This is a genomic window from Tenacibaculum profundicola (assembly GCF_057220795.1).
This window is the reverse complement of sequence record NZ_CM170137.1, coordinates 4,221,002-4,336,344: the sequence shown is the minus strand read 5'-3', so window position 1 is coordinate 4,336,344 and position 115,343 is coordinate 4,221,002. Positions and strand designations below refer to the sequence as shown.

Genomic DNA, 115,343 nt, shown 5'->3' with positions numbered 1-115,343 from the left:
TCCCTATTACTTACGACGACCCTAAAGCATTTGATCATTCTGAATTAGAAGAACAAAAGTATTTAGAACGTAGTACTGAAATTGCTACTGAATTATATTACGTATTAACCACCTTAAAAGAGACATTATGAAACTATCAGAAATAAAAAACTACCTAAAAAACCTCAAAACCATTGCCTTTGAACTCCCAGATGGCAGCTTAGTACCTTCTCATTTCCATGTAACGGAAGTTGGAAAAGTAAGTAAACATTTTATTGACTGCGGCGGCACTGTAAGGCAAGAAGAGGTTATTAATTTTCAACTTTGGAACAAAGATGATTACGACCATCGTTTGCATCCTGAAAAATTAGTTCATATTATAGAATTATCCGAAAAAACACTAAACTTAGAAGATTTGGAGATAGAAGTGGAATATCAAGGCAATACCATAGGAAAATATGGATTGGATTTTAATGGAAAAAATTTCCTGCTAGTGAACAAAGCTACTGCTTGTTTAGCAGAAGACCAATGTGGCATTGTGCCTCAGGAAAAACCTCGTATTCGTTTGTCTGATTTGAATGCCCAAAAAGCGTACAGTTGTGATCCGAATTCAGGATGCTGTTAATCAATAAAAGCTGGATTATTCTTAATTCAGCTTTTATTCTATATGTAATAAACCTATACTACAGGCACATAAAAATCAACTATACACATCTTTTCAGGATGCTTGCTAAAGTCATTATGATAAATTTCAAAAGGGTTGGCATTCCTGACTTGATATCCTTTTTCTGAAAGCCAAACAAAAATAGCTTCCCAGGATTTCTCGAACTCATGTATTTGAATTTCATATCGGGCAATAGCATATTTACCACATGGGATAGACCGCAATCCTATCTCTCCAATCACCTTAATTTCTTCCTTTAAAATAATACAAGCGCTGGTTCGTAACTTATCAGATTCTGTTATTTTTGGACTATCGTGATACATAGTCAACATCTTCACCTCTTCATTCATTAATCCCCTAGGGTTAGCCCATTTCACCAGCCTATCATATACCTTGTTAATTTTTTCAAAAGGACCTATATGACTTATATATGCCACGTTAATTTCAGCTACGTGTCTAACTTCTATTTGCGTATTCATTTCAATAAAATTTAAATAGTTTTCTACGTTTCGAATGTACGGTTGTAGGTCTATTTTAATCTTACCATTCTTGCTTTCTGTTATACATATCTTGCTGAATTTACTTTTCGACTCTTCTTTAAAAGTAGATGGAGATATACCATAGAATTGCTTGAAGCTTCTAGAGAATGTGGAAATATTCGTATACCCGAGTTTATCTGCAATTTCAGACACGGGTACTTCATCGTCCCGCAGTAAATAACGTGCAGCTTTTTCAATACGCTTTCTTTGAATATACTTGTTACATGTTTCCCCTATGACAGCTGAAAATAATCGATGAAAATGGTATGGAGAATAATAGGCTACTTTCGCAATCTCTTCCAGTGGTAATTTCTTCTCGATATTCTCATCTATAAAAACTAATACCCTATCAATTCTACCTATTATATCGTTTGTCGTTTTCATCATAAAAATCTGGTATTCATCTTTCCAATTACTTTTCAAAAATACACTTTATAGATAACGTATATCTCCATCAAAAACTTTCATTTATTAGTTTATACCAGTGATTGTTTGAATTTACTGTAAAATAAAATGGTAAATGGTATTGCCTCTCCATACTGCACCTTCTCATAAAACAATAGAAATCAACCAAATGGCACGAAATCAAAAGTTATACCGATTCTTAACTTAAGTTACACAGCCGTTTCATTGCAGTCATACTTGTGCTTTATACCGATGGTTATTTGAAATAGAAAACATAATAACATCAATTTATTTCATGAAAAAATTAATTAAAAATCAACCTATGTAATGCTACTAGATTGAAATTTATATAACTTCTCATATAGTAAATCCTATAAATAGGAGCTAAAAGTAACTTTTTAAAATTCCCTAAATCTTATTTATCTTACCGAACAAAGCTTCTATCTTTTTTTCAATTAAGACGTCATCTCCCTTATAGAAGAAAATAGCTTTTCTTCTTTTTATGATAACTTTATACGTATAATTATCACCTTTCTCTGCCCAAAAAATTTTGCTTTTACTTACACTACTTCCGTTACCTAAGTCTTTCTTTATGGTAGCGATTATTAATTCTTTAGCTTCTTTATCAATAGAAAAACTATACTTTAATTGTGTTTGTGAAAAAACAATGCTTGTTGTAAATAATAAAATGAAAATTATTTTTTTTCTTGCATCCATAGTTTATTTTTTTTGCAATATACTAAAAATAAAGGGCTAACATTAATTTTTTAAAAAAATGCATCAAAATAGCAATACCACTGCTGTTTAAAAATTATCATCAAGTATGATGCCCAACTTACTACTGTACCCAAGCATTCTTGTTTTATATACGAAATTGAGACAGTAATCATTACATCGTTTTAATAAAAATATTACGTATGTCACATCCAGTACATTGCTTACTAAAATGTAGCAAAACAGCATTACAAAGCTTTGGTCTGTTATTAGGTTGGATACCTACATTTTAGAGCTCACACTTTCAATAATAATTATAGTCTTTAAATTTTAATTTTATACCACAACTTTTCATTTAAACCGTGTATTTCTGAAGTTTATGAAATATGCCCCCACTTATACAATACAAAAGTCCATCAATGATATCGGCAGTATATCGTTCGTGAAATTTTGGTAAGTAAAACTCAAAGATAAACGCATACATACAACTTATATAAAACACATAAAAAACAGGTATGGTGAAGTTTTCCTCATTTTTTAGTTTTCTTAATACATATAAACAAAGCGTAAGTACGATAGGAACAATTAAAAAGTCATTTACATAAAACCTCACATAGCTAGGTAAGCGAAGATTCAATCGAGACGCTATATAAATACCTAAACCCAGAAAGCACGAAACTCCAAAATAATAATGCAATCCTTTTTTCATTCTTCTACCATTACTATTTGTCTATTCTTAGATCAAGTTAAAGTCATACATATACCATTTTCTATCCTGCCGCCACCATTGCAATAAACCAAGCTAAAAAGGCACCTATCACACTCACAATAAAAAAAACTGAATACAAGATCAAACCTACCATTTTGTAAGGATAAAAAGGATGTTGCATTAATCTCTTAGCCAAATTGGTTTTTTCCAATTCCTTTACTACTTCTTCAATTTCTTCCTGTTTAACGGCTGCTTTTTTTAGTTCTAGCTGTTTTGTATACGAAATAAGCCTTCCACAGTTCTTACAAAAATCAGAGTTCTCCGTAAAAATCCCACATTCTTTGCATTTTATGTTTGAATTTGTTTTAGACATGCTCGCTTTTAAAAGAATATTTGTTTTTCTTCTTAAAAGGCCTGATAATTAATCGTGTTTCTCTATCAAAACGTATATAATTATAGACCCAATTCATAAAAACTATCACTTTATTCCTAAACCCTATCAATGAGAAAAGATGTACAAACATCCATACAAACCACGCAAATACACCTTGAAATTTCCATTTTGGAAGATCAACTACCGCTTTATTTCGTCCTACAGTGGCCATAGAACCTTTATTATTATAAACGAAAGGTTTTAGCTTTTTCCCTTTCAATTCAGCTAGGATATTCTTTGCTAACAACTTCCCTTGCTGTATAGCCGGTTGCGCCATCATTGGGTGACCTTTTTTAAACTTCGCTGTTTCCATATGAGCAACATCTCCTATCGCATAAATATTAGAATACCCAATTACTTTATTATACACATCTACCTTTACCCTGCATGCTCTTTCAACAATACATTGTGTTTCTAATCCATCAATCATCTCACCTTTTACGCCAGCCGCCCAAATAACCGTTTGTGCCTGAAAGTGATCTTCACCATTCGTCGTAACCGTTTCCCCATCATAATCCAACACCAACAGATCCTTCCAAATATCAACGCCCAGACCTCTCAGAAAATCCTCCGCTCTTTTCGAAGCCTTATCACTCATTCCGCTTAATAATTCGCTAGAACTTTGAATCAAATTAATTTTCATTTGGCGGATATCTAGATCCGGGTAATCCTTAGGTAAAATACCCTTTTTCATTTCTGCCAACGCTCCTGCCAACTCAACTCCGGTGGGGCCTCCCCCTACAATTACAAAGTTCATAAGAGCAAGCCGTTTTTCTAAATCGGTTTGCAACAGCGCTTCTTCAAAGTTTTCCAAGACTAAACTGCGAATGTTTAAGGCCTGCGGAACAGATTTCATTTCCATCGAATATTTTTCAATATTGGTGTTACCAAAAAAATTAGTTGTAGAACCTGTAGCTATAATTAATCTGTCGTATTCTAAATTTCCAATGGACGTTTCTAACTCGTTGTTTTCAGCATTTATTTTAATTACCTCCGCCAATCTAAAATAAAAATTTTCAACATCATTAAATCGCTTCCTTAATGGGAAAGCTATACTGTCAGGTTCTAATCCCCCCGTAGCAACTTGATATAATAATGGCTGAAATGTATGGTAATTATGTTTATCTAATAATACAACTTGTAGTTCTTGATTTTCTAGTCCCCTAGCAACAGCTAATCCTGCAAATCCTCCACCCACAATGACCACACGTGGGAAACTGGTTTGAGGTATATTCATTTTGTTATTGATTTTAGATGATAAATTTACGAAAAAGAAAAAAAAATCAATAATTTTCTTTTCTTTTTATAATTAGTATTCTAGCGCTATCATCTATATATTTTTTAGCTATTAATTAAAACTTCTACAAACACTATATTTTCTAATTCTACACCATACAATGGCTCATCAAAATTAATACACTTTAGCTTTTATAACAAAAAGTACAGGTACATCCTCAACTTAGTATTCGAATCAAAAACCAACAAATTTATACTAAATAAACAGGCGCTTTTTACTGTAGTCTTTACAATGAAAAACACTTAAGAGTTCCCTAATACCGATTGAGTACGTAAACTCCATAATTAAGGATAATTAAAAATAAAAGGAGGAACTTTTAAGGGGTTTACTCATTACGTTTAATCCTTTGAAGCTCTCTTTCCAAAACCAACAATTTATCTTCCATAGAATTACCAAACTCAGGTAAACGTCTGATGAACGAGTAGCGTATGCGCCAAACCTCTTTTACACTCCCTAGTTTATATTGTTTATCATCTATGTTTTTATGCTGTGCTCTGAGCACGATATTGTCATCGGAGACATATAGACGTCTCAACACTAATTCATCAGCTACCAACACCAAAGTTAACTCTCCTTGATGCACATTACGTATAGATGTTAAAGAAACAAACTCGCCTACAACAATATCATTAGGATACAACCCCTTATCATACGAGCTCATTTCTAAATTATGAACTGTATAGGCCCTGAATTTTTTATCCGTACTGATAGGCAACTGAATAAAAGGTAAATCGTTGATAAAATTCACCTTATTGTAGTGCTTTATATAATTCACACTGTTTTTAATGGTGATAAGTGGTATTTGGGGTAAATGTTCTTTTTCTGGTATTTCTGCCCGTAATGCTAAATCACCTTTAAACTTCAGCAATGCATTTACCGTAAGTTCAGAAGTTAGTAAATCATCAATAGAAGTGCTAAAATAATTAGCAATTTTAATCAGCGTTTCTATTTTGGGCTCACTTCTTCCTTCTTCATAAGCACCTAAAGTTGCCCTCTTAAGGTCAAATATTTCAGCAAATGATTGTTGACTCAAACCTTTGACTCCTCTAATTTTTTTTATATTTTTTCCAAAAAAAGACATTTTGCTAATTTTATTTGCATTTATTAAAATATTTCGTATCTTTACACTAACAATATTAGCTAATATATGTGAATTTTGCTATTATTTTTAGATAAAATTCAAATAAACTAAAAAACAATTTAAAAAAAACGATATGGTATTAATAACAATTTACATTACAAATCTAGTTCTCGTAACTTTTTTGTAATATTACGATCTGAAAAGGAAACACTAATAATCAAAATAATTGCTAATGAAAACCCACTTCTTAAAAACAAAGAATTTTTTACAGCATCTTAATTTCAACATTTTAAAGGAAAACGAACCCGATGGTATTTTTGTCGTTGAAAAAGAAAGTTTTGGTTTAAAAAACTTAATTATTGGCGTAGCTTCCCCTATAATTATTATTGAACAATTTATTTTTAAAGTAAATCGACCTAACGAAGAACTATTTAAAAGTCTTCTAAAAAAAAACAGGGACATTATTCATGGCGCTTTTGTTTTAGATGAAAGTGGCGAGTGTGTTATTTTCAGAGATACTTTACAATTGGAAAATCTAGATATTAACGAACTAGAGGCTAGTTTAAACTCATTGAGTTTATTACTTAGTGAGTATTCAGAACAAATTATTACATTTTCAACATATTAAAGAATTATATCATGAATATATTCAAAAGATTATTTAAAATCGGACAGTCCGAAGCAAATTCGGCGATCGATAAAATGGAAGATCCTATAAAAATGACAGAGCAAGGTATCAGAGATTTACGCTTAGACCTAGAAAAAAGCTTAGAATCTCTCGCTCAAATAAAAGCCTTAGCCATAAGAGCTAAAAATGATATTGAGGAGCTCACCTCTAAGGCAGAAGATTATCAACAAAAAGCAATGCTTATATTGAAAAAAGCACAAAAAGATGAGATTGATATTAACGACGCAGATAGGTTAGCCAAAGAGGCCTTACTAAAGAAAGAAGAAACATTACAGGAAATCTCTAAAACTAAAATTGAATCCGAAAAATTCAATACTTCTGTCTCGCAATTAGAAAGTAACGTACAAGAAATAAAACAAAATATTCACAACTGGGAAAGCGAGTTAAAAACTCTAACAGCTCGTGTTAAAGTTTCTAAAGCTACGAAAAATTTGAGCAAACAAATGGCGGAGTTAGATAGTAGTGGTACCGTTTCAATGTTAAAGAGAATGAAAGACAAGGTTCATCAGGAAGAAGCTTTAGCAGAGGCCTATGGAGACTTGGCCAACTCTTCAAAATCAATAGACGATGAATTGGATAATGTTATCAACGAAAAGGAAAACACTGCCGATGAAAATTTAGCTAAACTTAAAGAGCAACTAGGTTTGAATAAATAAATTTAAAATACTCTCAAAAATGACGTTAACAGATTTAGTTTTTTCAACCATCAATACTCCTTTAACCATACTCCTTATACTGTTAGCTACCTATAGGTTTTTAACCTTGCTTTTAGGATTAGATCTAGACTTTGATATGGATATGGATATGGATATGGATATGGATTCTGATATAGATTTTGATTCATCTATTGATACCGACGATGTGTTAAACATTGAATTAAAACAAGAAACAGTTGTTGGTGAAAGAAGGAAAAAATTAAAATGGTGGCAAGTCGTTCTTATATATTTCAATTTTGTAGAACTCCCTTTTTTCTTTACACTAACCTCTTGGATTTTCTTTTGGTGGGCTATTACCGTTATATCAACCTACCTCACCGATAGTTACAATCATTTGTTTGGTTTAGTATTCTTTTTTGCTGCGATAATTCCCTCTTTAATCTTAAACAAACTATTTACAACACCTTTTAAAAATTTCTTTAAAAAATTAGAAAAAAAAGGCGTAGAAAAATTAGATCTAATAGGCAGAAGAGGAACTTTAATAGCCAATATTTCAGATGATAAATTTGGAAGTGTTAAACTATATGTTGGTTATGACCCTATCAATATAAGCGTTAAATCTTTGAACGGAGAAAAAATTGAATCCGGAAAAGAAATTTTAGTGATCAAAGAATCTTCTGACAAAAAATACTATTACATTCAATCATATAATTAAAAATTAAACTATGAACTCAATTCTATTTATTTTTGCCGCAACTGACTTAATTTCAAGCATTGTTACTTTGGTTGTCGGTGGACTAGCTTCTCTGATATTACTATTTGTAATTATCATCGGACTCTTTTATAAAAAAATTCCTCAAGGCCAAGCTCTAATAAAAACAGGTTTTGGAGGTACCGCTGTTGCTTTCGATAAGGGAATGTATGTAATTCCTGTATTACATAAACTAGAAATTATGGATATTTCTGTAAAGAAGATTGAAATCGATCGCTTAGGAACAGATGGGTTAATTTGTAAAGACAACATGAGAGCGGATATTAAAGTGGCTTTCTTTGTAAGAGTTAATAAATCTAAAGAAGCTATTATTGAAGTAGCTCAAACCATTGGTTGTGAAAGAGCCTCACATATTGAAACTTTAAACGAATTATTTGAAGCAAAGTTTTCTGAAGCCTTAAAAACCGTGGGGAAAAAATTCAATTTTGTTCAACTCTATGAGTCAAGAAGTGAATTCAGAGAAGAAATTAAAACGGAGATCGGGCGAGATCTTAACGGATATACTTTAGAAGACTGCGCTATTGATTATTTGGAACAAACTCCTATTAGCTATTTAAAAGCAGATAATATTCTAGATGCTGAGGGTATTAAAAAAATAACAGAATTAACCGCTGCACAAAATATCAAATCAAATTTAATTAAGCGTGATGAAGAAAAAACAATTCGTAAACAAGATGTTGAAGCTCGTGAAGCGATCTTAGAATTAGATAAACAATTAGCCGAAAAAGAAGAACAACAAAAACGTGAAATTGCTAATATCAAAGCACGCGAAGAAGCTGAAACTTTAAAAGTTGCTGAAGAGGAGCGTTTAAAATCAGAATCAGCACGCATTGTAACAGAAGAAAAAGTACAAGTGGCCGAAGAAAATATGCAACGACAAATTATTGTTGCTGCTAAAAACAAACAACGAACGGAAGTTGTTGAAACGGAACGTGTAGAAAAAGACAGGATGCTAGAAGCCACAGAAAGAGAACGTATTGTCACTCTCGCACAAATAGAGAAAGAAAAAGTAGTAGAGGTAGAAAAGAAAAACATTCAAGATGTCATTCGCGACCGTGTAACTTTAGAAAAAGGCGTAGTTGAAGAACAAGAAAACATGAAAGATATCGAAGCTTTTAAAACAGCTGATCGTGAAAAACAAGTTAAAATTACTATTGCCGAAGCTAACGCAGAAGAGGCTTTAATTAAAACTACAAAAGCCGCTGAAGCTCAAAAAGAAGCTGCTAAACAAAAAGCAGAAGAAATAAACATCGAAGCAAATGCTCAAAAAGAAGCAAGTGAAAAAGAAGCAGAAGCCAGGAAAACATTAGCAGAAGCAAAAGCAAAAGAAGAAGCTACCATTGGTATGTCTGAAGCACAAGTAATGCATGCGAAAGCAGACGCTCATGAACGTCAAGGACTAGTTCAAGCCATAATTATTGAGAAAAAAGCAAAAGCAGAAGCAGCTGGAACCCTAGCTAAAGCTGACGCCTTAAAAGAAGAAGGAATTGCCGAAGCGGTAGTTATTAAAGAAAAAGCCCTAGCTGAAGCACTAGGTAATAAAGAAATTGCATTAGCCGAAGCCGCAGGAATTGAAGAGAAAGCAGAAGCTATGAAGAAACTAGATGGCGTTGGTAAAGACCACGAAGAATTCAAGCTTCGTTTGGATAAAGAATTAAAAGTTGACTTAGCAAATATTGGTATCCAAAAAGATATTGCCGATGCACAAGCACAAGTGATTGGCGATGCTCTAAAAGCAGCTAATATTGATATTGTCGGTGGTGAAACGATGTTCTTTGATCAGATTATAGGTCAAATAACCAAGGCGAAAGGTGTTGATAGGTTAGTACAACACAGCACAAACATTCAAGATGTAAAAGATGCCATTTTAGGTAGTGACGATGTTAAAGGAAACTTACTTGAGAAAGTAAAAGAGTTTGCCAATCAATACGGTATTTCTTCAGAAGACATTAAAAATTTGAGTATTGCTAATATTTTACTTAATTTAAAGGCTAAAGCTAGCAATTCTGATGAAGAAAACTTGTTCAGCAATCTTTCTAATCTTGCTAATGGACTAAACTTATCTGATAAAAAATTATCTTAAAAACTATAAACAAAGGGCCGGTTAAAAGTAAATCAGCCCTTTGTTGCTATTCAGTATAAAGAAATTTAATTACAAGAAGTGATACGAAACAACAATTACCTTTTAATATCTTGTTTCTATTTTCTAATTCTTCACTTATAAAAGCATATGGAAAACCAAACGACAATACAACAACTAGATGGCGGAACCTATGAAATCATTCAAAACAGGCTACAAAAACAAAAGCTCGATTTATTAGAACGATTACATAAATTAAATGACGACAGAAAACATGTTTTTGGTACCGTAGAAACCAAACTCATTGCGAATGATAGAATAAACACTGAAAATAACTGTATAGCTAAAGATATTGTGTCTTTAAGCAATACCTCTATATTTGGGTACAATGTACATTTCGGCTTACGAACAAATATTAAATTATCTGATGTATTTAGTATTTACAAATTTAAAGATAATCGCTTCCAAATTCAGTCTTTAGAATTATTAAACAATCCAACTTTTATAGACGATTTCACCAACCTGTACAAATATTATAGAAATACCATCTTTTCTAAGTTTGCTATCATAGATAATTATTTGTACATGATTTTCCAGCTTAGTGAAAACAAAAGCGATATTAAAGCTTTTAAATGGTTAATTAATGAAAATACTCTTCAATACATAGATAACCGAAGTGAACACGAATATAAATTCCCTAAACAACATGAGTTTGAGTGGCAAGAGGTTAATCGAGATATGCATCGTTACGGTATTCACCCTCATATTTCAATACTCGATAAGGTTTTTGTTGAAACTATTGGTGGTGATTTAACCATTAAAATTGAAGATAATACCGATGATGGAAAAGGCATATTAGCCGAGCCAGTTAAACATATTGATCAGACCTTAGACGACGGTCAAATTCGATTTGGAGATTTAGGTAACCTGATTACGCTAGAAATTAAACCTTTTCAAGAAGAAGCTAGATATTTTGTTTACAACCATAAATTGCAAGAGGTTCAAAAAATAGATAGCATCAAGGATACCGCTGTTCAGCTACCGGATGATCAGGGAATTATTTTTCCAAATGGGTATTACTTACAAACTGGAGCGTATAAACTATTCGAGAACGACACGAAAGAAGTTCGATTTCAAGAAAAAATTGTTTCCCCAAATGGGGAGGATTTTCTATATGTATTCTATGCAACCATTCGTGGACTATACATATTGATGTCGTATAACATTATAGAACAAGAAGTAAAAACGCCAATTATTTGTAATGGCTTTACGGTCTTAGAAAATGGAGAGCTTTGCTACTTCCGCAACGAAAATGAACAAACTAAACACCATGTAGTTCAAATATGGCAAACTCCTTATTTAAAAAGGAATTTTATGCCTTCTAAACATGAAGATAATTTGTTGTATAAAATAGGGAACAAAGATATTGTTCGCGCCATGGCTGAATGTCATGAATTAATAACACTATTAACCAAAGAAGACAACTACACCGGTTTATACAATGACGTTGTCAAGGTATCTAAAGATATCAATGATATTTATTATTGGTTACCCGAAAAAGAAGCACACGAGTTAAACATACCTATTGGTGAAATAAACAACGCTGCCAACGCTGCCATAGATGAATTTGAAAAAGTAGTAGTTCTTAAAAAACAAGCAACTGAGGAAACCAAGGCGATTAACACTAAATCAGAGGCCTTATTTAGTAAAATAAAAAGCACCTCTTTTAAGTCTATTGATGACTTTGTGCTTCTGTTAAGTCAACTTCGATCATTAAGAGGGGAAGTTATTAGCCTACAAGATATTCGATATATAAATTCAGCACACTTAACCGCTTTAGAAGAACAATTTGTTGAACAAAACAGTTTAATATCCAAGAGGTGTGTTCAGTTTTTATTAAACGACAAAGCCTTAGCTCCGTATCATTTACGTGTTAGTGAGAAGCAACATAAGCTTTCTACTATCAAAAAAGTAATTGAGGCGAAAGCTTTAGAAAAAGAAGTTAATCAAATTACTACTGATTTAGAAATGTTAATCGATATTGTATCTAACTTAGAAATTGAAGACACTTCTCAATCTACCAAAATCATCAACAATATTTCTTTGATTTTTGCCAATATAAATCAGGTAAAATCAGGTATACAAAACACCATAAAAAAACTTGGAAGCACCGAAGCAAAAGCGGATTTCACAGCACAACTGAAGTTAATTGATCAAAGTATCATTAACTATTTAGATATCGCAAATACTCCAGAAAAATGTGATGAGTTTCTTACTAAAACCGTTATTCAATTAGAAGAATTAGAAGGGAAATTCGCCAATTTTGAAGAGTTCATTACTCAAATCATTGAAAAACGTGAAGAAATCCACAATGCCTTTGATAGTAGAAAAAACAGTTTACTAGAAAAGCGTAATAAAAAAACTATCGCACTAAAAACAGCTTCTGAACGTATCCTTAAAGGGGTAACTAAAAAGGTTTTATCATTCAATACCATAGAAGACATCAATGGGTATTTTTCAACTGACTTGTTGATTAATAAAGTGCAAAATATCATCAAACAATTAAAAGACTTAGATGATATTGGTAAAGCTGAATCTATTGAAACCCAACTAAAGGTAGCAAAAGAAGATGCCCTTCGTAAATTAAAAGACAAACAAGAATTATATGAAGACGGTGAAAATGTTATTAATTTAGGGAACCATAAATTTGGTGTTAATAAACAAGTATTAGATTTATCAATTGTTTTAAAAAAAGACCAGCTCTATTACCACTTAACAAGTACTGATTTTTATGAAGAAATCACTGACAAAACACTTTTATCTTCAAAAAAATATTGGAATCAGGAGTTGGTATCAGAAAATGACAAAGTATATAGATCATCATATCTAGCGTATCAATTATTTAAAAAATTCCCTGAAGAAAAATTGCTTAACCTTTCTGAAACAGCACTTTTAAACTTGGTGCAAAAAGAGAGCGCTAACTTATATTCTGAAGGCTATTTAAAAGGTGTTCACGACATAGATACCTCTCAGATTTTACATACTTTAGTTCATAAACACCATGAACTAGGTCTTCTTACCTACTCTCCAGAAACAAGAGCATTTGCTCAATATTTTTGGAATTATTTAGACGAAAAACAGCAAGATAGCTTCAACACCACCATGAAGGCCTCAGGTGAAGTTTTGCGTATTTTTCCAAAAAGTACAGCGTATGATTTCATTATTGATGACCTCAGTAAATCCTTAGAAAATTTCTCTGAAGAAACTGAGCTATTTGATGTTTATCAAATACCATTAATCGCAGCATACTTATTTAAAGAGTTACAAAACAACAATACTTTTCAAATTAGTAGTGATGCTGTTAGTTTAAAAGATGCATTTGTTAAAACTCTCAAACAACAAGATGCTCTTCATAAATTTCGATCTGGCATACAGAAACAAGAAAAATATATAGATAAAATACAATTAGCCATACAATGGGTTACTTCTTTTATTTTAGAAAAAGCGCCTCAACTACAAAGCTACATTCATGAAGTAGTTGTTATTTTACTATTTGAAAACCGCTCCAATCAGAATACTGTTAGTGTGCACCCTCAATTAAAATTAACTGGTTTAAAAGGAAGTCATCCTACTATTATTGAAGGGATTTTGGAATTTAAATATCACGAGTTTATTGAAGAGTTAAGCTATTTTTCTGATGTTGAAGTATCCAATTTTACTCAATATAGAAAAGCAAAGCATCAAGTTACAGAAACATTAAAAAGAGAACTCAAACTTGAAGAATTCAAACCAAAAGTACTTTCTTCTTTTGTACGCAATAAATTAATTGACGACGTATATTTCCCCATTGTAGGTGATAATCTAGCTAAACAACTTGGGACTATCGGCAATAATAAGCGAACTGATAGAATGGGAATGTTACTACTCATATCGCCACCTGGGTATGGTAAAACAACTTTAATGGAGTATATCTCTAATCGTTTGGGACTTGTGTTTATGAAAATAAATGGTCCCGCTATTGGTCATGACGTTAACTCTGTAGACCCCATGACGGCAAATAATTCGGCGTCGAGAGAAGAACTTAAAAAATTAAATTTAGCATTTGAAATGGGCGATAATGTAATGTTATACCTCGATGATATTCAACATTGCAATCCTGAATTTTTACAAAAGTTTATTTCATTGTCAGACGGAACCCGAAAAATTGAAGGAGTCTATAAAGGAAAATCAAAAACTTATGACTTACGGGGTAAAAAGTTTTGTGTAATTATGGCCGGAAACCCTTATACAGAAAGTGGGGATAAATTTCAAATTCCAGATATGTTAGCCAATAGAGCAGATATTTATAATTTAGGTGACATTATAGGAGATACTGAGCATTTGTTCAAGCTAAGTTTAATTGAAAACTCACTTACTTCAAATCCTGTATTACATCAATTAAGTAGTAAATATTTTGAAGATGTTTACACCTTAGTTGATAAGGTTGAAAACAATACCCATGAAATTAATTTAAAAGGGAACCACACAAAACAGGAAATTCAGGACTACATCGCTGTTTTACAAAAAGTAATTATAATTAGAGACACTATTTTAAAAGTCAATCAAACCTATATTCAATCGGCTGCCATGGAAGATGCCTACAGAACTGAACCTCCGTTTAAACTGCAAGGTTCGTATCGTGATATGAATAAATTAGTTGCAAAAGTTGTACCTATTATGAACATGAAGGAACTGGATAGTTTATTGCTGTCTCATTACGAAAGTGAGTCGCAAACGTTAACCTCCTCTGCCGAAGCCAATATTTTAAAATATAAAGAACTCATTACTAATTTATCTAAAGAAGATCAAATTCGTTGGAGAGAAATCAAGCAAATTTTTGTAAAAAACAATAAGTTAAACGGTTTAGGTACTAAAAATGAAATGGCTCAAATTTTAAATCAGATGATGGCTTTCTCCGATAATTTAGAAGGCATTAAGGCTGTCTTAAAAAATGGACTAGGGAAATAACACCGATTCTGAGGTAAAATTAGATAAACATTTCCTTGCAGTCATGGTTATCTTCTATACCTGTGGTTATTTGAAATTACCTCTTAATTTCAGCTCACTCATTAAAAGGTTCCAAATAACCATAGGTATTACACCATTAATAGTAATAGAGAAAATTTAGTATTAAAATAATACGATTTACAGATAAATATTTCATACGAAGGTATTAAATTAGTTTAAGGTATAAAACTTTAGCATAGCCAAGCTATGGTTAAGTTTTATAACGGAAAAATAGCTACAAAAGAAATAATAGATATGCGAAATATTTATTTGCAAATCGTATAACAACAACTATAGCTTGGTATTTACCTTAAATAGTTACGATCGATAAATTAATATTAGAAATGGTCTAATACCTCTAAAAAATTACCCTAATAAAAAACCTTTTTTCTTCGTTACTTTACTAATAGAAAAACCTTAAGTTAATATATGATTGTTTTTTCTAATCATTACAAAGAAAATATCTTCATTTTCTTTTACGTCAATTTCAACTTAGAAACAGGATTACACTCCCATTATGGTAATAACAATTTTTCTTTTACCTCCGTTATTTCGGTGCTCACCCAAATAAATACCTTGCCAAACACCTAGGTTTAGTTTACCATTGGTAATGGGTATTAACACTTGACACCCCAACATAGAACTTTTTAAATGTGCTGGCATATCGTCTGCTCCTTCATAATCATGTTTGAAGTAAGACATGTTTTCAGGGATCATCTCGTTGATATGAGATTCAAAATCCATTCGAACTGTAGGATCCGCATTTTCGTTAATTGTTAAACTTGCTGAAGTATGTTTTATAAATGCTTGAAATTGTCCTATGCCAATATTTTTAAGCTCTGGAATACTCTCAACTAAAATATCCGTTATTAGATGGTACCCTCTTTCATAAGAAGGTAAATCAATCTCTTTTTGATAACATCTCATTTGTAATAATTTAAAAATGTTGTGTTGATACAATTCAAATATTCAATCAGTATTCTAAAAACCTCTACGTCGAAACAGCTGCGATCATAAACCACAAATTAACATGAGAAATTGCATGACTGCATTACACCAACTTTTCTTGCGTTCTTAAATATATTTCTAAAAGTTCTTTTGTTGATCCATCGTGATTGTTATCAATTTCTTGATCATATATTTCACTTAACAATGAAGACGATAATTGCTTTCCTAATTCAACCCCCATTTGATCATAACTAAATATATTCCAGATCACTCCTTGTACAAATAATTTATGTTCATATAGAGCGATTAATTTTCCTAAAACGTTTGGCGTTAGTTTAGAAAACAGCAACGTATTGGTTGGTCTATTCCCTTCAAATATTTTGTAAGATGACACCCGTTCTATTTCTTTCTCTGATAAATTTTGGTTTTCTAAGCCTTCTCTAACCTGATCTTTAGTTTTACCCACTAGAAGAGCTTCTGTTTGCGCGAAAAAATTAGCCATTAATTTATAGTCATGATTTTTATCTTCATATAAAGATTTTCTAAAGCCAATAAAATCAGCAGGAATAAATTTTGTTCCTTGATGTAATAATTGAAAAAAAGCATGCTGAGCATTTGTTCCAGTCGATCCCCAAACAATAGTACCTGTTTGATATGGAATTGGGTTTCCTGATCTATCAATATGCTTTCCATTACTTTCCATTATCGCTTGTTGTAAATAAGGCACTAACTCCTTTAAATACTGACTGTAAGGGATAATCGCTTCTGTTTCACTTTCAAAAAAATTGTTATACCAAACACTTAACAAAGCAAGTATTACAGGTATATTATTTTCAAACTCAGTATTTCTGAAATGTGTATCCATTTCATTTGCTCCCTCTAAAAGTTTACTGAAATTTTCATACCCTAATGCACATGCAATACAAAGCCCTACACTACTCCAAAGCGAAAAACGTCCTCCGACCCAATCCCATAAAGGAAATGTATTTTCTTCCTTTATTCCAAAGGTTTTAATTGCATTCATATTGGTTGATACAGCAACAAAGTGTTTTGCTATATCCTCTTCACTTGCATATTTCAAAAACCATGCTCTCGCAGTTTGTGCATTGGTTAATGTTTCTTGAGTAGTAAATGACTTTGAAACTATAATAAATAAGGTAGTTTCTGGGTTTAGCTGTCGAAGTATATCATGTACATGATCTCCATCAACATTGGACATAAAATGAGAATTCACCTTTTCTTTGTAATACGATAACGCCTCAACTACCATCTTAGGCCCAAGGTCGGATCCTCCAATACCAATATTAACAACAGTATCTATTTTCTTACCGGAATAACCTCTCCAATCACCCGAATGCAATTTATCAGTAAAATTTTTTATTTTAAGCAGGCTATTGCTAACATCTCTATGAATGGATTCTCCTTTTACACTCACATTCTCTTTTCCTCTTAATGCTGTATGTAATACTGCTCTTTGTTCAGTTTCATTAATTAATTCTCCACTAAACTGAGCTTCAATTGCTTCCTTAAGTTTTATTTCATCAGCTAATTTGAACAATAAGTTCATCGTTTGTGCTGTTACTCTATTTTTTGAATAATCTAAATATACATCCTCTATTTCAACAGAAAATTGTTTTGCTCTATTGGTGTTTTCTATAAACCATTGTTTCATTTGTTGATCTTTGATCAGTTGAAAATGGTTTCCTAGCTCTTTCCAAGCTTCTGTAGAAACTGGATTTATTTTAAATAAGCCCATAAAATTTGGTTTGGTTTTAAGTTAGTATACTAATTTAACGTATCTGTATAAGGCTCTAAATTACGACTCTCTGCGAATTTATCTATAAAGAAAATGTATTTATTCTAACCTGTGTTTTGATAATCCTAAAAAGTATTATCATTCTTCTTTTCGTTTTGCGAGTTCTGCTGTAATTTCTCTCGCCTTTTCTTCAGTAATTTCATAATCTTTCATTACCCATATGGCTATTAAGGTACCTACAACTGGTAAAATAAATAGAACATCCTAAGTCCTAAAATTGCATCTTCAGGCCGCATTTCAGCATTCGGTGTAACATCTACCAACGACATAATTAAACCACTGGACAAACCGGCAAAAGCCAAACTAAACTTCACCATCCACCAATAAATGGTACCAAAAGTGCCTTCTTTACGTGGGTTTTCATTTGTTAATTCATCTAAATCACAAACATCCTCTGTCATGCTCATCATAAGTGTGGAGAGCCCGCCTATACCAAATGTGAAAAATGGCACTGTAAACAAAAACAGGAATGGTTTTCCGGGGATAAACAAAAACCAAAACAATACATACCCTATAATTGAAATACCTTGAAACCATAAAAATGCTCTTTTCTATCCTGTCTTCTCGGAAATTTTGGTATTCACAGTAATTTCAAATCATACATGAGATACACAGTGAAAACTCTTTTTTTAATCACTATTTCTTCTAAAAGCACACATGAGGATATCAAAAAAATGACATCCTCATGTGGTGTGAAAAATAAATTTAGTATTCTTATGTTATTGTTTTAGTTAAATAAATTTTTAATTTGACCTAAACCCTCTTCATCTAATTTCGCTTTATTCATCATTCTCATAATTTCGGTCGGATTCATATTATCGCCTAAAATACGTGCAACCCCAACTCCAAACTCCTTACCATATCCTAACATTACAATTTCATCAATTGCATCAGATTCTCCTAAATAAAACATAGTTACCTGTATATCATCTTTTTTAAATTTCATTAATTTAACATATGATGATTTACTAAGTATTTCACTTAAGGTAGCTTTCTCTACTTCATAAGTGGCTTGATCAGCATTTTTGTAAGGCAATCCGGTAATGTTAATTTTACGGATACTTTCATAAGCCATTTTATCTTCTTTACTTATGCCATCAGCACTTAACTTTAAAACATCTATAGGTATATCAACAAATAGAAATCCTTTTTTATTCTGACTATCGACTAAATAGGTTTGTAACGATTCTTTTTTACAGGATAACATTAATAGTGCTACTAGTATTATTGAATATATATGTAATTTTTTCATGTAAATAATTTTTAATTAATAGAATGAGAGCTGAAATAAAACACAGCTCCCAATTCGTTGGTTTGACAATATTTATTGTTAGTTCTTATCTGAATACTTACTGGCTATATTCGATAATTTATTCACATCTATTTCTCCTGTTAATGAAATAATTATTGATTCAGAGCTACCGTCCTTTTCTATATTTTTTACAAACATTAACACTTCACTTACAAGATCTTTATTTCTAGTGGTTTTCACGTAAATTCTTACACGAGAATCTTTATCTTTTACTCTCATTAATTGAGTTAAATTAGCATTTTTAATTGCTTTACTCACCATGCTTTCCATTTTAGAAGCGATACTCGCATTCTCTGTCGAGAAAACTTTTAGCTCATTGATGCCTTTTGCTGTATTAAAAATTTCCATATCATCTGATTTAGCATCTGGAAATTTCCTGAGTATTTCAAAAGCATCTTTTGTAATTATCACCGATGACACATCATCTAAATCCTCTAATTTATCAAATATTGATTGTCCAAATGTTATACTCGATGTTAGCATAAATGCTATTATATATATTATTTTTTTCATGATCTTATAATTTTATTCTTCTTGGTTTTATTTTATTATGATTAATAATTTACGGTATTAATTACCTTATTTACAGTGGTTTCATACGTGTTCAAATGACCGATAGCATCTTTCCCTTTGTTTATGTTGTTTGAAACAGCATACAATGCTTCGTTTCCTTTGTTTAAGTTTGCTGAAACCATTTGCAACACTTCTTTTACTTGTGCAAATTGTTTCTCTCTTTGACGCTTTTCATACTCTTGAACACCTATATAGGTACTGAATAACAAGGCTACTGACGCTGCTACTGATAACCATTTCCAGTTCTTTATTCTATTTCTCTCAGGTTTTAACTGAATGGTTTTAGTAAACGTTTCTTCTTTACCTTTTTTAAAATAACTAAACATCATACTATACTCTTGCAAATGTGGCGCTACCTTATCGGAACAAAAATAATCTTGTAACAATTGCTCCTCTTGTAATGTTGTTTCTGCGTTTAGGTATTTTTCTAATAACCTCTCTATGTTAGCTAACTCCATAGTTCTGTTGTTTTATTAGTTCTAATCTTATTGTTTTTCTCGCTCTAGAAAGCGCTACTCTCACAGCAGTCGGTTTCATATCAACCATTTTACAGATTTCATCAAACTCGTATTGTTCAATATCTCTTAACTGAATAATTAACCTTTGCTGCTCTGGTAATCTCTCAATGAGACGATGTACTTGGTTTACTGTATCGTTATTTTCTACCCTTTTTTCTAAAGGCGTATCTTTTTCCTTATAATTACTATGTACTAAAGTTAAGTTACCTGCTTGCTTTGATTTCAATCGATCAAAACAATAATTCTTTGTCATGGTCATGGCAAAAGCTTCAACATTTTTATAATTGCCTAACTTTTCTTTATTCTTCCATAACTTAAAAAACAACTCTTGTGTAGCATCTTCCGCCTCCTCTGTAGAAACTAAAAGTCTTTTTGCTAAACGAAAAACCTTGTCTTTAAATGGTAAAACAACTTTTAAAAAATCTGATTGGTTCATTAATTCGTTAATTTGTTATGTAAACAATAAAATGTAATTTTTATATCAGGTTTACATCATTACGACGACACATAACTATCTTTGTTACATCCATGCTAAAAAAAATAATATTATTTGCTAAATTGCGTTTTAATAATTAGCTAAAAGTCCAAAAATGAAATTTTTAAAAATATCGTTCTTACTTATTGTATCAATTTTTGTAACTACTTCTTGCAGTAAAAAAGAAGGCGTTCCTGAAAATATTCAAATTCAAGATTTTATTTGGAAAGGATTAAACGCTTATTATTTATGGCAGGGAGATATTTCAGATTTGTCTGATAGGCGTTTTTCTTCTGATCAACAATTGTATAATTACTTATCTGGTTTTGATGATCCAAATAGTTTATTTGAAAGCTTACTTTATCAAAGAGGTACTGTTGACAAATGGTCATGGATTGTAGAAGATTATGTAGCTCTAGAACAAGCTTTTCAGGGAACGACACAAACAACGGGAATGGAATTTAGTTTAAAAAGGTACAGAAGTCAGGCTGACAAAATTTTTGGGGCTGTTCGTTATGTGGTTCCTGGCACAGATGCTGCAAATAAAGGAGTCACTAGAGGAATGATTTTTTCTGAGGTAAATGGCATTCAACTAACCGAAGAAAATTATAGAGACCTCCTATTTACGGATGCTACTTCTTATACAATTCACCTAGCAGATTATAATACTGGTAACCCATTAGCAAATGGTAATACCATCTCACTAGATAAAAATAGTTACACAGAAAACCCTGTGCACGTAGCTACGACTATTGATGAAGGTGGTAAAAAAATAGGATATTTGATGTATAATGGATTTACTTCTAATTTTGATTCTCAATTAAATCAGGTTTTCGCTCAATTTAAAGCTGATAATATTACTGATTTAATTATCGATTTACGTTATAATGGCGGTGGATCTGTACAAACAGCAACCTACCTAGGTAGTATGATTACAGGTCAGTTTACTGATGACGTTTTCGCAAAACAACGATGGAATGATAAGTACATGAGCGCGGCAAACCCGGAGTACCTTATCGATAGATTTACAGACACTTTAGAAAACACTGAAGCCATTAATAGTGTGCATTTAACAAATGTCTATTTTATTACAACAGGAAGTTCTGCCTCTGCTTCTGAATTAATTATTAACAGTTTAACCCCTTATATTGATGTTAAAACTGTTGGTACTAAAACGCATGGAAAATATGTAGGTTCAATTACCCTTTACGATTCCCCTAACTTTTACTCTAAAGATGGAATTAACCCAAATCACAACTGGGCCATGCAACCTATTGTATTAGAAATTGTAAACAAAGATGACGTCAATGATAAAGATGGGATCGAACCTACTGTAGAGCTCGATGAAGATTATGGAAATTTAGGTGTTTTAGGAGACAAAAATGAACCCTTGTTAGCAAGAACAATTCAGCTTATAACAACAGGAAATAGAACAAGTAATATAATGAATACTCCTTTTAAATTAAAAACTATAAGTAGTTCTAAATCTCATAACCCGACCTATAACAATATGTATGTTGATTTAAAAAGGTAACACTACAGGTGATATCGTGCAGTACCAAAAATAGGTAGCGTACTTCGCTACCTTGAATCTATAACAACCTTATTTGATGATCGTTACTCTCATTAGGTATTTTTAAATTAACTTGTAGCTCTTTGTTTAGCTTTTTAATAAAATAGGAAGCTAATAAAGGTGATTCTATTTCTAAATTTTGATGAATAAAAAAATGAATTTTACGCAGTCCAAGTGTATACCATTCTTTTAATTGAACTATCCAAGCATCTAAACGTTCATAATCAGAACTATGGTTTGCTCCAACATATCGAATAAATGCTTCATTGTTTGTCAAACACATATGCACCATATCTCTCCGACCCGCTGTATCGACGATAATATTAGTTACGTTGTTTTCGTCTAGTACTTTTGTGTATTTTTCAAATGTATCGTCAATAAACCAATCTGGATGGCGTACTTCAATTGCCAAAGGAATCCCTTTAGGCCAACTGCTCACGAAATGTTTTACCCTATCAAAATTCTTTGGTCCAAAATTAGAATGTAACTGTAAAAAAATAGTCCCTAATTTTTCTTCTAAATGACATACATTATCTAAATAATAATTCACCTGATCTTGAACACCTTCCAATCGTTTCCAATGACTAATTTCCTGAGTTATTTTAGGAAAAAACTTAAAAGTATCGGGTGTTTTATTTTTCCATTTCGCAAATTGGTCAGCAGGAAATAACCGGTAAAAGGTTGCATTCATTTCAATTGAATTAAATTGCGTAGAATAATATTCCAGTTCATCTTTTGTTCCTTTAGGATAAAATCCTTTTAAGTCGGTTTTATTCCATTTAGCACATCCAACAAAAACAGTAAGAGGATCGCTTTTCTTACTTACCTTTAATACATCTACGGTTCTCTGATGTGTTTCTGGTAAGGTAAAATCAACTAATTCTGGCTGTTCAACTTTTCCGAATTTCATCTATTTATCAACTAATTCGGTTCTATAATCATTCATAAATGAGTCATCTTTAAACTTCGCATGTTCATACCCATACTTCCACCATTTCGTCATTAATTTTTTATCAAAAACCAACGAATTGGTTGTTAAAACAGTGGGAGTATAATAAAGGTTTAATTTTACATCATTGTGTTTTGCAGATAATTTTCCGATGGTCACATTGTGTTTTTCAACATGCTCTAACATAAAATCAAACACATCTAACATTAATGAAAAGGGGTTTTTTGCCGGAATTCTATTTATCTGAGTAATCTCAGTTTCCAATATAATGGCATCTATTTCCTTTGCCCCTCTTAAAATTGCCTCTCTAATTGGCACTAGACAGCCAAAACCTCCATCTGCATATTGACAGTGATTTTTTTCAAGTAAACTCATAAAAGGCACATAATTACATGAACCCCAAATCCAATCGCAAAAATCTTCATATTCACATTCTAAAATAGACTTGTATTCAATTCTATTAGCGGTAAGATTCGAGAGTGCAACCACCACTTCTTTATTTTGCTCTCTTATTTCAGTATACATTTCTCGTGTAATGTTTTTCTTAATAAGACGACGCAAGTTTTTACTTTCACCAAAAGTTTTTCTGCCATTAAAAAAATTCCACAACGTATTTAAATGTCGTATCGAAATTACTTTTTCACCATGAACAGTTCTGATTCTAAAAGGATTATTACTAAAAATGGAGTGTTGATTAACGTTGGTATATATATTTTTCAGTACTTGAACTTGACGTAACGCTAGATGAGATACCATTAAACTGCCCGTAGATGCTCCCAAAAACATATCGTAATCTTTATGTTTTTCATTCATCAAATATTCGGCCACACCTCCTGCGAATGCTCCTTTGCTTCCTCCTCCTGAAATAACCAATGCTTTTTTCATTGAATTTATTTATTTTAGTTGTGTAAAAATATCAAAAAATGAAACGTTTCCTCCTATTTTTTATAGTCATAATTTTAATATTTTCTTGTCAAAAGAAATACCAACCAAGAAATCTTACAAACGTAGAGATCTCTACTTACAAAATGAATGGTTCAAGCATTAGGGCTATAGAGGCTGTTAGCGAAAATACCTTAATTTTTGCAGACTCGAAAGGATCTATTGGTAAAACAGTTAACAGCGGAAAAACTTGGAATTTAACAAAAATAACCTACAACGATTCCATTATTCCCCACTTTAGAAGCATTGCTGTACATAAAGATACCGTATTTGCATTATCTATTGGTAACCCTGCTTTGTTGTATAAAGTTTATGACAATCATAATCAACTTGTTTATAAAGAAGAGCATTCCAAAGTATTCTATGACGCGCTTCAGTTTTTCCCAGACAAAAAACATGGAATTGCAGTTGGTGATCCTACTGGGGAATGCCCTTCTATTATTATCACCTCAGATGGCGGGAATTCTTGGCAGAAAATTCCTTGTTCGGAACTCCCACTATTTGAAGACGGCGAAGCTTTTTTTGCCGCTAGTAATACGAATATAAAAATTATTAATAACCATATATGGATTGTCTCAGGTGGTAAAAAAGCCCGTGTTTTGAAATCTATTGACAAAGGGAAGTCTTGGAAAGTATACGATACTCCCATTGTTCAAGGAAATGGTCCACAAGGAATTTACTCAGTCGATTTTTACGATGAATTACATGGTATTATAATTGGGGGTGATTATTCTCATCCTGATAATAATTTTGCTAATAAGGCGATTACAATCGATGGAGGCGAAACATGGAAATTAGTATCTAGCAACCGTGAACCTAGCTACAAAAGTTGTATTCAATATGTACCTAATACTTCTGGTAAAGAAATTATTGCCGTAGGCAAAACAGGGGTTTCATTTTCAAATGATGGAGGGCTAAATTGGAAAAAAGTAAGTAGCGACTCTTTTTATGCTATTCAATTCATCGATAATAAATCTGCTTGGCTATCCGGAGACGAAAAACTAGGAAAGATACTCTTAAAATAATCTTAATATTTTGTTAAACAAATCTCTAAACTTTAAGAATTCAATACTTTTAAGAACTAAATCAACTTCAACATAATGAAAAAAACGTTTATAATACTACTCTCCTTGTACATTTCCCATATCACTGCACAAGAGTATTTCCCTACAAATACTGGAGTAAAAACTACTAAAAGCAGCATCATTGCATTCAAGGATGCTACTATTTACATTACTCCTCAAAAGCAGATAAAAAAGGGAACATTACTCATAAAAGATGGTAAGATCCTTAAGGTTGGTAAGTCTATTGACATTCCAAAAGAAGCAGAAATTATTGAGGCAAAAGGAAAAACTATTTACCCTTCGTTTATTGATACCTATTCGAGTTTTGGTGTTGAAAAACCTAAAAGAAACTCTAATTTTAACAGAACCCCTCAATATGATGCGAGCAGAAAAGGTTATTATTGGAATGATCATATTCGTCCTGATATTGATGCTTTCGATGAATTTAAATATGACGATAAAAAAGCTAAAGAATATATAAACGTCGGATTTGGTGTGCTAAACACACACGTAGATGATGGTATCATGCAAGGAAACGGGGTGCTAGTGGCCTTGAATTCAAACAATTCAGATGCTTATAGAATACTTGATAAAAGATCTGCTAATTACCTATCATTTTCTAAAAGTAATAAATCACAGCAATCCTACCCAACCTCACGAATGGGGGCAATGGCTTTGCTAAGACAAACATATTTGGACGCCAGTTGGTATGCTAGCGAAAACGCTAAAAATACCGATGCAGCTCTAGAAGCTTTAAATGATAAAAAGAATTTACCCCAAATTTTCAGAGCAGGTGATTATCTAAATGACATCCGAGCTGATAAGATTGGAGATGAATTTGGTATTCAATATACCATAGTAGGGGGTGGTAACGAATACGAACGAATTCAAGATATAAAAAACACCAAGGCTACTTTTATTATTCCCATTAATTTTAGAAAAGCCTACGATGTTAGTAATATAGATTTGGCTAACAAAATAGCATTGAGTGATATGCGCAGATGGAATCAAGAGCCTTCTAATCCAGGTATCCTAGCAAACAATAATGTACCGTTTGCATTGACAACGTATAAACTAAAATCTACCAAAGACTTTCTTACTAATTTAAAAAAGGCTATTTCATACGGGTTAGATAAAACAATTGCCTTAGAAGCCTTAACAACTATTCCTTCTTTAATATTACGAAACACTAAAATCGGTAACTTAAAAACAGGTAGCTACGCGAACTTCTTAATTACATCTGGTGATATTTTTGATAGTAAAACTACATTATATGAAAATTGGGTTCAAGGAAACAAAAATGTTATTAACCCTATGGATATAAAAAACCTTTCAGGTGAGTACCTGTTGAATGTTAATGGGAATAACTACTCAATGACCATTAGTGGTAAAGGGACCAAACAAGATGCCTCGATAAAAAAAGGTGACTTAAAAATAAGCAGCAAGTTTTCTTATAACAATGATTGGATTCAAATTACATTGAATGATGAAAACAAATTTACGAGACTTTCAGGTAAAGTTGTTAATGCATCTAATGTAATGCAGGGTACAGGGATGGATAATAATGGAAATGATATCACATGGTCTGCTTCTCAAAAAGTAAAAAAAGAGAAGGAAGAAAAAAAGAAGAAAGAGAAAAGTGAAAAGAAAACTCATGATGTTGTTGCTGTTAGTTTTCCTAATATTGGATATGGGTACCATACGCTACCTCAACCAGAAACTATTTTAATTAAAAATGCGACTGTTTGGACATCCGAAAACCAAGAGGTATTAAACAATACCGATGTATTAATATCTAATGGAAAAATCACCAAAATAGGCAAGAACATCAATGCCAAAGCTACAAGACAAATTGACGGATCTGGAAAGTATTTAACTGCGGGAATTATTGATGAACATTCTCATATTGCCGCCTCAGCTATTAATGAGGCAGGCCATAACTCATCTGCCGAAGTTACTATCGAAGATGTTATTGACCCAAGTGACATCAATATCTATAGAAATATCGCTGGAGGTGTTACCAGTATTCAAATACTTCATGGCTCTGCAAACCCAATTGGAGGTCGCTCAGCCATACTAAAATTAAAATGGGGTGAAAACGCAGAGGGTCTTCTTTACAAAAACTCTCCAAAATTCATCAAATTTGCCCTCGGTGAAAATGTAAAGCAATCGAATTGGGGTGATTTTAACACCATTCGATTTCCACAAACCAGAATGGGTGTAGAACAAGTATATATTGACTATTTTCAAAGAGCCAAAGAATATGATGCCAAAAAGAAAAGTGGCCAACAATACCGCAAAGATATTGAACTAGAAACCCTAGCGGAAATACTGAATAAAGAACGTTTTATTTCTTGTCATTCTTATGTGCAATCTGAAATTAATATGCTAATGAAAGTTGCAGAAAAATTCAATTTTAACATAAACACCTTTACACACATTTTAGAAGGTTATAAAGTTGCCGATAAAATGAAAAAACACGGTGTTGGAGGTTCAACATTCTCAGATTGGTGGGCGTATAAATATGAAGTTAATGATGCCATACCATACAACGCTGCCATTATGCACCAACAAGGAATTACCGTTGCCATTAACTCTGACGATGCAGAAATGTCAAGAAGATTAAATCAAGAAGCTGCTAAAACGATGAAATACGGAGGTTTAAGCGAACAGGAAGCTTGGAGCATGATAACTATTAACCCTGCAAAATTACTTCATTTAGATGATCGAACAGGAAGTATTAAAATTGGGAAAGATGCAGACCTTGTTTTATGGAGTGATAACCCCTTATCTATTTATGCTAAGGCTGAAAAAACAATTATTGATGGAGCTATTTATTTTGATATTGAAAAAGATTTGGCTAAACGAGAAGGTATTAAATCAGAGCGCTCGAAATTAATCAATATGATGTTAAAAGAAAAAATCAAAGGAGCTAAAACACAAAGTCCTACAAAAAAGTCTAAAAAATTATTTCATTGTGATACAGAATAGGAATTTTAAAATACAACGAATGCAAAAAAACATAGTATATAGTTTATTATATTTCTTATTCCTGGGGAATATAATAGCTCAACAAACGCCAGCTCCAAAACAAACAACGGCTTTTTCAATTGAAGGAGCTACGGCCCATTTAGGAAATGGAAAAATTATAGAAAATTCTTTAATTATGTTTTCTGACGGGAAAATATCATTTGTGGGCAGTGCTCGTATGAGAATTGCAAGACAAGGAACGGTAATAAATGCCAAAGGTAAACATATTTACCCTGGATTTATTGCTGCCGATACGTCACTTGGTTTGGCTGAAATTGATGCGGTACGTGCTACGAGAGATGTTGATGAAACGGGTAGTATGCTACCTCATATAAGAAGTATTATAGCCTACAATGCAGAAAGTAAAGTTATTGAAACCGTAAGACCTAATGGAGTTCTTCTCGGACAGATTACTCCAAGAGGGGGCGTTATTTCAGGAACTTCTTCCATTGTTCAGTTTGATGCCTGGAACTGGGAAGATGCTACCGTAAAAACAGATGATGCCATTCATATAAATTGGCCAAATAACTTTAGTAGAGGTCGTTGGTGGAGAGGTGAAGATCCTGCGTTAAAACCTAATAAAAACTACATCAAAAATGTCACTAAAATTATTGCTTTTTTTAAAGATGCTAAACGATATTTACAAAGTAACAGAACCTCAAAAAACCTCCCTTATGAAGCTGTAAATAATGTTTTTTATGGGACTCAAAAAGTTTTTATCCACGTTAATGGGGAAAAACGAATGTCTGACGCCATTAATGCATTTAAAAAACTAGGCATAAACAACTTAGTCATTGTCGGTGGTTTTGAAGCCGAAAAAATAGCAGATTTATTAAAAATCAATAACATTCCTGTCATTCTTAAAAGAGCACATCGTTTGCCTTCAAGCGAAGACGAAGATTACGACCTTCCATTTAGATCAGCAAAAACACTTAGTGATGCCGGAATATTAATAGGCTTAGGTATGGATGGAGAAATGGAGCGAATGAGTACAAGAAACCTTCCTTTCTACGCTGGCACCTATGCGGCCTATGGATTGTCGAAAGAACAAGCCTTACAACTAATAACTCAAAACAATGCTAAAATCTTAGGAATCGATAAATTTACAGGCACATTAGAAGTTGGTAAAGATGCCACGTTATTTATATCTACAGGAGATGCTTTAGATATGAGAGGTAATATTCTTTCTGAAGCATTTATTCAAGGACGAAAATTAAGTCTAGAAACGCATCAAACAGGATTATGGAAGCGTTATTCAAATAAATATAAAAACTAATAGGTTCTAAGGCCTTTGTAATGGTTCTAAAAATTGTCGCAAAGAGTACTAAAACATAAAGGTAGCAATTTACAATTGCTACCTTTATTTTATGGGGTTTTCTCTTGTAATTTCTTTTATATCGGTATTTATCATAAGCAATTCTAGTCGTTAAATTAACATCAAAATTGTATTACTTTTCATGCGCAACCTTAAAAAAACTGTACGAGAAAAATTAATCCCTCATACAGTTTAAACAAACACTAATTTTTAACGAACTTTTTTATTTCTATAAATCCTCTATCTTTAATAAGAATATCCAGACTTCAAAAAGTAGTGTACTATTAATTACACTTTTTAATATAAAAATTACCTTACCCTTGAAACAAATAACACCAAAAACTTTATAAATCCTCCATTTTTATTTCCGTATGGCATGTTTTTATTTCCGAATAGCAACCATTATTATACTATTTGGTCTTTGAAATTAGGGGGTACGAAATTGATATGTGTTATACAAAAAAGTATCTCCTTAGGTTAGGGCATGGTTTTTTTCTCACAAAGTATTGAGAAATAAAGGTCATTTTATCAGGGTAAGTTAAAACTGAAATCATGGTGTAAAAAAAAACTGTATGAGAACTAACCCATACAGTTTAAAAGCAATTCTGTCAATTTTATTTCCAACTCCTATTTTATCATTTGAGAACAAATTACTAAAATAGATTTTAGAAAAATTAAACAAACAATAGATTCTTCTTCTTTTATGATTTCATTGCTTTCTTTCCCCTAGGGCAAATAAAATTAAAGATCACAAGAATTCGTACTAATTCTTTCCGAAAGGCATGTTTTTTCTTCCAAAAGGCACTTTTTAAGCATAAAATAGATACAACTACTAATAAAAACCTTATTAATATGCAGCTTATAATTCCCGTTGATCATCAGATTTAACCCAACAATATCTATTTATATATTGTTCTCGTCTCTTTTAAAAAAGAATAATTAAAAGTCATTAATGTTGATTCTTCGATTATTTTTTCACTAAAAATGAGCTGTCATAATACGATATATCTTTCTATTTCAACTTATTTTAACTGACAAAATCCGAACAGTATGAGTACCGTTCGGATAAGTTTATTTACTCATTAAACACTTTACTCGTCTAAATAATCCTCTAAAACGGTTATCCATCCTTTTACTGGATCGAATAACATTTTTTCCGTATTATCAGTATACTCTAACTGAATTGTTCCAGTAGATACTGGATCTAAATTTTGTCCATCTTTATAAGCCCATACCGTCACTTTTAAATCATACACTTTCCCTTCTTCTAAATCGTCTTGAGTTAATCTTAATAATTCTAAAAAGGCATAGTCAGAAATATTATTAGAGCGGTTTACAGTTACTTTAGGGTAGAAGAAATAGAAATCGTTCACATAATCATCTAATTGAGGTATATTTTTCGAAAATTTAGCACTTGATTTTCTCAATGCCTCTCTATCTGTCTTTTGCCCACCCATTTCATAGGTTATGTTAAACCATGCTCCTGGATGAGAAACTGACAAGGGTTGATCAAAATAAGGCTTAAACGCAACTGTTTCTCCTAACGCTCTCTTTGTAATAAAATTTGCAGGTTTTTCTAAAGGTTGATTTGCTTTTGAACTTTTTAAGTAATGTGTTGCTTTTGCAAAAGCTATTTTGCCATGATAATTTTTATACGCATCAAAACGCATTAATTTCTTTTTCGTTTTCGCAATTTTAGCAGTATTTAAACTACTTATCATCATATCTACTTTGGCCTGAGCTGTTTCAATATCCCAAGTTTCTAGATCAGCTTTGTTTTTTGCCATCACCTCAATTACAGTTCTTTTTGTATCTAACGGAACCGACTCGTCATATTTATTAATACTTCTACTTGTTTGCTGTGTTTGTGCCAAAACACCCGGTGCAACTTCAAAAACTTCAATGTATGATTTTGCATAAGAAGACATCCACACAAAAAACATTTTTACTTGCTTTTTTCTGTAATAGCTTTCTTTAAAATTCATTTTCAACTGAGGGTTCTCCTGCTTTTTCTCCCAGTAATGTAATTCATTAACTACTTTCCCTTCATCTTCTTTTACAAATTTAAAACCAAATGCTTTTTTATCTTTTAAACCATGATATTCTCCACTTAACCCTAACTCATCATTTTCATTATTAAGATATGAGAATGTACCTCCAGAAGCTCCACTAGATTTACCTCTTTTAGATGCACTCTTTTTTGAAGTTACTTTTTTTATTAGTTTTTTAAACTGAGCGTTTGAATCGCTACTTGTTCCTAGTAGCATCGCTAAACTAATCGCGCATGTTAATAATACTTGTTTTCTCATTTTTTTGAATTTTAATTTATACTTAAAAACTTAATTTTACTACTTTGGTTTGTTTGACAATTCTTCCTTTATCTCCCCTTACTCCATTTCTCCCTCTACTCGCGTATGAATATTTTGGGGCGCCTCCTTTTCCTCCTTCTCCACCTGCATTGATTAATTGAATCGATAATTTTGATACAGATGGATCTTTAATTAGCAAAATATTCCCACCTGCTCCACCATTTCCGCCATTTCCACCATTTGGAGATCCTTTACTCCCCTCAAAACCATTCATTCCTTGTCCTCCTTTATTGTTTACAATTAATTCAGTATTAAGTGCTAATTTGTACCTCCCAACTAATTTATCTTTAGAGGTATTGAATATTTCAATTTTATTTAACTTAACACCTGTCTGCTTATGTGATACGGTTTTAACTTTAATGGTTAAATTATCACCTCTTCCAGCATGTTGCCCATTTTGACCTTGAACAACAGCCATATATTTGCGTCGTTCATGACCCCAGAAACCTGTTTGACTTACTCGAATAGAAACATCATTAGTAGTATTCAAATGCTTTATTGCTGATAATCCTTTATGATATTTTGACGTAGCATACAACGTAACTCTATCTTCTCTTAATGATTTAGCATCTTCGTCAACTCGAACTTCTTCAATAGTATTGCTACAACCTTTATGTTGCAATTTGAAATCACTCCAAGGAATTTCACCTCCTAAGTTCTCTGTTTTTAACATTGTACCATCCTCGAGAATAGCTACTATTCCATACTTAATTACCTCAGAAAAATGGGCTATATTTTTCGGAGAATTCATTAATTGAAGTTCAATTTTCGATACTTTTCTTGTTTCTAATGAGTTTTTCTTTCGTTCTGTTTCTGCTGCAATAGCTTTGTGTTCTTTCACATCTGCTCTTGCTGCTGTCTGATTTTTAAATACTTTTTTAGTATACTGCTCAACTAATTGATTTAATTCTTTATAGTTTTTTTTCAAACCTTTACCTGTTCCAACAAAAACATACTTGGTTGTTGCTTGTTCTTTCCCATTCCAACTATAATAAACCCCTATTCCATCTAAGAACGTTAGGCGGTAGGTAGAAAATGAAAAATATGCTGGATATCCTGGTACATCAGGTTTAAAATTTTCATCTAAAATTCCTGCCCGTTTAACAAGTATATTGGACACTAAATTCTCAGCTTTTGAAAACTCCAATGGCCATTGCTTTTTTACTTTTACCATTTTATATTTTCCGTAAGAAATTTTCTGTACTTTGTACACCGTAAATTTCCCTGATTGATAGTTTGTTAAAATTTCATTTTGATTTTTTTGGGCAGAAATGATTAACGTAAAAAGTATTGTTATTATTGATATAATGCTCTTCATGTTTACTCCTTATTAATTATTTTTTTATTCTCCGTTGGTCATTTACAAATAACGCTCGGTATTATATAAAAAGCTCCCAATTACTTCCGAAGCACCTAAATTTACTTCCAAAGAACAACACACAAAGCCTTAAAAGACAATATTTTAAACAAACCCAATACTAAGAAAACATTATAAATTATCATTATTTCTGATATTGATCCTATTAACACCTTGCTTTACTTACTTGATAATCTCTTATTTTCTTCCTATACCTAAATAAAAAGATCTCAAAACATGCTGTTTTGAGATCTTTTATAAAAAATGGTTTATCCTTCTTATTTTTTAATAAATCGCTTTACTCCTATTTTCCCGTTTTCAGTATATATTTTAAGTAAATAAATCCCTGTTTTCAAATCCGAAACATTAATCTCTGATTTTTTAGAAGCTATTATTTTTCTTCCTTGTATCGTATAAACCTCTATTTCTTTTATCTCTTCGTTCAATCTTATATTTAAAATACTCTCTGTTGGATTTGGATAGATAGACAAATCTTTTAATACTTTTTCATCCTCAATACCGGCTGTTGTATCAAATTCAGCTGTTACGGTTTTATCGCCATCCATAGTGATCGTTAAATTTGTAGAGGTACTTGTTTGAGTATTACTAGAACCTGTTATTCCGAACACCCACTTTACAAAACTATAACCTTGATCTGGCGTTGCTGTCAATTCAACTACCGTTCCATCATCATAGGTTCCATTCGTTGGGTTTAGATTCGTTGCTACGGTTCCATTGGTGGCAGTAATCGTTAGTGTACGTTGAATTTTACTAAACATAGCCGTAACTGTTTTATCACTATCCATCGTAATGCTCAATGGATTTGTTGTTCCCGAAGCATCTCCGCTCCAGCCATCAAACTGATATCCTGCATCTGGCGTCGCTGTCAATTCCACTACCGTTCCATCATCATAAGTTCCATTCGTTGGGTTTGGATTTGTTGCTACGGTTCCGTTAGTGGCAGTAATGGTTAACGTATGTTGAATTGCACTAAACATAGCTGTAACCGTTTTATCGCCATCCATCGTAATATTCAATGGATTTGTTGTTCCCGAAGCATCTCCACTCCAGCCATCAAACTGATATCCTGCATCTGGTGTCGCTGTCAACTCCACTACCGTTCCATCATCATAAGTTCCATTCGTTGCGTTTGGATTTGTTGCTACGGTTCCGTTAGTGGCAGTAATGGTTAACGTATGTTGAATTGTACTAAACATAGCTGTAACCGTTTTATCGCCATCCATCGTAATATTCAATGGATTTGTTGTTCCCGAAGCATCACCACTCCAGCCATCAAACTGATATCCTGCATCTGGTGTCGCTGTCAACTCCACTACCGTTCCATCATCATAAGTTCCATTCGTTGCGTTTGGATTTGTTGCTACGGTTCCGTTAGTAGCAGTAATGGTTAGTGTACGTTGAATTTTACTAAACATAGCTGTAACCGTTTTATCGCCATCCATCGTAATATTCAATGGATTTGTTGTTCCCGAAGCATCACCACTCCAGCCATCAAATTGATATCCTGCATCTGGCGTTGCTGTCAATTCCACTGCCGTTCCATCGTCATAGGTTCCATTTGTTGAATTTGGATTCGTTGCAACGGTTCCGTTCGTTGCAGTAATGGTTAACATACGTTGAATTTTACTAAACATAGCCGTTACCGTTTTATCGCTATCCATCGTAATGTTCAATGGATTCGTTGTTCCCGAAGCATCTCCACTCCAGCCATCAAACTGATATCCTGCATCTGGTGTTACTGTCAACTCCACTACCGTTCCATCATCATAGCTTCCATTCGTTGGATTTGGATTCGTTGCAACGGTTCCGTTCGTTGCAGTAATGGTTAGCATACGTTGAATTTTACTAAACATAGCCGTTACCGTTTTATCGCTATCCATCGTAATGTTCAATGGGTTCGTTGTTCCCGAAGCATCGCCACTCCAGCCATCAAACTGATATCCTGCATCTGGTGTTGCTGTCAATTCCACTGCCGTTCCATCGTCATAGGTTCCATTTGTTGGATTTGGGTTCGTTGCAACGGTTCCGTTCGTTGCAGTAATGGTTAGCATACGTTGAATTTTACTAAACATAGCCGTTACCGTTTTATCGCCATCCATCGTAATGTTCAATGGATTTGTTGTTCCCGAAGCATCGCCACTCCAGCCATCAAACTGATATCCTGCATCTGGTGTTGCTGTTAATTCCACTGCCGTACCATCATCATAGGTTCCATTCGTTGGGTTTGGATTTGTTGCTACGGTTCCGTTCGTGGCAGTAATGGTTAGCGTACGTTGAATTTCACTAAACATAGCTATAACCGTTTTATCGTCATCCATCGTAATGTTCAATGGATTCATTGTTCCCGAAGCATCGCCACTCCAGCCATCAAACTGATATCCTGCATCTGGTATTGCTGTCAATTCCACTACCGTACCATCATCATAGGTTCCATTCGTTGGGTTTGGATTCGTTACTACGGTTCCGTTAGTGGCAGTAAGTGTTAAACTACGTTGAATTTTACTAAACATAGCTGTAACCGTTTTATCGCCATTCATCGTAATGTTCAATGGATTCGTTGTTCCCGAAGCATCTCCACTCCAGCCATCAAACTGATATCCTGCATCCGGTGTCGCCGTCAGTTCCACTACCGTACCATCATCATAGGTTCCATTCGTTGGGTTTGGATTCGTTACTACGGTTCCATTAGTGGCAGTAATGGTTAGCGTACGTTGAATTTCACTAAACATAGCTGTAACCGTTTTATCGCTATCCATCGTAATGTTCAATGGGTTCGTTGTTCCCGAAGCATCTCCACTCCAGCCATCAAACTGATATCCTGCATCCGGTGTCGCCGTCAGTTCCACTACCGTACCATCATCATAGGTTCCATTCGTTGGGTTTGGATTCGTTACTACGGTTCCATTAGTGGCAGTAATGGTTAGCGTACGTTGAATTTCACTAAACATAGCTGTAACCGTTTTATCGCTATCCATCGTAATGTTCAATGGGTTCGTTGTTCCCGAAGCATCGCCACTCCAGCCATCAAATTGATATCCTGCATCTGGTGTTGCTGTTAATACAACACTTGTTCCATCATTATAGGTTCCATTCGTTGGATTTGGGTTCGTTACTACTGTTCCGTTCGTTGCATTAAGCGTTAAAGTTCGTTGGATTTTACTAAATATTGCTGTAACAGTTTTATCACTATTCATTACAATAATCGCAGTTGCATTTGTTCCAGTTGCATCTCCACTCCATCCATCGAATTGGTATCCTGCGTTTGGAGTTGCTACTAATGTTACTGAAGTATTATTTTGATATGAATTATTTGCTGCATTTGGATTGTTAGTGACTGTACCTCCTGTGGCATTAACGATTAATTTTCTAGGAGAATACGTTGCTGCTCCATATTCATAGGCCCCCATATCAACAATTGAATTATGAATTCTAATCTTACCTAAAATATCTGTTGACATTCCTGATATTAGTTTTGAATTGTCTCCTGTGTCTTTCGCTGATGAACCTGATTGCAAACTAAAGTCATTATTAATAGCATCTACAAATAAAGGATCAGAGCTACTGATATTTGTTAAATTGCCTGTTGCTATATTCGAAAAACTGTTTTCTCCTATAGAATTACTAATTAATACTTGGTTTGGGAAACCAGTATGTCCTATATTAACATCTAATGTTGTTATTCCTCCTGCTCCAGTATTACCATATACAATACTGTTTGATATATTTACATTATGAGTACTTGCTCCATCTGTTCTTCTACTTAATGCTATAGTACCTCTTTCTGAACCTGTTTGTGTACCTATATCAGTATTATTAGCAAATGTACAGTTAATAATATTTGAGGTTACATTTGCTCCGGTAGCGATAGACCTTAACCATAAAGAACTTCCTGTATGTCCTTTTTGATGATGTACGTTTGTCGTACTATTTTTATAAAACGATGTGTTTATTACATTAAAAGTGGCTGTTTTATTCGCTCCGTTTTCATATAAATAAAGAGTTCCATACCCACTTACATTATTATAAAAAACACAATTTTCTATAGTTACAGAAGTATCTACTGAAAAAACACCCGTTACAGGACCTGATTTATCACTAAGATTATTTGTTATTGTTGAGTTTCTTAATATAAAATCATTAACATTTGAAGTTATCAAAATCCCTGGAGATCCATTTCCTCCATTCAAATTTAACGCTGTCGCATTCCCGTCTTTAATTGTTAAACCATCTATAACAACATTATTCTCTGATACTCTCATAACAGTACGATTGTTATCGTACATAGTACTATTATTAATTACCAAACTTCCACTATCATTTCCTTGAACATCTCCACTTAATATGGTTACATTATTAAAAACGTCTCTTTGTTCTAAGGCAGTTTCAGTACCATTAAACCCTCCGTATATTTCAATATTTTCTTTATCTACATCAAAAAACATATTGATACTACCTCCTCTTCTATAAATACCATCCGCAATCCAAATTATATTAGATTGTGCTGTTGCATTTGCTAATGCTGTTACTAAACTTGTATACGCATTTGCCCATGATGTTCCATTATTTGCGCCAGATGCATTAACATCTACATAAATAGGTGTAATTGATTCTTTAAAAGTTACCGTTAATGTTTTATCGGTATCCATTAAAATAGATAACGGATTTGAATTTCCAACAGCATCACCGTCCCATTTTTCAAATACAAATCCTGAACTAGCCTCAGGTATTAATGACAATATTTCAGTTTCGCTAAAGGTATCACCAGAATTCACAATAGATCCATTATATTTTACCGATCCATTCCCTACTATATTTAATGTTAACACATTACAAAAACCAACAGTTGTTTGTTCGTAAGCACCTACATCAACAGTTGTATCGAAAACACGTTGATTCCCTAACAAATCTTTTACTACACTTGTTGGTAGTTTCGAGTTATCTCCCGCGTTTACCGCGTTTGAGCAACCTTGAAGTGTAAAATCATTATTTAATGGATCTTTAAATCTAGGATCGCCACTGTTACTATTTATGACATCACTAGATGAAATATTAGAAAACCCTTCTTCTCCTATCGAATTGTTAACTACTACCTGGTTTGGTAAACTAACATGTCCTTTATTAATATCTAAAGTCGTTACACCTCCTGTTCTAGTATTACCAAAAACAATAGAGTTAGAAATTGTAGCGTTATGAGTACTACTACCATCGGTTCTTCTACTTAATGCTATAGTACCTCTCTCAGAACCAGCTTGTGTTCCTAGATCCGAATTATTTGCAAAAGTACTATTAACAATAGTACTTGTTACATTAGAACCTGTTGCTGATGCTCTAAACCATATTGAACTTCCTGTGTATGCTTTTAAACTAGCAGTTTCATCTTGAGTTTTATTATTTATAAATAATGAATTATATACATTAAAATTAGCGGTAGTTCCATTACCATTTGCTAACAAATATAACCCTGTACCCCAAGCGCTCAAATTATTATCAAATACACAATTTTCGATAGTTACTGAAGAATTTACTGTAAAATAGGCTGATACTACTCCTGCTCTTCTACTAACATTATTTTTTATTGTTGAATTTTTTATTGAAAGGTTGGTTACCGTCGGATTTACAAAGATTGCACTTCCTCTTTCATCGTCACTTGTTCCACTGGCATTACCATTTTGTATAGTTACCCCATCTATTACCACATCGTTACTGGTAACCTTTAGTACATGCAAACTATTATCAGACTTAGTACTATTATTATATGTTACATTTGTATCATCATTACCTTGTAAATCTCCACTTAAGATTGTAAGGTTGTTGTTAACATCTCTTTGAGAAATATTAGTTTCTGTTCCATTAAAACCTCCGTATATTTTTACTCCAAACGGGGTTTGAAAAGATATTGATGTATCAGATGCATGTGGAGTATACGTTCCATTAGCAATCCATATTTCTTTACCTGTTGCATCAATAGCTGCTATAGCGTCTTGAACACTGGTATATGCATTTGCCCAAGAGGTTCCTAATTGGTTTCCTGTTGCATTTACATTCACATAGTAAGGCACATTAGGTCTTGCGGTACTGAACTTCTTTTCATCCGACCAATTCTGACATGTTTGGTTGGCTTTTATATAAACTGAATACTCCGATAAAGAATCAAGGTTTGTTAAGTTAACCACATTATTAGTTCCCGAAGAATTATCTATAGCCGTTACAATGGTTGCATTACTAAATGGCTCTGAAGTTTTATGATAAGCGATATCAAAAACTCCCGTTTTATTAATCTGAATATCTGCGTTACTAGTACCTACATTAGCAAAACCAATTGTACTAGTAGGCAAGACAAAACAGTTGCTATTGTAACTAGCGATATTTTGAATTTCAGATGCAGATAATTCTCGGTTATACAACAACAAATCATCAAATGAATCTGTATATTTATTATTTGCAGGCAAATTATTACTTCTATTACTTGCTATGGCAATATTTCCAGCTGTATGCCAGTTTCCATTGGATATATAACCATATTCACTTCCTCTACTATCTGAAGAAGAGGTAGATAAAACGCCATCTATATAAAGTTTAGCGTAGGTTTGATATACTTTTACTTCCCTTCCACCTATATATTGCCCTGTTCCGGTAATAGTTTGACGAAAACTAAGAGCTACATGATGCCAATCATCATCGGCTATAAACGCTGTTGATACTTTTTTGATTCCAACTCTACCTCCATTTCCTACGTTAGTAGCTTGATAAAGCTGTTGTACTACATATCCTATTTTACCTCCTTGAAGTAAAATATAATGTCCTGACCAATTGTGACTATCGACAACTGAATTTCTAGCATTAGCTTCATCATAAATTGTTTTTACATCAGCACTATTTGTGGCTGTTTTAATCCAAAAGCTAATCGTTGCTTGATTAGAACTATAACTTATATCTGATCTAACCAAACGATCTCCATTTAAACGTATCGAATTTAAGGGATTTCCCAAACGATCATTTACTTTTGTAACATAAGTATCATATTGAATAAAATTTGCATTACCAATTCCATCGACCATACTACCATTAGTAAACTCGTATTGAGCACTTAAATCGGTCGTTGGAATTTGCGCATTAACAACTGAAGTTATTAACAGGCACATCAAGAGTAGTTTTTTTAACATTTCGTTTTCTTTTTTATTAAATTTAATTTTTCCCAGGTCAAAGGAAAACGAACCATATTAGAAGAGCTTCAATTTGTTTCCGAATGAGACTTATTATTTTCCGAATGAAATCCTAATCATACAAACCTATATATCAGCGCATTTCTCAAATAAAAAAGCCTAAGCTTTCAATAGCTTAGGCCTTAATTTTTCTTATTTCACTATCTTGTATTCTTTGAAATCCCCCTTTCTTAAAGCTTTCTCTTCCGATATTTCAGAATTAGCTTTGATTGGGAGCTAAACTAATTACGTGTAAAAAAGTTTCTCAAAATTTTCTTTATAACTTTTACTTACGGATACTTTAAATTCAGAGGTTAAGGTTACTTCCTTTTCTTTTTTAGAGTATATCTCTATCTTATTAAAGTTTACTATCCACGATCTATGAAGTCTTATAAAATCTTTATCATTGCACAATAATTTTTCATAATAGCTCAATTTCTTAGCTACCATATATTTCTTATCGTTTTTTGCATAAACAATTGAATACATCCTATCTGCCTCTATACATAATACATCATCAATATCTAGTATTACATAATCTGTTTTATACGGAATTGCTATTTTTTGCAGCTTCTTTTTATTTTTCTTTAAAACCTCTAAGTTGTCCGAGTTGTTTTCAGAGTTTTTAATGGCTTTTTCTGCCTTGCTTACAGCTTCTTTCAACCTTTCAATATCTACTGGTTTTAGTAAGTAATCAAGAGCAGCTACCTCAAAAGCCTTTATGGCATACATATCGTAAGCGGTAATAAAAATAACCTGAAAATTAATTTCTAAGAACTCATCTAACAATTGAAATCCATTTTTTCTAGGCATTTCTATGTCTAAGAATACTAATTGAGGATTGTGCTTTCTTATTTCTTGGGCAGCATCATCTACATTTGATGCCTCAGAAACTACCACTACTTCTTTACAAAATGCACTCAGTAAATATTTTAAATTTTCTCTAGCATTTAATTCATCATCTACTATTATTACTTCTATTTTATTCATTTAAGTTAGTATAGGGGGTTAACAACTACTTTTGAATCAATATGTACCGTTACTTTACTAAAACCAATATCAGTATTATAATACTCTTTTAATAAATTAATTCGATCTTCCATCGATCTTGTAGAAAACGACATTTGCTTATTATTGAAAACATTCACTACTGTTTTTCTTGCTTTATCACCTGACTGCAAGTAGTTTTACATTTTTATATTCCTCTTTCGTGGAACAGCATACTCTTATGTCTAATATATGAATAGGTATTTCACCTAGTCTTAGCATCATTTTACTTTTTATACGGTATTTTTATAATGACTTTTGTTCCTTCTATAGCTTCTTGATATTTAATATCAATATTCGTTTGATAATAATTTTTCAAGATATGCAATCTATTCTTAATTGTTTTAATAGATGTATCCTTTCCTTTTTCTTCTATTAAATTGGTTGCTTTTACTTTTTTTGAAGCTTCTATACCTATTCCATTATCTGTAATTATACACATCAGTACTTCTTCCTGATAGAACTCAATTGCTACCATTTTCTTCCCTTTTGTTTTATGAAGCAATCCATAATGAATTGCACTCTCAATAAATGGCTGAATTATAGCCGATGGTATTCTAATTTCTCCCACCTCTTTTTCTCCATTTATTTTATAGATAAAATCGTTTCCAAAGCGTAATTTTTCAAGTTCCAAATATTTTTTCAACATTGATAGCTCTTCCTTGAAATCAATAAAACTTTTTTCACTTGTTTTTAAGCTTTCTCTCATCAATAGAGAGAATTTAGTTAAGTATTTATAAGCCCCTTCCTTATCATTGGTAAGGATTAAACTTTGAATAGAGTTTATGGTATTAAATAAAAAATGTGGATTCATTTGCGCCTTTAGCGTCTTTAATTGCAAGTTTGCTAATTCACTTTTCTTTCGTTCTTCTAATTCTGAATAGGCCTGTTCTAACTTTTGTTTACTTAACATCAATTCATTTTCATGTTTTCTATTCAAATTATCTGAATAATTTAAAATAACATAAGCCGCCACAAACACAGAAAATACTAACACAGGTAGAATCATATTTTTAGGATAGTGCCCATAATATATATTTGGAACGAAATACAATAAAAAACATAGTATTAAAACAGCGATGTTAATCCATTTTTTTTCTACTAGAATTAGTGCTATTAAAGGGTAAACAAAATAAAAATTTTCAATAAGATTTAATGGTGTTGTGTAGTTTGCAAACACAAACGTTACTCCAATTATGGCCCCTAGAAAAAGCACCCTAGCAAGCGTATAAAAATATATTGACTGAAAAAACAGAATACTAATTATTAATAAATAAGAGATCCCATGCATTATCAAACTTCCTACTAACTCTCTTTGAAAAATAATATCAAAAATGGTTATAACAGGAATCATAGCTCCCCATGTAAGGCAAAAAATATTTAAAAGTTTAACCTTTTTATTTTCTTTTAAACCATTACGATCATGTATTCCTAGATTGAATATTTTGGTTACAATAGATTTCATCTTTTCTATATTATTAAAAACAATCGAAAACACCTTTTATTTTCAAAAATACCCCTGTAATATATTTTATATTTATTCAGTTTTTTGAATATTCTTCCTAACCGTATAAATTTATTTCCAAACGTCCATAAAACTAATCAATAGTGCAAGGAATCTTAATAATTACTTTAGTTCCTTCTTTTACATTACCATAAGCTACTCCTATATCAGTTTTATAATAATCTTTCAAAAAAACGAGCCTATCTTTTATGGCTTTGGTAGAAAATGACTGACGAGTTATGTTATTTTCTTTTTTTATTTTTCTAGAAGCTTCAAGTCCAACTCCATTATCATAAACCGTACATTTTAAAACCTTTTCTTTCTGTAGAAAAGTCAATGTTACTTTTTTATCATTTCCATTTTTATGCAGTAATCCATGCTTTAAGGCGTTTTCAACATAAGGTTGAATAATCATTGCAGGAATTTTTATATCTCCGATAGTATCTGCTCCTATAATTTCATACATGAATTCACCCTTAAAACGAAGTTTTTCCAATTCCAAGTACTTTATTAACAATTGTAATTCTTCATCAAAAAGAACAAAACTTTTTTGGCTCATTTTCAGGTTTTCTCTGATTAAAATAGAAAACTTAGTCAAATAATCATACGCCTCAAATTTATTTCCTTTCAATACTAGGTTTTGAATTGAATTCAGCGCATTAAATATAAAATGCGGATTCATTTGTGATTGTAAACTTTCTAATTTAGAAGACACTAGTTGTTTTTGCATTCTTTCTTTCTCTAATACTTCATCTTGCCTTTGTCTAATTCTTTTAATACGTTGCGTAAAATAAAACCACAAAACTGTTAGGGTAAGAATAAAACACCCCAAAATAAACCATCCATTTTTATACAATGGGGTTTTTATCTTAATTTTTAAGCTTTTTACAGGGGTTACTTTATCACCATTTATTTCTGTAGCTTTAATTTGAAAAGTATACTTTCCTGCTGCTAGGTTATTAAAGGTAATTTGATTTACACCTCTTGAAACTGAGCTCCATTGATCGGATGCTCCTAATAGCCTATACCTGTATTCAATATTGTCTTCAGCTAAAAAACCATTGGTATGAAAATTAAATTTAATTTTTTTTGTGTCTGAGTCCAGATTATAACTCTCTTTTATGGGTACTGGTTTTTCTTCAACTAAAATTTCTGTAAAATAAAAATCAGAAAGAACCGTATTCTTAAAGACCTTATTTTTATCGACTTGAAAAACTCCTTTATTAGAACTTAAAAAAACCAGTTCATCAAAAATTGATATATCGGATATATTAAAAGAATTTATTCCATCTCTTTTGGTTAAATTCTTAAACTTCCCTGTATTGATATTTAACACCTGTACCCCCTTATTGGTAGATATCCATAATAAATTTCCGTCACTTTTTATTACCGTTGTAAAATTAGAAAGCAGCCCATATTCTTGTGTAAAATTAATCGTAGTTCCATCTTTCTTTATACCAATTATACCATCTTTAAATGTAGAAAACCAAACCGTCCCATCGTTTGTTTCATCAATATCAACAGCGAAAATTGGTCTTCCGTTATAAGTTAATGATGTCATATTTAAAGACTCATCGTATTCTTTTACACCATCCACATACCCCACATATATTTTATTACTCTTCTTACTAAAATATGTTGTGTATCCTCTTTTAAACCCTATCCTTTGAACTTCTTGTAAAGTTCGAGTTGATATTATAGTAGCCGAAGAATATAACGCGATAACAGCAGTTTCTTTGTTTATTAATGATATATCTTTAATGTTACCATTCAAAGGAAACTTTTTATACGTTTCTGTTTTTAGATTAAAAATAAAAGAACTCGTTCCACAACTTATCAAAGCCAATTCATCTGACAACCCCAAAACTGCAGAGACTTTTTCTTTTTGTTTTAGGTCAATGTTTTTGACTTTTTGCTCTTTAATATCTATAACTTTCAAATGTCCATTAGTAGAACCTAACAATAGTTTGTCATCACCTACCTTACACATGGCACTTATATTCCGTTGATCGTCCTCTAATTCGTATGTATTCAAGTAGCCATTAGGCACCACAAACACACCATTTCTAAGCGTCGTATACCAATAATTATTACTTCTATCTCTTAAAAAATCAGTTATATACTTTCCTTTAAAATATGTTTTCTTATACGTTAGTTTATCTTCTTTATACTCACATATTACCACTCCCTTTTCTGTACCAAACCAACATTCGTTACCTCCATCATAAAACCCTGACACAATGGTGTTTTCAAGAATTTTCGGTAGTAATAATTCCTTAAAAACACCACCTTTTTCAACAGCAATGGTTGCTCTGTTTGTGTTTTGTCCATCTACGTTATAATTAAAACTGTAAAGAAACTCTTTTTCCTTATGTCTGAAAATACTTGCCGCTCCTTGAATACTAAAATTAGCATCTTGTGGTGACTTATTCGTGAAGTTAATTCCTGTAAAGCTATATTTTAAATAGTTCTTATTTAATAAACACAACGAGTCTTTCCTCTTAAACATGGAGATTACACGTTCATTATCTTTGCCTTTAAGAACTTTAATCTTTTTTGTTTTTAAATCAATTCTGGCAAGATAACTCGGGTTATACGCAAACAAATATTTTTTATAGAAAAGAAAATCTGCTAATTGACCATTAGCATGCTCCTCTAAATCTTCAAACAGATTAAGCTCATTATTTTCAATATAAAAATACTGTCCTGACACATTATTACACCAAACTCTTCCTTTTTTATCTAATTTTAACCCAAACACTGATAAACCTCGCTTATCTGGATGTGTATAATTTTTAAACTCATTTCCATCGTATCGGAAAAGTCCTTTATTTGCGGCTAACCAAATAAAACCATCATTATCTTCTATTAGGCCATAAAACTCAATATCAGGCAAACCATCTTTTTCTGTTAAGTGAGTAAATACAGGATGTTGCGCCTTGATTATAGAACTACAGAGTAGCAAAAAGAACAGTATGTATACTAGTAAATTTTTCAAAATGCCTCAAAACTACATTTTTAAAAACAGTTTTAAGGCATTTTGAAAAAATAATTTTATCTCCAATAAAAAAGCTCATTGTATTTCTACAATGAGCTTATATTTCTGGTTAACTTGAACTCGTCTAGTTATTTTACTTCTTCAAAATCTACATCTTCTACATTATCTCCTTGAGCTTCACTAGATTCTGGTTGCGCTTGTTGCGCTCCTGCGTTGCCTCCTTCTGCTTGCTGTTGCGCAGCATACATTTCTTCAGAAGCAACTTTCCAAGCCTCATTGATTTTCTCCATTGCAGCATCAATGCCATCTAAATCTTTAGCTTCATGAGCTTTCTTTAACTCTTCTAATGCAGCTTCAATAGGCTCTTTTTTATCAGCAGATAGTTTATCTCCAAACTCTTTTAATTGCTTTTCCGTTTGGAAAATCATAGAATCGGCTCCATTCACTTTGTCTGCTGTTTCTTTCGCTTTTGCATCAGCTTCTGCATTTGCTTCTGCATCTGCTTTCATTTTTTGAATTTCTTCTTCAGTTAATCCAGAAGAAGCTTCAATACGAATGTTTTGAGATTTCCCAGTAGCTTTATCAGCTGCTGACACATTGATAATTCCATTTGCATCAATATCAAAAGTTACTTCAATTTGAGGTACACCTCTTGGTGCTGGTGGAATATCTGTTAATTGGAAACGTCCAATTGTTTTATTATCGGCCGCCATTGCTCTTTCTCCCTGTAATACGTGAATATCTACAGAAGGTTGATTATCTACCGCAGTTGAAAAAACTTGAGACTTTTTAGTAGGAATTGTCGTATTTGCGTCTATTAATTTTGTAAATACATTCCCCATAGTTTCAATACCTAATGACAAAGGAGTCACATCTAATAAAAGAACATCTTTTACATCCCCAGTTAATACCCCTCCTTGAATTGCAGCTCCTAATGACACTACTTCATCTGGGTTTACACCTTTACTTGGTGCTTTACCAAAGAATTTTTCTACAGCTTCTTGAATAGCAGGAATACGAGTTGACCCTCCTACTAGGATAATTTCATCGATATCAGAAATTGATAAATCTGCATTTTTCAATGCTGTTTGACAAGGCTTAATGGTTCTCTTTACTAAATCGTCAATTAACTGCTCAAATTTAGCTTTACTTAATGATCTAACTAAGTGCTTTGGTCCTGATGCCGTAGCTGTTATATACGGTAAGTTAATCTCAGTAGATGTTGAACTTGATAATTCTATTTTTGCCTTTTCTGCTGCTTCTTTTAAACGTTGTAAAGCCATTGGGTCTTTACGAAGGTCCATACCTTCACCTTCATTAGATGTAAATTCATTCGCTAGCCAGTTAATGATCTTTTCATCTACATCATCTCCTCCTAAATGCGTATCTCCATCAGTAGCTAATACTTCAAACACACCATCTCCTAATTCTAAAATAGAAACATCATGTGTACCACCACCAAAATCAAAAACGACAATTTTTTTATCATCATTCGCTTTATCTAAACCATACGCTAAAGCTGCTGCTGTTGGTTCGTTAATAATACGACGAACTTTCAATCCTGCAATTTCTCCAGCCTCCTTTGTAGCCTGACGTTGAGCATCGTTAAAATAAGCTGGTACAGTAATTACAGCCTCAGAAACTCCTTGACCTAAATAATCTTCTGCTGTTTTTTTCATCTTCTGTAACACCATAGCAGAAATTTCTTGCGGTGTATACAAACGATCATCAATTTTTACACGAGGAGTATCATTATCTCCTTTAATTACTTTATAAGGTACTCTTTCTGCTTCCATTTTAGACTCAGAATACTTGTTCCCCATAAAACGTTTAATAGAATAAACTGTTTTTGTTGGGTTCGTAACCGCCTGACGTTTCGCAGGGTCACCTACTTTTCGTTCTCCACCTTCCACAAATGCTACTACAGATGGTGTAGTTCTTTTTCCTTCTGAATTAGGAATTACAACAGGTTCGTTTCCTTCCATTACAGACACACACGAGTTAGTAGTTCCTAAATCTATACCTATAATTTTACTCATAATATTATTTACAGTTTAAATTTTTAATTCAATTTTACAATCATAAATAGTCAAACTGCATGCCAATAAAGTTTCATCTATATTTTGGCAGAAATCAATAAAATTCTAGGCATATTAAATGACATAGTGTCATTAATTCTCGCTTTCTTGGTAGTTTTGATACACTAATTCTATATTAGCATATGTGTTTTGTAGGGCTACTTCTATTTCTTCTTTATTTTTAAAACAAACATCTGTTATTCCTTCTTCTACTTGCGGTTTTAAAGCTCCTTTATAGTCAGAATACATTAAGTACCAATGCGTTTCTTTAAGTCTTTTCTCTCCATTTTGTAAAAAAATATGATAGGTATTCATCAAAAACTTTTTAATGATTATTTTTTGAATACCACATTCTTCTTCCACTTCTCTAATAGCTGCTTCTTCAAGTTCCTCTCCTTCTTCAACTCTTCCTTTTGGTAAATCCCATTTATTTCCTCTAAAAATAAAAAGTACTTCTTTGTTCTTATTTAAAACCAGCCCTCCTCCTGCAACAATTGGCTTGAATTTCTCTCTCATTTCTCCCCAATCTTCACTTAAATTAGTGGAAAACAGGTAAATTCCTGATAAAATATCAGTTCGTAACTTATAAATTAGCTCTTCTAAAATGACATTTTTAAATAGATAAACCGGGTGATTTTCTTCTCTTTTTATCGAAGTTGTTAATATTATTGGTTTATCATTAACAAAAACTTTATACATTTGTGGCATGGATTTTAACAAAGATACGGCAAAAAAAACTGCTGAACTCCTTTTACAAATAAAAGCTATAAAACTAAGCCCTCAAGAGCCTTTTACATGGGCATCTGGATGGAAGTCACCTATTTATTGCGATAATAGAATAACCTTGTCTTTCCCTTCTGTTAGAAATTTTTTAAAAGAAAAAATAGCTAAAATAGTAGAAGATAAACATGGAAAACCAGATGTTATTGCTGGTGTTGCAACAGGTGCCATTGCCATAGGAGTTTTAATAGCTCAAGAATTAGGTGTTCCATTCGTTTATGTAAGACCTGAGCCTAAAAAGCACGGAAGAAAAAATCAAATTGAAGGGCATTTAGAAAGTGGCCAAAATGTGGTTGTTATTGAAGATTTAATTAGTACTGGTAAAAGTAGTTTAAATGCTGTGAAAGCTTTAAAAGAAGCCAACGCTACCGTAAAAGGTATGGTGGCTATATTTTCTTACGGGTTTGATATTGCCACAACAAACTTTGCTAATGAAAACATCGAACTAACAACCTTAAGCAATTACGAATTCTTACTTGAACAGGCATTAGACAGCAAATATATTACTAGTGAAGAGCTGCGCACGCTTGAAGATTGGAGAATTGCTCCTAGTACATGGAAACAAAATGAAAACAGTTAAAAAAGTAAATTAATGAATATAGAAGGAAATACGGTGGTTTTAAAAAAATCATCAAAAGAAATTTTTGACTTCTTCAATAACCTAGAAAATTACGAGCAACTTATGCCTGAAAACACGCAAAAATTCGAAGTTGATGGCAATAGCTTTATTTTTGGGTTAAAGGGTATGCCTGAAATTCGGTTAGTAATGAAGGAAAAAACTGAATATTCTAATGTAACTCTTGGAGCAGCTAGCAGTAAATTACCTTTTACTTTAAGTTCAGATATTAAAGAAATTCTAGATGACAAATGTGAGGTTACCTTAAAGTTCATTGGTGAATTTAATCCTATGATGTCAATGATGGTAAAAAAACCATTAACTAAATTTATAGAAACATTAACTGAGAATATTTCTAAATTATAATACCAACGTTTAATTAAGCAAATGAAACCTCTTTTATTCCGAATTCTTGAATAGTTTCATCACTTAATTCTAATTGTAGTTTCCCTTCTTTTGAAACTCCAATAATTTTACCCATAAACAAAACGTTCTGGTCTGTTCTAAACATACTCGGAACGTTTTTTTTATGCAATACTTTAAGATATCGTTCTTCTAACAGATTGAACTTTCTCATGGTAAGCAACTTCATATTATACTCTAGTCTATCCACTATATTCTTTACTAATACATCCAGGTCCAACTCTATCTTTAAAATATCACTTACGGAAATAGCTTTAATATCCTTGTTTTTAGCAAAATTTTGATTAACATTTAAACCAACACCTATAATAGAATACTGTATTTCAACTCCTTTTAATGAATTTTCTATTAGAACACCACAAATCTTAGCACCTTCTGCCATAATGTCGTTAGGCCATTTAATCGTCACTTGAGGAAGCTGCAGTTCTCTTAAAACTTCATAAACACTAAGTGAAACCCCAAAGTTTAAGTATCTTTGATCCGCAGCTAACAACTCTCTATGCCTAACAAAAACGCTAAAAGTCAAATTTTTACCTGCTTCAGAACTCCACCGCGTATTCATTTGCCCCCTACCGGAAGTTTGATGTTTCGCAAGTATGACAGTGAAATTTTCAACCACTAATTTTTCTGCCATATCCTTCAAAAAAGTATTGGTCGACTCAATGGCATCAAATTTGATTATTTTCATAAATATTTTGTGAGTAAAACTATGATCAATAATACACAATTTACTCACAAAAAAATAATAACTTTGCTAAAATTTATTTTTTTTAATGACGAAAAAACAAGCCAACGCAGACGATTTACTAGCTGTAATTATAAAGGGGATTGATGATGTAAAAGGAGAAAACATCCAACTACTTGATTTGCGAGAAATTGAAAACACCGTATGCGATTATTTTGTAATTTGCTCTGGTAATTCAAACACACAAGTTAACGCCATATCTGGCTCTATACAAAAAACAGTAAGTAAGGAACTAAGAGATAAACCTTGGCATATTGAAGGACAAGGAAATGCTGAATGGGTTTTAATGGACTATGTAAATGTTGTTGTTCACATTTTTCAAAAACAAGTACGTGATTTTTACGACATAGAAAGTCTTTGGGGAGATGCTAAAGTTACCCAAATAAATCCAGCATAATTAAAAACAAATTTTATGAGTGATAAGAAAAAAAACACGCCTAAACTAAGCTTTAACTCACTTTGGATCTATATTCCAATTGCCATATTATTTATTGGCTTAAGTTTTTTTAACTCTGGTAGTATGGGGTCAAAAAAATTATCAGACAATGAGTTCAGTACAATTTTAAAAGAGAATGACATCTCAAAAATACTGGTAGTTAATAAATCTTTTGCTGAAGTTTATATCAAAGATGACGCTACGACAAAAGAACCACATAAAAAGTTAACAAACTCTCCTTTTTACAGAAAAGGAGGACCTTTATATACGTATAACTTCGGTGATTTACAAAACTTTGAAAAAGAGTTAAAAGAAGCAAAACAAACGCTTAAACTCGATTTTGACAAAAACAATGAGCCCAGAACTAGTATTATTGACAATATTATAAGCTTTTTACCTTTAATTTTATTAATTGCCATTTGGTTATTCTTTATGAGAAGAATGTCTGGTGGTGGTGCTGGTGGTGCTGGTGGTGGCCAAATATTTAATATAGGTAAATCTCGCGCTAAATTATTTGATAAAGACACTAAAGTTAAAACAACTTTCAAAAATGTTGCTGGCTTGGAGGGAGCTAAAGAAGAAGTTCAAGAAATTGTAGACTTCTTAAAGAGTCCTGAGAAGTATACGAAATTAGGAGGAAAAATCCCTAAAGGTGCATTATTAGTAGGACCTCCAGGTACTGGAAAAACATTATTAGCCAAAGCTGTAGCGGGAGAAGCCGATGTTCCTTTCTTTTCATTATCAGGATCCGATTTTGTTGAAATGTTTGTAGGTGTAGGAGCTTCTCGTGTGAGAGATTTATTTAAACAAGCTCAACAAAAATCTCCTTCAATTATTTTTATTGATGAAATTGATGCTATTGGTAGAGCAAGAGGTAAAAACAGCATGACAGGAGGTAACGATGAACGTGAAAACACATTAAACCAATTGTTAACAGAAATGGATGGTTTTGGTACAGATACAAATGTAATTGTTCTTGCAGCCACCAATCGTGCAGATGTTTTAGATAAAGCGTTAATGCGCGCAGGTCGTTTTGATCGCCAAATTTATGTTGATTTACCGGACCTACACGAACGAAGAGAAATTTTTGAGGTTCATATTAAGCCTTTAAAACTAGCAACAGATGTCAATTTAGAATTTTTAGCACAGCAAACACCTGGTTTTTCAGGTGCTGATATTGCTAATCTTTGTAATGAAGCGGCTTTAATAGCTGCTAGAAGTGATAAAAACGCCATTCATCATCAAGATTTCTTAGATGCCGTTGATAGAATTGTAGGAGGTTTAGAGAAGAAAAACAAAGTAATAACCCCTAAAGAAAAGAAAGTAATTGCTTTTCATGAGGCGGGGCATGCTACGGTAAGTTGGATGTTAGAGCACGCTGCTCCTTTAGTAAAGGTTACCATAGTACCGAGAGGACAATCATTAGGTGCCGCTTGGTATTTACCAGAAGAAAGGAAAATTGTTCAAACTGAGCAAATGCTAGATGAAATGTGTGCTACTATGGGTGGTAGAGCTGCTGAGAGATTAATGTTCGATAAAATTTCAACGGGTGCCTTAAGTGATCTTGAAAAGGTTACAAAACAAGCTAGAGCAATGGTTACTGTTTATGGTTTAAATGAAAAATTAGGAAATGTTACCTATTACGATTCTTCAGGTAACGACTCATTTGTTAAACCTTACAGCGATGATACTGCTAGAACCATTGATGAAGAAATTTCAAAGTTAATTGAAAGCCAATACACAAGAGCCATTGATATTTTAAAATTACACAAAGATAAGTTGACCATTTTAGCAGAGAGGCTACTTGAAAAAGAAGTGATTTTTAAAGATGATTTGCTTAAGATATTTGGTATGAGACCTTTTGAAAAAGACAAAACAGCAGAGATTACAAATCCAATTAAAGAAGAATAAGTTTTTTAATGAATTTTTTTAAAAAGTTATTCAAATCATATAAAGAGTCATCTAAAGATCAAATTAACCTTCAACCGGTTAATTTGTCTTTAGATGATTTATTTGTGCATAATTTTATAAACAAAGGAGGTAAGTTTTTATATTCTACCTCTATTAACGAAGTTATTATTAATTTAGAAAGTATCTTAAATGAGAATAACTGGAATACAATTACCTGTACAGACTTCGATTTACTAAAAATAACACAACAACTAAACATTCAAACCCAAAGTACCCTTCATAAATCAACCCCTTTTTTTACTTCTTGTGAACATCTAATTGCGAACAAAGGAGATATTTTATTTTCTTCAAATCAATTAGGCAGTAATAAACTTACTGAATCACCAGACTGTTTCATTGTTTATGCTACCACAAGTCAGTTGGTAAAAAACACGAGCGAAGGGTTGACTGGAATAAAGACACATTTTAGTGGTAATATTCCGACAAATATTAGTTCTATAACCAATTATACAACACAAAAGAATAATGATGATTTCTTGAATTATGGAAACAGTAATTCAAAAAATTTATATTTACTTCTTTTTGAAGACCTTTAAGATATGCAAAACTTAGTAAAAAGGAGTATTTCTGCACTTGTTTATGCTATTATTTTTATTTCTGCAATACTATATTCTAGAGAATCATATACAGTTTTAATAGCTATATTCGCCGCAATTTGTTTGTGGGAATTCAACAGAATGATTGAATTTAAAAATTTTATCCCTTTTATCATTCTCCCATTATTTATATACTACTCTAAAGAAATGACAACGGAAAGAAGCTTACTTTTTTTACTTGTCATTACCTTGATTTGCTCCTGTAGATTACTTTATCTTTTATACTCGGAAAAGGATGTATATCCAAAAGCATTTATCGAAAAATTAGATCTAGGCACCCGTTATATTATCCTGCCCTTTACCTTTTTAATGTTATTGCCTTCTATAAATGGTATCTATAATCCATATCTCATTATATACATTATTGTACTTATTTGGACCAATGATAGTTTTGCTTATCTAGTAGGGAAAAACTTAGGGAAAACAAAATTATTTGAAAAGGTGTCGCCTAAAAAAACAATTGAAGGTTTTGTTGGTGGTTTATTCTTTTCGTTAATAATTGGTTTTATAATCGGTTATTACTCTGCTATTTTCTCTGTATTAAACTGGATTATAATAACCATTATTGTCTCAATTTTTGGAACTCTCGGAGATTTGGTTGAGTCTAAATTTAAGAGGCAAGCCAATATAAAAGATAGTGGTACTATTATGCCTGGTCATGGTGGGCTACTTGATCGATTAGATAGTTTATACTTTCTATCACCTTTTGTATATTTGTATATCCACTTTTTAATGTAACAAATAGCTTTTACCTAGCTTATTTTTATGGAAAATGATTTAGATAAAAAATTTCAAGAGGCCTATAAGTTCGCTTCTAACATGGAAAAAAGATTACCGCCAGACGTAATGCTTAAATTATATGCATATTACAAGCAGGCTGTAAAAGGAGATCAATTTACATTAAATGCAAATACTAAAAGTCTTAGAAATGCTTTTAAATTTAATGCCTGGATACAATTAAAAGGAATGACTCCTGAGCAAGCAAAAAAAGAATATATAGAACTCGTGAATTCTATCGTAAATTAAAAAACAATCAATAAAGTTTGTTTTTACCTGTGCTCTGCGTAAATTTACAGTTATAGAATAAATTTGATCATCAATACATTATTACTTATGAAAAAACTAATCTTTTCAGTACTTGTTCTTTTCATTGCTTTGCAAATAACATCTTGTAAAAAAGAAGCAAAAAAGGAAGTAGAAAAAGAAACGACAGTTGAAAAAAAACAAGCGGCTTTTTCGCTACAAAACGCTGAAAACAATATTAATTGGGTAGCCTATAAAACTACAGAAAAAATACCTGTTAAAGGTCAATTTAAAAAAGTAACTATAACTTCTGCCGGTGAAGGAGAAACAGCTAAAGAAGCTATTCATAACGCTGAATTTTCTATTCCTGTAAGTAGCCTTTTTACATCTGATTCAAGTAGAGATTATAAAATTAAAAAATTCTTTTTTGGTGTTATGGATAAAACTGAATTGCTTTCGGGTACATTGGTACTGGAAAATGATTCAATCGGATACTCTGACATAACAATGAACGGAGTTACCAAACAACTACCGTTCAACTATACGTTAAAAGGAAAAGTATTTAGTTTACAAGGAAACATGAAAATTAGTGATTGGCAGGCGGAAAAAGCTTTAGACTCATTAAACCTTGTTTGTAAAGATTTACATAAAGGAGCTGATGGGGTTTCTAAAACATGGGACGAAGTAGCTATTCAAATTACCACAACTTTCAACTAACACGTTAAAAACGGTAGTCAAGAAAGAAATCACATTACATTAGTGTAACAAAACCATAGTCTCTACTATGGTTTTGTTGCTTTTATCGTGAACATTAAAGGGTACAATTTATCTTTTGTTACAAACATGTCATCGTCGGTTTTAACCAAGTCTGGTAATACATTATATGGACTCTCATCATGTTCTTTTAGGTATTCTATCTGTAGCCCAGCTGACGTTAACGCTGTAATTACATCAGCTAAACCATGGTTCCAGCCATACTCTTTACTAATCATCTCATCATGAGTGGCTGCATACGTTCCGGAGTATTCTTCATATATGGCCTCTTTTTGATTATATCCATATCGTAGTTTCGGAGGCATTTCTTGATAATCAAACATCCAAACTATCGGATGAAATTCCGCCATAAAAAAAGTACCGCCACTTGTTAATCGAGATGCTATTATTGCTCCCCATTCCTCTAAGTTAGGCAACCATCCTATAACACCATAACTAGTAAATACTATATCGAACTGCCTATCGATATGATTATTAACATCATATAGGTTACAACAAATAAATTCAGCATCTAAATGGAGTTCTTTGTTTAATTCTTGAGCTAATTTTATTCCTTCTTCAGACAAGTCTATTCCAGTACATTTAGCTCCCATCCTACTCCAGCTCAATGTATCTTGACCAAAATGACATTGTAAGTGAAGTAATGATTTATCAAAAACATTTCCTAAGGCTTCCAATTCATATTTCATTAAAGAGTTTTTTCCTTTTTTAAACCCTTTTAGATCGTACATACTACTTTTCGCGTGTACAGCGACTTTTTTATTCCAAGTTTCCCTGTTAGTAGTAAAATAATGTTGGTTAGTTTTCATGTGCACAAGATATAAAAATATTTATTTTAATATCCAATCAAGTAAATTGTCAACAGCAACGATAGACCAACTATGAGGATTTCTATTTCCATTATATCTAACTCCTTGATTGTTCGTTTCAATTAATTCAACATTTTCCCAGCCTTGCCTCTTTAACAGTTGGTATAATTGTTGGATACTGTATGCATTGGTACTTTCAAAATCTGTTCCTCTCACTTCTTGAAACCATTTTTTATCTGGTTCTATATACATTCTGAATTTACAATATCGCAGTTCACTAATATTATCAATATTTTTGGTAAATCCTGTATAAGGTGCTACTTTTTGAATATTATCTAATACTTGATCCCGGCCAAATGTTTTTTCAAAATTATGAATTATCCATTTCGGTTCAGCTAATCGTTCTTCTGAAAAGTTGGAGTTTTTGATATCTTTTGAGAACTTTTATAGAGTGCGAATAAATCAATAGGGGCGTCAATAATAAAACTACATTTTAACTGCATTTTTGTGTTTTTTAATAAAAACTGAGATAATGTAAGCGCTACATTCCCGCCAATAGACATTCCTCCGATATACATATTATTGGTTTTTAATCTATAATTATTTGTAACACTAGTAATAAGTGCAGAAAGTTTTTTGGCATCAGCATTAATAATCCACAGTTTATTCGTAAAATTGATCATCAAAACTGAAACGCCATTTTCACTGGCTTTCTGAACAATCTTACATTCTCTACGTATATTTTCAGGATTTCCACCTCCGCCCGGAAATAAAATTAAGACTCCCTTTTCATTGGATGCTTTTATCAGTTCGAAATCTGAGGTTTTAAAGATTTCAAGTGTGCTCACTGGTTCTTTACAACTTACGAATAACAAAACAATTCCTAAAATCACTATGGTAAAAATTCTGTTTTTATTGAACATTATACATCATTTTTTTTATTGGTTTAGAAAGTATCATAACCATAGCTCCAATTAAAACAGTAGCTATTCCAAAATTAGCATACACGGAAACATACGAATACAATTGTTGAAACACTGGGGTTTGTTTCAGTATTTCATCACTCGAAAGCCCTGTCACAAACTCTGTAATATCACCAAAAACTCCATTCGAAAGAACCCCTAAATCTCCTTGCACCACCGCTGTTAATTTAGCAATTTTACCCGCAAAAAAGTGTCCGTAAAAATTTGCAGAAAACCATACTCCCATAATAAATGCCATATATTTAATAGGTGACAATTCTGTAATTTTTGATAATCCTATAGGTGATAAAAACAACTCTCCTATTGTTAATACCAAATACCCCACCACTAAATACAACATAGGTGTTTTTGCGAATTGATCTACTTGATAGGCTGACATTCCAAAAATCATAAACCCTAGTCCCAAAAACGTTAATCCCAATCCGAATTTTATAACAGAATTAGGGTTTCTATTTAACTTAATTAAATAGTTCCATAGTATAGAAAATGGTATTGCTAATACAATTATAAAACCCGCATTAATGCTATTTGTTTGCGCTGCATTCATAGCCACCAAGTTCACATTTCTATCTGCAAACAATGTTAACGAGCTTCCAGCTTGTTCGAAAATTGCCGAGAAGAATGTGTACAATAATGTAAAATAAACTGCCACTAATAGTTTGTTTCTTTCTAATAAGGTAACTTTTCTTAAAATAGCAGCTATGTAAATAATAAGAAAAACAGACACCACCCATACTAAATAATGTTCAAATTGATGATAACGAACGATCAATGCAAAAATTGGTACGGACATGAATGCACCAATGGTCACGAGGCTCCCTCTTTTAATTCCCAGCGTTTTTTGATTGTATTTTATTGTGTCCGGAATTAAACCTTGTTTGTCGAAAACTTCATTTCTGATTCCTTTTCTGAATACCATTAGTCCGATTAACATTCCAATCCCTGCCAGTATAAACCCATAATGCCAACCATATTTCTCTGCCAACAAAGCACATATCAATGGGGCTACAGCCCCTCCGATGTTTATTCCCATATAAAATATAGTAAACCCCGCATCTCTTCGTGAATCACCATCTTTATACAGTTTCCCTACAAAGGATGATATATTGGGCTTAAAAAAGCCATTTCCTACAATTATTAGTGCTAATGAACCATAAAAAAAGAAAGGTTGCTCAAATGTTAAGAAAAAATGACCTAATGCCATCAAAACACCTCCTAAAACAATAGCCTTTCTAAATCCTAATATTTTATCTGCTAGCATACCGCCAATCATTGGTGTTACATATACCAATGACATGTAGGCAGCGTAAATCCCAAATGACATTTCATCTGAGAACAACAAATGTTTGGTCATATACAATACTAGAAGTGCCCGCATTCCATAAAAAGAAAAGCGCTCCCATAATTCGGCAAAAAACAAGTACAATAGTCCTTTTGGATGTCCGAGGACATCATTTTTAGATGTTCGATTTTTCATGAAGATTTAATTTTATCCAAGTTTGTATTAAACCATTTAGTATACCCTAACAGGCATACAAGAAAACTCAATGTTAAACCCGAATTATGCAATAGAAAATCTATTACAAGATAAAACTACTGTGAAATCAACCATTTGGTTGTTCTTTTATGGCGCTTACCTCCCTCATAGCGAAGCTCTATTCCATAATTAAGGTAAAAACATATTATTTCGAAGATCCAATACAAAATTTAAGTTTAAGCGAAAATACTTGTCACGTAAACCAATCAACATCATTGTAGTAAATTGTAATAAAAAATAAAGATTTGTAAGTTTTTGTAACCCTGAAGCTCATGTAGTTATCAAAAAACAATTTTATACACTTTCCATTTCGAGGATACTCTTTCTGCAATAACTATCCCTTTTTCATCATATTTTAATGCCCCTAACATTTCCCCTGCTTCATTCCAAAACCCACTTTTACCCGCGGCTTCCATATTCCAATGATTCCCGCAAAAATTACTCATAAGTATAGGAAGTTCATATTTTTTGGCATAAGTTGATAATTTCTCATAGCCTTCAGCAATTCCGTTTTTTGAAAAAAAGATACTTGGCATATATAGGGTAGCTTTATCTTTTTTAGCTTGTTCAGGATGCTTATCAGAAGTAATATCGGCACAGATAGCAAAACTGCAGATTTCTTCTTGGATACATATTTTAGGATTGTATAAAAAAGATGCATCGTAAAATGCTTCTTCTCCTGAATGGAGATATTGTTTTGTATACAATTCTTCTGTACCATCTGGCTTTAATATAAACGATCCGATATACAATTTCCCTTCCATTGAAACCGGCGCACCAACTACAATGGTTATGTTGCCTAGCGTAGCCAATTTTCGCAATGGTTTCAGTCGTGAATCCTCTCGTATCAATGCCAAGCTCTTACCTTCTTCTAAACAATACCCGGAAATTGACATCTCAGGAAAAGTAATCAAATCCACCTTTTCTTTAATAGCTAATTTTACCACGCTCATATGAACATCTATATTCCGTTCTATGGCTCCTAAAATCGTGTTTATTTGTGACGATGCAACTTTCATCACCCTAGTGTTGTTTAAACTCATCTAATAAAGCTTGGTCAAACCATATATTTTCAGGTATAATTCGCAAACGGTATTTACTTTCTCCTATAAATGTAATAAGATCTTTTCTCTGAATCTTATTATCACCTTTCAATTGAAGAATGTCATTTATATTATCTATAATTCTTGTAATGTATGTTTGACTATTTATTTCTCCTCCATAACCGACAACAATACATTGTTCATTGGCCTCCAAATATTTTCTTTTAAACGCAAAATTCAATAAGTTTTTATATTGTGTTGCCTTCGAGCCAAAATCAATTTTTTCGGCAATGATTTCTTTGGATGGGATGGTAAGTTCTACTAATGACCAGTCTAAAAATTTTATCTTTATTTCATTGGGTTTGGGGGTATTCGCTAACTGAATTACCCAGCTCGTTGCCAAAACTAAAAAAATAGCTACTAATGATGTTTTCGAAATAATTCGAATTAATTGATTTAAGAAATCATTGTTTAACGTTGTAAAAACATCAGAAAACTGTGATATAAATAATAAAAAAACAACCGCTACAGCGATGAGGGCCACAAGCTTTAAATCTCTATGCATAAAGGTTCTAAAAAAAGAAATCGCCATTAAATAGCATAAAAAAGTAGTTAATAAAAAATCCGGTATGCTCATTAATTTCACGCCATAAAAAACTTCATTTTGAATTACCGAAGAGAGTATTAATGTCAGTGCAGTCACTGCTATAATAGTTATGGTAATAATTTTTACATTTTTTTCATTTCTATAAATAAATTTTGGAGCATCGTATACATAATACAAAGCCAACAGCCAGAATAAGTTGTTGATGGTTGATAAGATGTTTACGCCTATCTGGTAGCTTAATGTTCGTTCAAACAAAAAATAATTGGCTGTCAAGGCCCAAATACCGGAAAAAAACCACACCAACATTCCATAACTAAAAAACAATAGTCCTCGATCAATTCGTTTAAAAGTACTTCCATCTTCTAATGTCTGATAAAACCGTTTTCTAATGTTGTAATAAATTGCCAACAATAACAAAGCGCCAATGAATGAAATAAAAATATGTGATAAATTATGAAACAGGGTTACTTCTGACATTTTAGTTGGTATCAATTATTGAAAGGTAAAAATAACGATTAAAAGTAAACGTTGCTTTTATGTTAAAAAAGCAGAGAAAGCAATTTCCTCCATATATTATTTCATGCTATAACACCGATGAGCATCTCGATTCTTAGCTAAAGCTACATCATTATTTCATTGTATCTATACTAAAACCATTTACCATTTGAATGTACCGTAATAAAACGTCCTTTTCCCCTTTCTATTTCAATATAAAAAGAAATCGTAGCTACTGCTATTATGAATTTTCTATCTTACATAAAGAAAAAAACACTCATTTTCTTTTACAGTAAATTCAAACAATAACTGGTATACTATTTCTCCTCTAAATCAACATACATAATTATGGCACATGCATTAACCTCAGAGAGACTATTCTTTGAGGTCTTTTAAAAAGTTAATCAAAATTAACAGACAATTTAAACGTTCAATTGGCACTAAGGGTTTAAGAGACTATCTTGTTTATTAAATCCTTTTTAGCTTGTTTATCATCACCAAACAACCATTGCAATACATTATCTTCCCACATTTCATCTCGTTCTTTTTCACTAATTATATCTCTTTTTATGGCTAAATCGAGAATTTTCCCAGGGTAGGAAGACTGTTTATCACTTTCCATTTCTCCTAGCGGGTACGGATCATCTAATCCCATCACGACTTGTTTCGAACCTTGGTTTTTTATTACCAATTCTAAAGATCCTGTGTCATGCACGAGTGTATCAAAAAAGATGTTCTTATGCCCTACTGCTTTTCTTGGGTGTACCTTTTCTTCAAACAAATCTGATCGTCCGTCAAATCCTTGAATTCTTCGACCAAGGTTCATCTGTGCCAACTGGCCTCCATGAGCAAAGCAGACTCGCATATTTGGATATTTCTCATAATATCCATTTAAGGTTAAAAAATGATAGGCATCTGCACATTGCGCAAGCATCCAAATAAGGTGAAACCTCCAACTAGTATTTTCTAATTTGATAAATTTCTCTCCATCATAAGGATGAATTTCTACTGCCAAATTATATTTATTCGCCAATTCAAAAATAGGTTCATTTTCTTCATCAAAGATACATCGCCAAGTTCCAATAGTGTCCATATAGTGCGTTGGCAAACACAACAAACGCATATCTAACTGCTCTACACAGCGCTCAATTTCCCAGCAAGCTCCACGAACAAAGCCAGGATGCACTACGAAACCACAGGTAAATTTAGAAGGATTATCATATTGTACTTTGGCATTAAAGTCATTTTGAAAACGCAAGGCTTGTTTCATTTCTTCTAAACGCAAGCCATTTCCATATAACTGAGACAAATTAAGCACAACCGCGTGGTCAATTTTAAAATGCTCCATCCAAGCCAATTTTTCATCTAAAAAGAAACTTGAATCCGTAACTGGGCGACTCCAATCTTTTTGTAGCATGTACTTCCTATCTTTATCTACCCAAAAGATTCCTTTATCTTTCATAAACTGAGGAATATCTTCAGGATAAGGTAGCAAATGCGAGTGCCCATTAATACGTAATTTTCTTTTTTCCATATTTGTGTATCGTTGTAACAAAAAATTTAACTTCTAATTTCCTTTATTTGGTGCTTGCATTATAGTTCCACAACTAGCGCATGTACATTTTTCTTTATCCGAATAATACTTATCAAAAATAATAGGCATGTCTGTTTCTATATTATCTAAGGCAAACTCTTCTCGGTACAATTGAGTTCCACAATTTTCACAATACCATTCTAATGCATCCATCATTCCTGTAGCTCGTGGATATTCTATAACCAACCCAACTGTATTGGCATTACGTTGGGGAGAATGTGGTACTTTTCCTGGTAATAAGTAAATATCTCCTTCCCTAATTTCTACATCGACCATTTTTCCTTTATCATCAATGATTTTGAGCATCATATCTCCTTCAACCTGATAAAAAAACTCAGGAGTTTCATTATAATGGTAATCTTTACGATTGTTTGGCCCTCCAACTACCATTACTATGTATTCTCCATCTTTCCATACCTGTTTGTTTCCTACCGGTGGTTTTAGCAAATGGCGATGTTCATCAATCCATTTTTTAAAATTTAAAGGCTGTACTAATTTGCTCATTTTGATAGATTTTAAGTTTAAAAAAATACTTCAAATTTTGGGTAAGAGATATCTTTAAGCAGTTCCTTATTTAATTAATAATCGCTCTGGTTTTTTTTCTAGTACTTTTGAGCGTTATCGTGTTATTTAGTTCATTTCTAAAGGAAAAAATACTCTCCTTACCTTTCTTCTCTTTTAATACTTCAGCAGGAAAAGCAAATTCGGAAATAGCACTATCCATACCATGAGATTTCATGTTTTCATTGTAGTTTTGCACCATGTTATAGTACTCTTCTGAAATTTTTTCTTCCAAAATATAAAACTCACTGGCATTAGTTCCTTTTACAACTAGGGCTAGCTCATTCGACTTAAAACCTAATAAAGATTTTTTTTGTACTGGCATAACATAACAGGTACTGTTCAACTTCAGCATCTTATCTGCTTGATAAGTATATCCCGATTCATTCAAAACTGTCATTAAATCTTGATACGCTTTTTTACATTGGTTTGGTAATTTTGCTCCAGCAATCGATTCAACTTTTCCAAAGCCTTTGGTCATGTCAAACGAATAATTGCTTGAATTGTTTGCTAAAGACGAATTTGGAAACATCAACAACGCCCCACCCCCCATTGCTGAGGACATAATAAATTTTCTACGATCCATACTAAGTAATTATTTTTGGTTATTAATGGCTCTAAATTAATACATTTATAAATACTCTCCAATTAATCAATACATTTAACTACAAACTCTTGGTTCTTCCTCCATCAACTGGAACATTAATTCCGTTGATAAAGCTAGCTTTGTCACTTGCTAAAAACACCACCGCATTCGCAATTTCTTCGGGTTTAGCAAAGCGTTTTGCTGGTGATGCGTTTTTCATTATTTCAGCAATTTCTTCTACTGATTTCCCTGTTTTAGCAGCTTTATTATTGATGATTTCATTTAAACGTTCAGTTGCGGTAGCTCCAGGTAATACATTGTTAACGGTTATTCCAAATTGCCCCAATTCATTTGCTAGTGTCTTCGACCAGCTCGCTACTGCTCCACGAATTGTATTTGACACTCCTAATCCATCTAGAGGTTGTTTTACCGAAGTAGAAATTATATTAATTATCCTACCATACCCTTCTTCTTTCATAAATGGAACCAATGCTTGTGCCAATATATGATTGCATTTTAAATGTTGTGTAAACGCTTTTTCAAACTCGTCTAGTTTCGCCAAATAAACCGGACCTCCTGCAGGGCCTCCTGTATTATTGATTAACACATGATACTTCAATGCAGAAGCTTCAATTCTTTCTTTTAACTCATCCGGATTAGAAAAATCAGCAACAATATAATTGTGTTCTTGATTATTGCTAGGTAATTCAGCCAACACGGCTTTCAATTTTTCTTCATTACGTGCTACTAAAGTTACATTTGCTCCTTCTTCTGCTAGTTGGATGGCGGTTGCTTTTCCTATTCCTTGCGTACTGCCACATACCAACGCATTTTTATTTTGTATTTTTAAATTCATAATAATCCCTACTAACCTTTCCTCTTAGAAAGAACTTTCATTTGGGCAAATGAAAGTTTATTATTCAACTTATACCCTTCACAAATTAAAATTACCGTAATAAAACGCTCTTTTTTACTTTCTTCTTCATTAGAAAAAAATCACATTTTCTTTTACGCCAATTTCTAATCATACATGGTATTAACCTTTAATTTTTATAGTATATATTAACCTCCATTTCCTTTTTTGAAGAGGATCAGGATTGCTATTCATACTTTATACATATGTTTTTGGGTTCGGTAAAGAAACGTAAGGCTTCAAAACCACCCTCACGTCCAACACCACTAGCTTTTACCCCACCGAATGGTGTTCGTAAATCACGTAATAACCAAGTATTTACCCATACAATGCCTACCTGTAATTTCTTACTAAATTGCATGGTTCTATTTAAGTTATTAGTCCAGAGTGTAGACGACAATCCGTACTTCACATCATTAGCCATTTCTAATACTTCATCTTCCGTTTTAAATGACATTATGGTCACTACTGGCCCAAATATTTCTTCTTGATTTAGCCTGCACTGATTGTCTGACACCTCAATGATGGTCGGTTGTAAATAATATCCGTTCTCTCTTCCTGCTACCTCAACTCTATTGCCGCCGAAAAGAATTTTTCCTCCTTCATTTTCAGCCATATCTATATACGATTTAACTTTTTCTAAATGTGATTGAGACACGAGCGCTCCTATATTCGTATCGGGGTCAAATGGATCTCCAATTTTTAGAGATGCTACTTTTTGAATAAAGTCGTTTTTAAATTGTTCATAAATTGATTCTTCTACAAATATTCTACTTCCACACAAACAAATCTGACCTTGATTGGCAAATGAAGAACGAACAGTTGTCTCTAACATTTTTTCATAATCACAATCTGCAAAGATGATATTTGGGTTCTTTCCTCCTAGTTCTAAGGATAGCTTTTTAAACATCGGTGCTGCCGTTCTGGCAATGTGCGCTCCTGTAGCTGTACCCCCTGTAAAGGAAATAGCTTTTATATTTGGATGCTCAATAATGGCTTGCCCTGTGGTAGTTCCTAATCCATGGACTATATTCAAAACTCCTTTAGGAAGCCCTGCTTCCTCGCAAATTTCAGCTAATAAGTATGCTGTCATTGGGGTTACTTCGCTTGGTTTTGCCACCACGCAATTACCCGCTGCTAGGGCTGGAGCAATTTTCCAAGTAAATAAATATAAAGGTAAATTCCATGGTGAAATACAACCTACGACTCCAATAGGTTCTCGTAAGGTGAAGTTCACAGCATCTAAGCCCACAGTTTCATGAGCTTCTGAGGAGAATTGCGTTATCGCATTTGCGAAAAACTGAAAATTCGCTGATGCCCTTGGTATATCAATAGCAGTCGCCAAGCTCAATGGTTTTCCATTATCTTTCGCTTCGGCATTGGCTAAAAATGGTAATTTCTCTCGAATGAGCTGAGCTATTCTAGATAAAACTACACTTCGTTCTTCTAAAGTTGTTGTTGACCACTTTGGAAATGCTTCCTTTGCTGCTTGATACGCTAAGTCGACATCTTCTTTGGTTGAGTTTGGAATTTGCCCATAAACTTCTCCAATTGATGGATTGTAGTTATCTATCCAAGCATTTTGAATTGGATCTACAAACGCTCCGTTTATGTAGTTTTTTATATTCATACGACTTCTTTTTTCTCCAACCATTTCATTGGTATTTCTTGATTACAAAACTCTAAATGAATGACTCTTCTATCAAATTCTGATATAGATTTTTTGGAAGCATGTAACAATAATGGCTTCATTAACATAATGCCCCCTTTATTCACTGTACATAATTCCTCTTTACCTAATTTTTCTTTTTTAAAACATTCATCAATTCTAACAATTCCTTTAGTATGTGACTCAGGAATTACGCTAAACGCTCCATTGGTCGCATCTGTTTTATCTAAATGAATTCTGATCGTTACTGTATTTTCTAAAATCTCTATTGGTGGTATAACCCCCAACTGTTTTTCTTTATGAGTCCAGTTCGTATATCCCTTTTCTTGTATTTTGTTTTTAGCACTAATGCTTATATCTTGGTGATACGATACAAACCAATTTGATAGGGCTGGTTTATTAAAATAAATTGCCTTTGTCAAAAAATAAGTGTTCCCACAAACTTCTTGATACAACTGTTTGAATTTTCTATTTTCGAATAGTATCTTTTCAAGCTTAGGGCATTTACTTAACAACTGCCTTATTGCATAAGTATGTTTAACACTAGCTATTTCATGTTTCATTCTTTGTATTTCTACATCACTAAAAACACTCGTAGTAACAGCGTATCCATACTTAATTAATTTCTCTTTATGTGTGCTAAATTGGTTCATTTATTATTGCTTCTTATAAGCAACGACTTTAATTTCAATCAATAAATGTGGATGTGGGAGTTGGTGAACAGCAACGGTTGTTCTTGTAGGACCGTTGTAGTCAAAATACTTTGCATATACTTCATTATAGCCTCCGAAATCATTCATGTTTACCAAGAAAGAAGTTACATCTACAATATCCTCTAGGTCTGCACCAACCTCACGTAGAATGTCTCTTATATTTTCGATAACTGCCCTTGTTTGTTTCCGAATATCTAAATTAGTGGTTCCAAATGTATCTACTTCAACTCCTTCAAAAGAATTATCTGGTCTTCGTGAACTTGTTCCTGACACATATATAAAATCACCAACTTGTTTTACATGAGGAAATTTTCCTCTGGGTGTTGCTTTTCCTTTTATTACTTTACTATCCATATGTTAGTTATGCTTTATAAAAACTGCTTGAACTCATTTAAAATTCACAACAATCTTCTTTAGTTATTTACCATTTCTAACAACTTCATCGTTGTTTTGAAATTTCGGGTGGTAGCCGTTACTTTTAATTTTTTTTCAAATAAATTATTGGTCAACTTAGTTTTTCCATAACCTCCCACCGTGTTAATATACACGACATCATCATTGATGGTAAATTCGTCATCCTTTGCATCTACATCAATTTCTTTATTTACAGGAACTTCTGACAAAAAGGTGAAATATTGTTGCTTTTCTTCTACCTCTTTATACGGATTATTTTCTATGGCAGTTTTCCAATCTTCAACTGTTCTAGTTAAAACAGGAACCTCATACCCGAAGGTATCAACTATTCCTTTCTTTATGTTTTTACTGATAACTTCCTTTTCTTCATTTGATTCTAAAACGATATTGCCACTTTGAATATAGGTCTGAACCTTCTGATAATTCATATTCATCAACAAATTTCGTAATTCTTGCATCGGGAGTTTATTTTTTCCCGAGACATTAATCCCTCTTAATATGATGATATATTTTTTCATTATTGTAAGCCTGCTATTTTATCTTCTTCTAGTATGTCATTTGTTTCTTCTTGTACCTTCTTTAATACCAGCTCCAATTCCTTGTTCGACATAGTTTCAGAGGTTATTACTTGAGAATCAGCAATCATATTTAACAAGGCTTTATCTTGCGCACGTCCTTTTTTCATCGCCTCGTCATACCCAATATGTTCATTGAATGTTACCATAGAGTATTTAGAAAAGTAATCAGATGGAAATGTTTTTTCTAAATCCATTTCTAGCTTTCGTTTTTGTTTAAATAATGGATTTGCCACGTGGTCTCTCATTTCGTAATAATTCTCAACTGCTAAATCGCCAATTGCATCTGCATCGTGTTTACGTCTTTTTTGATATGTTTTGAACACGGTGTTCCAATCTCCTTCAAACTCATCTAATACTGTATCCAAAACATATACATCCTCAAAGGAAGCATTCATACCTTGTCCGTAAAACGGTACAATCGCATGTGCTGCATCTCCTATAAGCAACGTATTACCTTTATAATACCAAGGAGAGCACTTTACTGTTCCTAAGGCTCCTGTTGGATTGTTCGCAAATTCCTCAGCAATATTAGGTATTAAAGCCAGTGCATCTGGAAATTGTTTTTTAAAGAATTCTTTAATTGTATCTTCGGTTGTTAACTCTTTAAAATTATATTTCCCTTCTTCATTTCCTAAAAATAAGGTTACTGTAAAGCTTCCATCCATATTTGGAAGCGCAATAAGCATATATTCGCCTCTTGGCCATATATGTAAATGATCTTTACTTATTTGATGATTCCCATGTTTATCTGCTGGAATTTCTAACTCTTTATAGCCATGCGTGAGGTACTCTTGACTGTAACTAAACAAAAACTTTCTTTCCAAGTAGTAGCTTTTACGCAAAATTGAACCCGCTCCATCTGCCCCAAAAATCACATCTCCTTTTACCGAAAACTCTTCTTTAGTTTCATACTTTTGAAAAGACGCTACAGTATTTTCTATATCTATAGCAGTGCACTTGGTATTAAAATGTATGGTGACATTTTCATGTTGTTCTGCTTCAGTTAACAAAATTCCGTTTAAATCTCCTCTTGATATAGAGTTTATATACTCTCCTTCTCTACCCGAATAATTTGAAGCAAATGTATTACCCTCAATATCATGCATTAATCGCCCGTACATAGGAATGCAGATTTCACGTGCTTTCTCTTCAACACCTGCTAAACGCAGTGCTTTGAAACCTCTATCGGATAATGCTAAATTAATCGAGCGCCCGGCTGAAATATCTACTTTTCTAAGGTCTGGTCTACTTTCATAAACACTTACTTTGTAGCCTCTTTGGGCCAACCGAAGCGCTAACAAACTTCCACATAACCCCGCTCCTATAATTATAATATTGTTTTGTTTCCTCATTATAACAATTCTTTTAAAACCTTTACCATTCGATACACATCTTCGTAACTATTGTACATAGGTACAGGAGCACATCGTATTACATCGGGTTCTCTCCAGTCAGTAATCACATTGTGTTCTGTTAACTTTTGGTGTAAATTTTTATCGGCATTCAATACTTGAATAGATAATTGACATCCTCTTTCTTCTGGAGAGCTTGGTGTAATTATTTTTATTCTATCTGTATCAATTTGATGAATTAAATACTCAAAATACCCTGTTAACTTCTCTGACTTAGCTCGCAATGCTTCCATCCCTACTTCATCGAACATATCCAATGACGCTTTTATAGCTGCCATAGACAAAATTGGAGGGTTACTCAGCTGCCAACCTTCTGCTCCTGACATTACATCAAAGGGTTGACGCATGTTAAAACGCGTTTCTTTATTATGATTCCACCAACCAGCAAATCGAGGTAAATCGCTATTAGTAGCATGCTTTTCATGCACAAACAAACCTCCTAAACTACCCGGACCAGAATTTAAATATTTATAGGTACACCAAGCAGCGAAATCGACACCACTACTATGTAACTCTGGTGAAATATTCCCTGCTCCATGTGCTAAATCTATCCCTACAATACAGTTTTTAGCATGCCCTAAATCAGCAATTTTTTTAATATTTAGATATTGCCCAGTATAATAATTTACACCGCCAATTAATAACATAGCGATTTCATCACCTTGTTCTTCTAAAATATCTTGTAAATCTTCAATACGCAATAACTCTTCTCCTTCACGGGGTTTCCATTCTATTAATCCTTCATTTCCATCAAAGCCGTGAAACTTCAATTGCGATTGAACTGCATACCGATCAGAAGGAAAGGCATCACTCTCGATAACAATTTTATACTTTGTTTTTGTGGGTTGATAAAATGACACCATTAAGAGGTGCAAATTAGTTGTTAGGGTATTCATCACAACAACTTCTAGCGGCTTTGCGCCTACTATTTTCGCCATTTTTTCAGTTAAAAACTCATGATATGGCAACCATGGTGTTTGTCCTTCAAAGTGACCTTCTACCCCATAATTTGCCCAATCGTCTAATTCTTGCTGAATGTACTGTTGCGTTTGTTTCGGTTGTAAACCTAAAGAATTCCCTGTAAAATATAACCAATCATTCCCTTCTTTATCTTTTGGTATATGGAATTGTTTTCGCAAATAAGATAGCGTATCTTCTTGATCTAATTGTTTTGCGAAGTCTAATGTTGTTTTATACATATGCTCTTTGTATTGGCACCGTTTAAAAATAAACCCTAAATATACTTTATTGTTGCGTCAAATAAAAGCAGTAGGTGTTTCACTATTTAAAACGGTGTTTTATAAATTTATACTATTTTTATTATTTTAGCAAGTGAACCAAAAAAATAATTTATCTGAATGCAAGATAAGACCGACAAAAAACTAAATCTATCCATTATAAAAGCATTCGAACTTATTGATGCTTTTACGGAAGAAAAAACCACATGGGGAGTGAGAGAACTGGCATTAAAAACAGGATACAACAAAAGTACCGTGTATAGGTTACTACACACTTTAAGCTCCTTAAATATTGTTCATCAAAATAATAATGAAAAATACAGTTTGGGAAGTAAATTATTTGAACTAGGCAATAGAGTTGCTATCTATAAAGCAATTACCAAACTAACTCAAGAACCTATTAAAAAGGTAGCTTTAGAAATTCAGGAAACCGTATTATTGAGTATTATTAAAGAACAGCAAGTTTTCCATATTGATAAGGCAGACAGCTTACATGGTTTGAAAATAAACACCTCTATTGGTTCTTATCAACCTATTTACGCCACGGCTTCAGGTAAACTTTTACTGGCGTTGTCACCCAATTCAGTACAAGAAGAGCTTATTAAAAATTTACAATTTACCTCCTATAGCAAAAACACCATTTGCTCTATCCCTTCTTTAAAAAAAGAACTCAAAAAAATTAAACAACAAGATTATGCGCTGGATATAGAAGAGCTAGAATCTGGTTTAGTTTGTATTGCCATTCCTATTAGAAACAAAAATCAAAAAGTAATTGCTAGCATTAGTGCCTCTGGTCCTTTAAGTAGGTTTAAAATGGAAAATGTAGCGAACTATATTGGTGTTTTACAAAAAGGAGTACATACCATAGAAAAACAGTTGCGTGATTTTGATAATTTATAAAACAAACTACTAATGGAGCAAATTAGAGCGGCATTCGAATCCATGACTAATATCTCTAGCAATGATTGGAACTACTTTTATTCAAAATTAGAACGAATTAAATTTCGTAAAAAAGATACAGTTCTTCTTCTGGGTAAAACTGAAAATTATCTATCATTTGTAGAAGAAGGGATTTTACGACTTTTTATTCCCAAAATCGAAAACGACCTCACATTTGGATTTGTTTTTAAAAACAATTTTTCTAGTGCGTATGATTCATTTTTAACACAATCTCCCTGCAAATACCAAATAGAAGCTTTATCTGATACTGTTTTATGGAGGTTAACATTTGACGACCTTCAAGATATTTATAAAAAAACCAACATCGGCAACGAAATTGGCAGGAAAAGTGCGGAAAATTTATTTCTCCTAAAGTCACACCGTGAACTTTCTTTGTTATGTAATACTGCCGAAGAAAGGTATTTAAATTTATTTCACGAACGTCCAGAACTAATTCGAGAAATTCCATTGAAATATATTGCCTCGTACATTGGCGTAACCCCGCAAGCCTTAAGTCGAATTAGAAAGCGAATTTCTTAACTCAGGTTCATTGTTTGTCATTTAATGTTTCTTCAATTTTGCACTAAACATTAAAATCATGAAACCTCTTACTACTCTCTTAATTACTTATTTGCTAGTATCAGTAATTCAAAAAATATTTCAATACAAAATTGATTATCGTCTATCAGGGAGAATCGCCATGTCAATTATGCTCCTATTTACCGCCATGGGGCATTTTATTTTTGTTGACGGCATGAGTCAAATGATTCCTGGTTTTATACCCTATAAAAACGAAATTGTTTTGTTAACTGGGTATTTCGAAATAGCATTGGCTATTGGTTTATTAGTCCCTAATTTTCATGTCGTAATTGGTTGGACACTCATTGTATTTCTTCTACTCATTACTCCTTGTAATATTAAAGCAAGTGTTATCAATCTGAATTTCCAAACCGGAAATTTCGACGGGCATGGCGTTAACTACTTATGGTTTAGACTTCCCTTGCAACTGTTTTTTATAGGGTGGGTATATTTTTCAAGTATCTAATCCAGTTAATAAATACGCAACCATTGTTTCAAAATCAACATATAATTCCTCATACGGAACTGGTTCGTCATAGGTTTAGTTATTTGAGTGTAGCTTTTTATTCATTAAATATATTTCCACTAAAGCTAGGTTAAATATCCAGCCGAGCCAAGATACGGTCTTATAAGTATCCATCGGAGGAAGTTCTATCATAGAAACAATGATCCATTTAAACAACCTTAAACTTATAGCTGAAAGTGTTAAAGCGTAGCTTCGAAGCATAAATTTTTCATGATTACCCCAATCTCTATTTTTTACATACACATATGCTTTGTAAGTAAACCAAAACCACAATAGAGCTTGCAGAGAAAACGAGAGTTTCGAATAAACACCTCCATTAGCATGTAAAGCCATTATTTGATAGTATTTATTTTTAATTTATTTATTTTACCAAATATTCAAATTTAATAAAGCCATGACTATCTATTTATCCATAGGTAGTAAAGACAACTCACAATTTATCGTGTCTAGTCTTTTTTAACTCCACTTAAAGAAATCCCCGAATGACATGCTATATTCGGGGATTTGTTTATACATCATTTTTAGGAAATACGTTTTACTTTTTTTTTCTATTGTCTTTCCTATTTTTATCAATCAGTTTACCATAAGGGTCCACACCAACCTCTGTTGGTTCTTGAGGTAAAAGAATACTTAACTTATTGTAGATCGCTTCAACTTTATGCTTCTGATGATACAATACAACATTGTTTTTTACACCGTCAATTATCTCCTCTCCTTGCACAACAACATCTATATAATCGGATAATGGCATGGAATATATTGGTTCTTTCATGGTTTCAGTTTTAAAGATTAGCGAATCTTTTTGAGCATCACCATACAAATGATTGCCAATTAGGTCCGTTGTATACTTTGAAACAGTATAATTGATATCTACCTTAATTTCACCGGTATCTACTTGGGTACTGGAATAATCCAAGACCTTAGCATCATAAAATATATTGGCTTCAAACAAGTCTGTAATTAGGTATTGTCTATTTTCTGGCGTAACCTCTCTAAAATATGCTACTAAATCTTTAGTAGTTGCATACCTATTCTTATCAAAATGGTCTTCAAAGACATTCCAGTCGTTTATAAAACGTTGTAAGGCAAGATTTACGTTCGCTTCTCCGATATAATCTTGTAGTGTATACATGGTTATCGCACCTTTATTATAATAGATATACGCTTCCTTTTCTACCAATGCCATAGGAGGCTCTTGGTTATCTTCTTTTGCCTTCCCTACAAAGTATGATTTCAATTCACCTTCTAAAAATTGTTGAACTTTTGCTTCCGAATATTTTTCTCGCAATACCATCAACGCCGAATACTGTGCTAAAGTTTCCAAAATCATGTACCTTCCTTGAACGTTTGCAGCCACTACTTGCAACCCCCACCATTGATGTGCCAATTCGTGAGCAGTAATATAAAAAGCCATATCCACATCGGTTTCATCATCAATAGCCAACATAAATCCTAACCCTTCCGAAAATGGTACCGCAGTAGGAAATGATTGTGCAAATTCCGCATAACGTGGAAACTCCATAATACGCATTTGTTGATAGGGATATGGACTAAAATTAGTGCTGAAATAATCGAATGATAGTTTCATAGATTCCATCATCCTGTCCAGATTGTATTCGTGCCCCTTATGATAATAAATTTCTAAATCAATAGGTTTAGCTAAGGAATCGTTTTTAGCGATCCAACTATCTTTCATTACTTCATAACGTGCCGATACTATGGAGAAGAAATTAATCATTGGTTTCTCCATTTTATAATGAAAGTAATTACGCTGGTCTTTCTCCCATTTTTTCACCAAAGTACCTGGAGCAATAGCTGTTTGATCAGAAGCTGTACCAATAACCACCTCAAAGTTAATCTTATAACCATCATCCCCATTAACAGCGTTTCTAAGTTCTACAGGGTCGTTTCTAGAAGCCATTCCTTTTCTAGGTGCTAAGCCAAAAGCCTCACGTTCATCATTATCTCGAAGTTCATATTTATTTTGGTAACCAAATGCTGGAAAATCTTTATTATTAAAAAATGTTCCATTGTTAACAATATGTGTGTTAGAATCACCATTTTCAAAACCCTTTGTAATAAAAGTTTGCTTAAAGCTCATTTTAATGGAATCTCCTGGCTGTAGAGCCTTATTTAAATCATATTTATAATAGCTGTATCGTGCATATTGAGCATCCAGTGAGGCACCACCTTGAAAAGTTATGTATTCTAAATTCACATTCGAATCTATTAATTTTTGAACATGAATCGCAGGTATTGTATCCTTAGTACGATTGACCAACATATAATAACCTTCAGCTGTATAATCGCGTGTTTCTGGATACAACTCTACCGTTAAATTAACATCGGTTATTTTTGGTTGAGGAATGTATTCAAACGTTTTTAAAGTTTGTTCGTATCCCGCTCTAAACTCTAACACCTCCTTATCTGTCCAATACTTGTTAACTACATTCGTATTATAAAATATAAAACTTCCCAGCATCATAAATAGTACAATGGTAACAATTCCGGTAACTAGTAGAGGTTTTGATAAACGTTGTTTTGCTAGTTTCCAACGATTTTTTAAATGAGTTTCGCTGCCTCTGATCGAAAAAATTATAGCCACTATAAACAAGAGACAACAAAACACCAACCAATAGGCTTTGATCCATAAATAAGGAGTTAAGAAGTGTCCGTAACCATTCATTTCCGAATAGACTCCTAAAGTGTTACCTCCAAAGCTATATAACCCGTGACTAAAACCCAATTGATCTAAGGCAACAGTAGTTATTAGAAACATAAAAACGAACATATATGCAACAAACTTTCTATTAACCATCACGTGTATAAAAAAAGACACAAATGTATATAGTACCAAGAAGGGCAAGAAATCACCAAAGAAGCAGGTAAAATACAGTCCCAATTCAAATTGATAATAGCCATTAAAACTTTGAAATAATACCCCCGATAAAATTAAAGACAACATTAATACTCCATAGATTAAAATGAGGCCTATGAATTTCCCAGCAAGATTGATAACATCATTGCTTGGTAAGGCATCATAAATTAAGTTGAGCTTTACACTGCGTTCTTTCCAAATAAGTTCACCAGAATAAAAAACCAGAATAATGACAAAAAAATACCCAGACATCTCCAATAATTCTTCTATTATAAAATAAGTTGCTGGATAGCTATCCACCCCATATACCGTTCCTAAACTGATAGAGTTGATTAAAATAATAACCATCGCACAAAGAACGATTGCCCAAAAGGAGACTTCTTTGATTATCGATTTAAAATAAAATAATGAATGCTGAAGCAACTGAGTACATTGAGCCTTAAAATCTTGATGCATTTTGAACTTAGGTGATTCTTTAAAATCAGCAAGTGTTGTTTGAATTTCGGTAATCTTTGATTTTTTCTTTTTAAAGGTATTATTCTGAACCACATTATAATTGAAACGATGGTAGCCAAAAACCAAGATAATACCCCCTATCACAATCCAAAACAATTTGCTATATAAAAGTACACCATTAAATGGAATTAATTGTGAATTGAGTTCTACAGTAGTCCATAAATCCGTCATTGTAGACAGTGTATTTAAAGAAAACGGATCTAAAATGGCCCCTGTAAATTCATTTTCTATACCTCGAGTAAGCATAAAAAGCACAAAAGTAAAAAGCCCTTGGGTATACACAACGATCAATTTCCTACTTAAAGCACCACTGACAAAAAACAAAGCGGATCCAAAAAACAAAATAGGAACGACTACCGTAAAATACGGCTGCACATAGACCATGAAATTATAAGAAAGTAACTCTTCTGGATTGCGCCAGGGCATCCATTCGCCCAAAGCGTTCCCCCATATTAAAGAAGAAAAAACGACCAATAAGACGACAAAAGACCCTAAAAATCGACCTAATAAATAATCGTGCTTTTTAATGGGATTTACAAACATTAAAGATTCCATATTATGCTCAAAATCGCGTAATATGGGAACCCCCATGATTAATGAGGCAATCATCAAAGTGATTCCTGTCAGCGCTCCCATGGTTTTGGCAATGATTATAGGTGCATTTTTTTTTACTAGACCTAAATCGATGCCATTATAAATGAAATCGACAGCCACTAAAGAAAATAAGAAAAGAAAAATAAAGTATATATAAGTATCTAAGCGTTTGGCTCTGTACTTAATTTCGAATTTGAATATTTCGTACCACATAGGTTTAATTATTGAAAGGTTATGGGGTTAATAGTTTTTATTGATATCTGAAAGTATCATGAAGCTATCCAATAAGTTCTTATGCCTTTACTCTTATACCGATTGGTATTTGAAGTTATACCATTTACCATTTGAATTTACTGTAAAAGTAATAGAAGGAATTCAGCGTATAATAGTATTACCTATAGATCGGTAATTACCACAAATAATTATGGCGGTAAACTAACATCAGAAATGATATTAGTTTCGTTTCATAAGTTGGGAGAAATACACGTCTTCTAGACCTGCTGGAATCGCTGTAAAACCATTACCAGGGTCGGTATCACTTAAAATATTAATAATAGGATTTCCTAAGAAAAGTTTATCGGCTATAACCTGATATTCTAATTTATAGTCTTCCAATTCTTTTTTATGAATCGTTTTCTGATAGATTTTCCCCTCTATATTATCAATAACATCTAGAGGGTTTCCTTTTAACAATAACCGGCCTTGATTGATAATAGCCATTTGAGTACATAATTCTTTTACATCATCTACAATATGAGTGGAAAGGATCACCACCGTATTTTCTCCCAATTCACTTAATAAATTATAAAACCGGTTTCTCTCCATAGGATCGAGCCCTGCTGTAGGCTCATCTACAATAAGTAGCTTAGGATTGGTAAGTAAAGCCTGTGCTATTCCAAAACGTTGTTTCATCCCTCCAGAAAAACCGCCTAGATTCTGTTTTCTTTTCTCATACAAGTTTGTTTTATGAAGTAGTGATTGTACAACTTCTTTTCTTTCCTTTTTATGGGTAATACCTTTTAATACGGCTAGGTGATTTAGTAATACTTCGGCAGAGATCTTAGGATATAACCCAAATTGTTGAGGTAGATACCCAAGGATTTTTCTAACCTCATGTTTTCGTTGTAATACATCTAAATCCCCAAGTGTAATACTGCCCTCGTCAGCTTCTTGAAGGGTCGCAATAGTTCGCATTAAGGTAGATTTACCTGCTCCATTAGGACCTAATAACCCAAACATGCCCGTAGGAATATCCAGTGAGATATTTTGTAACGCTTTCACTCCGTTGAAGTACGTTTTTGATAGGTTGTTGATGGTAAGTTTCATCTGTTCGTTTTTTTGATAGTAATTAGAATACTGTTGTACTTTCATTTATTCTTGGCAAACCTAAGCCTAAGATTGAGGAGAGTAAACTAAAAGTGACAAACGAATTATACTTTGGTACACAAATACACCATGTGACTATAAAGTCATTTTATCACAATTTCAAGCCCTTTTATCTACAAGAAAAGTATGTATGTCAACTTTTTTGGAAGGTTCATTTTATTAAATTAGATTTGGGCATGGATTTGTTATTTATAAAATATAAACGCATTTTTATCACCCTTGTAGTTGGCGTATTATTTTGGGTTAGCGCAAAGGTTTGCATGGCTTATAATTTGTCATTTACAGCACTTTTATTCTCGACTATAAGTGCAAGTATGCTCGGTTATTTATTGCTTTTTGGCCTACTTTATAAAAACAAACACCATCCATTTTCTCAAACATGGACCATTTATGAAATAAGAACAATTCCTATATTAAGTATTGGTTTATGTAGCAGCGGCATAGTTGAATCTTATCCAAACCAACCTGATTTTATGGCTGTTTTCATTTTGTTATTCGTCTATACTACCATCTTTATTAGCGTGCTTCTCACAAATTATTTTCGTCAAAAAAAAGGAGTATCAGCATTATCGAAATCATTTATTAACACATTGATATTTTGGTCCTTTGTTGTTGGTATTGGTAGACTTATAATCCTAATTGAGCAATATGGTGATACTGACGCTTTAATTATATTAGCCTTCTTTTACTTTCCTATATTACTAGTATTAATAATCCGTTGGATTTTCAAGCAAATAAGATCAGTCTTAACTTTAAAAAATGAAAATGCAAAAACAGAACTACTGCATTTAAAAAGCCAGGTTAATCCACATTTCTTTTTTAACATGTTGAATAACCTATATGGTTTGGTGGGAACTGATAAGAAAAAGGCTCAAGATCTGATTCTTAAATTATCAGATATGATGCGTTATAGTATATATGAGGGTGAAAAGGACTCAGTTACACTTGAAGAAGAAGTAGCTTATCTAAAAAATTATATTGAGCTACATAAAATGCGATATCACAAAACCGTAGATGTGCAATTTACCAACGAGATTTCCGAAAATCACAAAATAATGCCATTGCTATTTATCAACCTTTTGGAGAATGCTTTTAAACATGGTGTTGAAAATTTAAGAAAAGATGCTTATGTTTATGTTAAAATAAGTACGCAGGGTAATGACATACTATTTTCTGTAGAGAATAATTTTGACCCTTCAGAAGTTCCAGAAAAACATGGTATAGGTCTTAAAAACCTAAAGCGAAGGCTTGAATTGGGGTATTTAAATACACATTCCATCTCTTTTACAAGCACCAAAGAAATTTACAAAGTTGAATTAAGGCTATCAAAATTATGATACAGTATTTAATTATAGATGATGAATATATAGCACATGATATTATTAAGGGCTACTGTGATTTGTTGCCGAATATGAAGCTCATGAAGCACTGTTATGACGCCTTAGAGGCTTTTGAATACTTGAATGTACATACGGTCGATTTGATTTTTTTAGATTTGAACATGCCAAAATTGAAAGGGTTTGAATTCTTAAAAATATTACGAAATCCACCGAAAGTTATTGTAACTACTGCTTATAAAGAACATGCTCTTGAAGGTTTTGAACTAAATGTATCTGATTATTTATTAAAACCGTTTAGCTTTGAACGTTTTTTGAAAGCTGTCAATAATACTATAGGTACACCTACAAAATCACAGGTACAAACTTCAATTGGAACGGAAAACAGCTCTAATAGTATTTTTATTCGCTCTAACAAGAAATACACACAAATTGTAATTGACACAATTCAATACATTGAGGCTTCTGGAAATTACACCAACATAATTACTCCCAACGAAACCATCACAATAAGAGAAAAAGTGTCGTATGTATTAGCGTTATTACCTAACAAAGAGTTTTTACAGGTTCATAAATCTTTTGCCGTTGCCATTAAACATATCAACAGCATAGAAGGTAACAGGATTTTTATTGCAGATCATATCATTCCTATTGGAAAAATGTATAAAACAAATATCATTCAATTATTAAAGTAACTGATTATTTGTTGTTTCAAAAATTGACAAAATCAGCGAATATAAGTGGCATAGGAAATCCTTGAGAATCGTAGCTAATTAGGATTGTACTAGAAGTTAATACCATTGATCATTTGAAATTAGAGCAAAAAAATGACAATGCTTTTCTTAATACTAATTATAAAAATTAAGCATAACCTTAGTTTATGGTTAATTTTTATAATGAAACAGAAAGAAAAGAAAACGCTTGTTACGATTATTTTACGTTGTGAATAGCACCCTGAACTTTGGTTATTCTCCTAAAAAAAGTAATACGCATAAAAAAACGTCTTGAATTACCAAGACGTTTTTTTTGATTCTTACTCGACAATCATTAGTACAGCACTCTAAACTTTATAGTACCAACTACTTTTTTAAGTTCTGCCAGTACCTCTTGATTGTACTCTTTATTTATATCAGTAATTACATAGCCAACCTTATCATCAGTAGACAGATATTGCCCCGTAATATTTAACGCATACTTAGCTAAAACCTCGTTAATTTTCGCCATGATCCCTGGTACATTTTTGTGAATATGCAAAAATCTATGGGCGTTTTTATGTTTTGGTAAGCGAATATTCGGAAAATTAACCGCATCTACAGTATTTCCAGAATTGATATACGCCAATATTTTATTTGGCACGAAGTCAGCAATATCTTTTTGAGCTTCTTCCGTACTTCCACCCACATGTGGTGTTAATATCACATTTTTTAGTCCTTTTAATTCTGTAAGAAACTCTCCGTTCTTTCTTGGCTCTTCTGGATATACGTCAATCGCGGCACCGGCCAGCTTACCTGATTTTAACGCTTCAACCAACGCCTGTATGTCAACAACAAACCCTCTTGAAAGATTCACCAAATGCGCTCCATCTTTCATTTGTGAAATCTCCTCTTTTCCTATAAAATTTTTATTCGCTGAATTATCGTCAACATGTAATGTTACTACATCAGAAATATTCAATAACTTTTTTAAGGAATCAACTCTTGTGGCATTTCCTAATGCCAACTTATCTTCCACGTCGTAATAATAAACATCCATTCCTAGTGCTTCCGCTAGTATAGATAATTGTTTACCGATATTACCATATCCAACAATACCTAACTTTTTCCCTCTTACCTCGCGAGAACCCTGTGCTGTTTTATTCCATTGCCCTTGATGTAATTCTGTACTTCTCTGAAACACACTTCTCATCAACATAATAATCTCTCCAATAGCTAATTCAACTACCGAGCGCGTATTGCTATAAGGAGCGTTAAAAACAACAATTCCATTTTCTTTACAAGCTTCTAAATCTATTTGTTTCGTTCCGATACAAAAGGCAGAGACCACCATAAGTTTTTCGGCTGATTCAATAACTCTTTTAGTTACTTGCGTCTTCGAACGAATACCAAGAACATGAACATCTTTCAGTTTTGCAATAAGCTCATCTTCTGATAAACTTCTTGAAACCGTTTCTACAGAAAACCCATCTTCTGATAGTTTTGTAAAAGCATCAGGATGTACGTTTTCTAAAAGTAAAATTTTTATTCTATTTTTTGGATATGATATATTTCTTGGCAAATCGTTTATATATAAAAATTCATCTAAATTAGGCGTTATATGGTCTGCATTCGCTACCGTTTTATCTCTTGAAACATTTTCAGTATACGCAAAAAACTTATCTGCTACTCCTGCTTCTTTGGTAACATAATCACTATATCCGTCACCAATCACTTGAATTTCACCTGTAAGATTTAAATCTTTTAAACATTGTATTTTTCCATTATGTGTTGATAACACATTATCGCTATCAAATCCAACGATAATATCATTTTTATCAAATTCAAATGTATTCGCATATACCCTATCCGAAGGGATGTTATATTCTGCCACAATAGGATCAATAAACTCTTTAAACCCAGCCGAAATCACGTAAATATCATCTGAAAATTTTTCAAAAAAATCTTTATTTCTTTCTATAGATTTCGAAACTTTTTGTTTTAACTCTTCAATTAAAAGATCCAAATCTGATCTTTTAGCGTTTAACAACTTAATTCGTTTCTCCAAAGATTCCGGAAAAGATATTTCGCCATCAATTCCAAGATTTGTAATTGCAACAATTCCTTCTATTATTTGTTCTTTCTCAGAATTATTTGCTAATGTAATTTCTGCTAAGACATCTAAGGCCTCAACTCGTGTCAATGTACTGTCAAAATCAAAAATATAATTTCTTTTTATCGTACCAACTGTATTCATGGTTTTGTTAATTGTGTTGTGCGAGTGCAAATTACAAATGATCTGATAAAAAAGTATCACAAAATGACAACAATTTGTCTTTCGGTAACAATTGCTTAAAAAAAGTAAGTTTTTCAAGCATTCTGCTAAAAAATTAATAGCAAAATAAACCAAAATACAGGAATCGCTTCTACCCAAAAAGAACTGTAGTACTTAGACTGATTCTTGTGCGACCTCATAAGCAACATCAAAAGGGAGAAGATGATCAATAAATAAATTCTTCTATAGTTGGTGTTATCGGTCAGTAAAAACTCGAGAAACAGGCAAACTGTTAAAATAATAAAACCTAGCTTCTTGGTCTTTCTTACACCAATTCTATTAGGAATTGTTTGCAATGAAATTGCATCGAACTTCATATCTCTAATATCAAAAGGTAAAATAAGCACAATCACCAATAAAAAGCGTTGAACCATCATTAACAACACCTGCCAATCTAGGGTCTGACGTAAATCATAAACCGGAAGTAAAACAGTTACCCCCGCCCAGACTAAAGCCACTACAATAACCTTCAAATAACTTACACTTCTCAAATTTTTTTGAAAACCGCTCAAAAAAGGAATTGCGTACAACATGGTTAATATAGCAAAAGGTAAAATCACGAATAAGGTTTCCTTTTTTAATTGCACGGCATAATAGCACCATAAAACAAAACATAGTAATGAGAAAATTTGAATAAGTTTTAAATTTTTTGTCAAACTTCTATGGTGTAATTTAGCTAAACCTGCATATTTAACAAAATTATACCCCGTTATAGCTCCATAAAACACGAAGGAATTTAAGACCTCATTATACGGTAAACCTGCGTAGAATTCGGTTATTCTCATCATCGCATAAACCGATAAAGCAACATGGATACTTGAATTTATATAGAAATTGAGAACTCTTTTTAAATAATTCATTACACAAAAATACTACATCTGTTGATTTTTTACTATTCGGTTAATAAATTAACAACTTACGCTAAAAAACATATATTATAAACCATGAATTTTGATTATTTTTGTAACACCTAAAACAAACACCACAAATGAACACAAATTCATTTCAATTAAGGCATATTGGTCCACGCGTTAAAGACCAAGAAAACATGTTAAAAACAATAGGTATAGACTCGTTAGATGAATTAATTTATGAGACTATTCCTGATGACATTAGGTTACAAAATGAATTGGATTTAGCTCCAGCTATGAGTGAATATGAGTATCTAAGCCATATTAATGAACTAGCAGCTAAAAACAACGTATTTAAAAGTTATATTGGTTTAGGATACCACGAAGCTATATTACCTAGCGTTATTCAACGAAACATTTTGGAAAACCCAGGATGGTACACCGCATATACCCCCTACCAAGCTGAAATTGCACAAGGTCGTTTAGAGGCATTGTTAAACTATCAAACAATGGTTTGTGATTTAACGGGAATGGAGTTAGCAAACGCATCATTATTAGACGAAAGTACAGCCGCTGCAGAGGCAATGGCTTTATTATTCGATGTTCGAGAAAAAGCTAAGAAAAAATCGGGAGCTAGCAAATTTTTTGTTTCTAGTGAAATTTTACCACAAACATTATCAGTACTAAAAACACGTGCTATTCCTATCGGAATTGAATTGGTAATTGACAACCATGATAATTTTGATTTTTCGGATGAATTTTTTGGAGCAATTCTACAGTACCCCGGTAAATATGGACAAGTACATGATTACACCGATTTTGTGTCAAAGGCAAACAGCAATGGAATTAAAGTTGCCGTTGCTGCCGATATTTTATCGTTAGTAAAACTGAAAGCACCTGCTGAATTTGGAGCAGATGTTGTTGTTGGAACTACACAACGTTTTGGTATTCCTCTAGGATATGGTGGCCCTCATGCTGGTTACTTTGCTACAAAAGAAGCCTACAAACGTAGTATTCCTGGTCGTATAATTGGTGTTACCAAAGATAAAAACGGAGCACGTGCTTTACGCATGGCATTGCAAACACGTGAACAACATATCAAAAGAGAAAGAGCTACCTCTAATATCTGTACTGCTCAGGTATTATTAGCTGTTATGGCCGGTATGTACGCGGTCTATCATGGAAAAAATGGTTTAGACTTTATCGCTAATCAAGTGCACAATGTCACGAGTACTTTAGCTAGTGCGTTGAACAGATTAGGTTTTAAACAGAAAAACACTTCCTATTTTGACACTCTTTTAGTTGAAGTAGAATCAGATAAATTACGCCCAGTAGCCGAGGCAAATAGCATCAATTTTAACTATATTGATGCAAACCATGTTTCTATTTCTTTAAATGAAACAGCAGGGCTCAAAGAAATCAATGCTATTCTTGACTGTTTTGAACAAGCTTTTAATGTTCAAGATATTACAGTTACTGAATTGGTATCAGCTGATATCATTCCGATCAATCTTCAAAGAAACACAACATTTTTAGAAAATGAAGTGTTTAATACCTATCAATCGGAAACTGATATGATGCGTTATATTAAAAAGCTAGAGCGCAAAGATTTAGCACTAAATCATTCTATGATTTCATTAGGTTCTTGTACTATGAAATTAAATGCTGCTTCTGAAATGCTTCCTTTAAGTAACCCTCTTTGGGGAAATATTCACCCGTTTGTTCCAGTTAATCAAGCAAGTGGATACCAAGAGATGCTTAAAAATCTTGAACAGCAATTAAATGTAATTACTGGCTTTGCAGGTACTTCTTTACAACCTAATTCTGGTGCCCAAGGAGAATTTGCAGGACTGATGGTTATTAGAGCTTATCACAAAGCAAATGGTAATGAGAACCGAAATATCTGTTTAATTCCTGCCTCAGCTCATGGTACAAATCCTGCATCAGCAGTAATGGCTGGTATGAAAGTGGTCGTAACTAAAACTGATGATAAAGGAAATATTAATGTAGAAGACTTGCGCGCAAAGGCAGAACTGCATAAAGATAACTTAGCCGCTCTTATGGTTACTTATCCTTCTACACATGGAGTATATGAAAAAGCCATTAAAGAAATTACGCAAATCATTCACGATAATGGCGGGCAAGTATACATGGATGGTGCCAATATGAATGCACAAGTAGGGTTGACAAATCCAGCAACCATTGGTGCTGATGTTTGTCACTTAAACTTACACAAAACATTTGCTATTCCTCACGGTGGTGGTGGCCCTGGTGTGGGTCCGATATGCGTCGCTCCTCAGCTAGTTCCATTTTTACCAACGAATCCAGTTGTAAAAACTGGTGGCGATCATGCGATTACAGCTATTTCTGCAGCCCCTTGGGGTTCTGCTTTAGCCTGTTTAATTTCATATGGATACATTACCATGTTAGGTGCTGAAGGTTTAACAAACTCTACAAAAATTGCCATTTTAAATGCGAACTATATGAAAGAGCGTTTACAAGGTCATTTCGAAACATTGTATACAGGTGAAATGGGACGTGCTGCGCATGAAATGATTTTAGATTGTAGAGCGTTTAAACAAAACGGTATTGAAGTTGTTGATATTGCAAAACGTTTAATGGATTATGGATTCCATGCGCCAACCGTATCATTTCCAGTTGCTGGAACCATCATGGTTGAGCCAACAGAATCGGAAAGTGTAACTGAATTAGATCGCTTTTGTGATGCTCTAATTTCTATTAGAAAAGAAATTGATCAAACAGTAAATGATAACACAAATAATGTGTTGAAAAATGCACCGCATACCCAAGAAATGTTAACTGCCGATGAATGGGACTTCCCATACTCTAGAAAAGAAGCAGCTTTTCCATTAGCATATATTACAGAGAATAAGTTTTGGCCATCTGTTCGAAGAGTAGACGATGCTTTTGGAGACAGAAATTTAATCTGTTCTTGTAACCCAATTGAAGATTATATAGAAGCAGAAGTATAATATCGCTTCAATTTATTCATAAAAAACACCTAGAATTCTAGGTGTTTTTTTATGAATCTCCATTTTAATGCGTTACTTAAGCCCAAAAAATGATGAAATTTGCTCCTTAAAACACCGAAACAAGTAATCATGTTTAGTCATGTTCTTTTAAATAATTCAATGATCATAAAACAGTTCGATCATATCTTAAAACAACAACCATTTCTTTTGTGTTTTCGTTATAATTAGCTATTGAAACATCAATGAATATAACCGTATATTTTAAATAAAAATCTATTTGAGCATTCGTAAATATATCATACATTTGTTCTTATTTAATCTAAATTAAAGAAGGGTTGCGGTTTTATTTAAACAATTGGTAGGTACTATTATTTTCGATGATATCAATTAATAAGCACATAAAAGAGTTTTTTATGCTATAAATTCATCAAAAAAAACACTATCCTATGATAATCTAACTTAAAAAATCATCCTGTATTACTAATATTATGAACATCGATTCCATTGAATTTTTGGCAGAAAATTTACAACACACTAGTATGCTAGTGTTAATTTTAATGATTATAGAATGGTCTATCTTAATTTTAACAAACTACATAGAACACAAAAAAGAAGGAGTTGTAAGTATTGTTTCTTATTTAGTGCAAAGTATACCGTATTTTTTACTATCCAAAATAATGATTGTTGGCACTATGTTTTGGTTATATGAACAACGTGTATTTGATCTTGGTTTTGATTGGTATATATGGGTTTTAGCCTATATTATATACGATTTTATGGTCTTTTTTATACATTATCTTGGCCACCGAGTTCGATTTTTATGGTGTATCCACGGTGTACATCATACTGCTGAAGAAATGAATTTGACAGTTGTTGCTAGAGGTTCTATTTTAGATGTTTTGTTTACTCCGCATAACTTCATTTGGTTACCTATACTGGGGTTTCATCCACTAATGATATTTTGTATTGAGCCTGTTGCCAGACTCTATGCAACCTATACTCACATGAGTGAAAAATTTATTGGTAAACACAAATGGTTAGAAAAATTATTCATTACGCCATCTGTACATCGCGTTCACCATGCTAAAAACCATATTTATTTAGATAGAAATTACGGAGAAACCTTCTCTATTTGGGATCGGATTTTCAAAACCTATCAAACTCAATTGCAAGATGAAAAAATACAATATGGGATAATGCATGACAAACTAAATAGCAATAGCATTTGGGACGTTCAATTTTTGCTTTGGAAAGAGTTATGGTATGATGTTAAAAACGCTCCTAAATTAACTGATAAGATCAACTATTTTATTATGCCCCCTGGTTGGAATCATGTTGATGGCGGTAAAAAAGCTAAAGAATATCGTAGCGATGCTTGGATTGAAAGAAAGTCAAAACTTCAAAACATGACTTTGATCCAGGCAGATGTAAACATAAAAAAATAACATCTCCGCTATCACAACTATAGCACCATAATTAAAGGTATAACATGTAATTATTGTTATAAACCCTCCTGTCTATTTATAATATAAGATAGCATATTTGTATAATATACTATACCATTCGATGTCTAGTGATTCTGAGGCTGCTTTTATAAGAAACTAATAAAAAATAGAAATAGACACGTACAAACAATTTTGACAATAATGATCATAACTAGGTCATACCAGAATTTATAAAAATCATCTTTTTACCCTTCATTTCTTAGTCTCTCAAAAGAAAAAACACCTCCTTCCTAACGCTTATAATCAAAATGAACACGCTCATACCTTCCTGTAAGCGCTCAAGACAAAATACCAACTAAACACAAACTTTTGTACTACTTTTAAGTTACGTGCAATAACCAAACAGCTACAAGTGGAAAAGCATTAGCGTAATTCATGAATTTTTACTAACACTAACTACTCTTATGAAAATTAAAGAAACATCAGAAAAAAAATTGATTTACATTTCAACGGTTGGCGCAAAAAATAATATGAACTCTTTTATAAAACTCGTTAAATGGGCTATTGATAAAGGATTAATCGAAAATTTTGACCCCAGTAAAAAAGAATATATCACAATTTACTCCGATTATAAAAATTCTGATATGACAAAACCCGTCAATCTTGATAAAATGCAATTAAAAGCTTGCATTAAAATAGAAGATTCTATGATGATAGACCATGAAGTTGGCATAACAACGCTAGAAGGAGGTAAATGTGTCGTTGGGTATTTTGAAGTATTAATTGATTCGGATGAAATCAATAAAAGTTGGGAAGAAGTAGTTATCTGGACGCATAATAATGGCTATAAAAAGGCGAACCGAGAACCCTTTGAAATTTATCGTTCTAAACTCAACGATGAAAACAAATATAAAGTTGAGCTATTCTATCCTATTCAATAAAATTAAAATAGGATTTTACACCATTTTATTTCTAAACCATACCATACTGATTAATCCCGAATCATGTAATAAAACTCAGCCATAAGAGAGATAATACCGATTATTATTTGAATTTACTGTAAAATAAAATGAGTGTTTTTTTCTTTATATAAGATAGAAAAACCAACAATAACAGTAGCTATGATTTATATTGAAATAGAAAGTAAAAAAGGACGTTCTATTACGGTAAATTCAAATGGCAAATGGTATAAGCACTATAAAATCAACTACTTTCTAAATTTAAGCATAGCGCAGTTATTGTTAAACTTAAAAGCACAACGAAGTAGTTGATTTTACCGTGGTTTCATCTAGTAATAGATTTTATATTGCATGATTCGCGTTTTAAATACCATGCTTAATTCTTACCTCCCATATCATGACAACAGATAAGAAGTGAGGATATAGCAAACCTATAACATAACGGTTAGCTACTTCTTACTTCCATATTTTTAAAACATTCGTACACCACAAACTTCTTGTTTTCGGCTAGTATAATCACCTGTTTAAACAAGGTAGTTAAGTGAGTTTTATAATTGAGGTGTTTGTTAGCTACCAATACAAAACGCCCTGAAGCTTTTAAACAATCCGCTACTCCTTTAAATAAGCTTAAACTCACTTCTATATTGTTTTCATGTTCAAAATGAAATGGTGGGTTGGAAACTACCAAATCAAATGAACCTTTTTCTAAATGAGCCAACGTATCTATACATAAATAGGTTGCATTTTTTCCAGCTAAATTTAGTTCAGATGATGCAATAGCCAAGTTAAAATCATCTACTAACGTAACTTTAACATTTGGATTTCGTTCAACAACCGTACTGGCAATTACCCCATTACCACTTGCTAAATCCATAATATTCAACTCAGTAGATTGTATAGTTAGGTGTTCTAAAAAAAATTGTGTTCCAATATCAATATGACCAGAGGAAAAAACACCATAATATTGCCTATAAACTGTATGTTTAAATTCAATTGTATTAATAAGTTCTTTTTCTTGAATCACTAATTTGGGTTGTTCTAATATTAATAGCCTAGCTTTTTTCCATGCTTTAGACTGACTTACTATATTAAAATAACGTTCTGCTATTTTCAAAAAAGAATCAGAGAAATATTTCGTCATAAACCCACAAACAACCACTGTTCTATCAGTAGATGCTTTATGTATTTGGTGAAGAAACAATTCAAACAATTCTAAAGACTTAGGTATTTTCATTAAAGCTAACTCTATCTGCTCTAAATCTTGCAAAGGCGTTCTATATTGAATTTTAGTATTTATACCATTCAAACCCAAGTTTTGTGCTATCGCTTTTTTTTGGCTAGCATAGGTCCATATTGTAGTTAGCTCTCGGTTGTGTAAAGCACAATTCCATACACCAAAGCGATCATTAAAAACGTGTACTTTTTTTCCATGATAAACTTCTACATGATTTAACACTAACAACTCAGCATTACTCCAAGCTCTTAATGACTTATCAGCAGTATTTGGATAACGTTCTAACTCATACTCCCGATCATATACATTTAATACTCCCAAATTATTCTATTATTTTTATTGTTTTATCAAAGAGTTTACCGAAGTCTCTTTAACATAATTTTTCACGTATAACGCTAAATATGTAACCTCCGCTACAGTTTATAATAACTTCTTGATTTTTTTATTTAAAATAAATCTCTTCTAAAGTTGTAATCCCTCCATCTTTATCTCTTCTAAAAATATGCTTTGGTACTAAACTATGTATTGATTCAACTCCCATCGCAGCAACGACTTCTTTTAAGGCATCAATAGTTTTATCATGATAATTTTGCACTCGTATATTTTTATCTTCCACAACAAGAGCTTCAACTAAATCTTCGTTTTGTGTAGCAACCCCAACTGGGCATGTATCTAAATTACATTCACGAGCCTGAATACATCCTAAACTTAACATAAAACTCCGTGCCATACCAATAACATCAGCCCCTAAGGCTAGATATTTTACAACGTCAAAAGCGTCTATTGCTTTACCGCTAGCTATAATTTTAATTTGATCTTTTAATTCATATTTAATCAATGTTTTAAAAACAAATGACAGCCCTTCTAGTAAAGGAGTACCTACATAATTGGAAAACTCTAAAGGTGCCGAACCAGTACCTCCCTCCCCTCCATCAACGGATATAAAATCAGGATAGTTATTTGCTTTATTAAATGCTTGTATCATCTCTTCAATTTCATCATTATCACCCACACAAAATTTAATCCCAACTGGTTTTCCTCCACTTAATTCTCGTACCTTTTGTATAAACTCTATCATCTCTTCAAAATTTGAAAACGATGAATGACTTGGTGGCGAATCAACTCTTGTAAACGCTTCTATGGCACGTATATCCGCAATTTCTTTGGTATTCTTTTTAGCCGGAAGTATGCCTCCATGACCAGGTTTCGCACCTTGTGAAAACTTAATTTCAATCATTTTTACTTCTGGACGAATGGCATTCTTTTTAAAAATTTCTTCATCAAACACTCGTACGCCATCCACTGTTTTCCCGGCTCCAAAATATCCTGTTCCTACTTGGAATATTAAATCACCTCCTTGTAAATGATACGGTGAAATCCCACCCTCTCCAGTATTATGAGCAAATCCTCCCATTTTTGCCCCCTGGTTTAACGCCATAATTGCATTTTTACTCAAAGATCCAAACGACATTGCTGAAATATTAATTATTGAGGCATTGTACTTCTGACTACATTTATCAGAACCTATCAATATTCTCTCTCCATTAACATGATGATGATCTTTAGGGAATAAGGAATGTTTAACGAATTCATAGCCTTTTTTATATACATTATGTTGAGTTCCAAAAGGAACTGTTTCAATTTCTAATTTCGCACGTTGGTAAACAATACTTCTCTTTTCTCGATTTATGGGTGTTCCATTCAAATCATCTTCTATAAAATACTGTTGAATTTTTTCTCGTTCTTCCTCAAATATCCATCGTAATCTTGCCACAATAGGAAAGGCTCTCATTAAAGAATGTTTTTTTTGTATAAAAGCATCATATAAGGCTACCAAGGTAAAAACTGAACTAATCGATAATAAAATATAATTCCCTCTAGCAGGCATAAAATAAACTAACAAACCACACAATACATTCGCAACAATGACCATTGCCAAAATAGTATCTCTCATCTTTAATCTGTTTTTGTAGGCTAAAATACAAGATTTCTAACATAAAAAAAGCTCTGATGGTTCATCAGAGCTTTTTTTATGTTTTGTAGTACGAAATTACTTTTTAAATTTCGAATATTTGTTTTTGAACTTATCAATACGTCCAGCAGTATCTACTAACTTAGACTTACCAGTATAAAACGGGTGAGAGGTTCTTGAAATTTCTAACTTTACTAATGGATATTCAACTCCTTCTACCTCTAAAGATTCTTTCGTATTGGCAGTTGAACGCGTTAAAAATACATCTCCATTTGACATATCTTTAAATGCAACCATTCTATAATTTTCTGGGTGTATACCTTTTTTCATCTTGTAATTACTTTAAATTTTATATGAATTTGTTTAAAATTGGTAAGGTTTTAAACGCTTCAGTACAAATCAAAAACCTGCAATGGCTATTTGAGGGTGCAAATTTAACCCTTTTTTTTAATTTGCAAACAAATAAATTGTTTTAATTTGTAGCACAAATAAATAAATTTGAATTCAAACTCAAAAACATGCGCATTTATAAACACGTTACCTTACTATTTTTAGCCATAACCGCCTTAAGCTCTTGTAGTGAAACAAATTACAAATTTAAGCTCGAAACTACCAAAAGAACAACACTTGGTAAAAAAGCAGCTATTAAGTTTGAGCAATTAAAAGGAGGTATCATAGATTCAGTTCACTTATACGTAAATAATAAACGTGTTAACAAGGAAGAAACAAGTATTGCCATAAACACAAGCGATTTTGGGGTTGGTAAGCACGCTGTTACCGCTATTGCATTTTACCCTAACAAATCAAAGAAATTAAAAAACTCCATTGAAGTTTTCGCAAATAATGCTCCTGTTTTTTACAATTACAAAATAATCAACAGCTACCCTCATGATAAAAATGCCTACACCCAAGGATTGGAATTCCATAATGGCTTTTTATACGAAACTACGGGAAAGAAAGGAAAATCTTCTTTAAGAAAAGTGAACATCAGTACTGGTGAAGTGTTGCAGAAAATAGATTTAAATGATATGTATTTCGGGGAAGGGATGACCATTTTTGACAATAAAATATACTGGTTAACTTGGCAAGCACGTAAAGGTTTTATCTACAATTTAGATACTTTCGAAAAAATTGGAGAATTTGCTTACAACAATAGTAATGAAGGTTGGGGATTAACTCATAACGATTCTGAATTAATTAAATCCGATGGCACCAATAAAATATGGTTCTTAAACCCTGATAACCAACAAGAAAAAAGAAACATTCAAATTTACACCCATGATAGGGCCTTAGACAAGCTAAATGAAATTGAATATATCAATGGTAAAATCTACTCTAATTATTGGAAAACAGGAAGAACTATAAAGTCAACCATCGCAATAATTAACCCAGGCACAGGTGCTGTTGAAGGTCTTGTTAATTTAAGTAATTTAAGAAAAATGATTCTTAAAGAACAAAAGCTAGATACCGACGATGTTTTAAATGGAATTGCATACGACGCAGCAAACAATCGTTTGTTTGTTACAGGAAAACATTGGGGAAAATTATTTGAAATCGAGTTAATCAAACAATAATCCTAGATATTCAAAGTTATATTGTTAATTTGACCAAATTATTAATTTCATAACCCTATATCTTATGAGGTGTACTTTTTCACTTACACTTGTTATCTTGGCTATATTCATTAGCTCTTGCAGAAAAGACTTTGATACTATTCCAAGCTTTGGAAACTTAGAGTTCTCAAAAGACACTGTTTTCTTAGATACTATTTTTAGCAATATAGGGTCAGCTACCTACAACTTAAAAGTATACAATAAAAGTAATAAAGCAATAAGTATTCCTGAAATTAAATTAGAAAACGGTATCTCTTCTAATTATCGTTTGAACGTAGACGGTATTCCAGGAAAAGATTTTAAAAATATTGATATTTTAGCCAATGACAGCATCTATGTTTTTGTTGAAACTACTATTGATTTTAACTCCGTGACAGATCCACTATATACCGACAAAATTTTATTTGATAACGGCAATAAGGAACAACATGTGAATCTAGTCACCCTAGTACAAGACGCTAATTTCATATTTCCCGGTCAAGACCCCGTTACCATGAAAATTGATAGTTTAACACTAGACGGAAACCCTACCTTTATAAAAGGTCGTTTCCTAACGGATAGCGAGCTCACTTTTACCAATGAAAAACCTTATCTAATTTATGGTTACGCAGCGGTACCTTCAGACAAAACCTTAGTTATTGAAGCTGGTACACAAATACATTTCCACAGAAACTCTGGTATAATCGTAGATAAAAGAGCTACGCTAAAAGCCAATGGCACATTGGAAAATAAGATTATTTTTCAAGGAGACAGGCTTGAACAAGCTTTTAACAATGTTCCCGGACAATGGGGTACTATATGGATGAGAGCAGGAAGTAAAGACAATGAACTCAACTATTCTTTAATTAAAAACGGAATTGTAGGCATTTTAGCTGACAGCATAGGTTCGAACAGCACACCTACATTAACAATAAAAAATTCAGAAATTTATAACAATTCAAGTTATGGTATATTAGGAAGAAATACGAATATCTCAGGTGAAAATTTAGTTATTGGTAATTCAGGGCAATCTTCTTTGGCCTGTACATTTGGCGGTACTTATAACTTCATACACGGTACTTTTACTAATTTCTGGAACAATAGCACCCGTCAACTTCCTGCAGTTATTATAAACAATCACATGACATATAATGATAGTAACGGACAACAAATCACCATAACTAGAGACCTGTTAGAAGCAACTCTAAAAAACTGTATTATAGACGGGTACAACAATATAGAATTCATCGTTGACAAAATCAACGGAACCGAATTTAACTATCAACTAACAAACTCTATGATACAATTTGATGATATCAACAATGATTTTTCAGACGTTTCGGAACTGGATTTCAGCGACCTATCACACTACCAAAATATTATCTTAAATGGAGACCCGTCATTTAAAAACACTTTAGAAAATGAATTCATAATTGGTAATTCCAGTCAGGCTATTAACCAAGGTATAGCAACTCCTGTTACTTTTGATATTTTAGGAGTAACGAGATCTCCATCTATAGACTTAGGTGCTTACCAACATATTTCCTTCTAAATTATAGAATTTTAACGTGTTTTTTAAAAAAAACCTTAAAACTCCCACGGAAAACCAACGCTAACCACCTTATTAACAGCAAAATACATCATCCGCAACAAACCTTTATATAAAGTTAATTTATTTTGTTTTTCACAAAATAATCATCAATACTCCTTTTAATTAAGTTAATTTCTAAGAATTTTTTGCTAAAAAATTGTTTCTTTAAGATTTATTTAAGATTTTAGCGCCTAATTAATTCAAATAATTATATAATGAGAACAAAGTTTAATGGAATTCTAACGCTTTTATTAGCGTTGGTTGTGCAAATTTCATTTGCGCAAGACAAAACAATTTCAGGTACTGTCTCTGACGAGTCAGGACCGTTACCTGGGGTTACAGTTTTGAAAAAAGGTACCACACAAGGTACAGAGACCGACTTTGACGGAAATTATTCTTTAAAAGCAAAAACAGGAGACATTCTTGTATTTAGCTTTGTAGGGATGGAATCTGCTCAAAGAACAGTTGGGTCTTCAAACCAAATTAACGTTGTAATGAAAAACGATAACCTACTTGAAGAAGTTGTAGTTGTTGGATATGGAACAACGACAAAAAAGGCTTTTGCTGGTACAGCGTCAACCGTTAAAACGGAAAATCTTGAAGCTAAATCATTTTCAAATGTTTCACAAGCCTTAGCGGGTGAAATTGCAGGGGTAACGGTAATCAACACTTCTGGGCAACCAGGTAGTATCGGTACTGTACGTATTAGAGGGTATGGTTCTCCATTAGGAAACCGTAGTCCATTATATGTAATTGACGGTATTCCTTTTGCTGGTAATTTTGACTTAAACTCAGTAAATCCAGCTGATATTAAAAGTACTACTGTATTAAAAGATGCTACTGCAACGGCAATTTATGGATCGAGAGGTGCAAATGGTGTTGTTTTAATTACTACTAAAAGAGGTACTTCTAACGAAAAAGCCAATATTGAAGTAGATGTTAAAACAGGAATCAACTCGCAAGTAATTCCTAGATACGAAACCATTACATCTCCAGAGGAGTATATTGGTTATGTTTGGGAAGGGTTATTCAACAGAGGTGTAATAACTGGTGCTGCAGACCCTGTAGACTTCGCTAATTCTACATTATTAGGAGACAACGGTATTGGTAATGGGTACAACATGTGGGATGTGGCTGACGCATCTGCTTTAATTGACCCAGCAACTCGCTCGGTAAGACCAGGAGTTCAGAGATTGTTCACTCCAGAAAGATATGCTGATTTAGCATTTGGTACTGGTATCAGAACAGAATCGAATTTACGTATAAGTGGAGGTTCAGCTAAATCTAAGTATTTCTTCTCTATGGGATACCTTGAAGACAATGGATACTCTATTAATTCAGATTATAAAAGATATACTACAAGACTTAATTTAAACTCTGAAGTTAAAGATTGGTTAAACGTTGGAGTTAGCATGGGGTATTCTTATTCTGAAAGCACGAATAATGGTCAGATTGAAGGTTCAGAAAACGTTTTTGAATTCGCTGACAAAATGGCTCCAATATATCCAGTATATGCAAGGTTCCCAGGTACTGGCGAATTAATCCCTGACCCTATTTATGGTGGATCTCAATTTGACTATGGATCACCAACAGGAACTTTAAATGGATTTATAAGAGCTCGTCCAAACGCTAACTTACTAAATCCTATCGGTTCAGCAATGTTAGATTTTGACGGTAGAGACAATCATGGTTTAAATGGTAACGTTTCAGCTGATTTTAAATTAACAGATAACTTAACATTTGAAACTAAATTTGGAGGGCAGTTTGCTTTTGAAAGAAGAAACGATGTAAGTAACCATGTGTATGGTACTGGTGCTAATAGTAACGGTACTATTGGTGTTAGAGACAGAATCAGATGGTCAAAGACATTCTTACAATTATTACGTTATAATAAGACTTTCGGTGACCACTCTATTGATGCATTGGTTGCACATGAAACGTTTGAAAGACGTTTTGTACAATCTAGACAGTTTAAACAAGATGTGGTAGTTCCAGGACTTTACAATTTAAGCAACTATTTACTTACAAATAGCCCTGCTGATGGATATTCAGATGGATCTGCTATCGAGTCTTACTTTTCGCAAGTTAATTACAACTTCGCTAGTAAATATTATTTAACCGCTTCTTTAAGAACAGATGGTTCATCTCGTTTTGTAAATAATAAGTGGGGTGTTTTTGGATCTATAGGTGCTGCTTGGGTAGCTAGTGAAGAAGATTTCATGGCTAATAGCATATTCAGCTATTTAAAAGCGAAGGCTTCATGGGGTGTTACCGGTGATCAAGAAGGAATCGCTACTTGGAGAGGTTACAACAGATTTGATGCAAACTATGTAGATGGTTTAGCTATTAGTGAATCACAGGTTGGTGATCCTGACTTAACTTGGGAATCATCAAGAATGTTCCAAGCAGGTGTAGAAATGAGCGTAGGTAAATATGTAGACGCTAATTTTGATTTCTATAGAAAAAACACTGATAATTTATTCTTTGATCAAAGAGTTGGACCTTCAGCTGGATTTTCTTCTACTCGTATAAACGATGGAGAAATCTTAAACCAAGGTTTTGAATTTGATGTAACAGGTCATCTTGTAAACACTGAAGACTTTAAATTAGACTTATCTTTAAACGGAGAAGTATTAAAAAATGAAATGTTATCAATGCCTTTAGACCCATCAACAGGTGTAGATAAAATTATTGATTCTGGATCTAGTGAAGATGGTACGTATGCCTTCGCTGTAGGGCATTCTATGTTTGATTTTTACATGAGAGAATGGGCTGGAGTAGACGCTGCTGATGGTAGTCCAACATGGAATCAATATTATGATGACAGAAACGACAACGGTGTGTTAGATGCAGGTGAAGAGAGCTTTTCAGTTGAAGAAAATGGTATTGAATTAAACACGTCACAATCACTTTATGAATACCAACAACTAGTACCAGATGCTAACATTAAAAAGCAAACTACTAAAGAGTATAGTGATGCTACTCAGGTATTTTTAAACAAATCATTCATTCCAGACTTAAGAGGAGCATTTAGACTTACTGGTAAGGTAAAAAGCTTCGATTTTTCTGCTCAGTTTGCTTATAGCTTAGGAGGATATGCTTATGACGCACAATATGCCGAATTAATGAGTGACCGTTTTGGTGCTGCTGGTAATAATTTCCATGTAGATATTGCTAATAGATGGCAAAACCCAGGTGATGTTACGGATGTGCCTGTATTATCAGATAACGCTATAGTAAACGGTACTAATACTTCTTCTCGTTTCATTACAAGCACGGACTTTATTGCGCTTAATAATGCAAGAATAGGATATACAGTTCCAAGTACTTTTATGCCTAATTCAGGTATTGATTTAATAAACTTATGGGTTTCTGGAGATAATCTTTACATAAATACTGCAAGAAAAGGATTTAATCCTAGTGTTACAGAAACAGGTAGTTCTGCACGTAGAATTTATGCTCCTGCAACTACTATAACGTTTGGTGTACGAGTTAAATTTTAATTAAAAGATATTTATATTATAATATTATGAAAAAAATTTTAAAAATATCATTCCTTGCCGCTGTATTAGGTCTTACCTATAGCTGTAGTGATGAATTGTTAGACAATAGTGGCGTGTCTGGTGAAAGTCAGCCTACGCAATACCTTACGGCTTCCCAGCTAGAACAAGGTTCTGAAACCAATTTAGGGATTCCAGCAGCTTTCGTAAAAGGAATGTACGCTCAAATGATTCAATTTGGTAGTGGTGGTACCTCAGGTCACGATGATTTTGGTCATAAATCGTATGACGTATTTAGTGATATGGTATCTGGCGATATGGCATTAAGTATTAGTACTTATGGATGGTACCGTGCGAGTATTACTGAATTACAGGCTTGTAATGATTTTACTTATGGAGACAATAGACAAATTTGGAGATACTATTACAGAATTGTTAGATCTGCAAACAATATTATTGCTACTTTAGGTGGTAACGATGCTGTTCCAGACAACGATGAGAACAAATATAATATGGGGCAAGCTAAAGCAATGAGAGCTCACTCATATTTTTATTTAACACAATTTTATCAAAAAGAGTATAATGGGTCAGAGCCTATATTACCTTTGTATACTGAGCCTATAGCAACAAATTTAGCAAAGTCTACAGCTGATGAAATTTATACTCAAATGGAAAATGATCTTACGGATGCAATTTCTTTATTGGAAGGTTTCCAAAGAGATAGTAAGAGTGCTGTTAATCAAGATGTAGCTCGTGCTATACTTGCGTATGTTTTAGCTGCTAAAGGAGGAAGAGATAGTGAAGTTGCTTCTCTAACTCAATCAGTTATTAATGCTGGTAACCACAGTATTCTACCAGGTACTCAAGTAACTAACGGATTTAGAGACGTTAATACACCTAGTTGGATGTGGGGTATTGATATTACTGAAGCTAATGAATTAGGTTTAGTTTCTTGGTGGGGTCAAATTGATGCTTTCTCATATAGCTATGCATGGGCAGGTGATTTTAAAGTAATAGATCAATCTCTTTTTGATGCTATTCCTGCAAATGATTTTAGAAAAGCACAATTCTTTGACAACCCAGCTCACGCTAGACACTTACAACCATTATTCAAGTTTTATGCTTCTGGTTTTATCGGTGGTGTTTCTACCACAGTCACTGCTGATTACGTGTATATGCGTATTGAAGAAATGCACTTACTTAATGCTGAAGCAAATGCTAGAGCTGGTGCAGAAGGAGCTGCAAGAACTAGTTTAAAAACCGTAGTACAAAATAGAGTACCAGACGCTTCTTACATAGATGGCCTAAGTGGTCAAGCATTGTTAGATGAAATTTACCTACAAACTCGTATTGAATTATGGGGAGAAGGTAAGAGTTACTTAGCAATGAAACGTAATAAAGCTACTGTAACAAGAGGCTCAAACCATTTATCTCTTGTAGGAACTCCAATTCCTTATAACGACGAAAGTTTGACGTTTGAAATACCTTTAGATGAGATCCAAAACAATCCATTTATTGGTGATCAGAATCTTTAAGATATAAGATTATTTGAATATTAAACCACCTCTTGTTGAGGTGGTTTTTTTATATCATAAATTCAACTACATTTGCAGCATGGAAGAAAATACGATAATTTTTGGTATACGAGCAATAATTGAAGCCATTGAAAGTGGTTCTTCAATCAATAAAATATATCTTCAAAAAGGTTTACGAGGTGAATTATTTTTTCAATTAGAACGATTGATAAAAAAAAATAAAATATCGATAAGCGTTGTACCTGTTGAAAAACTTGAAAGACTTTCAAAACATAATAACCACCAAGGTGCTGTTGCAAAAACTTCACCTATAGAGTTTCATGATTTAGAAACACTCCTAGAAAGCACTATAGAAAACAATAATACGCCCATGTTTTTGTTGCTAGATCAAGTATCAGATGTAAGAAACTTTGGTGCTATAATTAGAACAGCTGAATGTACTGGAGTTAATGGTATAATTATCCAAAAAAGCGGTAGTGCCCCTGTTAATGCAGAAACTATTAAAACTTCAGCTGGTGCTGCCTTTAAAGTACCTATCTGTAAAGTAGATCACATCAAAGATGCTATCTTTCAAATGCAAGCTTCTAATATTAAATTAGTTTCTGCTACTGAAAAAACCGACGATTCTGTTTATGACATTGACTTTAATCAGCCTATTGCCATAATTATGGGGTCTGAGCATAAAGGTGTAAGTAACTCGGTTTTAAAGCTTTCAGATTATAAAGCTAAATTACCATTGCTAGGCGAAATTGGATCCTTAAACGTTTCTGTCGCTTGCGGTGCTTTTCTATACGAAGCTGTTAGGCAACGCCAATAAAACAAAAGGCTCAATTTATCCTGAGCCTTTTATTCTTCTTCATGATACATGTATTTATAGTTTATTTCCTTTAGCTCTTGTTCTTCCAGTTCAGGCGGCCTATAATTTCCATGTTCATCAAACATTTCATCAAATTCAGTTTTTGAAAACTCAAATTTTTCCTTTACAATACCTTTATCTCTGTACCATAAAGACAAAACTACTCCTACAATAAACCCTGATAAATGCCCTTCCCAAGAAATTCCTTCTTTAATTGGTAGTACGTACCAAATCATGCTTCCATACAAGAAAATAACCACTAAAGAAACCGCAATTAATCGATAGTGTTTTTTTAAAATCCCACTAAAAAAAGTATAGCTAAAAAGTAGATATACAATTCCGCTAGCTCCAATATGATATGATTCTCGCGCAATTACCCAGGTTAAAAGTCCAGTAATCACGCCACCATACAAAAACACCTTAAAAGCTGCCTCTTTGTAAAAAAGCAGTAATATAGACGTCAATACAAACAACGGTATTGAATTGTTAAATAAATGGCCAGTATTACTATGTATAAAGGGTGAAAAAATTACTCCTCTCAATCCTTTGAATGTTCTTGGATAAACACCATAGGAATTAAAATTGAGATTGAATTTGATTTCAATCCAATATATTAACCAAATAGAAAAAACCATTCCCAATGGAATTAATAATATGTTTTCTGAGAGTTGTAATTGACTTTTATCATTCATGCTATTAAAATAGCAAAAATATTTCCAAAGATATATTGCTGAAATAATGGCAGAAATCATTTGGGTACCTCAATAATTAGTAAATTTGAATTTCTAACAATTAGGACTTCAAAAAAATGATGCAGCCTCTAGCAGAACGTATTAGACCAAAATCACTTGACGATTATATCAGTCAACAACATTTAGTTGGAAAAGATGGTATTTTAACCAATCATATTAAACAAGGTATTATTCCTTCTTTAATTTTATGGGGGCCTCCTGGTATTGGTAAAACTACCCTTGCTACTATTATTGCCAATGAATCAAAACGTCCATTTTATACCTTGAGCGCTATTAGTTCAGGGGTTAAAGATGTTAGAGAAGTCATTGAAAAAGCAAAGAAAGGTAGCGGCCTTTTTACACAAAAAAATCCCATTTTATTTATAGACGAGATTCATCGTTTCAGTAAGTCTCAACAAGATTCGCTTTTAGGAGCAGTAGAAAAAGGATGGGTAACACTTATAGGGGCAACCACAGAAAATCCAAGTTTTGAAGTTATTCCTGCCCTACTCTCGCGTTGTCAAGTATATATTTTAAATTCTTTTGACAAAAATGATTTAATTGCTCTTTTACATAGAGCCATGGAAAAAGATGAGATCATATCAACTAAAACTATTAGCTTAAAAGAAACTGATGCTCTACTTCAAGTTTCTGGTGGTGATGCTAGAAAACTGCTAAATATTTTTGAGTTGTTAGTTAACGCTGAAGAAGAAATTGAAATTACCAATGCCCTAGTTTTAAAAAAAATTCAACAAAACACTGTTAAATACGACAAAACAGGGGAGCAGCACTATGACATAATTTCTGCTTTTATAAAATCTATAAGAGGCAGCGACCCCAATGCAGCAGTTTATTGGTTAGCAAGAATGATTGAAGGTGGTGAGGATGTAAAATTTATTGCTAGAAGGCTTTTAATACTTGCCTCTGAAGATGTCGGCAATGCCAACCCAACTGCTTTAATTTTAGCTAACAATACTTTTCAAGCAGTTTCCATCATTGGTAATCCTGAATCAAGAATAATATTAAGCCAATGTGCTATTTATTTGGCTAACTCAGCTAAAAGTAATGCTTCGTATACAGCGATTGGAGAAGCTCAAAAATTAGTCAGAACCACAGGAGACTTATCTGTACCATTAGCCTTAAGAAATGCTCCTACTAAATTAATGAAAGACTTGGATTATGGAAAAGAGTATCAATATTCTCACAATTACCAAGGAAATTTTATTGAACAAGAATTTTTACCTGATGAAATTAAGAATACTAAACTCTATGAACCCGGCAATAACGCCAGGGAAAACCAATTTAGAGAGCTTCTAAAGCAACGTTGGAAAGATAAATACAATTATTAAGCCCGATTGAGTATAGGTTCTTAGAACTTAATAGAATGCTTTTTAATGATCTTTTTTTCTCCTTCATAATACTCAGCAATCCATTCGTTATTATGCTTAAATAAAATTCCATTTTTATTATTTAATATAAATACATTTTTTACACCAGAATTAAGTATTTGATACACTTTTTCTGGTTTGGTATTCACGAGTTGAAAGCCATTCATTATTGGTTGCGCATATAGCGCATTATTATCTATAGTTTCAGAATTAGCAGTAATACTAGTGGTATCTAGCCCCTTCTTTGTAACTAGGGTTGGCAATACTCGGACCTCTCCACTTTCAATAGGTTGGTATGTATACTGTAATTGCTGAATTGACAAAAACGCATTTCTAATAGCCTGATGATATGCTTTCTTATACTCTTTAATTTTACTTTTCCCTATTTTTGAACGAAAAATCAACTTACTATTACAATCTGTCAATTCGACTACACCTTTCGTAGTTAGCATACCCGATACATCTACCACAGTTCCTTTAAGCGCTAAACATCTATTATTCTCAAGGTCATCAGGAAGTTTTTCATTCTCCAAATAAGCGTTAAATCCATATTTTTCAAACAAAAACTTTGTTAATGAGCTCGTTTGATATTGATCTTCTTTAGCCACAAAATCAAACTTATTTGGGATGATAACATATTTGTAATTAGTAATTTTCTTTTGAGAAAATACGGCAAAAGGAATTAATAACAATGTAAAAACTATTCTCTTCATATTTAGTTAAAAATTAAGTTCACTCCTATCTGGAAACTCGCATTATTGGCATCTGCAATATCAGTAATATTAAATATATTATCTACCAAACCATACACATTCGCTTTTCCTACTTTTGCCGAAATACCAAGCCCCACATTGCTATAAGAAAAATCATCTACGGTATAGGTTACCTTTGCTTTTAAATGCTCCAATAGTCTATTTTCAAAAAAACCAGTTAAGGCAAATTTGGGACCTGTTGGTCTCATCACTGCGAAAAGTTGACCTCCTACGGCATTATCAAAATAATCATTATACGATGTATCATGGCAATTCTCTTCATTTCTAGACTTACCCCAGCTGTATTTTACAGAACTGTTAAATTTAACAGGTCTCATTACTGTGTATGCTTCTTCATTTTCCGAAGAAGGAACCTTTTCTTTAAAATCATTATTTAAATCTTCCCAATAGTCCGGATTTGAACTATCGTACAAAAATTCTATTCCTGAAAAGGCATAATCTCCTTTTATCCTTCCATTTTTAATATCTTTAGAATACCTCACAAAACCTACATCTAGCAGGCTCGCGGTAATTTCTGTTTGATGATCTAACTTATAGGTAAACCCAAGATCAAATCCAAGCCCTAAATTCCCTCCTAAAAGCGTTCTATCTATTAATGTCGATACTGGGTCGATGTCCTCACCCTCCATTGATATTCCTGAGCTATACCCTTCCATGTTCACATTATTAAGATAATGTCTATAAATATTATCGTCTCCGAGTCTTGTTGTAAAGCTACCAGAATTATTAGTTGAAGTAACATTTGCCGCACCAGAATAAATTTTCAATCTAGTTCCTGCAGTAAACTTTTTATTGATCCTTCTCGTAATCCCTACATGCAGTACGCCGATCGCCTCTGCTTTTATCGAAGCTTGTCCTAATAAAAAGCTCTGGTTAAGATAAGCCTCATTTCCATCGTTAAATAAACTAATAATATCTTTTGGTATTCTTGCAAACACATCTACTTCCGCATAAAAACCAGCCGATAAATAATCTTTTTTACTAAGTCTATACCCTCCGTTTACAACTTCTATTTGCGTATGTAATTGAATATAATCTTTATTTGTTAGTGTATTACTAACATTTCTGTACTTCACATTAAAATCTACACCGTCTTGTCTAAACAAATCTGCTACAGTAAACCCTGTAATTCCTGCTTGTAAAGACATGCCAGATAACATAGGTATTCCTGCATGGTACTTATAATTTGTTTCAGCTCCTGGATTCAATAATAAGGTTTGCGGTATTTCATCAAAACCATATAGTATTTGCTTATTTTGACTAAAAAACACTAAAGAAAATCCAAAAAGGAATAGTAAAGTTGTAACTAGCTTTTTCATTAATTTATTCTAAAATAAAAGATTCCTGCCGATTTAAATTTAAAAATCTTGCGTTCGTTGATATCAATAATAGACCCATCAATACTGGGGAGTAACTCTAAGGTAATTTCAAATTTCTCTGAATTAAAAATACCATAATTATCGGCTACAATTATCTCTTCTTTATAGGTATACTTCTCTATATCTGCAGGAATAGAAATTTGAGATACCTGGTAAGTTTCAACATCATTTCCGTCCATAAATCTAAAATCCAAGGTAAATTCTCTATTAAATGGGTTGGTAATTTCAAAATCAATATCAATTTTTTCTAAATGTTCATTGACCGAATTTCCAAACAACTCAATTTTACTATAGTCAGTAATTGTGGTAACCTCAACTCCAGTGTCACTGACAAAAGAAGTTTGATCTAATTCACTATATGCTATTGCCCCAACCATAGTAGGGGTTAACTCGAAGTCATCTGCTTGATTAAAATCAATATTTTTAACACATGATACAGATAGTAAAATCAAGGCACAAATTAGTACTCTAAACAATTGTTCTTTTTTCATTATGTAGTTTTGTGGGTATAATTTTAACGCATATTTTTTATAGATATTGCTTCAGTTCTAGTAATGAACTGACACTTGCTACCCCATTATGTATGCTGTTTTTTTCTGTAAAGTGTATGGCTTGCATTCCAATATTCAAAGCCCCCATAACATCCGCTTCGTAGCTATCTCCAATCATAATTGATTCTTGGGGCAATGCTTTAGCCTCAGACAATGCGTACTCAAACACTTTACTATTCGGTTTTTTTACACCAACACACTCAGAGGTCACTACTATATTAAAATATTTGGAAATATTAGAGTTTTGTAATTTTAGTTTTTGAACCTCTTCAAAGCCATTTGTTATTATATGTAAAACGTATTTCTTTCTCAAATATTCAAGAATTTCTATGGTTCCTTCAAATAAGTTATTAAAGTTAGGCAAATAACCAATATAGTCATCCGATATTATATCAATTAACTCATCTGAAATCTCATAGTTCAATACATCAAACGTATCTTTTAATCTTTTATATCGCAAGCTCGACTTGCTAATTTTATCGTCTCTGTACAGCCTCCAATAATTTAAGTTAATCGGAGAGTACACTTCCATAAATTTCGTAAAATCCAGTTCTATCTTTTGTTCTTGAAAAATTTGTCTAAACGCTAGTTCAGAATTTTTTTCAAAATCCCACAACGTATGATCAAGATCAAAAAAAAGATGTTTAATATTCATCATGTGTCAAATTTAAACCGAATTATCATTTAAAAAACTATTTTAGCATAAATTTTTATTTTATACATTGATTAAAAAAAAACTTGACATTCTTTTTTTATGTGGCTGGTATCCTTCTCGAGTTTTACCTAATAACGGTGATTTCATTCAACGCCATGCGGAAGCTATCGCTTTACAACACCGCGTAACGGTATTACACATTATTTCTGATCCTTCATTAAAAAGAAATATCGAAATATCTTGTAAGAGAATTCATAGTGTTAACACTTTTATAGCGTATGTAAAACCTAGCACAAACCCTGTTATAAAAATTATAAGATTTTACGTCTCTTTTCAGAAACTATTATCGAAAGTTGGAGCATTTGACATCGTTCACTTGAATAAATTATTCCCATTTGGAACTCTTGCCTTATATTTAAAATGGTTTAAAAGAAAACCTTATATCATTTCAGAACATTGGACAGGTTATCACCTTCCTCAAGCTAGAAGTATTTCTAATACTGAAATTCAATTATCGAAATTAATCACGAAACAAGCCAGTTATACTTGCCCTGTTTCCTTTAATTTACAGCAATCTATGCAACAACTAGGGTTGCATGGTAATTATCACAACGTTCCAAATGTCGTTGACACATCACTATTTATACCTTCTGAGAAATTATCACCGACCTTTACCATTGTTCATATTTCAAACATGTTAGACTCCCATAAAAACATCTCCGGGATGATAAAAGCAATGGTTAAACTACGACAATTAATTGCTGATTTCGAACTAATTCTAATTGGTGAATTTTCTGAAAGGTACAAAGTACTTGCCTGTGATTTAAGTATTAATGATCACATTACTTTTGTTGATCATATTCCGCATAAAGACGTCATTGGTTATATGCAACAAGCAACTGTTTTCATTTTGTTTAGCAACTATGAAAACTTACCCTGTGTTATTTTAGAAAGTTTTGCCTGTGGAACCCCAGTGATAAGTACCAATGTGGGTGGAATATCGGAGTACTTTCCGAGCAATTTTGGTTTTTTAATAGACCCAAACAATGAAAATCAACTCGTAGAAAAGTTACTGGATATATACCAAAACCCAATTGTAAACGGTGAAGAAATGCATGCATTCGCCCATGAAAATTTCAGTAACGAAAGTATTGCCTCAGTTTTTAGTGAACTCTATAATAATGCCTTATATTGAATTTAATCAAAACTTACATACAAGAATTTTTAAATCGCTCAGGTGGTTATATTTTTACCTCAACCATTATTGGCCGAGGCTTGTCTTTCTTAACGTCATGGGTCGCCTTACAACTCATTCCAAATACGAGTTTAGGTACTGTGCTATTTTCTTGGAATATTATAACCTTCCTTATTCCATTTATCGGATTTGGATTGCACCAAAGTTATATTCGTTACGGTGCTTTAAAGAATAGCCAAGATGTTAAAAAAATATTGCTTAGCTATGTGGTAAGAAAAGGCATAATTACCTCTGTAATCCTCTCTTTAATTGTGGCTATCATAGGTTTTACATTCCCTTTCAAATTTCCAAAAACAGGCCTCTATTTAAGTGCTTTTTCTTTAATTTTTGTTCCTCTTTATCTCTTTGAAATTATCAAGATAAAAGCACGTTTACAACATCAAAATAAAACAGTAGCCTTTATTGAAATAAAGTACAATATACTATTGATTGTTTTGGTGAGTTTTCTAAGCTATTTCTTTCAAGCAAAAGGGTATGTCGCCGCCTTAATAGGTGCGCCATTAGTAACAGTATTATTATATCGTAATGAAATTAATATCGGTGTAAGATCATCGCAAAAGCCCTCTTTTATCAATAAAGAATTTTGGAAGTATGGTTTTTTTGGCGGATTGGCCAATGTAGCAACAATACTGCTCTTTGCCATTGATATCTTATTAATTGGAAACATCTTACAAGACCCAGAAAAAGTAACCGTGTACCGATATATTTCTCTTATTCCTTTCAGTATTTTATTCTTACCGAGAGTGTTCATGACCACTGATTTTGTTTCGTTTACTGAAAACATTTCTGATAAAGACTATATATACAAATATCTAAAAAGTTATATGCTTTTGTTTACTGTGATTAGCGTGTGTTTCGTTAGTTTTTTCTATTTCTTTAGTGAAAATGTCTTAATTATTTTCGATACATCTTTCGCTAAATACACAACTAGCTTCTCCATTTTAAATATAGGTGTTTGCGGTATTCTTATATTTAGAGGGATTTTTGGAAACCTATTATCATCTATCGGGAAAATGAAAACCAATTACTACATAACTATTGTGGCCTTATGTATAAATGTTATTTCCAACTACTTTTTAATTCCGAAATTCGGAATTAAGGGAGCTGCTATCACTTCGGCCAGTTTAATGTGGTTTACCGGATTAGCCTCTTGCATTGCTTTCTTCTATTCTTATCAACAACATAAATTTAGCGTTTAAACAGTTTTAGTAGTTTCGGTAAGTTATTATAGTATAATTGAATGTATTTCTCATCAACACCACCAAAACTATGATAATATTTTGCAATATTTTCCATAGAAGACCCACCGAAATCAAAAACATCGAAACTTCTTTGAAATCTATAAATTGCTCGATCGTTCATAAAGGTATTGGCTCCATTTTTACGATTTTTAAAATCAGAAGAACAGACCAATTCGGTAACTCTATTCTTATGCTTTAAAAAAAAGCCACCTGCAACCAACTGATTATCTTTATCGTAAATAGTTAATAGCTCACCAGTCTTTTTGGCTATGCATACTTCCATTAATCTTAGCAAATTATCATAATCATTCTTGGAAACTTTCTTTACCCTTTTCCCTACATTCTCTTTAAACAAATGAATGAATACTTCAGGTCTGTCATTCCAACACTCAGTTAAATCGTTAGACCTTGCCTTCTGTAGCTCTCTTCTCCTATTTCTATTGTAGTTCGTAACGATCGCCTCGTAAGGTTTCGTCAATGGTAAAACTTGTATTTTTCTTTCTCGTTGGAAATCACCAAACATGGAAAATGAATTTTGCGCGTTCATTCGTAATTCAACAAAAGTAAAGCTGTCAAAAAGTTCAATTAAAAATTCATTTTCATCTTCAATTTCTTTCGAATAAATCCCCAATTGAATTAACCAAAATGGTGGATAACTATATTTTACAAATAGCTTTTTTCGCCAAGGTAAAGGCATTACTGCTTCATAGTCGTTTAAAACCAAAACATCCCAATTATCAGCTACAATATCGAGGTACCATGAAAAGCCAAATATATTTGATTGTTGCGCATTTACTATACAATCGTTGTATTTTTCAACATCCAAGTTCGCTCTTTTTACATAGCAAATCATCAGGACTTTACCATTTTTAGCATTGAACCATACAACCTGCTCCAACCTCTCCAACGTTGATAACCGCTTAGGCTTTCGTTATGAAAAAGAGTGATAAACACCCCTTGTACACTTTTAACTTCATTTTTTAAATCCCTGATTTTACCTAATGCCTGTTTTGGTGTTAACTTCATGTAATCATTTAATGTGGTATCCATCACTGCAAAGGGAAAAATCTTTAGCGGAGTTTGGATTTCAAAATCAATATCATAAAAATAAAAAGGGGTACAGGTACTTGCTCGGAACCCAGCATGACTCGCATATCCCATTGAATAATCTTCTTCAATTTCCAAATCAATTAATTTTTGATAGGTATCAGGTAATGAAAACCGCAAATAATGTTGGCGTGATCTTCGAATCGGAAGATTGGTAATGGTTTCTAATCGTTCTTTTTCTTTTTTTAACAAAGCCAAATCCTTCATCGTATAATAAGACGGATGAAGTCCTACTCTAGCATAATCAACCATATCTTTTATAAGCAACTTAAACTTCGTTTTTGATGCAGAAACATTGGTATCAAACGTTGTATAATCACCTATCAAAAAAAACAAAATGGTTCGTACATCATGTTCCTTTTTAAAATTAATTATTTTTTGGAAAGTATCAAACGGATCTTTCTTGATACTAAAACGAATGGCAAATCGATCCCACATATTAAAAATCTTAAAATGATAGGCGTCTTTTAAAAAACCACCTACAGTTCTCACAAAACTCTTATGCTTATAGGCAAATGCATTGTCCACATCAATCGTTGAGATATACTGGTACCTTCTTGATTTAAACTCATATTCGGGAAAACGTTGTTTGAGTTCACCCAACAGTTGGTACGCCCAGATATCAATAACAGGTTTCTCTAAAAAGTCATTTTTAAACGCAATGCTTTCCGAAGCTTCAAACCTTTCGTGTTGATCTTTAATATGCGGTAAATACTCTTCATATCGGGTAATTAAATAAAAACTAGCTGCAAATATATCAAAAGGAATATCTGCCTTTTCTCCTTGCAAAAAAAAACAGGGCGTCCCTTTCCAGTTTTGAACATTAATATCAATATCTCGTATTCCTTGTTGAAAAAGTAAATCGTGACTTTTTATAAAAAATTCTTTTCCTAAAGCTACCTTTGTATACGAAAACTTAGGCCCATTATGAGCCACAAACTCTTCTACCTTGGTGGTAAAATCAATAGGCACTTGCAACATACGGGTTAATATATGTTTAAATATATATCGAACTCTTGGTGTAATTTTGTGCGTGTAAATTATGAGCATTTATAGTATTTTATCTGCACGGTTTTCGTAAAGATTACAAAACCCCTTTATCTGCAAAGCTAAAATACGCTTTTTCGGTAATTATCAAGTGATCTAATAATTTTAAATCTAAGGTGCTCGCTGCTAGTTTCATTTTCTCTGTTAAATCAACATCTGAAGGACTTGGTTTTAATTTACCTGATGGATGATTGTGGCATAGTATTATCGCTACAGATGAATTTTCAATAGCTTTTCGGCACACTAACCGAATGTCTACCAATGTGGCGGTTAAACCTCCCTTACTCACTTGCTGTTTTCCTAAAACAGCATTTGCATTATTCAAATAAATAACCCAAAATTCCTCATGGTGCAAATCGCCAACTAAAGGGCACATTAATTCGTACGCATCTTTCGAACAAGCTATCGTAGCTATCTTCGATTTTCGTTCGTAATGTCGTCTTTTCCCCAATTCCAAAGCAGTTATAATCGAAATCGCCTTTGCTTCACCAATGCCTTTAAACTTCATTAATTGATCTACCGATAGTTTTGATAATTTATTCAAATTATTCCCTACAGACTGTAACATTCTTTTTGACAAGGCTACGGCACTCTCCTCTCTATTTCCTGAACTAATTAAAATAGCTATTAACTCGGCATCCGATAAAGCATCCTTTCCTTTTAACAACAATTTTTCACGGGGTCTATCATCTTGTGCCCAAGATTTTATTGATAACTTTTTCATTTTGCTAATTTTATTTTTACGATAAATATAAATTATTTTTCGCATACTCCAAACAAGCATAGTGTCTTTATATCCTATCTTTTAACTTCAATTATGAAGATTATAATCGCTAGTTATGAAGATGTTGGTTTTCATTTGGCTCAACTTTTATCTTGCAAATCCTAGGATACTTATATTCTAGATTTTGGGGAAGACAAGCTTAATTATATCAGTAATAGATGTTATTACCAAGAAAGGAGATGCTACCTCCATCAACCTTTTGAAAGAAATAGGGATAGATTCTACCGATTTGTTCTTATACGATAACAGATAAATATTTCGTATATAGGTATTGAATTATTTTAAGTTAGTTTAAGGCATAAAACTTTAGCATAGCCAAGCTATGGTTAAGTTTTATAACGCAAAAATAGCTACAAAAGAAATAATAGATATGCGAAATATTTATCTGTTATCGTATTAGTTATTACCGAAAGTCAAAATACCAACTTTACGCTTTCCCTAATTGGAAGTACAAGCCCTGTTGATCATTTTGCACATCTATCAAGGAGTTAAATGCTAATATTTCTTCAAATAAAAACAGATACATGTAGAAATTTATCTAGGTCAAACACATTACAATTTGATTATTTTCAATACAGATTCTGTAATCGTTGAGACTTAATCTACAATTTTATCATTATTTCTATATCCAGGGCTTGTGTTACTATGCCAATCTACATAGTCAACTCCCCCAGATATGGCCCAATTTTCAAAATGGTTATAGGCTTCTAGTATAGACACCCCTGCCTTAGGAACTTTAAAATCATCATTTATTATACTTAGCCCCCATGGTAAACCTGTTCCTGTAATATACGAACCATTTTCACCAAGATTGGTTTTGTTATGACCAGATAGGTGTATTTCTTTGCCACGATCTTTATTTGCAATAATAAATGGGTTAAAAGGTGCTGATCCCAATATTCCTGTACTAATTGGAGTATTTAGTACAATACTTACAGTTCTTTCATCCAAAAAGTTGTCAGCATTGTCTGTAAAAATGATAACTGCATTGTCTTGTCCAGATTCAGTACCATTTGCATTAAAACTTAAATAATTTTCGGTGTAATTTGCACCAGAAACACTTTGAACTTGACTCGGCGTAACTCCTTCTAATTCAACCCCTATAGCATTAGTATATGCTGCATAGCTAGTGTTAACATTGCATACAAAATCAATTTGTACTGCGTTATTTTGTGCATTTGTTATGACCAATGTTCTGTAACTAAATGATAAGTCATTAAAATCATAGTCTCCTGTAGATGGCCATAAATCTTCAAATGCTAAAGTTGATTTACCACTGGCACTTGGGGAATATATTTGAAATGCTTTTGTACTATCATTTGGATAAGCATCATCAACATCCGCAACACCATCATTATCAACGTCAGAACTCGATGATTGAGAGACCTCCTCATAATTAGTAGTAATTACATTAGAGTAAGGAGATGCTGTTACATAAAAAACCAAATCGTTAAAATCGTGATCAGTATAAGGGCTATCTCTATTTAAATCTTCAAAACCTATTAATAATAGATCTCTTATCTCATCATTTAAGACCACATTATGATATCTATTTGACGCTGTGCTCTCTGTATTAAAATCAGGGTTTGAATAATAAATAGGACTATTCGGAGAAACAATATTCAAGTTTGGATTCCAACCATAAGCAACTATAGCCCAGCCAATAGCCGTATCGGCGTCAAACTGCCCCAAATAAACTTTGTTACCCGCAGAAAGACCACCTCCAGAACCTTGTAAAGATGCATTAGGAAAGATAACATTTAAAGAATTGATATCTTCTATGTCAAAAGAAGGATTGTTAACATTGTATGTATAATATGCCAAAGAATTCATATAACCTGCACCTTCATGAACAAAAGTCACCCATACATCTGTAGTTCCTGAGAACTTTACATCTGTTTCTACATTCGTATCTATATATTCTGGGTTAAATACAGGAACTGGTTTACCACTTGGTAATGAGTTTGAAACAACGTCAAGTAAACCCTGACTAATTACGTCTGATGCCACTAAATAATCTGGTACACCCCAATAATTACTGTATGTTCCCATATAATTAAAAGTTACAGAACTAGAATTTCGTTGTGTTTCTTGATAATCTTTATCATGTTTTAGTATTTCACTTAAGGCTCTATTTCCATCCCTATTATTTGAATAGTTATAAACTAGTTGATTGTTATTAATTTCATGTATTGAATACTCATAACCGACTTTCCCTTTTCTTCCTATACACAATGTAGTTTCATCATATGGTAAGTTAATTAGATGATGTATCGTATTATCGTGAGTCATAGAAGATAATAGTTTCTTATAAATAATGCCATTTACTATAATTTCATCTAATTCGAGGTCAAGGTTTTCTTGATCCTCGACTTTTTTTGAAAAACTATATACATCATATATTATATGATTTTCTGTGTCATTAATTTTTATTTCTACACTTCTATGTGTACTAAAATCAAAACCTTCAGGTATGTCTAAGAAAATTCCCGATGAACTAATATCTTGAGAGTTGCCGGGTGTATTAATGTCGAATGTACACGATAACGAAAGAAAAACAAACAAAAAACAACAAAAAACACGCATGATATAGGCTTTTAAATTAAAAATTTCGGTAAATTTAATTACTCAAGTTTTTTTTATCTTTTTAGATTCGTTAAAAATATTTATTCAATCGTCGAAATGAATTTATATATAGATCAACGCAAACGCAATATAATTTGACTATTTTCAATAGGTATTCATTACTCTAGGCCGTTTTAAGTTGTTTACTTTTGACACCAGTTTTCAGAGCTTTATTATTTTTAGTAGGTTTAATACTATTTTGGTTAGTGTTACAAAGTTTTATGCTACATATTCTGTACTTTTCTGGAGGCATCTTCTAAAAACGCAACATCTAAAGTCCAATGTAATTTATATTCAAGACCCCAATGTGAATGCATTACTTTTTTCTAGAGACTTATCAGGGTTTTTAAATCCCCTCTAACTCTCTATTTTGATACGACATTTTAGCTGTTTTCATTTAGTTATATTTTCTATATGTTCGAAATCTATGATGACACTAAAGGTTCTAGTTTCAGCCCTTCGATATCCTAAATTTTCATTAGTATGTCTTTCTAGGCATTTACAAATCTAAACTCATCTTCAATATCTTGATATAACTGTTTTTGATTTTCTTTTACCGATAAATACAAATCATTTTTTGCACAACCCAAACAAGCATAGTATCTTTGTATTCTATCTTTTAACTTTAACTATGAAGATTATAATAGCCGGGGCTGGAGACGTTGGTTTTCATTTGGCTAAACTTTTATCTTACGAATCTCAGGATACGTATATTATAGATTTTGACGGAGACAAACTTAATTATATCAATAACCACTTGGATGTTATTACCAAGAAAGGAGATGCTACCTCCATCAACCTTTTGAAAGAAATAGGGATAGATTCTG

Annotated in this window: 96 protein-coding genes (2 of these 96 running past the window's edge); 38 read left to right on the top strand and 58 right to left on the bottom strand. The window is 32.8% G+C overall.

What is annotated here, in order from left to right:
* Positions 1-131: the 3' end of an arsenate-mycothiol transferase ArsC gene (locus AC2TDS_RS17770; protein WP_484736915.1), read on the top strand. 487 nt of this gene lie to the left of the window's left edge; only the last 131 of its 618 coding nucleotides appear in the window; its start codon lies off the left edge, out of view; its stop codon occupies positions 129-131.
* Positions 128-604: a DUF6428 family protein gene (locus tag AC2TDS_RS17765; protein WP_484736914.1), complete on the top strand. Its 477-nt coding sequence runs from the start codon at positions 128-130 to the stop codon at positions 602-604. Before AC2TDS_RS17770 ends, AC2TDS_RS17765 begins: the two co-directional genes overlap by 4 nt.
* A gap of 53 nt (positions 605-657) precedes the next feature.
* On the opposite strand, the gene AC2TDS_RS17760 is transcribed toward AC2TDS_RS17765, so the two are convergent.
* From AC2TDS_RS17760 to AC2TDS_RS17740, 5 genes are all read right to left on the bottom strand, one after another.
* Complete coding sequence (locus AC2TDS_RS17760; protein ID WP_484736913.1) at positions 658-1,569, bottom strand: AraC family transcriptional regulator; 912 nt, start codon at positions 1,567-1,569, stop codon at positions 658-660.
* Between the two features lie 426 nt (positions 1,570-1,995).
* Positions 1,996-2,304, bottom strand: a complete 309-nt coding sequence (locus AC2TDS_RS17755; protein WP_484736912.1) for a hypothetical protein — start codon at positions 2,302-2,304, stop codon at positions 1,996-1,998.
* 767 nt (positions 2,305-3,071) lie between these two features.
* Positions 3,072-3,383: a hypothetical protein gene (locus tag AC2TDS_RS17750; RefSeq protein WP_484736911.1), complete on the bottom strand. Its 312-nt coding sequence runs from the start codon at positions 3,381-3,383 to the stop codon at positions 3,072-3,074.
* Complete coding sequence (locus tag AC2TDS_RS17745; RefSeq protein WP_484736910.1) at positions 3,376-4,680, bottom strand: NAD(P)/FAD-dependent oxidoreductase; 1,305 nt, start codon at positions 4,678-4,680, stop codon at positions 3,376-3,378. The genes AC2TDS_RS17750 and AC2TDS_RS17745 overlap by 8 nt, the downstream gene beginning before the upstream one ends.
* Positions 4,681-5,065: 385 nt before the next feature.
* On the bottom strand, positions 5,066-5,821 hold the full coding sequence (locus tag AC2TDS_RS17740; RefSeq protein WP_484736909.1) for a helix-turn-helix domain-containing protein: 756 nt from the start codon (positions 5,819-5,821) through the stop codon (positions 5,066-5,068).
* Between the two features lie 232 nt (positions 5,822-6,053).
* On the opposite strand from AC2TDS_RS17740, the gene AC2TDS_RS17735 reads away from it, so the two are divergent.
* The 5 genes from AC2TDS_RS17735 to AC2TDS_RS17715 all read left to right on the top strand — a co-directional run bounded on the left by AC2TDS_RS17735 (position 6,054) and on the right by AC2TDS_RS17715 (position 15,024).
* Complete coding sequence (locus AC2TDS_RS17735) at positions 6,054-6,449, top strand: type III secretion system chaperone family protein (RefSeq protein WP_484736908.1); 396 nt, start codon at positions 6,054-6,056, stop codon at positions 6,447-6,449.
* 11 nt (positions 6,450-6,460) lie between these two features.
* Complete coding sequence (locus tag AC2TDS_RS17730; protein ID WP_484736907.1) at positions 6,461-7,165, top strand: PspA/IM30 family protein; 705 nt, start codon at positions 6,461-6,463, stop codon at positions 7,163-7,165.
* A gap of 19 nt (positions 7,166-7,184) precedes the next feature.
* A complete protein-coding gene (locus tag AC2TDS_RS17725) occupies positions 7,185-7,880 on the top strand; it encodes a hypothetical protein (RefSeq protein ID WP_484736906.1) in 696 nt (231 codons plus the stop codon).
* A 10-nt stretch (positions 7,881-7,890) separates the two neighbouring features.
* Positions 7,891-10,020 carry a flotillin family protein gene (locus AC2TDS_RS17720; RefSeq protein WP_484736905.1) on the top strand — a complete coding sequence of 710 codons (2,130 nt, stop codon included), beginning with the start codon at positions 7,891-7,893 and terminating at the stop codon, positions 10,018-10,020.
* Between the two features lie 147 nt (positions 10,021-10,167).
* Positions 10,168-15,024, top strand: coding sequence for a DNA repair ATPase (locus AC2TDS_RS17715; protein ID WP_484736904.1), 4,857 nt, complete (start codon positions 10,168-10,170; stop codon positions 15,022-15,024).
* A gap of 543 nt (positions 15,025-15,567) precedes the next feature.
* Here AC2TDS_RS17715 and AC2TDS_RS17710 read toward each other — a convergent pair.
* From AC2TDS_RS17710 to AC2TDS_RS17680, 7 genes are all read right to left on the bottom strand, one after another.
* Positions 15,568-15,990, bottom strand: coding sequence for a secondary thiamine-phosphate synthase enzyme YjbQ (locus AC2TDS_RS17710; protein WP_484736903.1), 423 nt, complete (start codon positions 15,988-15,990; stop codon positions 15,568-15,570).
* Positions 15,991-16,114: 124 nt separating this feature from the next.
* A complete protein-coding gene (gene pgi / locus AC2TDS_RS17705; protein ID WP_484736902.1) occupies positions 16,115-17,767 on the bottom strand; it encodes a glucose-6-phosphate isomerase in 1,653 nt (550 codons plus the stop codon).
* A 236-nt stretch (positions 17,768-18,003) separates the two neighbouring features.
* Positions 18,004-18,318, bottom strand: a complete 315-nt coding sequence (locus AC2TDS_RS17700) for an MFS transporter (protein ID WP_484738975.1) — start codon at positions 18,316-18,318, stop codon at positions 18,004-18,006.
* A 236-nt stretch (positions 18,319-18,554) separates the two neighbouring features.
* On the bottom strand, positions 18,555-19,079 hold the full coding sequence (locus AC2TDS_RS17695) for a GFO_1091 family lipoprotein (protein WP_484736901.1): 525 nt from the start codon (positions 19,077-19,079) through the stop codon (positions 18,555-18,557).
* Positions 19,080-19,157: 78 nt separating this feature from the next.
* Positions 19,158-19,652 (bottom strand): GFO_1090 family protein, encoded by a 495-nt coding sequence (locus AC2TDS_RS17690; RefSeq protein WP_484736900.1) that lies wholly within the window; start codon positions 19,650-19,652, stop codon positions 19,158-19,160.
* 41 nt (positions 19,653-19,693) lie between these two features.
* Positions 19,694-20,170 (bottom strand): PG0215 family putative anti-sigma factor, encoded by a 477-nt coding sequence (locus tag AC2TDS_RS17685; RefSeq protein ID WP_484736899.1) that lies wholly within the window; start codon positions 20,168-20,170, stop codon positions 19,694-19,696.
* On the bottom strand, positions 20,157-20,666 hold the full coding sequence (locus tag AC2TDS_RS17680; protein ID WP_484736898.1) for a GFO_1088 family ECF-type sigma factor: 510 nt from the start codon (positions 20,664-20,666) through the stop codon (positions 20,157-20,159). Before AC2TDS_RS17680 ends, AC2TDS_RS17685 begins: the two co-directional genes overlap by 14 nt.
* Positions 20,667-20,820: 154 nt before the next feature.
* On the opposite strand from AC2TDS_RS17680, the gene AC2TDS_RS17675 reads away from it, so the two are divergent.
* Positions 20,821-22,239, top strand: a complete 1,419-nt coding sequence (locus AC2TDS_RS17675; protein ID WP_484736897.1) for a GFO_1087 family putative carboxy terminal peptidase — start codon at positions 20,821-20,823, stop codon at positions 22,237-22,239.
* A 58-nt stretch (positions 22,240-22,297) separates the two neighbouring features.
* On the opposite strand, the gene AC2TDS_RS17670 is transcribed toward AC2TDS_RS17675, so the two are convergent.
* On the bottom strand, positions 22,298-23,188 hold the full coding sequence (locus tag AC2TDS_RS17670) for a DUF72 domain-containing protein (RefSeq protein ID WP_484736896.1): 891 nt from the start codon (positions 23,186-23,188) through the stop codon (positions 22,298-22,300).
* Positions 23,189-24,112: a patatin-like phospholipase family protein gene (locus tag AC2TDS_RS17665; RefSeq protein ID WP_484736895.1), complete on the bottom strand. Its 924-nt coding sequence runs from the start codon at positions 24,110-24,112 to the stop codon at positions 23,189-23,191.
* Positions 24,113-24,255: 143 nt separating this feature from the next.
* Between AC2TDS_RS17665 and AC2TDS_RS17660 the strand changes: the two genes are divergently transcribed.
* The 3 genes from AC2TDS_RS17660 to AC2TDS_RS17650 all read left to right on the top strand — a co-directional run bounded on the left by AC2TDS_RS17660 (position 24,256) and on the right by AC2TDS_RS17650 (position 29,539).
* A complete protein-coding gene (locus tag AC2TDS_RS17660; protein WP_484736894.1) occupies positions 24,256-25,194 on the top strand; it encodes a WD40/YVTN/BNR-like repeat-containing protein in 939 nt (312 codons plus the stop codon).
* Positions 25,195-25,269: 75 nt separating this feature from the next.
* Positions 25,270-28,224, top strand: coding sequence for an amidohydrolase family protein (locus AC2TDS_RS17655; protein ID WP_484736893.1), 2,955 nt, complete (start codon positions 25,270-25,272; stop codon positions 28,222-28,224).
* A 19-nt stretch (positions 28,225-28,243) separates the two neighbouring features.
* Positions 28,244-29,539, top strand: coding sequence for an amidohydrolase family protein (locus AC2TDS_RS17650; RefSeq protein ID WP_484736892.1), 1,296 nt, complete (start codon positions 28,244-28,246; stop codon positions 29,537-29,539).
* A gap of 1,130 nt (positions 29,540-30,669) precedes the next feature.
* Here the strand turns inward: AC2TDS_RS17650 and AC2TDS_RS17645 are convergent.
* The 9 genes from AC2TDS_RS17645 to AC2TDS_RS17605 all read right to left on the bottom strand — a co-directional run bounded on the left by AC2TDS_RS17645 (position 30,670) and on the right by AC2TDS_RS17605 (position 48,853).
* On the bottom strand, positions 30,670-31,887 hold the full coding sequence (locus AC2TDS_RS17645) for a hypothetical protein (RefSeq protein WP_484736891.1): 1,218 nt from the start codon (positions 31,885-31,887) through the stop codon (positions 30,670-30,672).
* A 22-nt stretch (positions 31,888-31,909) separates the two neighbouring features.
* Positions 31,910-33,265, bottom strand: a complete 1,356-nt coding sequence (locus tag AC2TDS_RS17640; protein ID WP_484736890.1) for a hypothetical protein — start codon at positions 33,263-33,265, stop codon at positions 31,910-31,912.
* A gap of 317 nt (positions 33,266-33,582) precedes the next feature.
* Positions 33,583-40,488: an InlB B-repeat-containing protein gene (locus tag AC2TDS_RS17635; RefSeq protein WP_484736889.1), complete on the bottom strand. Its 6,906-nt coding sequence runs from the start codon at positions 40,486-40,488 to the stop codon at positions 33,583-33,585.
* Between the two features lie 285 nt (positions 40,489-40,773).
* On the bottom strand, positions 40,774-41,517 hold the full coding sequence (locus AC2TDS_RS17630; protein WP_484736888.1) for a LytR/AlgR family response regulator transcription factor: 744 nt from the start codon (positions 41,515-41,517) through the stop codon (positions 40,774-40,776).
* A gap of 5 nt (positions 41,518-41,522) precedes the next feature.
* Positions 41,523-41,708: a hypothetical protein gene (locus AC2TDS_RS17625; protein WP_484736887.1), complete on the bottom strand. Its 186-nt coding sequence runs from the start codon at positions 41,706-41,708 to the stop codon at positions 41,523-41,525.
* 92 nt (positions 41,709-41,800) lie between these two features.
* Positions 41,801-43,039 carry a sensor histidine kinase gene (locus AC2TDS_RS17620; RefSeq protein WP_484736886.1) on the bottom strand — a complete coding sequence of 413 codons (1,239 nt, stop codon included), beginning with the start codon at positions 43,037-43,039 and terminating at the stop codon, positions 41,801-41,803.
* Positions 43,040-43,172: 133 nt separating this feature from the next.
* Positions 43,173-46,076, bottom strand: a complete 2,904-nt coding sequence (locus AC2TDS_RS17615) for a sensor histidine kinase (protein ID WP_484736885.1) — start codon at positions 46,074-46,076, stop codon at positions 43,173-43,175.
* Positions 46,077-46,204: 128 nt separating this feature from the next.
* Positions 46,205-48,115, bottom strand: a complete 1,911-nt coding sequence (gene dnaK, locus AC2TDS_RS17610) for a molecular chaperone DnaK (protein WP_484736884.1) — start codon at positions 48,113-48,115, stop codon at positions 46,205-46,207.
* A gap of 132 nt (positions 48,116-48,247) precedes the next feature.
* Positions 48,248-48,853: an NUDIX hydrolase gene (locus tag AC2TDS_RS17605; RefSeq protein WP_484736883.1), complete on the bottom strand. Its 606-nt coding sequence runs from the start codon at positions 48,851-48,853 to the stop codon at positions 48,248-48,250.
* A gap of 7 nt (positions 48,854-48,860) precedes the next feature.
* Here AC2TDS_RS17605 and pyrE point away from each other — a divergent pair, with 7 nt between their 5' ends.
* Positions 48,861-49,514 (top strand): orotate phosphoribosyltransferase, encoded by a 654-nt coding sequence (gene pyrE, locus AC2TDS_RS17600; protein ID WP_484736882.1) that lies wholly within the window; start codon positions 48,861-48,863, stop codon positions 49,512-49,514.
* Positions 49,515-49,526: 12 nt separating this feature from the next.
* On the top strand, positions 49,527-49,916 hold the full coding sequence (locus tag AC2TDS_RS17595; RefSeq protein ID WP_484736881.1) for an SRPBCC family protein: 390 nt from the start codon (positions 49,527-49,529) through the stop codon (positions 49,914-49,916).
* Between the two features lie 13 nt (positions 49,917-49,929).
* Here AC2TDS_RS17595 and AC2TDS_RS17590 read toward each other — a convergent pair whose 3' ends face one another.
* The gene (locus AC2TDS_RS17590) at positions 49,930-50,661 is read right to left on the bottom strand and encodes a biotin--[acetyl-CoA-carboxylase] ligase (protein WP_484736880.1); all 732 of its coding nucleotides are present in this window, start codon (positions 50,659-50,661) and stop codon (positions 49,930-49,932) included.
* An 85-nt stretch (positions 50,662-50,746) separates the two neighbouring features.
* On the opposite strand from AC2TDS_RS17590, the gene rsfS reads away from it, so the two are divergent.
* From rsfS to AC2TDS_RS17560, 6 genes are all read left to right on the top strand, one after another.
* Positions 50,747-51,115, top strand: coding sequence for a ribosome silencing factor (gene rsfS, locus AC2TDS_RS17585; RefSeq protein WP_484736879.1), 369 nt, complete (start codon positions 50,747-50,749; stop codon positions 51,113-51,115).
* Positions 51,116-51,130: 15 nt separating this feature from the next.
* On the top strand, positions 51,131-53,065 hold the full coding sequence (gene ftsH / locus AC2TDS_RS17580; protein ID WP_484736878.1) for an ATP-dependent zinc metalloprotease FtsH: 1,935 nt from the start codon (positions 51,131-51,133) through the stop codon (positions 53,063-53,065).
* An 8-nt stretch (positions 53,066-53,073) separates the two neighbouring features.
* Positions 53,074-53,661, top strand: a complete 588-nt coding sequence (locus AC2TDS_RS17575; protein WP_484736877.1) for an LUD domain-containing protein — start codon at positions 53,074-53,076, stop codon at positions 53,659-53,661.
* 3 nt (positions 53,662-53,664) lie between these two features.
* Complete coding sequence (locus AC2TDS_RS17570; RefSeq protein ID WP_484736876.1) at positions 53,665-54,459, top strand: phosphatidate cytidylyltransferase; 795 nt, start codon at positions 53,665-53,667, stop codon at positions 54,457-54,459.
* 27 nt (positions 54,460-54,486) lie between these two features.
* Entirely contained in the window at positions 54,487-54,747 is a 261-nt protein-coding gene (locus AC2TDS_RS17565; RefSeq protein ID WP_484736875.1) for an acyl-CoA-binding protein, read from the top strand.
* Positions 54,748-54,834: 87 nt separating this feature from the next.
* Complete coding sequence (locus AC2TDS_RS17560; protein WP_484736874.1) at positions 54,835-55,461, top strand: YceI family protein; 627 nt, start codon at positions 54,835-54,837, stop codon at positions 55,459-55,461.
* 65 nt (positions 55,462-55,526) lie between these two features.
* Here the strand turns inward: AC2TDS_RS17560 and AC2TDS_RS17555 are convergent, their stop codons facing one another.
* The 16 genes from AC2TDS_RS17555 to kynU form a co-directional block, all read right to left on the bottom strand.
* Positions 55,527-56,327, bottom strand: a complete 801-nt coding sequence (locus AC2TDS_RS17555; protein WP_484736873.1) for a class I SAM-dependent methyltransferase — start codon at positions 56,325-56,327, stop codon at positions 55,527-55,529.
* Positions 56,328-56,348: 21 nt separating this feature from the next.
* The gene (locus AC2TDS_RS17550) at positions 56,349-56,579 is read right to left on the bottom strand and encodes a hypothetical protein (RefSeq protein WP_484736872.1); all 231 of its coding nucleotides are present in this window, start codon (positions 56,577-56,579) and stop codon (positions 56,349-56,351) included.
* A gap of 143 nt (positions 56,580-56,722) precedes the next feature.
* A complete protein-coding gene (locus tag AC2TDS_RS17545; protein ID WP_484736871.1) occupies positions 56,723-57,250 on the bottom strand; it encodes an NUDIX hydrolase in 528 nt (175 codons plus the stop codon).
* Entirely contained in the window at positions 57,240-58,787 is a 1,548-nt protein-coding gene (locus tag AC2TDS_RS17540; protein WP_484736870.1) for a peptide MFS transporter, read from the bottom strand. Before AC2TDS_RS17540 ends, AC2TDS_RS17545 begins: the two co-directional genes overlap by 11 nt.
* 341 nt (positions 58,788-59,128) lie before the next feature.
* Complete coding sequence (locus tag AC2TDS_RS17535) at positions 59,129-59,866, bottom strand: carbon-nitrogen hydrolase family protein (RefSeq protein ID WP_484738974.1); 738 nt, start codon at positions 59,864-59,866, stop codon at positions 59,129-59,131.
* A gap of 4 nt (positions 59,867-59,870) precedes the next feature.
* Positions 59,871-60,974 carry a hypothetical protein gene (locus AC2TDS_RS17530; RefSeq protein WP_484736869.1) on the bottom strand — a complete coding sequence of 368 codons (1,104 nt, stop codon included), beginning with the start codon at positions 60,972-60,974 and terminating at the stop codon, positions 59,871-59,873.
* Positions 60,975-61,440: 466 nt separating this feature from the next.
* Positions 61,441-62,526 carry an amidohydrolase family protein gene (locus AC2TDS_RS17525; RefSeq protein ID WP_484736868.1) on the bottom strand — a complete coding sequence of 362 codons (1,086 nt, stop codon included), beginning with the start codon at positions 62,524-62,526 and terminating at the stop codon, positions 61,441-61,443.
* Positions 62,527-62,559: 33 nt separating this feature from the next.
* Positions 62,560-63,090 carry a 3-hydroxyanthranilate 3,4-dioxygenase gene (locus AC2TDS_RS17520; protein ID WP_484736867.1) on the bottom strand — a complete coding sequence of 177 codons (531 nt, stop codon included), beginning with the start codon at positions 63,088-63,090 and terminating at the stop codon, positions 62,560-62,562.
* Positions 63,091-63,160: 70 nt separating this feature from the next.
* Positions 63,161-63,733: a hypothetical protein gene (locus tag AC2TDS_RS17515; protein WP_484736866.1), complete on the bottom strand. Its 573-nt coding sequence runs from the start codon at positions 63,731-63,733 to the stop codon at positions 63,161-63,163.
* Between the two features lie 79 nt (positions 63,734-63,812).
* A complete protein-coding gene (locus AC2TDS_RS17510; RefSeq protein ID WP_484736865.1) occupies positions 63,813-64,589 on the bottom strand; it encodes an SDR family oxidoreductase in 777 nt (258 codons plus the stop codon).
* A 244-nt stretch (positions 64,590-64,833) separates the two neighbouring features.
* Positions 64,834-66,276, bottom strand: a complete 1,443-nt coding sequence (locus AC2TDS_RS17505; protein ID WP_484736864.1) for an aldehyde dehydrogenase — start codon at positions 66,274-66,276, stop codon at positions 64,834-64,836.
* Positions 66,273-66,968: a phytanoyl-CoA dioxygenase family protein gene (locus AC2TDS_RS17500; protein ID WP_484736863.1), complete on the bottom strand. Its 696-nt coding sequence runs from the start codon at positions 66,966-66,968 to the stop codon at positions 66,273-66,275. Before AC2TDS_RS17500 ends, AC2TDS_RS17505 begins: the two co-directional genes overlap by 4 nt.
* 3 nt (positions 66,969-66,971) lie before the next feature.
* Positions 66,972-67,382, bottom strand: coding sequence for a RidA family protein (locus AC2TDS_RS17495; protein WP_484736862.1), 411 nt, complete (start codon positions 67,380-67,382; stop codon positions 66,972-66,974).
* A 59-nt stretch (positions 67,383-67,441) separates the two neighbouring features.
* Positions 67,442-67,960: a DUF1697 domain-containing protein gene (locus AC2TDS_RS17490; protein WP_484736861.1), complete on the bottom strand. Its 519-nt coding sequence runs from the start codon at positions 67,958-67,960 to the stop codon at positions 67,442-67,444.
* Positions 67,960-69,372: an FAD-dependent oxidoreductase gene (locus AC2TDS_RS17485; protein ID WP_484736860.1), complete on the bottom strand. Its 1,413-nt coding sequence runs from the start codon at positions 69,370-69,372 to the stop codon at positions 67,960-67,962. The genes AC2TDS_RS17490 and AC2TDS_RS17485 overlap by 1 nt, the downstream gene beginning before the upstream one ends.
* Entirely contained in the window at positions 69,372-70,631 is a 1,260-nt protein-coding gene (kynU, locus tag AC2TDS_RS17480; RefSeq protein ID WP_484736859.1) for a kynureninase, read from the bottom strand. Before kynU ends, AC2TDS_RS17485 begins: the two co-directional genes overlap by 1 nt.
* A gap of 159 nt (positions 70,632-70,790) precedes the next feature.
* Here kynU and AC2TDS_RS17475 point away from each other — a divergent pair, with 159 nt between their 5' ends.
* Genes AC2TDS_RS17475 through AC2TDS_RS17465 form a run of 3 tightly spaced genes read left to right on the top strand, consistent with a single transcriptional unit; the run spans position 70,791 to position 72,654 of the window.
* Entirely contained in the window at positions 70,791-71,570 is a 780-nt protein-coding gene (locus AC2TDS_RS17475; protein WP_484736858.1) for an IclR family transcriptional regulator, read from the top strand.
* 12 nt (positions 71,571-71,582) lie between these two features.
* Positions 71,583-72,149 (top strand): Crp/Fnr family transcriptional regulator, encoded by a 567-nt coding sequence (locus tag AC2TDS_RS17470; RefSeq protein WP_484736857.1) that lies wholly within the window; start codon positions 71,583-71,585, stop codon positions 72,147-72,149.
* A gap of 58 nt (positions 72,150-72,207) precedes the next feature.
* Positions 72,208-72,654: a DoxX family protein gene (locus tag AC2TDS_RS17465; RefSeq protein ID WP_484736856.1), complete on the top strand. Its 447-nt coding sequence runs from the start codon at positions 72,208-72,210 to the stop codon at positions 72,652-72,654.
* 75 nt (positions 72,655-72,729) lie between these two features.
* Here the strand turns inward: AC2TDS_RS17465 and AC2TDS_RS17460 are convergent, their stop codons facing one another.
* From AC2TDS_RS17460 to AC2TDS_RS17450, 3 genes are all read right to left on the bottom strand, one after another.
* The gene (locus tag AC2TDS_RS17460; RefSeq protein WP_484736855.1) at positions 72,730-73,047 is read right to left on the bottom strand and encodes a DUF2306 domain-containing protein; all 318 of its coding nucleotides are present in this window, start codon (positions 73,045-73,047) and stop codon (positions 72,730-72,732) included.
* A 202-nt stretch (positions 73,048-73,249) separates the two neighbouring features.
* Positions 73,250-76,915 carry an ABC transporter permease/M1 family aminopeptidase gene (locus AC2TDS_RS17455; RefSeq protein ID WP_484736854.1) on the bottom strand — a complete coding sequence of 1,222 codons (3,666 nt, stop codon included), beginning with the start codon at positions 76,913-76,915 and terminating at the stop codon, positions 73,250-73,252.
* Positions 76,916-77,155: 240 nt separating this feature from the next.
* Positions 77,156-78,028 (bottom strand): ABC transporter ATP-binding protein, encoded by an 873-nt coding sequence (locus AC2TDS_RS17450; protein ID WP_484738973.1) that lies wholly within the window; start codon positions 78,026-78,028, stop codon positions 77,156-77,158.
* A gap of 92 nt (positions 78,029-78,120) precedes the next feature.
* On the opposite strand from AC2TDS_RS17450, the gene AC2TDS_RS17445 reads away from it, so the two are divergent.
* Together AC2TDS_RS17445 and AC2TDS_RS17440 are read left to right on the top strand one after the other, a co-directional pair.
* A complete protein-coding gene (locus AC2TDS_RS17445) occupies positions 78,121-79,425 on the top strand; it encodes a sensor histidine kinase (protein WP_484736853.1) in 1,305 nt (434 codons plus the stop codon).
* Complete coding sequence (locus AC2TDS_RS17440; protein ID WP_484736852.1) at positions 79,422-80,120, top strand: LytR/AlgR family response regulator transcription factor; 699 nt, start codon at positions 79,422-79,424, stop codon at positions 80,118-80,120. Before AC2TDS_RS17445 ends, AC2TDS_RS17440 begins: the two co-directional genes overlap by 4 nt.
* Positions 80,121-80,472: 352 nt before the next feature.
* Here AC2TDS_RS17440 and serA read toward each other — a convergent pair whose 3' ends face one another.
* Entirely contained in the window at positions 80,473-82,374 is a 1,902-nt protein-coding gene (gene serA, locus AC2TDS_RS17435; protein ID WP_484736851.1) for a phosphoglycerate dehydrogenase, read from the bottom strand.
* Between the two features lie 125 nt (positions 82,375-82,499).
* Complete coding sequence (locus AC2TDS_RS17430; RefSeq protein WP_484736850.1) at positions 82,500-83,240, bottom strand: UbiA prenyltransferase family protein; 741 nt, start codon at positions 83,238-83,240, stop codon at positions 82,500-82,502.
* 200 nt (positions 83,241-83,440) lie between these two features.
* On the opposite strand from AC2TDS_RS17430, the gene gcvP reads away from it, so the two are divergent.
* Complete coding sequence (gcvP, locus tag AC2TDS_RS17425; protein WP_484736849.1) at positions 83,441-86,296, top strand: aminomethyl-transferring glycine dehydrogenase; 2,856 nt, start codon at positions 83,441-83,443, stop codon at positions 86,294-86,296.
* Between the two features lie 163 nt (positions 86,297-86,459).
* Here the strand turns inward: gcvP and AC2TDS_RS17420 are convergent, their stop codons facing one another.
* Positions 86,460-86,600, bottom strand: a complete 141-nt coding sequence (locus AC2TDS_RS17420) for a hypothetical protein (RefSeq protein ID WP_484736848.1) — start codon at positions 86,598-86,600, stop codon at positions 86,460-86,462.
* Between the two features lie 184 nt (positions 86,601-86,784).
* On the opposite strand from AC2TDS_RS17420, the gene AC2TDS_RS17415 reads away from it, so the two are divergent.
* From AC2TDS_RS17415 to AC2TDS_RS17405, 3 genes are all read left to right on the top strand, one after another.
* Complete coding sequence (locus AC2TDS_RS17415; protein ID WP_484736847.1) at positions 86,785-87,741, top strand: sterol desaturase family protein; 957 nt, start codon at positions 86,785-86,787, stop codon at positions 87,739-87,741.
* 464 nt (positions 87,742-88,205) lie between these two features.
* Positions 88,206-88,682, top strand: coding sequence for a GyrI-like domain-containing protein (locus AC2TDS_RS17410; RefSeq protein WP_484736846.1), 477 nt, complete (start codon positions 88,206-88,208; stop codon positions 88,680-88,682).
* A gap of 132 nt (positions 88,683-88,814) precedes the next feature.
* Positions 88,815-89,012 (top strand): hypothetical protein, encoded by a 198-nt coding sequence (locus AC2TDS_RS17405; protein WP_484736845.1) that lies wholly within the window; start codon positions 88,815-88,817, stop codon positions 89,010-89,012.
* Positions 89,013-89,145: 133 nt separating this feature from the next.
* Here the strand turns inward: AC2TDS_RS17405 and AC2TDS_RS17400 are convergent, their stop codons facing one another.
* The 3 genes from AC2TDS_RS17400 to AC2TDS_RS17390 all read right to left on the bottom strand — a co-directional run bounded on the left by AC2TDS_RS17400 (position 89,146) and on the right by AC2TDS_RS17390 (position 92,236).
* Entirely contained in the window at positions 89,146-90,255 is a 1,110-nt protein-coding gene (locus AC2TDS_RS17400) for a class I SAM-dependent methyltransferase (RefSeq protein WP_484736844.1), read from the bottom strand.
* A gap of 121 nt (positions 90,256-90,376) precedes the next feature.
* Positions 90,377-91,888, bottom strand: a complete 1,512-nt coding sequence (locus tag AC2TDS_RS17395; protein WP_484736843.1) for an FMN-binding glutamate synthase family protein — start codon at positions 91,886-91,888, stop codon at positions 90,377-90,379.
* Positions 91,889-91,984: 96 nt separating this feature from the next.
* Positions 91,985-92,236 (bottom strand): type B 50S ribosomal protein L31, encoded by a 252-nt coding sequence (locus AC2TDS_RS17390; protein WP_484736842.1) that lies wholly within the window; start codon positions 92,234-92,236, stop codon positions 91,985-91,987.
* Positions 92,237-92,424: 188 nt separating this feature from the next.
* Here AC2TDS_RS17390 and AC2TDS_RS17385 point away from each other — a divergent pair, with 188 nt between their 5' ends.
* The 5 genes from AC2TDS_RS17385 (at position 92,425) to rlmB (ending at position 100,941) form a co-directional block, all read left to right on the top strand.
* Positions 92,425-93,480, top strand: coding sequence for a glutaminyl-peptide cyclotransferase (locus AC2TDS_RS17385; RefSeq protein WP_484736841.1), 1,056 nt, complete (start codon positions 92,425-92,427; stop codon positions 93,478-93,480).
* 64 nt (positions 93,481-93,544) lie between these two features.
* Complete coding sequence (locus AC2TDS_RS17380; RefSeq protein WP_484736840.1) at positions 93,545-95,050, top strand: beta-helix domain-containing protein; 1,506 nt, start codon at positions 93,545-93,547, stop codon at positions 95,048-95,050.
* A gap of 254 nt (positions 95,051-95,304) precedes the next feature.
* On the top strand, positions 95,305-98,592 hold the full coding sequence (locus AC2TDS_RS17375; RefSeq protein ID WP_484736839.1) for a SusC/RagA family TonB-linked outer membrane protein: 3,288 nt from the start codon (positions 95,305-95,307) through the stop codon (positions 98,590-98,592).
* A gap of 26 nt (positions 98,593-98,618) precedes the next feature.
* Entirely contained in the window at positions 98,619-100,124 is a 1,506-nt protein-coding gene (locus AC2TDS_RS17370; RefSeq protein WP_484736838.1) for a RagB/SusD family nutrient uptake outer membrane protein, read from the top strand.
* 79 nt (positions 100,125-100,203) lie between these two features.
* A complete protein-coding gene (rlmB, locus tag AC2TDS_RS17365) occupies positions 100,204-100,941 on the top strand; it encodes a 23S rRNA (guanosine(2251)-2'-O)-methyltransferase RlmB (protein WP_484736837.1) in 738 nt (245 codons plus the stop codon).
* A gap of 29 nt (positions 100,942-100,970) precedes the next feature.
* Here rlmB and AC2TDS_RS17360 read toward each other — a convergent pair whose 3' ends face one another.
* Positions 100,971-101,672: a rhomboid family intramembrane serine protease gene (locus AC2TDS_RS17360; protein ID WP_484736836.1), complete on the bottom strand. Its 702-nt coding sequence runs from the start codon at positions 101,670-101,672 to the stop codon at positions 100,971-100,973.
* 116 nt (positions 101,673-101,788) lie between these two features.
* Between AC2TDS_RS17360 and AC2TDS_RS17355 the strand changes: the two genes are divergently transcribed.
* Complete coding sequence (locus tag AC2TDS_RS17355) at positions 101,789-103,060, top strand: replication-associated recombination protein A (protein WP_484736835.1); 1,272 nt, start codon at positions 101,789-101,791, stop codon at positions 103,058-103,060.
* Between the two features lie 20 nt (positions 103,061-103,080).
* Here AC2TDS_RS17355 and AC2TDS_RS17350 read toward each other — a convergent pair whose 3' ends face one another.
* The 4 genes from AC2TDS_RS17350 to AC2TDS_RS17335 are packed head-to-tail and all read right to left on the bottom strand — an operon-like array spanning position 103,081 to position 106,460.
* Positions 103,081-103,812: a hypothetical protein gene (locus tag AC2TDS_RS17350; protein ID WP_484736834.1), complete on the bottom strand. Its 732-nt coding sequence runs from the start codon at positions 103,810-103,812 to the stop codon at positions 103,081-103,083.
* A 2-nt stretch (positions 103,813-103,814) separates the two neighbouring features.
* On the bottom strand, positions 103,815-105,191 hold the full coding sequence (locus AC2TDS_RS17345; RefSeq protein ID WP_484736833.1) for a DUF5723 family protein: 1,377 nt from the start codon (positions 105,189-105,191) through the stop codon (positions 103,815-103,817).
* Complete coding sequence (locus AC2TDS_RS17340) at positions 105,191-105,742, bottom strand: hypothetical protein (RefSeq protein ID WP_484736832.1); 552 nt, start codon at positions 105,740-105,742, stop codon at positions 105,191-105,193. The genes AC2TDS_RS17345 and AC2TDS_RS17340 overlap by 1 nt, the downstream gene beginning before the upstream one ends.
* Positions 105,743-105,779: 37 nt before the next feature.
* Complete coding sequence (locus AC2TDS_RS17335; RefSeq protein ID WP_484736831.1) at positions 105,780-106,460, bottom strand: YjjG family noncanonical pyrimidine nucleotidase; 681 nt, start codon at positions 106,458-106,460, stop codon at positions 105,780-105,782.
* 64 nt (positions 106,461-106,524) lie between these two features.
* On the opposite strand from AC2TDS_RS17335, the gene AC2TDS_RS17330 reads away from it, so the two are divergent.
* Positions 106,525-107,652: a glycosyltransferase family 4 protein gene (locus AC2TDS_RS17330; protein WP_484736830.1), complete on the top strand. Its 1,128-nt coding sequence runs from the start codon at positions 106,525-106,527 to the stop codon at positions 107,650-107,652.
* Positions 107,649-108,911 (top strand): MATE family efflux transporter, encoded by a 1,263-nt coding sequence (locus tag AC2TDS_RS17325; RefSeq protein ID WP_484736829.1) that lies wholly within the window; start codon positions 107,649-107,651, stop codon positions 108,909-108,911. The genes AC2TDS_RS17330 and AC2TDS_RS17325 overlap by 4 nt, the downstream gene beginning before the upstream one ends.
* Here the strand turns inward: AC2TDS_RS17325 and AC2TDS_RS17320 are convergent.
* Genes AC2TDS_RS17320 through radC form a run of 3 tightly spaced genes read right to left on the bottom strand, consistent with a single transcriptional unit; the run spans position 108,901 to position 111,831 of the window.
* Positions 108,901-109,806: a GNAT family N-acetyltransferase gene (locus AC2TDS_RS17320; protein WP_484736828.1), complete on the bottom strand. Its 906-nt coding sequence runs from the start codon at positions 109,804-109,806 to the stop codon at positions 108,901-108,903. The two genes, AC2TDS_RS17325 and AC2TDS_RS17320, sit on opposite strands and share 11 nt — an antisense overlap.
* Positions 109,806-111,110 carry a polysaccharide deacetylase family protein gene (locus AC2TDS_RS17315; protein ID WP_484736827.1) on the bottom strand — a complete coding sequence of 435 codons (1,305 nt, stop codon included), beginning with the start codon at positions 111,108-111,110 and terminating at the stop codon, positions 109,806-109,808. The genes AC2TDS_RS17320 and AC2TDS_RS17315 overlap by 1 nt, the downstream gene beginning before the upstream one ends.
* A 34-nt stretch (positions 111,111-111,144) precedes the next feature.
* Positions 111,145-111,831 carry a RadC family protein gene (radC, locus tag AC2TDS_RS17310; protein ID WP_484736826.1) on the bottom strand — a complete coding sequence of 229 codons (687 nt, stop codon included), beginning with the start codon at positions 111,829-111,831 and terminating at the stop codon, positions 111,145-111,147.
* 184 nt (positions 111,832-112,015) lie between these two features.
* Here radC and AC2TDS_RS17305 point away from each other — a divergent pair, with 184 nt between their 5' ends.
* Positions 112,016-112,144 carry a hypothetical protein gene (locus tag AC2TDS_RS17305; protein WP_484736825.1) on the top strand — a complete coding sequence of 43 codons (129 nt, stop codon included), beginning with the start codon at positions 112,016-112,018 and terminating at the stop codon, positions 112,142-112,144.
* 344 nt (positions 112,145-112,488) lie between these two features.
* On the opposite strand, the gene AC2TDS_RS17300 is transcribed toward AC2TDS_RS17305, so the two are convergent.
* Positions 112,489-114,477 (bottom strand): LruC domain-containing protein, encoded by a 1,989-nt coding sequence (locus tag AC2TDS_RS17300; RefSeq protein WP_484736824.1) that lies wholly within the window; start codon positions 114,475-114,477, stop codon positions 112,489-112,491.
* Positions 114,478-115,147: 670 nt separating this feature from the next.
* On the opposite strand from AC2TDS_RS17300, the gene trkA reads away from it, so the two are divergent.
* Positions 115,148-115,343, top strand: partial view of a Trk system potassium transporter TrkA gene (trkA, locus tag AC2TDS_RS17295; RefSeq protein WP_484736823.1) — the 5' end (the start) only. 1,151 nt of this gene lie beyond the right edge of the window; the window shows 196 of its 1,347 coding nt (coding positions 1-196); the start codon lies at positions 115,148-115,150; its stop codon lies off the right edge, out of view.

Excerpts from the sequence above, each read along its gene's own strand:
- AC2TDS_RS17515 (WP_484736866.1), bottom strand. The coding sequence starts at position 63,733 with ATGGATCGTAGAAAATTTATTATGTCCTCAGCAATGGGGGGTGGGGCG.
- AC2TDS_RS17300 (WP_484736824.1), bottom strand. The coding sequence starts at position 114,477 with ATGCGTGTTTTTTGTTGTTTTTTGTTTGTTTTTCTTTCGTTATCGTGT.
- AC2TDS_RS17665 (WP_484736895.1), bottom strand. The coding sequence starts at position 24,112 with ATGAAAAAAGCATTGGTTATTTCAGGAGGAGGAAGCAAAGGAGCATTC.
- AC2TDS_RS17415 (WP_484736847.1), top strand. The coding sequence starts at position 86,785 with ATGAACATCGATTCCATTGAATTTTTGGCAGAAAATTTACAACACACT.
- rsfS (WP_484736879.1), top strand. The coding sequence starts at position 50,747 with ATGACGAAAAAACAAGCCAACGCAGACGATTTACTAGCTGTAATTATA.
- AC2TDS_RS17340 (WP_484736832.1), bottom strand. The coding sequence starts at position 105,742 with ATGAAAAAAGAACAATTGTTTAGAGTACTAATTTGTGCCTTGATTTTA.
- AC2TDS_RS17620 (WP_484736886.1), bottom strand. The coding sequence starts at position 43,039 with ATGAAATCTATTGTAACCAAAATATTCAATCTAGGAATACATGATCGT.
- AC2TDS_RS17605 (WP_484736883.1), bottom strand. The coding sequence starts at position 48,853 with ATGTATAAAGTTTTTGTTAATGATAAACCAATAATATTAACAACTTCG.
- AC2TDS_RS17740 (WP_484736909.1), bottom strand. The coding sequence starts at position 5,821 with ATGTCTTTTTTTGGAAAAAATATAAAAAAAATTAGAGGAGTCAAAGGT.
- AC2TDS_RS17380 (WP_484736840.1), top strand. The coding sequence starts at position 93,545 with ATGAGGTGTACTTTTTCACTTACACTTGTTATCTTGGCTATATTCATT.
- AC2TDS_RS17450 (WP_484738973.1), bottom strand. The coding sequence starts at position 78,028 with ATGAAACTTACCATCAACAACCTATCAAAAACGTACTTCAACGGAGTG.
- AC2TDS_RS17470 (WP_484736857.1), top strand. The coding sequence starts at position 71,583 with ATGGAGCAAATTAGAGCGGCATTCGAATCCATGACTAATATCTCTAGC.
- AC2TDS_RS17475 (WP_484736858.1), top strand. The coding sequence starts at position 70,791 with ATGCAAGATAAGACCGACAAAAAACTAAATCTATCCATTATAAAAGCA.
- AC2TDS_RS17510 (WP_484736865.1), bottom strand. The coding sequence starts at position 64,589 with ATGAATTTAAAAATACAAAATAAAAATGCGTTGGTATGTGGCAGTACG.
- AC2TDS_RS17755 (WP_484736912.1), bottom strand. The coding sequence starts at position 2,304 with ATGGATGCAAGAAAAAAAATAATTTTCATTTTATTATTTACAACAAGC.
- AC2TDS_RS17735 (WP_484736908.1), top strand. The coding sequence starts at position 6,054 with ATGAAAACCCACTTCTTAAAAACAAAGAATTTTTTACAGCATCTTAAT.
- AC2TDS_RS17385 (WP_484736841.1), top strand. The coding sequence starts at position 92,425 with ATGCGCATTTATAAACACGTTACCTTACTATTTTTAGCCATAACCGCC.
- AC2TDS_RS17440 (WP_484736852.1), top strand. The coding sequence starts at position 79,422 with ATGATACAGTATTTAATTATAGATGATGAATATATAGCACATGATATT.
- AC2TDS_RS17745 (WP_484736910.1), bottom strand. The coding sequence starts at position 4,680 with ATGAATATACCTCAAACCAGTTTCCCACGTGTGGTCATTGTGGGTGGA.
- AC2TDS_RS17730 (WP_484736907.1), top strand. The coding sequence starts at position 6,461 with ATGAATATATTCAAAAGATTATTTAAAATCGGACAGTCCGAAGCAAAT.
- AC2TDS_RS17570 (WP_484736876.1), top strand. The coding sequence starts at position 53,665 with ATGCAAAACTTAGTAAAAAGGAGTATTTCTGCACTTGTTTATGCTATT.
- AC2TDS_RS17750 (WP_484736911.1), bottom strand. The coding sequence starts at position 3,383 with ATGTCTAAAACAAATTCAAACATAAAATGCAAAGAATGTGGGATTTTT.
- pyrE (WP_484736882.1), top strand. The coding sequence starts at position 48,861 with ATGGATTTTAACAAAGATACGGCAAAAAAAACTGCTGAACTCCTTTTA.
- rlmB (WP_484736837.1), top strand. The coding sequence starts at position 100,204 with ATGGAAGAAAATACGATAATTTTTGGTATACGAGCAATAATTGAAGCC.
- AC2TDS_RS17650 (WP_484736892.1), top strand. The coding sequence starts at position 28,244 with ATGCAAAAAAACATAGTATATAGTTTATTATATTTCTTATTCCTGGGG.
- kynU (WP_484736859.1), bottom strand. The coding sequence starts at position 70,631 with ATGTATAAAACAACATTAGACTTCGCAAAACAATTAGATCAAGAAGAT.
- ftsH (WP_484736878.1), top strand. The coding sequence starts at position 51,131 with ATGAGTGATAAGAAAAAAAACACGCCTAAACTAAGCTTTAACTCACTT.
- AC2TDS_RS17545 (WP_484736871.1), bottom strand. The coding sequence starts at position 57,250 with ATGTTCAATAAAAACAGAATTTTTACCATAGTGATTTTAGGAATTGTT.
- AC2TDS_RS17685 (WP_484736899.1), bottom strand. The coding sequence starts at position 20,170 with ATGGAGTTAGCTAACATAGAGAGGTTATTAGAAAAATACCTAAACGCA.
- AC2TDS_RS17460 (WP_484736855.1), bottom strand. The coding sequence starts at position 73,047 with ATGGCTTTACATGCTAATGGAGGTGTTTATTCGAAACTCTCGTTTTCT.
- dnaK (WP_484736884.1), bottom strand. The coding sequence starts at position 48,115 with ATGAGTAAAATTATAGGTATAGATTTAGGAACTACTAACTCGTGTGTG.
- AC2TDS_RS17465 (WP_484736856.1), top strand. The coding sequence starts at position 72,208 with ATGAAACCTCTTACTACTCTCTTAATTACTTATTTGCTAGTATCAGTA.
- AC2TDS_RS17535 (WP_484738974.1), bottom strand. The coding sequence starts at position 59,866 with ATGAAAGTTGCATCGTCACAAATAAACACGATTTTAGGAGCCATAGAA.
- AC2TDS_RS17525 (WP_484736868.1), bottom strand. The coding sequence starts at position 62,526 with ATGGAAAAAAGAAAATTACGTATTAATGGGCACTCGCATTTGCTACCT.
- AC2TDS_RS17710 (WP_484736903.1), bottom strand. The coding sequence starts at position 15,990 with ATGAGATGTTATCAAAAAGAGATTGATTTACCTTCTTATGAAAGAGGG.
- AC2TDS_RS17765 (WP_484736914.1), top strand. The coding sequence starts at position 128 with ATGAAACTATCAGAAATAAAAAACTACCTAAAAAACCTCAAAACCATT.
- AC2TDS_RS17630 (WP_484736888.1), bottom strand. The coding sequence starts at position 41,517 with ATGAATAAAATAGAAGTAATAATAGTAGATGATGAATTAAATGCTAGA.
- AC2TDS_RS17655 (WP_484736893.1), top strand. The coding sequence starts at position 25,270 with ATGAAAAAAACGTTTATAATACTACTCTCCTTGTACATTTCCCATATC.
- AC2TDS_RS17695 (WP_484736901.1), bottom strand. The coding sequence starts at position 19,079 with ATGAAAAAATTACATATATATTCAATAATACTAGTAGCACTATTAATG.
- AC2TDS_RS17670 (WP_484736896.1), bottom strand. The coding sequence starts at position 23,188 with ATGAAATTCGGAAAAGTTGAACAGCCAGAATTAGTTGATTTTACCTTA.
- AC2TDS_RS17395 (WP_484736843.1), bottom strand. The coding sequence starts at position 91,888 with ATGAGAGATACTATTTTGGCAATGGTCATTGTTGCGAATGTATTGTGT.
- AC2TDS_RS17370 (WP_484736838.1), top strand. The coding sequence starts at position 98,619 with ATGAAAAAAATTTTAAAAATATCATTCCTTGCCGCTGTATTAGGTCTT.
- AC2TDS_RS17720 (WP_484736905.1), top strand. The coding sequence starts at position 7,891 with ATGAACTCAATTCTATTTATTTTTGCCGCAACTGACTTAATTTCAAGC.
- radC (WP_484736826.1), bottom strand. The coding sequence starts at position 111,831 with ATGAAAAAGTTATCAATAAAATCTTGGGCACAAGATGATAGACCCCGT.
- AC2TDS_RS17680 (WP_484736898.1), bottom strand. The coding sequence starts at position 20,666 with ATGAACCAATCAGATTTTTTAAAAGTTGTTTTACCATTTAAAGACAAG.
- AC2TDS_RS17420 (WP_484736848.1), bottom strand. The coding sequence starts at position 86,600 with ATGTATGATATATTTACGAATGCTCAAATAGATTTTTATTTAAAATAT.
- AC2TDS_RS17505 (WP_484736864.1), bottom strand. The coding sequence starts at position 66,276 with ATGAATATAAAAAACTACATAAACGGAGCGTTTGTAGATCCAATTCAA.
- AC2TDS_RS17315 (WP_484736827.1), bottom strand. The coding sequence starts at position 111,110 with ATGCTCATAATTTACACGCACAAAATTACACCAAGAGTTCGATATATA.
- AC2TDS_RS17550 (WP_484736872.1), bottom strand. The coding sequence starts at position 56,579 with ATGTATATAGAACCAGATAAAAAATGGTTTCAAGAAGTGAGAGGAACA.
- AC2TDS_RS17530 (WP_484736869.1), bottom strand. The coding sequence starts at position 60,974 with ATGTCAGAAGTAACCCTGTTTCATAATTTATCACATATTTTTATTTCA.
- AC2TDS_RS17455 (WP_484736854.1), bottom strand. The coding sequence starts at position 76,915 with ATGTGGTACGAAATATTCAAATTCGAAATTAAGTACAGAGCCAAACGC.
- AC2TDS_RS17675 (WP_484736897.1), top strand. The coding sequence starts at position 20,821 with ATGAAATTTTTAAAAATATCGTTCTTACTTATTGTATCAATTTTTGTA.
- AC2TDS_RS17640 (WP_484736890.1), bottom strand. The coding sequence starts at position 33,265 with ATGAAGAGCATTATATCAATAATAACAATACTTTTTACGTTAATCATT.
- AC2TDS_RS17490 (WP_484736861.1), bottom strand. The coding sequence starts at position 67,960 with ATGAAAAAATATATCATCATATTAAGAGGGATTAATGTCTCGGGAAAA.
- AC2TDS_RS17355 (WP_484736835.1), top strand. The coding sequence starts at position 101,789 with ATGATGCAGCCTCTAGCAGAACGTATTAGACCAAAATCACTTGACGAT.
- gcvP (WP_484736849.1), top strand. The coding sequence starts at position 83,441 with ATGAACACAAATTCATTTCAATTAAGGCATATTGGTCCACGCGTTAAA.
- AC2TDS_RS17595 (WP_484736881.1), top strand. The coding sequence starts at position 49,527 with ATGAATATAGAAGGAAATACGGTGGTTTTAAAAAAATCATCAAAAGAA.
- AC2TDS_RS17590 (WP_484736880.1), bottom strand. The coding sequence starts at position 50,661 with ATGAAAATAATCAAATTTGATGCCATTGAGTCGACCAATACTTTTTTG.
- AC2TDS_RS17520 (WP_484736867.1), bottom strand. The coding sequence starts at position 63,090 with ATGAGCAAATTAGTACAGCCTTTAAATTTTAAAAAATGGATTGATGAA.
- AC2TDS_RS17560 (WP_484736874.1), top strand. The coding sequence starts at position 54,835 with ATGAAAAAACTAATCTTTTCAGTACTTGTTCTTTTCATTGCTTTGCAA.
- AC2TDS_RS17725 (WP_484736906.1), top strand. The coding sequence starts at position 7,185 with ATGACGTTAACAGATTTAGTTTTTTCAACCATCAATACTCCTTTAACC.
- AC2TDS_RS17500 (WP_484736863.1), bottom strand. The coding sequence starts at position 66,968 with ATGAACCAATTTAGCACACATAAAGAGAAATTAATTAAGTATGGATAC.
- AC2TDS_RS17540 (WP_484736870.1), bottom strand. The coding sequence starts at position 58,787 with ATGAAAAATCGAACATCTAAAAATGATGTCCTCGGACATCCAAAAGGA.
- AC2TDS_RS17390 (WP_484736842.1), bottom strand. The coding sequence starts at position 92,236 with ATGAAAAAAGGTATACACCCAGAAAATTATAGAATGGTTGCATTTAAA.
- AC2TDS_RS17360 (WP_484736836.1), bottom strand. The coding sequence starts at position 101,672 with ATGAATGATAAAAGTCAATTACAACTCTCAGAAAACATATTATTAATT.
- AC2TDS_RS17345 (WP_484736833.1), bottom strand. The coding sequence starts at position 105,191 with ATGAAAAAGCTAGTTACAACTTTACTATTCCTTTTTGGATTTTCTTTA.
- AC2TDS_RS17495 (WP_484736862.1), bottom strand. The coding sequence starts at position 67,382 with ATGGATAGTAAAGTAATAAAAGGAAAAGCAACACCCAGAGGAAAATTT.
- AC2TDS_RS17335 (WP_484736831.1), bottom strand. The coding sequence starts at position 106,460 with ATGATGAATATTAAACATCTTTTTTTTGATCTTGATCATACGTTGTGG.
- AC2TDS_RS17565 (WP_484736875.1), top strand. The coding sequence starts at position 54,487 with ATGGAAAATGATTTAGATAAAAAATTTCAAGAGGCCTATAAGTTCGCT.
- AC2TDS_RS17430 (WP_484736850.1), bottom strand. The coding sequence starts at position 83,240 with ATGATGAGAATAACCGAATTCTACGCAGGTTTACCGTATAATGAGGTC.
- AC2TDS_RS17320 (WP_484736828.1), bottom strand. The coding sequence starts at position 109,806 with ATGATTTGCTATGTAAAAAGAGCGAACTTGGATGTTGAAAAATACAAC.
- AC2TDS_RS17555 (WP_484736873.1), bottom strand. The coding sequence starts at position 56,327 with ATGAAAACTAACCAACATTATTTTACTACTAACAGGGAAACTTGGAAT.
- AC2TDS_RS17410 (WP_484736846.1), top strand. The coding sequence starts at position 88,206 with ATGAAAATTAAAGAAACATCAGAAAAAAAATTGATTTACATTTCAACG.
- AC2TDS_RS17645 (WP_484736891.1), bottom strand. The coding sequence starts at position 31,887 with ATGAGAAAACAAGTATTATTAACATGCGCGATTAGTTTAGCGATGCTA.
- AC2TDS_RS17660 (WP_484736894.1), top strand. The coding sequence starts at position 24,256 with ATGAATGGTTCAAGCATTAGGGCTATAGAGGCTGTTAGCGAAAATACC.
- serA (WP_484736851.1), bottom strand. The coding sequence starts at position 82,374 with ATGAATACAGTTGGTACGATAAAAAGAAATTATATTTTTGATTTTGAC.
- AC2TDS_RS17690 (WP_484736900.1), bottom strand. The coding sequence starts at position 19,652 with ATGAAAAAAATAATATATATAATAGCATTTATGCTAACATCGAGTATA.
- AC2TDS_RS17715 (WP_484736904.1), top strand. The coding sequence starts at position 10,168 with ATGGAAAACCAAACGACAATACAACAACTAGATGGCGGAACCTATGAA.
- AC2TDS_RS17350 (WP_484736834.1), bottom strand. The coding sequence starts at position 103,812 with ATGAAGAGAATAGTTTTTACATTGTTATTAATTCCTTTTGCCGTATTT.
- AC2TDS_RS17375 (WP_484736839.1), top strand. The coding sequence starts at position 95,305 with ATGAGAACAAAGTTTAATGGAATTCTAACGCTTTTATTAGCGTTGGTT.
- AC2TDS_RS17635 (WP_484736889.1), bottom strand. The coding sequence starts at position 40,488 with ATGTTAAAAAAACTACTCTTGATGTGCCTGTTAATAACTTCAGTTGTT.
- AC2TDS_RS17760 (WP_484736913.1), bottom strand. The coding sequence starts at position 1,569 with ATGATGAAAACGACAAACGATATAATAGGTAGAATTGATAGGGTATTA.
- pgi (WP_484736902.1), bottom strand. The coding sequence starts at position 17,767 with ATGGGCTTATTTAAAATAAATCCAGTTTCTACAGAAGCTTGGAAAGAG.
- AC2TDS_RS17485 (WP_484736860.1), bottom strand. The coding sequence starts at position 69,372 with ATGAGGAAACAAAACAATATTATAATTATAGGAGCGGGGTTATGTGGA.
- AC2TDS_RS17575 (WP_484736877.1), top strand. The coding sequence starts at position 53,074 with ATGAATTTTTTTAAAAAGTTATTCAAATCATATAAAGAGTCATCTAAA.